Annotated in this window: 86 protein-coding genes, 1 tRNA gene, 2 rRNA genes and 1 other RNA gene; 74 read left to right on the plus strand and 16 right to left on the minus strand. The window is 41.0% G+C overall.

The features are described 5' to 3' along the window. Positions 1–29 precede the first annotated feature (29 nt). Positions 30–145 (plus strand): 5S ribosomal RNA (gene rrf / locus NMM13_RS08790). A gap of 5 nt (positions 146–150) precedes the next feature. Further along, a tRNA-Asn gene (locus tag NMM13_RS08795) sits at positions 151–224 on the plus strand. A 299-nt stretch (positions 225–523) separates the two neighbouring features. Here NMM13_RS08795 and NMM13_RS08800 read toward each other — a convergent pair. Beyond that, positions 524–1,879 (minus strand): aspartate kinase, encoded by a 1,356-nt coding sequence (locus NMM13_RS08800; protein ID WP_254728477.1) that lies wholly within the window; start codon positions 1,877–1,879, stop codon positions 524–526. A 239-nt stretch (positions 1,880–2,118) separates the two neighbouring features. On the opposite strand from NMM13_RS08800, the gene NMM13_RS08805 reads away from it, so the two are divergent. The 13 genes from NMM13_RS08805 (at position 2,119) to NMM13_RS08865 (ending at position 12,787) form a co-directional block, all read left to right on the plus strand. After that, the gene (locus tag NMM13_RS08805) at positions 2,119–2,910 is read left to right on the plus strand and encodes an enoyl-CoA hydratase (RefSeq protein WP_070659612.1); all 792 of its coding nucleotides are present in this window, start codon (positions 2,119–2,121) and stop codon (positions 2,908–2,910) included. 96 nt (positions 2,911–3,006) lie between these two features. Beyond that, positions 3,007–3,441, plus strand: a complete 435-nt coding sequence (locus NMM13_RS08810; RefSeq protein ID WP_009732277.1) for a MarR family winged helix-turn-helix transcriptional regulator — start codon at positions 3,007–3,009, stop codon at positions 3,439–3,441. Beyond that, positions 3,441–4,415 (plus strand): beta-ketoacyl-ACP synthase III, encoded by a 975-nt coding sequence (locus NMM13_RS08815; protein WP_247923842.1) that lies wholly within the window; start codon positions 3,441–3,443, stop codon positions 4,413–4,415. Before NMM13_RS08810 ends, NMM13_RS08815 begins: the two co-directional genes overlap by 1 nt. 58 nt (positions 4,416–4,473) lie before the next feature. After that, positions 4,474–4,698 (plus strand): acyl carrier protein, encoded by a 225-nt coding sequence (locus NMM13_RS08820; protein WP_003003892.1) that lies wholly within the window; start codon positions 4,474–4,476, stop codon positions 4,696–4,698. 114 nt (positions 4,699–4,812) lie between these two features. Beyond that, a complete protein-coding gene (gene fabK, locus NMM13_RS08825) occupies positions 4,813–5,778 on the plus strand; it encodes an enoyl-[acyl-carrier-protein] reductase FabK (protein WP_254728478.1) in 966 nt (321 codons plus the stop codon). Between the two features lie 22 nt (positions 5,779–5,800). Then, a complete protein-coding gene (fabD, locus tag NMM13_RS08830) occupies positions 5,801–6,721 on the plus strand; it encodes an ACP S-malonyltransferase (protein WP_223325658.1) in 921 nt (306 codons plus the stop codon). A gap of 12 nt (positions 6,722–6,733) precedes the next feature. Beyond that, positions 6,734–7,468, plus strand: coding sequence for a 3-oxoacyl-[acyl-carrier-protein] reductase (gene fabG / locus NMM13_RS08835; RefSeq protein WP_003010456.1), 735 nt, complete (start codon positions 6,734–6,736; stop codon positions 7,466–7,468). Between the two features lie 61 nt (positions 7,469–7,529). Then, entirely contained in the window at positions 7,530–8,762 is a 1,233-nt protein-coding gene (fabF, locus tag NMM13_RS08840; RefSeq protein ID WP_003010454.1) for a beta-ketoacyl-ACP synthase II, read from the plus strand. 3 nt (positions 8,763–8,765) lie between these two features. Further along, entirely contained in the window at positions 8,766–9,254 is a 489-nt protein-coding gene (accB, locus tag NMM13_RS08845) for an acetyl-CoA carboxylase biotin carboxyl carrier protein (RefSeq protein ID WP_254728480.1), read from the plus strand. After that, entirely contained in the window at positions 9,251–9,676 is a 426-nt protein-coding gene (gene fabZ, locus NMM13_RS08850; protein ID WP_003004019.1) for a 3-hydroxyacyl-ACP dehydratase FabZ, read from the plus strand. Before accB ends, fabZ begins: the two co-directional genes overlap by 4 nt. A gap of 13 nt (positions 9,677–9,689) precedes the next feature. Next, positions 9,690–11,054, plus strand: a complete 1,365-nt coding sequence (locus NMM13_RS08855) for an acetyl-CoA carboxylase biotin carboxylase subunit (RefSeq protein WP_003003860.1) — start codon at positions 9,690–9,692, stop codon at positions 11,052–11,054. Positions 11,055–11,157: 103 nt separating this feature from the next. After that, positions 11,158–12,024 carry an acetyl-CoA carboxylase, carboxyltransferase subunit beta gene (accD, locus tag NMM13_RS08860; RefSeq protein WP_049498149.1) on the plus strand — a complete coding sequence of 289 codons (867 nt, stop codon included), beginning with the start codon at positions 11,158–11,160 and terminating at the stop codon, positions 12,022–12,024. Then, on the plus strand, positions 12,017–12,787 hold the full coding sequence (locus tag NMM13_RS08865; protein ID WP_254728482.1) for an acetyl-CoA carboxylase carboxyl transferase subunit alpha: 771 nt from the start codon (positions 12,017–12,019) through the stop codon (positions 12,785–12,787). Before accD ends, NMM13_RS08865 begins: the two co-directional genes overlap by 8 nt. A gap of 42 nt (positions 12,788–12,829) precedes the next feature. Here NMM13_RS08865 and serS read toward each other — a convergent pair whose 3' ends face one another. The 7 genes from serS to NMM13_RS08900 form a co-directional block, all read right to left on the minus strand. Continuing rightward, the gene (gene serS / locus NMM13_RS08870) at positions 12,830–14,107 is read right to left on the minus strand and encodes a serine--tRNA ligase (RefSeq protein WP_254728484.1); all 1,278 of its coding nucleotides are present in this window, start codon (positions 14,105–14,107) and stop codon (positions 12,830–12,832) included. Positions 14,108–14,324: 217 nt separating this feature from the next. After that, a complete protein-coding gene (locus NMM13_RS08875; protein WP_013904724.1) occupies positions 14,325–14,693 on the minus strand; it encodes a DUF956 family protein in 369 nt (122 codons plus the stop codon). A gap of 80 nt (positions 14,694–14,773) precedes the next feature. Then, on the minus strand, positions 14,774–15,685 hold the full coding sequence (locus NMM13_RS08880; RefSeq protein ID WP_031575187.1) for a PTS system mannose/fructose/sorbose family transporter subunit IID: 912 nt from the start codon (positions 15,683–15,685) through the stop codon (positions 14,774–14,776). Positions 15,686–15,703: 18 nt separating this feature from the next. Further along, a complete protein-coding gene (locus NMM13_RS08885; RefSeq protein WP_048789380.1) occupies positions 15,704–16,507 on the minus strand; it encodes a PTS mannose/fructose/sorbose transporter subunit IIC in 804 nt (267 codons plus the stop codon). A 27-nt stretch (positions 16,508–16,534) separates the two neighbouring features. Further along, positions 16,535–17,524 (minus strand): PTS sugar transporter subunit IIB, encoded by a 990-nt coding sequence (locus NMM13_RS08890; protein ID WP_003010431.1) that lies wholly within the window; start codon positions 17,522–17,524, stop codon positions 16,535–16,537. Positions 17,525–17,897: 373 nt separating this feature from the next. After that, the gene (gene adhP / locus NMM13_RS08895; protein ID WP_003003874.1) at positions 17,898–18,920 is read right to left on the minus strand and encodes an alcohol dehydrogenase AdhP; all 1,023 of its coding nucleotides are present in this window, start codon (positions 18,918–18,920) and stop codon (positions 17,898–17,900) included. Positions 18,921–19,110: 190 nt separating this feature from the next. Then, a complete protein-coding gene (locus tag NMM13_RS08900; RefSeq protein WP_254728486.1) occupies positions 19,111–19,923 on the minus strand; it encodes a Cof-type HAD-IIB family hydrolase in 813 nt (270 codons plus the stop codon). A 175-nt stretch (positions 19,924–20,098) separates the two neighbouring features. On the opposite strand from NMM13_RS08900, the gene NMM13_RS08905 reads away from it, so the two are divergent. The 4 genes from NMM13_RS08905 (at position 20,099) to NMM13_RS08920 (ending at position 23,880) form a co-directional block, all read left to right on the plus strand. Beyond that, positions 20,099–21,520 carry an NCS2 family permease gene (locus NMM13_RS08905; protein ID WP_070464909.1) on the plus strand — a complete coding sequence of 474 codons (1,422 nt, stop codon included), beginning with the start codon at positions 20,099–20,101 and terminating at the stop codon, positions 21,518–21,520. A gap of 176 nt (positions 21,521–21,696) precedes the next feature. Further along, positions 21,697–22,152, plus strand: coding sequence for a tRNA (adenosine(37)-N6)-threonylcarbamoyltransferase complex ATPase subunit type 1 TsaE (gene tsaE, locus NMM13_RS08910; protein WP_045760248.1), 456 nt, complete (start codon positions 21,697–21,699; stop codon positions 22,150–22,152). Continuing rightward, positions 22,145–22,675, plus strand: coding sequence for a GNAT family N-acetyltransferase (locus tag NMM13_RS08915; protein WP_045760249.1), 531 nt, complete (start codon positions 22,145–22,147; stop codon positions 22,673–22,675). The genes tsaE and NMM13_RS08915 overlap by 8 nt, the downstream gene beginning before the upstream one ends. Positions 22,676–22,686: 11 nt before the next feature. Next, positions 22,687–23,880: an LCP family protein gene (locus NMM13_RS08920; RefSeq protein WP_254728488.1), complete on the plus strand. Its 1,194-nt coding sequence runs from the start codon at positions 22,687–22,689 to the stop codon at positions 23,878–23,880. Between the two features lie 21 nt (positions 23,881–23,901). Here NMM13_RS08920 and NMM13_RS08925 read toward each other — a convergent pair whose 3' ends face one another. Together NMM13_RS08925 and NMM13_RS08930 are read right to left on the minus strand one after the other, a co-directional pair. Further along, positions 23,902–24,192 carry a hypothetical protein gene (locus NMM13_RS08925; protein WP_254728489.1) on the minus strand — a complete coding sequence of 97 codons (291 nt, stop codon included), beginning with the start codon at positions 24,190–24,192 and terminating at the stop codon, positions 23,902–23,904. Positions 24,193–24,204: 12 nt separating this feature from the next. Beyond that, positions 24,205–24,618 carry an HIT family protein gene (locus NMM13_RS08930; protein WP_003012582.1) on the minus strand — a complete coding sequence of 138 codons (414 nt, stop codon included), beginning with the start codon at positions 24,616–24,618 and terminating at the stop codon, positions 24,205–24,207. A gap of 67 nt (positions 24,619–24,685) precedes the next feature. On the opposite strand from NMM13_RS08930, the gene NMM13_RS08935 reads away from it, so the two are divergent. The 19 genes from NMM13_RS08935 to NMM13_RS09025 all read left to right on the plus strand — a co-directional run bounded on the left by NMM13_RS08935 (position 24,686) and on the right by NMM13_RS09025 (position 48,137). Beyond that, on the plus strand, positions 24,686–25,417 hold the full coding sequence (locus NMM13_RS08935) for an ABC transporter ATP-binding protein (protein ID WP_254728491.1): 732 nt from the start codon (positions 24,686–24,688) through the stop codon (positions 25,415–25,417). Next, positions 25,414–26,469 (plus strand): ABC transporter permease, encoded by a 1,056-nt coding sequence (locus NMM13_RS08940; RefSeq protein WP_254728493.1) that lies wholly within the window; start codon positions 25,414–25,416, stop codon positions 26,467–26,469. The genes NMM13_RS08935 and NMM13_RS08940 overlap by 4 nt, the downstream gene beginning before the upstream one ends. A gap of 40 nt (positions 26,470–26,509) precedes the next feature. After that, positions 26,510–27,304 (plus strand): cell cycle regulator CcrZ, encoded by a 795-nt coding sequence (ccrZ, locus tag NMM13_RS08945; protein ID WP_003003852.1) that lies wholly within the window; start codon positions 26,510–26,512, stop codon positions 27,302–27,304. Next, complete coding sequence (gene trmB, locus NMM13_RS08950) at positions 27,301–27,936, plus strand: tRNA (guanosine(46)-N7)-methyltransferase TrmB (RefSeq protein WP_024056398.1); 636 nt, start codon at positions 27,301–27,303, stop codon at positions 27,934–27,936. The genes ccrZ and trmB overlap by 4 nt, the downstream gene beginning before the upstream one ends. Positions 27,937–28,033: 97 nt before the next feature. Beyond that, positions 28,034–28,513, plus strand: coding sequence for a ribosome maturation factor RimP (gene rimP, locus NMM13_RS08955; RefSeq protein ID WP_049522806.1), 480 nt, complete (start codon positions 28,034–28,036; stop codon positions 28,511–28,513). 44 nt (positions 28,514–28,557) lie between these two features. Beyond that, positions 28,558–29,700: a transcription termination factor NusA gene (gene nusA / locus NMM13_RS08960; RefSeq protein ID WP_003010402.1), complete on the plus strand. Its 1,143-nt coding sequence runs from the start codon at positions 28,558–28,560 to the stop codon at positions 29,698–29,700. Positions 29,701–29,714: 14 nt separating this feature from the next. Further along, positions 29,715–30,011 (plus strand): RNase P modulator RnpM, encoded by a 297-nt coding sequence (locus NMM13_RS08965; RefSeq protein ID WP_003010401.1) that lies wholly within the window; start codon positions 29,715–29,717, stop codon positions 30,009–30,011. Next, a complete protein-coding gene (locus tag NMM13_RS08970; RefSeq protein ID WP_003010399.1) occupies positions 30,004–30,303 on the plus strand; it encodes a YlxQ-related RNA-binding protein in 300 nt (99 codons plus the stop codon). The genes NMM13_RS08965 and NMM13_RS08970 overlap by 8 nt, the downstream gene beginning before the upstream one ends. Before the next feature lie 16 nt (positions 30,304–30,319). Further along, a complete protein-coding gene (gene infB, locus NMM13_RS08975; RefSeq protein ID WP_070659648.1) occupies positions 30,320–33,034 on the plus strand; it encodes a translation initiation factor IF-2 in 2,715 nt (904 codons plus the stop codon). A gap of 74 nt (positions 33,035–33,108) precedes the next feature. Further along, entirely contained in the window at positions 33,109–33,459 is a 351-nt protein-coding gene (gene rbfA, locus NMM13_RS08980) for a 30S ribosome-binding factor RbfA (RefSeq protein WP_003003976.1), read from the plus strand. A 450-nt stretch (positions 33,460–33,909) separates the two neighbouring features. Next, positions 33,910–35,541, plus strand: a complete 1,632-nt coding sequence (locus NMM13_RS08985; protein WP_023920260.1) for a Na/Pi cotransporter family protein — start codon at positions 33,910–33,912, stop codon at positions 35,539–35,541. Positions 35,542–35,695: 154 nt separating this feature from the next. Next, on the plus strand, positions 35,696–36,853 hold the full coding sequence (gene nagA, locus NMM13_RS08990) for an N-acetylglucosamine-6-phosphate deacetylase (protein WP_042760248.1): 1,158 nt from the start codon (positions 35,696–35,698) through the stop codon (positions 36,851–36,853). A gap of 131 nt (positions 36,854–36,984) precedes the next feature. Next, entirely contained in the window at positions 36,985–37,203 is a 219-nt protein-coding gene (locus tag NMM13_RS08995) for a hypothetical protein (RefSeq protein ID WP_003018530.1), read from the plus strand. After that, on the plus strand, positions 37,200–38,042 hold the full coding sequence (locus NMM13_RS09000) for an aldo/keto reductase (protein WP_254728495.1): 843 nt from the start codon (positions 37,200–37,202) through the stop codon (positions 38,040–38,042). Before NMM13_RS08995 ends, NMM13_RS09000 begins: the two co-directional genes overlap by 4 nt. 268 nt (positions 38,043–38,310) lie before the next feature. Next, a complete protein-coding gene (locus NMM13_RS09005) occupies positions 38,311–42,729 on the plus strand; it encodes a S8 family serine peptidase (RefSeq protein WP_254728497.1) in 4,419 nt (1,472 codons plus the stop codon). 335 nt (positions 42,730–43,064) lie between these two features. After that, positions 43,065–43,982 (plus strand): glycine--tRNA ligase subunit alpha, encoded by a 918-nt coding sequence (gene glyQ, locus NMM13_RS09010; RefSeq protein WP_002886077.1) that lies wholly within the window; start codon positions 43,065–43,067, stop codon positions 43,980–43,982. 281 nt (positions 43,983–44,263) lie between these two features. Further along, a complete protein-coding gene (glyS, locus tag NMM13_RS09015; RefSeq protein WP_254728499.1) occupies positions 44,264–46,300 on the plus strand; it encodes a glycine--tRNA ligase subunit beta in 2,037 nt (678 codons plus the stop codon). A 33-nt stretch (positions 46,301–46,333) separates the two neighbouring features. Continuing rightward, positions 46,334–46,591, plus strand: a complete 258-nt coding sequence (locus NMM13_RS09020; RefSeq protein ID WP_031575259.1) for a DUF896 family protein — start codon at positions 46,334–46,336, stop codon at positions 46,589–46,591. A gap of 163 nt (positions 46,592–46,754) precedes the next feature. Further along, entirely contained in the window at positions 46,755–48,137 is a 1,383-nt protein-coding gene (locus NMM13_RS09025; protein ID WP_118398456.1) for an amino acid permease, read from the plus strand. 259 nt (positions 48,138–48,396) lie between these two features. On the opposite strand, the gene NMM13_RS09030 is transcribed toward NMM13_RS09025, so the two are convergent. Then, positions 48,397–48,576, minus strand: coding sequence for a hypothetical protein (locus tag NMM13_RS09030; RefSeq protein ID WP_042759811.1), 180 nt, complete (start codon positions 48,574–48,576; stop codon positions 48,397–48,399). 150 nt (positions 48,577–48,726) lie between these two features. Between NMM13_RS09030 and rsmH the strand changes: the two genes are divergently transcribed. The 13 genes from rsmH to pepC all read left to right on the plus strand — a co-directional run bounded on the left by rsmH (position 48,727) and on the right by pepC (position 62,373). After that, the gene (rsmH, locus tag NMM13_RS09035; protein WP_003010377.1) at positions 48,727–49,677 is read left to right on the plus strand and encodes a 16S rRNA (cytosine(1402)-N(4))-methyltransferase RsmH; all 951 of its coding nucleotides are present in this window, start codon (positions 48,727–48,729) and stop codon (positions 49,675–49,677) included. 11 nt (positions 49,678–49,688) lie between these two features. Then, positions 49,689–50,024, plus strand: coding sequence for a cell division protein FtsL (gene ftsL / locus NMM13_RS09040; RefSeq protein WP_003010374.1), 336 nt, complete (start codon positions 49,689–49,691; stop codon positions 50,022–50,024). Beyond that, positions 50,017–52,299: a penicillin-binding protein PBP2X gene (gene pbp2X, locus NMM13_RS09045; protein ID WP_254728501.1), complete on the plus strand. Its 2,283-nt coding sequence runs from the start codon at positions 50,017–50,019 to the stop codon at positions 52,297–52,299. Before ftsL ends, pbp2X begins: the two co-directional genes overlap by 8 nt. Before the next feature lies 1 nt (position 52,300). After that, entirely contained in the window at positions 52,301–53,293 is a 993-nt protein-coding gene (mraY, locus tag NMM13_RS09050) for a phospho-N-acetylmuramoyl-pentapeptide-transferase (RefSeq protein WP_009732320.1), read from the plus strand. 134 nt (positions 53,294–53,427) lie between these two features. After that, positions 53,428–54,771, plus strand: a complete 1,344-nt coding sequence (locus tag NMM13_RS09055; protein WP_023920282.1) for a DEAD/DEAH box helicase — start codon at positions 53,428–53,430, stop codon at positions 54,769–54,771. 196 nt (positions 54,772–54,967) lie between these two features. Next, on the plus strand, positions 54,968–55,768 hold the full coding sequence (locus NMM13_RS09060; protein WP_070506166.1) for an amino acid ABC transporter permease: 801 nt from the start codon (positions 54,968–54,970) through the stop codon (positions 55,766–55,768). Then, a complete protein-coding gene (locus NMM13_RS09065) occupies positions 55,768–56,511 on the plus strand; it encodes an amino acid ABC transporter ATP-binding protein (RefSeq protein ID WP_003003991.1) in 744 nt (247 codons plus the stop codon). Before NMM13_RS09060 ends, NMM13_RS09065 begins: the two co-directional genes overlap by 1 nt. An 81-nt stretch (positions 56,512–56,592) precedes the next feature. After that, positions 56,593–56,820 carry a DUF4059 family protein gene (locus NMM13_RS09070; protein WP_003003995.1) on the plus strand — a complete coding sequence of 76 codons (228 nt, stop codon included), beginning with the start codon at positions 56,593–56,595 and terminating at the stop codon, positions 56,818–56,820. 58 nt (positions 56,821–56,878) lie between these two features. Continuing rightward, entirely contained in the window at positions 56,879–57,790 is a 912-nt protein-coding gene (gene trxB, locus NMM13_RS09075; protein WP_254728503.1) for a thioredoxin-disulfide reductase, read from the plus strand. 138 nt (positions 57,791–57,928) lie between these two features. Further along, the gene (locus NMM13_RS09080; RefSeq protein WP_254728505.1) at positions 57,929–59,389 is read left to right on the plus strand and encodes a nicotinate phosphoribosyltransferase; all 1,461 of its coding nucleotides are present in this window, start codon (positions 57,929–57,931) and stop codon (positions 59,387–59,389) included. Then, the gene (gene nadE / locus NMM13_RS09085; protein WP_254728507.1) at positions 59,386–60,210 is read left to right on the plus strand and encodes an ammonia-dependent NAD(+) synthetase; all 825 of its coding nucleotides are present in this window, start codon (positions 59,386–59,388) and stop codon (positions 60,208–60,210) included. Before NMM13_RS09080 ends, nadE begins: the two co-directional genes overlap by 4 nt. Before the next feature lie 209 nt (positions 60,211–60,419). Next, a complete protein-coding gene (locus tag NMM13_RS09090; RefSeq protein ID WP_031575284.1) occupies positions 60,420–60,971 on the plus strand; it encodes a GNAT family N-acetyltransferase in 552 nt (183 codons plus the stop codon). Positions 60,972–61,038: 67 nt separating this feature from the next. Then, positions 61,039–62,373, plus strand: a complete 1,335-nt coding sequence (gene pepC / locus NMM13_RS09095) for an aminopeptidase C (RefSeq protein WP_009732326.1) — start codon at positions 61,039–61,041, stop codon at positions 62,371–62,373. Between the two features lie 432 nt (positions 62,374–62,805). Here pepC and pbp1a read toward each other — a convergent pair whose 3' ends face one another. Together pbp1a and recU are read right to left on the minus strand one after the other, a co-directional pair. Continuing rightward, on the minus strand, positions 62,806–64,920 hold the full coding sequence (gene pbp1a / locus NMM13_RS09100) for a penicillin-binding protein PBP1A (RefSeq protein ID WP_021154545.1): 2,115 nt from the start codon (positions 64,918–64,920) through the stop codon (positions 62,806–62,808). Next, entirely contained in the window at positions 64,921–65,514 is a 594-nt protein-coding gene (gene recU, locus NMM13_RS09105; RefSeq protein ID WP_003010355.1) for a Holliday junction resolvase RecU, read from the minus strand. It abuts the gene before it with no gap. A 64-nt stretch (positions 65,515–65,578) separates the two neighbouring features. Between recU and NMM13_RS09110 the strand changes: the two genes are divergently transcribed. The 5 genes from NMM13_RS09110 to NMM13_RS09130 all read left to right on the plus strand — a co-directional run bounded on the left by NMM13_RS09110 (position 65,579) and on the right by NMM13_RS09130 (position 69,559). Beyond that, on the plus strand, positions 65,579–66,106 hold the full coding sequence (locus tag NMM13_RS09110) for a DUF1273 domain-containing protein (RefSeq protein WP_254728509.1): 528 nt from the start codon (positions 65,579–65,581) through the stop codon (positions 66,104–66,106). 69 nt (positions 66,107–66,175) lie between these two features. After that, positions 66,176–66,517 carry a cell division regulator GpsB gene (gene gpsB / locus NMM13_RS09115; RefSeq protein WP_003010351.1) on the plus strand — a complete coding sequence of 114 codons (342 nt, stop codon included), beginning with the start codon at positions 66,176–66,178 and terminating at the stop codon, positions 66,515–66,517. 16 nt (positions 66,518–66,533) lie between these two features. After that, positions 66,534–66,899, plus strand: an RNA gene (gene rnpB, locus NMM13_RS09120) — RNase P RNA component class B. 66 nt (positions 66,900–66,965) lie between these two features. Next, positions 66,966–68,123: a class I SAM-dependent RNA methyltransferase gene (locus NMM13_RS09125; protein ID WP_254728511.1), complete on the plus strand. Its 1,158-nt coding sequence runs from the start codon at positions 66,966–66,968 to the stop codon at positions 68,121–68,123. A gap of 11 nt (positions 68,124–68,134) precedes the next feature. Next, complete coding sequence (locus NMM13_RS09130; RefSeq protein ID WP_254728513.1) at positions 68,135–69,559, plus strand: cell division site-positioning protein MapZ family protein; 1,425 nt, start codon at positions 68,135–68,137, stop codon at positions 69,557–69,559. Between the two features lie 77 nt (positions 69,560–69,636). Here NMM13_RS09130 and NMM13_RS09135 read toward each other — a convergent pair whose 3' ends face one another. After that, positions 69,637–70,119, minus strand: coding sequence for an S-ribosylhomocysteine lyase (locus NMM13_RS09135; protein WP_021154551.1), 483 nt, complete (start codon positions 70,117–70,119; stop codon positions 69,637–69,639). A gap of 234 nt (positions 70,120–70,353) precedes the next feature. On the opposite strand from NMM13_RS09135, the gene NMM13_RS09140 reads away from it, so the two are divergent. The 14 genes from NMM13_RS09140 (at position 70,354) to NMM13_RS09205 (ending at position 87,007) form a co-directional block, all read left to right on the plus strand. Further along, entirely contained in the window at positions 70,354–71,961 is a 1,608-nt protein-coding gene (locus NMM13_RS09140) for a ribonuclease Y (protein ID WP_254728515.1), read from the plus strand. 106 nt (positions 71,962–72,067) lie between these two features. Then, positions 72,068–72,700: a guanylate kinase gene (gene gmk / locus NMM13_RS09145; protein WP_003003905.1), complete on the plus strand. Its 633-nt coding sequence runs from the start codon at positions 72,068–72,070 to the stop codon at positions 72,698–72,700. A 25-nt stretch (positions 72,701–72,725) separates the two neighbouring features. Next, on the plus strand, positions 72,726–73,040 hold the full coding sequence (gene rpoZ / locus NMM13_RS09150; protein WP_003010339.1) for a DNA-directed RNA polymerase subunit omega: 315 nt from the start codon (positions 72,726–72,728) through the stop codon (positions 73,038–73,040). A 63-nt stretch (positions 73,041–73,103) separates the two neighbouring features. Beyond that, positions 73,104–75,512, plus strand: coding sequence for a primosomal protein N' (locus NMM13_RS09155; protein WP_254728517.1), 2,409 nt, complete (start codon positions 73,104–73,106; stop codon positions 75,510–75,512). Positions 75,513–75,523: 11 nt separating this feature from the next. Continuing rightward, positions 75,524–76,459 (plus strand): methionyl-tRNA formyltransferase, encoded by a 936-nt coding sequence (fmt, locus tag NMM13_RS09160; RefSeq protein ID WP_254728519.1) that lies wholly within the window; start codon positions 75,524–75,526, stop codon positions 76,457–76,459. Then, the gene (gene rsmB, locus NMM13_RS09165; protein ID WP_155168396.1) at positions 76,449–77,762 is read left to right on the plus strand and encodes a 16S rRNA (cytosine(967)-C(5))-methyltransferase RsmB; all 1,314 of its coding nucleotides are present in this window, start codon (positions 76,449–76,451) and stop codon (positions 77,760–77,762) included. Before fmt ends, rsmB begins: the two co-directional genes overlap by 11 nt. 21 nt (positions 77,763–77,783) lie before the next feature. Further along, positions 77,784–78,524 (plus strand): Stp1/IreP family PP2C-type Ser/Thr phosphatase, encoded by a 741-nt coding sequence (locus tag NMM13_RS09170; protein ID WP_254728521.1) that lies wholly within the window; start codon positions 77,784–77,786, stop codon positions 78,522–78,524. Next, the gene (gene pknB, locus NMM13_RS09175; RefSeq protein ID WP_129824774.1) at positions 78,521–80,392 is read left to right on the plus strand and encodes a Stk1 family PASTA domain-containing Ser/Thr kinase; all 1,872 of its coding nucleotides are present in this window, start codon (positions 78,521–78,523) and stop codon (positions 80,390–80,392) included. Before NMM13_RS09170 ends, pknB begins: the two co-directional genes overlap by 4 nt. Before the next feature lie 490 nt (positions 80,393–80,882). Continuing rightward, the gene (locus tag NMM13_RS09180) at positions 80,883–82,682 is read left to right on the plus strand and encodes a CAP domain-containing protein (RefSeq protein ID WP_254728523.1); all 1,800 of its coding nucleotides are present in this window, start codon (positions 80,883–80,885) and stop codon (positions 82,680–82,682) included. Between the two features lie 175 nt (positions 82,683–82,857). Further along, entirely contained in the window at positions 82,858–83,553 is a 696-nt protein-coding gene (gene liaF / locus NMM13_RS09185; protein WP_003003865.1) for a cell wall-active antibiotics response protein LiaF, read from the plus strand. Further along, positions 83,550–84,566, plus strand: coding sequence for a sensor histidine kinase (locus tag NMM13_RS09190; RefSeq protein WP_129824776.1), 1,017 nt, complete (start codon positions 83,550–83,552; stop codon positions 84,564–84,566). Before liaF ends, NMM13_RS09190 begins: the two co-directional genes overlap by 4 nt. Next, positions 84,563–85,195, plus strand: a complete 633-nt coding sequence (locus NMM13_RS09195) for a response regulator transcription factor (RefSeq protein WP_049507122.1) — start codon at positions 84,563–84,565, stop codon at positions 85,193–85,195. Before NMM13_RS09190 ends, NMM13_RS09195 begins: the two co-directional genes overlap by 4 nt. Before the next feature lie 44 nt (positions 85,196–85,239). Beyond that, positions 85,240–86,640: a Cof-type HAD-IIB family hydrolase gene (locus NMM13_RS09200; RefSeq protein ID WP_254728525.1), complete on the plus strand. Its 1,401-nt coding sequence runs from the start codon at positions 85,240–85,242 to the stop codon at positions 86,638–86,640. Position 86,641: 1 nt separating this feature from the next. Then, positions 86,642–87,007: a S1 RNA-binding domain-containing protein gene (locus tag NMM13_RS09205; RefSeq protein WP_049496180.1), complete on the plus strand. Its 366-nt coding sequence runs from the start codon at positions 86,642–86,644 to the stop codon at positions 87,005–87,007. 49 nt (positions 87,008–87,056) lie between these two features. Here the strand turns inward: NMM13_RS09205 and cysK are convergent, their stop codons facing one another. Together cysK and NMM13_RS09215 are read right to left on the minus strand one after the other, a co-directional pair. After that, the gene (gene cysK / locus NMM13_RS09210) at positions 87,057–87,980 is read right to left on the minus strand and encodes a cysteine synthase A (RefSeq protein ID WP_254728527.1); all 924 of its coding nucleotides are present in this window, start codon (positions 87,978–87,980) and stop codon (positions 87,057–87,059) included. A 123-nt stretch (positions 87,981–88,103) separates the two neighbouring features. Continuing rightward, positions 88,104–88,745 (minus strand): YigZ family protein, encoded by a 642-nt coding sequence (locus NMM13_RS09215; protein ID WP_254728529.1) that lies wholly within the window; start codon positions 88,743–88,745, stop codon positions 88,104–88,106. A 55-nt stretch (positions 88,746–88,800) separates the two neighbouring features. Here NMM13_RS09215 and NMM13_RS09220 point away from each other — a divergent pair, with 55 nt between their 5' ends. The 4 genes from NMM13_RS09220 to NMM13_RS09235 form a co-directional block, all read left to right on the plus strand. Continuing rightward, a complete protein-coding gene (locus NMM13_RS09220) occupies positions 88,801–90,099 on the plus strand; it encodes a DEAD/DEAH box helicase (protein WP_254728533.1) in 1,299 nt (432 codons plus the stop codon). Then, entirely contained in the window at positions 90,096–90,761 is a 666-nt protein-coding gene (locus tag NMM13_RS09225; RefSeq protein WP_254728531.1) for a ComF family protein, read from the plus strand. Before NMM13_RS09220 ends, NMM13_RS09225 begins: the two co-directional genes overlap by 4 nt. 81 nt (positions 90,762–90,842) lie before the next feature. Next, the gene (raiA, locus tag NMM13_RS09230) at positions 90,843–91,385 is read left to right on the plus strand and encodes a ribosome-associated translation inhibitor RaiA (protein WP_049492331.1); all 543 of its coding nucleotides are present in this window, start codon (positions 90,843–90,845) and stop codon (positions 91,383–91,385) included. A 299-nt stretch (positions 91,386–91,684) separates the two neighbouring features. Continuing rightward, a 16S ribosomal RNA gene (locus NMM13_RS09235) occupies positions 91,685–91,914 on the plus strand; the annotation flags it as partial.

The raw sequence follows: 91,914 nt of genomic DNA on the forward strand, positions 1-91,914 counted from the left end.
TTCAATTTTGAATGTTTAAGCATTCAGAGTTAAGTGACGATAGCCTAGGAGATACACCTGTACCCATGCCGAACACAGCAGTTAAGCCCTAGAACGCCGGAAGTAGTTGGGGGTTGCCCCCTGTGAGATAAGGTAGTCGCTTAGCCTTTTTCCGCCATAGCTCAGTTGGTAGTAGCGCATGACTGTTAATCATGATGTCGTAGGTTCGAGTCCTACTGGCGGAGTATAGAAATTAGACCAGTGGACTGGTTTTTTTTATTTTCATTTTTTTCAAAACCTAGATTGTCTGTTTTGATCTTCCGAGTGAAGTCGCAATATCTGAATCTTTTATTTTTTCTTGATAGTATGCTTCTATCATTACAAGCCCGTTTATGGTAAGATGAGTATGGGTCATTTATGTAAGTTCCTTTCAGACAAATGTTGTGTTTATCTGTTCCTAATATCAATGGCTTATTCTGTCTAGCTTAATTTTACAAATTGGGAAGTATAAAAGCTCCGTTATAAGAACGGAGCTTTTATACTTTTAGTTATTTGGGAAAAATGCATCATATAGGGCTTTAATGGCTTTTTCTTCTTGATCTTTACTTACAACGAACATAATAGAAACCTCACTAGATCCTTGTGAGATCATTTGAATATTAATTTCATTTTCTGACAGTGCCTTAGCTGCAGTTGCGGTAACCCCTACTTGGCTCTTCATTTTTTCACCAACAATCATAATGATTGAAAGATCATGTTCAATTTCAGCTGTGTCAACTTCGAGCTTTTGTGTTAATTGTTTCAGAATTTCTTGTTCTTTGATCGGAGTCAGTTCACGTGAACGCAAAATGATGGACAAGTCATCGATTCCAGTTGGCATATGTTCCCAACTAATATTGAGATCTTCTAATATTTGAAGGACTTTTCGACCAAAACCGACTTCTCGGTTCATGAGGTATTTGGTAGTGTTGATACTAACGAATCCTGAATCACCTGCAATCCCTACAACAGTCACATGATCATTTGAATGTTCCAAAACAATTCGGGTTCCTGGGTGGTCTGGATTATTTGTATTTTTAATGACTAATGGAATTTTACCTCTGTATGCTGGAACGAGTGCTTCATCATGTAAGACTGAAAAACCGGCATAGGCTAATTCACGCATTTCCTTGTAAGTTAATTCAGGAATTGAATGTGGGTGTTTAATAATACCTGGATGTGCTGCAAAGATACCATTTACGTCTGTAAAGTTTTCGTATAAGTCTGCTTTTACACCAGCTGCAATGATCGATCCTGTAATGTCAGATCCACCACGAGAAAATGTACAAATGTCCCCATCTTGGGTAACACCAAAGAACCCTGGAATGACAATTACTTCACTTGCATCTTTTAGTTCTTCAATTTTATCGTAACTAGAAGGTAAAATACGAGCGTTGGAAGGTTCCGCAGTTACTGTGATTCCTGCTTCTTTTGGATGGATATATTTTGCTTCTAATCCATTTTGATTGAAATAGGCAGCTATGAGTTTAGCGTTGTTATTTTCACCGGCTGCCAAAAATGCATCGTATGTAAATGGATTTCCTTTTTTAGGCAAATTTGTCAGATCATAGATATCTTCAGCAATTTCTTGAATGATAGAATCTTTGAGACCCAATTCTTCTGTAATGGCACGATAACGCTCAATAATCCACTGTTGTGTTTGCGTAACATCTTTATCTGAAGTGAATTCTTTATAATAACGGATCAGTGCATCTGTTACTTTTGTATCTTCTGCATTTCGCTTACCAGGAGCTGATACAACTACAAATCTTCTTTCTGGATCATCTTTAATGATATTAAGTACTTTTTTTAATTGTGGAGCTGATGCTAGAGAACTTCCACCGAATTTAGTTACTTTCATATTTTCTCCTTAATAGTTTCATTAGTACATTATACCAAAGTTCAGTTATTGATACAATGTATTTATAAATAGGGCATAAAATTGGTGGATCTAAGAGGCTATAAATTGTCATGATTCAAATTTTACAATTTTGTTACATCTTATAGATATATTTTACTATTCTTATTTTTTATGGTATGATATGTTATAATTAAAAAGTTTTAATATCAAAATATTTTATATTTAAATAAAAGGAGTCTGTGATGTTTGAAACAATTTTGTATTCTGTCGAAAACGATCTCGCGTCAATTTCTTTAAATCGTCCTGAAGTTTCTAATGGTTTTAACATTCCAATGTGTCAGGAAATTTTGGCTGCCTTGGAAGATGCAGAAAAAAATGAGGAAGTAAAATTCATTATTCTATCAGCAGAAGGGAAAATCTTTTCAGTTGGTGGAGATTTGAGTGAAATGAAACGCGCAGTCGATGCAGATGACATCGAGTCTCTTGTTTTAATTGCTGAATTAGTTAATACTATTTCTAAGAAAATTAAGCAATTACCTAAGCCGGTTATTATGGTAGCTGATGGAGCGGTCGCAGGAGCGGCGGCCAACATAGCAGTAGCTGTTGATTTTTGTATAATTAGTGATCGTACAAAATTTATCCAAGCCTTTGTTGGGGTTGGTTTAGCACCAGATGCGGGTGGGTTATTCTTATTAGGAAAAGCTATTGGTATGTCTCGGGCTACTCATTTAGTAATGACAGGTGAAGCTTTGACTGCAGAAAAAGCATTGGAGTATGGCCTAGCTTACCGCGTTTGTGAATCTGAAAAACTTGAGAAAACGGTTGATCAATTGCTTAAAAAATTAAGAAGAGGATCTTCAAATTCTTATGCTGCTATGAAAGAAATGGTTTGGGAAGCCTTCTTGAAAGAATGGGACCAATATGCGAATCTTGAATTAAATTTGCAAAAGAAACTAGCATTTACAGAAGATTTTAAAGAGGGGGTTATTGCCTACTCTGAAAAACGTCGGCCACAATTTAAAGGAAAATAAATTTGTATCTTTTCCATGTTTTGTGAAAAAAAGCTTGCAAATTATTTTCATTTTTGATAAAATTTGACTATCAAAGTAAAATTAGGAGGTGGAGTTTTGAATTACCAATTAGTTAATGACTATTTAACATCCATCTTTAATAATGTTTTGGTTATCGAGGAGACGAGCCTAAGAGCAAGTCGATTTAAAGATGTTTCTATTAAAGAAATGCATACGATCGACGTGATTGGTTCGACACCGAATGCAACCCCGAGTGATATTTCACGGGAGTTGATGGTGACTTTGGGGACTGTCACGACAAGTTTGAATAATCTTGAGCGCAAAGGGTATATCGAAAGAAGAAGATCTGAAGTTGATCGCCGGGTTGTACACTTGAGTTTAACAAAGAATGGTCGTCTACTTTATCGACTTCATCAGCAATTCCATAAACGGATGGTCAACCAAATTATTGGAGATATGAGCCCCGAAGAGAAGAAAGTGATGCAAAAAGGATTGCAAAATCTGTATCGCTTCTTGGAGGAAATTAAATAATGGTCTTTGCTAAAATTAGTCAAGTTGCTCATTATGTACCTGACCAAGTCGTATCGAATGATGATTTAGCTGAGATTATGGATACAAGTGATGAATGGATCAGTAGTCGGACAGGCATTCTTCGTCGTCACATTTCAAGAGATGAGACGACCAGTGATCTTGCAACAGTTGTCGCACAAAGATTATTAGCAAAAGCAAACTTAGACGCTGAAGAAATTGATTTTATCGTTGTCGCTACAATTACTCCAGACAGCTTAATGCCATCGACCGCAGCCCGGGTACAAGCTAATATTGGAGCTTCTCGAGCCTTTGCTTTTGACCTGACTGCAGCATGTAGCGGATTTGTATTTGCATTAGCCACTGCTGAAAAATACATTTCTTCAGGGATGTACCGGCGAGGGATTGTGATCGGTAGTGAGACGCTTTCAAAAGTATTAGACTGGTCAGATCGCTCTACTTCAGTACTTTTTGGAGATGGAGCTGGCGGTGTCTTGCTTGAAGCGAGCGATCAAAAATCGTTTTTGTCTGAAAATCTCTTTACGGATGGTAGCCGAGGTTCTAGTCTTGAATCTTGCTATTTGGGTCTGTCTTCTCCTTATTCAGAGGAAGTTACCGATCGAAGATATCTGACGATGGATGGACGGGCAGTTTTTGATTTTGCAATTCGTGATGTCACGAAAAGCATTCAAAAGATTATAGCAGACGCCTCTATGGAAGCAGAAGAGATTGACTATTTTCTTTTACATCAGGCGAATGACCGAATGTTAGATAAGATGTCAAAAAAACTGGGTGTCTCTAGAGAGAAGATCCCAGCAAATATGATGGAATATGGGAACACTAGTGCTGCTAGTATCCCCATTCTATTATCGGAGTGTGTCGAGAATCATCGAATCAAGATGGATGGAAGTCAAAAAATTCTTCTTACAGGATTCGGTGGAGGTTTGACATGGGGCACACTTCTTGTTACAATCTAGTTAAACATGTGGAAACACATTTTAAAAATTTATATATTATTTTTTAAGGAGGCCTGTCATGGCAGTATTTGAAAAAGTACAAGAAATTATCGTTGAAGAACTTGGTAAAGAACCATCAGAAGTAACTCTTGAATCTACATTCGAAGATTTAGAAGCTGATTCATTGGATTTGTTCCAAGTGATCTCTGAAATCGAAGATGCTTTTGATATCCAAATCGAAACTGAAGAAGGATTGTCTACAGTTGGTGATCTTGTCGCTTACGTAGAAGAAAAAACAAAATAATGATAGATGAGAGTATCGAAAGATATTCTCTCTTGTTTAGGTAATAGTTTGAGGCTCAAAGAAACAATCTTTCGAACTCAAACTATTACTTAAGCGAAAAAAGAGGTAGGTATAATGCAAACACGAATTACTGAACTATTGAATATTAAATATCCAATCTTCCAAGGTGGTATGGCCTGGGTTGCTGATGGCGACTTGGCAGGAGCCGTTTCAAATGCTGGTGGACTCGGAATTATTGGTGGCGGTAATGCCCCTAAAGAAGTGGTAAAAGCTAATATTGATAGAGTAAAACAAATCACTGACAAACCTTTCGGTGTTAATATCATGCTTTTGTCACCATTTGCAGATGACATCGTTGACCTCGTTATCGAAGAGGGCGTTAAGGTTGTTACAACAGGAGCCGGAAATCCAGGTAAATATATGGAGCGTTTCCACGATGCTGGAATTACAGTAATCCCAGTTATTCCATCGGTAGCACTTGCTAAACGTATGGAAAAACTTGGAGCAGATGCTGTTGTCGCAGAAGGTATGGAAGCTGGTGGTCACATCGGTAAATTGACAACTATGGCACTTGTTCGCCAAGTTGCTGATGCGGTATCTATCCCAGTTATTGGAGCTGGTGGTGTTGCTGATGGACGTGGTATGGCTGCTGTTCTTATGCTTGGAGCAGAAGCTGTTCAGGTTGGTACGCGTTTCGCTGTTGCTAAAGAGTCTAATGCACACCAAAACTTCAAAGATAAGATTTTGAAGGCTAAAGATATTGATACTGTTATTTCAGCCTCAGTTGTTGGACACCCAGTTCGTGCGATTAAGAATAAATTGGCTACTGAATATAACCAAGCTGAAAAAGATTTCTTGGCAGGTAAGAAGACTCAAGAGGAAATTGAAGAGCTTGGTGCAGGTGCCCTTCGTAACGCGGTTGTTGATGGAGATGTGGAATATGGTTCAGTTATGGCTGGACAAATTGCAGGTCTTGTTCGTAAAGAAGAAACATGTGCAGAAATCTTGGAAGACCTATACACAGGTGCTGCCAAGGTGATTAAAGAAGAAGCTGCTCGTTGGGCAGATGTAAACGTCTAAAAACGTCGAAAGGATTAGGATAGTGACAAAACGTGCGTTCTTATTTGCTGGTCAAGGGGCTCAGAAATTGGGCATGGCGAGCGATTTGTATGCGGCTTATCCCGTTGTTAAAGAGACATTTGATACGGCTAGTCGTATTCTAGGCTATGATTTGCGTGAATTGATTGATTCTAACGAAGAAAAACTGAATCAGACACGCTATACTCAACCAGCTATTTTGACAACGTCAGTAGCCATTTATCGTCTCTTAGTAGAAAATGGTATCACTCCTGATATTGTTGCCGGCCTCTCTTTGGGGGAATATTCTGCCCTGGTTGCGGCTGGAGCTCTTTCGTTTGAAGATGCAGTAGCTTTGGTTGCGAAACGAGGTGAATTCATGGAAACGGCAGCTCCCGCTGGAAGTGGGAAAATGGTTGCTGTTATGAATACAGATCCAAGTTTGATCGAAGAGATTTGTCAACAAGCATCTGAAAAGGGTGTAGTGACACCAGCTAACTACAATACACCAGCACAAATTGTGATTGGTGGTGAGGTTGCAGCTGTGGACTATGCTGTGGAACTATTGAAGGAAGCAGGTGCCAACCGCTTGATCCCTTTGAATGTGTCAGGTCCATTCCACACAGCCTTACTGGAATCTGCTAGTCAAAAATTGGCGGCTGAACTAGAAAAAGTATCATTTAATGATTTTGATCTTCCTTTAGTTGGGAATACAGAAGCTACAATCATGAAGTCAGAAGATGTGAAAGCACTTTTGGCACGTCAAGTAAAAGAACCGGTTCGTTTCTATGATTCAATTGCTACGATTCAAGACTTTGGTGTAGATGAAGTCATCGAGATCGGACCTGGAAAAGTCTTGTCAGGATTCTTGAAGAAAATTGATAAAACTCTTCCAACTCATAACGTCGAAGATCAGGCTAGTCTAGATGCACTTCTGAATGCTTAAAACGAGGTAAAGATGGAACTTAAAAATAAAAATGTTTTTGTAACAGGTTCAACACGCGGAATTGGATTGGCTGTGGCTCATAAATTTGCGAGTCTCGGTGCCAATGTTGTCCTAAATGGACGTTCTGAAATTTCTGAGGACTTGCTTGCACAGTTTGCTGACTATGGTGTGACTGTTGTTGGTATTTCTGGAGATATTTCTAATGGCGAAGATGCGCAACGTATGGTGGCTGAAGCAATTGAAAAGCTTGGAAGTGTTGATGTTTTGGTCAATAACGCTGGCATCACAAACGACAAGTTGATGTTGAAAATGACTGAAGAAGATTTTGAACGGGTCTTGAAAATCAACTTGACAGGTGCCTTTAATATGACTCAAGCTGTCTTAAAACCGATGTCTAAAGCTCGTCAAGGGGCCATTATCAACATGTCCTCTGTTGTTGGTCTAATGGGGAATATTGGTCAAGCGAACTATGCAGCTTCAAAAGCTGGATTGATTGGTTTTACCAAATCTGTTGCGCGTGAAGTTGCGGCTCGTGGCGTTCGTGTGAATGCCATTGCACCTGGTTTCATTGAATCAGATATGACAGACGCTATTCCAGAGAAAATGAAAGATGCCATGCTAGCTCAAGTGCCAATGAAACGAATTGGTCAAGCTGAAGAAGTAGCAGAAGTTGCGGCTTTCTTGGCAGGTCAAGAATATTTAACTGGTCAAACAATTGCCATTGATGGCGGAATGACTATGCAATAATGAATGCTCACTGATCGAAAATCACTTACTTAAATATCCATCCGACAAAAGGAGAATATATATGTCTACAAATCGTGTTGTTGTTACAGGTTACGGTGTAACCTCACCAATCGGAAATACACCAGAGGAGTTCTGGAATAGCCTTCATGAAGGAAAAATTGGAATCAAGCCCATTACGAAATTTGATGCTTCTGAAATTCCAGTCTTTAATGCTGGTGAAATTCAAGATTTCCCATTCGATAAATATTTCGTGAAAAAAGATCAAAATCGTATGGATACTTACTCATTGTATGCAATCTATGCTGCGATGGAAGCTATTGAAAATTCAGGCTTGAATATGGAAGAAGAAGACCGCGATCGTGTAGGTGTGATTGTATCCTCTGGTATCGGTGGTTTGCAAGAATTGGAAGACCAAATTATCCGGATGCATGAACGTGGGATGAAGAGAATCCAGCCAATGTTTATTCCAAAAGCTCTTTCAAACATGGGAGCTGGAAACATCGCGCTTAAGATTGGGGCTCAAGGGGTATGTAAATCAGTGACAACTGCTTGTGCTTCTGCCAATGATGCAATTGGTGAAGCTTTCCGTGAAATTAAATTTGGTATGCATGATGTTGTTTTGGCTGGTGGTGCTGAAGCTTCTATTACCAAGATTGGTATTGGTGGTTTTAATGCCCTTACAGCTCTTTCTACAACGGAAGACCCAGAACGTTCCTCTATTCCATTTGACAAAGACCGTAATGGTTTTGTAATGGGGGAAGGTGCAGGGGTTCTCGTGATCGAAAGCTTGGAACATGCCCAAAAACGTGGTGCTAACATTTTGGCTGAGATTGTTGGTTACGGTTCAAACTGCGATGCCTACCATATGACAACGCCAACACCAGACGGTTCAGGTGCTGCCAAAGCGATTAAATTGGCGATCAATGAAGCTGGTATTAAGCCTGAAGATGTCGATTATGTCAATGCACATGGTACATCTACACCCGCCAATGAAAAAGGTGAAAGTGGAGCTATCGTTTCTGTACTTGGTAAAGAAGTTCCTGTATCATCTACTAAATCATTTACAGGTCACTTGCTTGGTGCTGCTGGTGCAGTTGAGGCGATTGCTACCATCGAAGCTATTCGTCATAGCTTTGTACCAAAAACGGCTGGTACCAAAGAATTGTCTGACTACATCGAAGCCAATGTTGTTTATGGTGAAGGCCAAGAAGCGGATATTCAGTACGCTATCTCAAACACCTTTGGTTTTGGAGGGCACAATGCTGTTCTGGCCTTTAAACGTTGGGAGGGTTAATTCATGAATATTTCTGAAATCAAAGATTTGTTGGCTCAATTTGACGCGTCAACTTTGCGTGAATTCTCATATAAAAATAACGGCGAAGAATTGAATTTGAGTAAAAACCAAACTAGTTCAGTTACGGCTACACCGGTTGCTCCTGCACTTGAAGTGGTAGCGGCCCCTCAAAATCCTGCAGTAGCCCCTGTTGTTGAAGTACCAGCAACTCCAGCTGTAGCAGCTGAAACAGTTGTTGCTCCAGCTCAAGAGGCTGAAGGTGATGTCGTTGAAAGTCCATTGGTTGGTGTGGCTTACTTGTCACCAGCTCCGGATAAACCAGCCTTCGTATCTGTAGGAGACAAGGTCACTAAGGGTCAAACACTCTTAATTATCGAAGCCATGAAAGTGATGAATGAAGTCCCAGCACCTAAAGATGGGGTAGTCACTGAAATTTTGGTAACGAATGAAGAAATGGTTGAATTTGGAAAAGGATTGGTTCGAATCAAATGACAATTGATATTAATGCTATTCGTGAGGCTTTGCCGCATCGTTACCCAATGCTTTTGGTGGATCGCGTTTTAGAAACAAGCGAAGATACGATTGTTGCCATTAAAAACGTGACAATTAATGAACCATTTTTTAATGGACATTTTCCACAGTATCCTGTTATGCCAGGTGTTCTCATCATGGAAGCTTTGGCACAAACAGCAGGTGTACTAGAGTTGTCAAAACCTGAAAATAAAGGGAAATTAGTCTTTTATGCAGGGATGGACAAGGTGAAGTTTAAAAAACAAGTCGTTCCAGGAGATCAACTGGTGATGACAGCTACTTTTGTCAAACGTCGTGGAACAATTGCTGTTGTTGAAGCGAAAGCAGAGGTAGACGGTAAGCTTGCAGCTTCAGGAACACTTACTTTTGCAATTGGAAATTAAGAAAGGCCTATCTATGTTTCGTAAGATCTTAATCGCCAATCGTGGTGAGATTGCAGTGCGCATTATTCGTGCGGCTCGTGAACTTGGCATCGAGACGGTTGCGGTGTATTCTACTGCTGATAAAGAAGCCTTGCATACCTTACTAGCGGATGAAGCAGTCTGTATTGGCCCTGCTAAATCAACAGAATCTTATTTGAATATGAGTGCTGTCTTGTCTGCAGCTGTCTTAACAGGTGCAGAAGCTATCCACCCTGGTTTTGGATTTTTAAGTGAAAACTCAAAATTTGCAACCATGTGTGAGGAAGTGGGCATTAAATTTATTGGTCCTTCTGCTAAAGTCATGGATTTGATGGGGGATAAGATTAATGCTCGTAAACAGATGATCAAAGCAGGAGTGCCTGTTATTCCTGGATCAGATGGTGAAGTGTATACTGCTGAAGAAGCCCTCGAGATTGCCGAACGCATCGGTTACCCTGTGATGTTGAAAGCATCTGCAGGAGGCGGTGGCAAGGGAATTCGGAAGGTTGAAAAACCAGAAGATTTGGTTGCTGCTTTTGAATCTGCTTCCTCAGAAGCTCAAGCTGCTTTTGGGAATGGTGCCATGTATATGGAGCGGGTGATTTATCCGGCACGCCACATTGAAGTACAGATTTTAGCGGATCAGCATGGACATGTCATTCACTTAGGTGAACGCGATTGCTCTCTTCAACGGAACAATCAAAAAGTTCTAGAAGAATCCCCTTCAATTGCTATCGGAAAAACTCTTCGTAATCAAATTGGTTCTGCTGCTGTTCGGGCTGCTGAATCAGTTGGGTATGAGAATGCTGGAACGATTGAATTCTTGTATGATGAAGGCAAGGGTGAGTTCTACTTTATGGAAATGAATACCCGTGTGCAAGTGGAGCATCCTGTCACAGAATTTGTAACAGGAGTTGATATCGTTAAGGAACAGATTAAAATCGCAGCTGGCCAAGAATTATCCGTTACTCAAGAGGATATTGTCATTAAAGGCCATGCGATTGAATGCCGGATCAATGCGGAAAATCCTTCCTTCAACTTTGCACCAAGCCCAGGTAAGATCACTAATCTCTATCTTCCAAGTGGTGGGGTTGGCTTGCGTGTGGATTCTGCTGTGTATCCTGGTTATACGATTCCGCCATACTATGATAGTATGATTGCTAAGATCATTGTCCATGGGGAAAATCGCTTTGATGCACTGATGAAAATGCAGCGAGCTCTTTATGAGTTGGAAATCGATGGTGTCACAACCAATAGTAGTTTCCAGTTGGATTTGATTTCAGATTCACATGTGATCGCTGGTGATTATGACACTGCATTTTTGATGGAACAATTCCTTCCAAATTATAATAAGGAATGATGAAAAAGCCTGGACTTGTGAGGGAAGTATGAACATCATCTTCACAGTTTCAGGCTTTTATAGTAATGCTTCAGATACTGTAGCATATTATAAGGAGTAAGTAATGGCATTATTTTCTAAAAAAGATAAATATATTCGGATCAATCCGAATAGGTCAGCCTGGAAGGAGCCTCAGCCAAAACCTGAAGTTCCTGATGAACTATTTTCACAATGCCCAGGTTGTAAACATACCATTTACCAAAAGGATTTAGGTAGTGAGCGTGTCTGCCCGAATTGTGGCTATACCTTCCGTATTTCTGCTAAAGAACGCTTGGCGCTGACAGTGGATCCAGCTAGCTTTGAAGAAATGTTTACAGGAATCGAAACGACAGATCCTTTGAATTTCCCAAATTATAAGAAGAAACTAGCAGCAGTGCGGGAAATGACAGGATTGGATGAAGCTGTCCTGACTGGAACTGCCTTGATTAAAGGGCAAGAAGTTGCGCTTGGGATCATGGATTCCAACTTTATCATGGCTTCAATGGGTTCTGTAGTAGGCGAAAAAATTACTCGTTTATTTGAATTTGCGACAAAAGAAAAATTGCCAGTTGTTCTTTTTACCGCTTCCGGTGGTGCTCGGATGCAAGAAGGAATCGTGAGTTTGATGCAAATGGCGAAAATTTCTGCGGCTGTTCAACGTCATTCTAAAGAAAAATTATTCTATTTGACAGTATTGACAGATCCGACAACTGGTGGGGTGACAGCCTCATTTGCTATGGAAGGTGATATTATCATGGCAGAGAGTCAGGCCTTGGTCGGGTTTGCAGGTCGGCGCGTGATCGAATCAACTGTGCGTGAAAAATTGCCAGATGATTTCCAAAAAGCAGAATTTCTACAAGAACATGGATTTGTAGACTTGATCGTGGAGAGAAGCCAAATCCGAGCAACAGTTGGACAATTATTGGCCCTTCATGGAGGTAAACATGAGTAAAATAACACAGATTATTAAAGAGGCACGTGACCAAGGAAGATTGACTGCGCTTGATTTTGCTCAAGGAATTTTTGATGATTTTATCGAATTACATGGAGATCGAAACTTCCGTGATGATGGTGCGGTGATTGGTGGAATTGGACGCTTAGGCGATCAAACGGTTACAGTCGTTGGAATCCAAAAAGGAAAAAATCTTCAAGATAATCTAAAACGTAATTTTGGGCAACCCCATCCAGAAGGCTATCGAAAAGCTTTGCGCCTCATGAAGCAAGCGGAGAAATTTGGTCGTCCAGTTGTGACCTTTATCAATACAGCGGGTGCTTATCCTGGTGTTGGTGCTGAAGAACGAGGACAAGGGGAAGCCATTGCCCGTAACCTCATGGAAATGAGTGATTTAAAAGTTCCGATTATCGCGATTATCATCGGAGAAGGTGGTTCTGGTGGTGCCTTGGCTCTTGCTGTGGCAGATAAGGTCTGGATGCTTGAGAACTCCATCTATGCGGTCTTGAGTCCAGAAGGTTTTGCCTCTATTCTTTGGAAAGATGGTAGTCGTGCCATGGAAGCAGCAGAGTTGATGAAGATTACTTCTCACGAATTGTTAAATATGGACATTGTCGATAAGGTGATTCCCGAGCATGGATTTTCGAATGGAGAACTACTGGCTCAAGTGAAGAAGGAAATCCAAGCAGAATTGAAGGAGCTACAAGCCTTGCCTCTCGAAGATCTTCTAGAGCAACGTTACCAACGTTTTCGTAAATATTAAAAAACTGAGCTTGCAATTTGCAAGTCTCAGTTTTTTTAAACTTTATTTTGGTGCGATGACTTCAGCGCCACCCATATATGGACGAAGAACTTCAGGAATGGTTACAGAACCATCTTCGTTTTGATAGTTTTCAAGAATAGCAGCGACGGTACGTCCAACAGCCAATCCAGAACCATTCAAAGTGTGAAGAAGTTTGACTTTACCATCTGCTTCGTCACGGTAGCGGATTTGCGCACGGCGAGCTTGGAAATCTTCTGTATTGGAACAGCTTGAGATTTCACGGTAGGTGTTTTGCGCTGGAATCCATACTTCCAAGTCATAAGTCTTGGCAGCTGAGAAGCCCATGTCTCCCGTTGAGAGAGCTACCACACGGTATGGAAGGTTGAGTTTTTGAAGGATATTTTCAGCATTGACAACCATTTTTTCCAATTCATCATATGATTCTTCTGGTTTGGCAAATTTCACCATTTCAACCTTATGGAATTGGTGCAAACGGATCAAGCCACGGGTATCACGACCGGCTGAACCAGCTTCTGAACGGAAAGATGGACTCATAGCGGTGAAGTAGATTGGAAGATCTTTCCCATCAAGAATTTCATCGCGATAGTAGTTTGTCAAAGGAACTTCAGCTGTTGGAATGAGGACATAATTGGTATCGCTAAGTTCAAAAGTATCTTCCTTGAATTTTGGATATTGACCAGTACCAAACATAGAATCATGGTTGACCATGTAAGGAGGGATGACTTCAGTGTAGCCTTCCTTGCCATGTTCATCCAACATGAAGTTGTAGATAGCACGTTCTAAGCAAGCTCCAAGTCCTTTGTAGAAGAGGAAACGAGCACCAGTGACTTTAGCCCCGCGTTCCCAGTCAAGGATACCAAGGTCTTCACCTAAATCCCAGTGAGCTTTTGGTTCGAAGCCAAATTCGCGAGGTGTTCCCCAACGGCGAACCTCAACGTTGTCATCCTCATCTGCTCCAACAGGGACACTGTCAGCAGGGATGTTTGGAAGGGTAGTAGTGAATTCAGTTAATTTGGCATCGATTTCAGCCAATTCTGTATCCAATGCTTTGACTTCTGCAGAAAGAGTTTGCATGGCAGCAATCTTATCATCTGCATTTTCTTTGTTGCGTTTAGCTTGTGCGATTTCAGCAGATACAGTGTTACGCTCTGCTTTGAGATTTTCTACTTTGACTAAGATATCTCGACGTTTGGCATCGATTTCTTTCATTTCATTCAAAATAGCTGCATCTACGCCACGTGTTGCCAATTTTTTAGCAACCGCATCAAAGTCTGTACGAATCCGTTTAATATCTAACATAGCTTCTCCTTTAACAAAAAACACACCTGTTAGAGTGTTGGAGTGGCAGAGCCACGGTTCCATCCAACTTCACAGGTGTGCACTTGATTCAATATTGTATTTTAAAGAAACGGTAGAATTTCAATTAAGATTTCTATCTGCTCGCAGCAACCGCAGACTTTCTGAAAGAGCCTCTTAACTTACTTATCCGTTTGCGTCTATTATACAAGAAAAGATCCTATTTTGCAAATAGATTTTTAATTTTAGCCGTGATGGTTTGGATCAATGTAGGAAGTTTGACAATTTTATCATTTCCTAGATGTTCCCGAGCAATCTTTAAAATTTTTCCAGAGTCTTTTGAAGCAAAGAGAAATTTTGATTCTCTAGTATAGATTTCAAAATGGCGGCTAATTTTACGTCCGGATACATTGGCTCCGATTTGATCGATTTCTTGCCAGGGAATTTGGATGTAGTCTTCAACATTAGCATCCGCATAAAATTCAAAAGCGGCATTCCCGACTAGGATTTTTCCAACCTTTCCCCCCACTCCAAGGTAAGAAACCCCTGTAGTATGGAATTCAACGGTTTTATTCAATGATTGAGCCATGAGATCCTCCTGTATTGCTGTTCACTCCATTATATCATAATAAAAAGAAGGCCGAAACCTTCTTTTTAGTTGATCTTTACTTACATCAAGCCAGCAACGTGCGCTAATACACCGATTACAAAGAGAGCGATGATGATAGTGATTGGAGATACTTTTTTCTTCAACAACCACATACAAGCAAAAGTAAGAAGCAATCCCATCAAACCAGGAATCAATGAATCCAAGTTTTGTTGGAAAGTTGTAACTTTTTCAGGTGTTTGAGATAGGCCTGAACCAACTTGAGCGAAGGCTTCTTGAATTCCTTTGAAACCTTCAGGAAGTTTATCCCAATGGATATAAGCTTTGTCGTCTAATTTGACAGAAGAAACATTGAAGACGAATTTAATAGATACCCAACGTTCTACCAAGACAGCGAGGATGAACATCCCAAGGATAGAAGCCCCTTTGGTGATGTCTTGCAAGATCCCACCAGACATATCTTTGGTAATTTCAGAACCTGCTTTGTAACCAAGTTCTTGCGTGTACCACAAGAAGGCCATACGAATCGCATTCCATGCGATAAAGAAGATGAGTGGACCAAGGATATTACCAGATGCAGCAAGTGATGCACCAAGAGCCCCAAGAATTGGACGTACTGTAAACCAGAAGACTGGATCTCCGATACCCGCCAAAGGACCCATCATACCAATTTTAACCCCTTGGATAGCAGCATCGTCAATAGCGGCACCGTTTGCTCTTTCTTCTTCAAGAGCAAGCGTTACCCCGATGATAGGAGCGGCAACGTATGGGTGAGTGTTAAAGAATTCCATGTGACGCTCAAGAGCAGCCGCTTGGTCTTCTTTCTTTGTGTAGAGTTTTTTGATAGCTGGGATCAATGAGTATGCCCAACCCAAGTTTTGCATCCGTTCATAGTTCCAAGAACCTTGCAAGAAGGTTGAACGCCACCAAACTTTTTGACGATCTGATTTAGATAATTGTAATTTTTCAGTCATGATAGTGTCACACCTTTCTTAATAGTCTTCGAGAATGTCGCCAATTGGATCGTTAGAAGTAGCGGCACCGCCACCTCCATTGCCACCTTTCTTAGAAAGAGTAAGGTAGATCAAGGCAAGGGCAACACCAATTGCTCCAAGAGCGATCAAAGTTAATTGGCTAACGGCTGCAAGAGCAAAACCGATGGCAAAGAATGGCCATACTTCACGGCTCGCCATCATGTTGATAACCATGGCATAACCAACGGCTACAACCATACCACCACCGATTTGCATTCCATCAGAGAGCCATTTTGGCATTTGTTCAAGAGCAGTTTTGACAGTTTCAGCAGGAATCATCAACAAGAGGGCTGCAGGAATGGCGATACGAAGACCTTGAAGAAGAAGGGCCACAAAGTGAGCGCGTTCTACACCTTTGATATCCCCTTTTCTAGCAGCAGCGTCGGCAGTGTGAACCAAACCAACGGAAAGGGTACGGACGATCATGGTCAAGAAAAGACCAGCAACTGCAAGTGGAATAGCGACACCTTGAGCGACAGCGATTCCTTTTGTACTGAAGTCTCCCCCAAGTACCATGATGATGGCAGCAGCGACAGATGCAAGGGCAGCATCGGGTGCAACTGCGGCACCAATGTTTGCCCAGCCAAGTGCAATAAATTGAAGTGAACCACCAAGCATAATGCCAGCAGTCAAGTTACCTGTTACCAAACCGATTAAGGTACAGGCAACAAGTGGTTGGTGGAATTGGAATTGGTCAAGGATACCTTCAAGACCTGCTAAGAAGGCAACAACGACCACTAATACCATAGAAATAATAGACATGTTTAAAATCCTTTCGTAAGTAATCGATTATTGAACGTTAGCTTTGTTAATTAAGTCAAACAAATCTTTCTTAGAGTCATTTGGCACTTTACGGACGTCAAATTCTACTCCAAGATCACGCATTTTTTCAAATGTAGCCACGTCATCTTTATCCATTGACAACACATTGTTAACCATGGTTTTACCAGTTGAGTGGGCCATTGAACCAACGTTCAAGGTTTTAATCGGAACACCACCTTCGATGGCGCGAAGAGCATCTTGAGGTGTTTCAAATAAGATCAAAGCATGGGTATTTCCAAAACGTGGATCTTTTGCAACGTCGATCAATTTTTGAATTGGGACAACGTTTGCTTTCACACCATTTGGTGCCGCTTGCTTGATCAATTCCTTACGGAGTTCATCTTTAGCAACAGAATCTGAAGCAACAATGATCCGATCGGCTTTTGAATCAGGTGTCCAAGCAGTTGCGACTTGTCCATGAAGAAGACGTGTATCTAAGCGGGCAAGGTTAATCTTGAGTTTTCCATCTCCGATAACTGTTCCTTCTGGAATAGCAGCTTGGGCTACAGGAGCAGCAGCGGCTGTACTAGCTTCTTCAACAGGATTCAATTCTTCTGGAAGGGCTTTGACACCGTCTTTTGCTTCCTTGATGATGTTTGCAGCGACTTGATCAACGCCGGCATTTGCATCCATCAAACGTTCTGTATAAGCTTGAATCAACATCGGAAGGTTCAATCCTGTGATGATCGCAAATTTACGATCTGGATTTTCTCCCATGACGCGACTTGCTTGGTTAAATGGAGAACCACTCCAAAGGTCAGCCAAAACCAAGACTTCATCTTCTGCATCAAATGCGGCAACAGCTGCATTAAATTTAGCATAGAGATCATCCGGGCCTTCACTTGGCATGAACGTAACCACTTGAACTTTCTCTTGATCCCCAAAGATCATCGAGCCAGATTGGTGGATTCCAGCTGCAAATTCACCGTGGCTAGCAATAATGATACCAATACTCATTATTGACATTCCTCCTTATAAAATTTGTTTGACTTTCAGTTTAAGAAAACTTTAAGCTACTTTATTATAAATCGTTTCCACACTTAAGTCAATTTTTCTATCAAAATCTCGATGTAAAAACATTGATTTATTATATTAAATTATCGTTAGATAGAAAAAGAATGCTCTTGAATGAATTTTGTTTATTACTTGTTGATGCTTAAAAAATCAATAATAGATATGTTTTATAGGATTTTGTTCTCAATGAAAAGATTCCGACAATCAAACGATATTCTCGAAAACAAATATAAATATATAATAAATTGTAAAATAGAGTGATTGAGAGCACTCAAAAAGACTAGCCCAGTTGGGCTAGTCCTGTAGGTTCAGTTGTTTAGTTTGTAAAGTCAAGTACCATACGTCCTTGAATGGTTCCGGCTTCCATTTCGTCAAAGACTTTGACTGCATCTTCTACTGGACGTTTTTGAACGACAGGAACGACCAAGCCTTCTGCCCCAAATTGGAAAGCTTCTTCCAAGTCTTTACGAGTTCCTACAAGAGAACCAATGACTTGGATACCATCTAATACAGTTTTCACAATGCTGAGGTCCATCATTTCAGAAGGAAGACCAACTGCGACCACGCGGCCACCAGCACGAACAGAATCTACTGCTTGGTTGAAAGCTACTTTAGAAACGGCTGTTACGACAGCAGAGTGAGCTCCACCGTTTGTTTTTTCTTTGATCAATCCTGGGACATCTTCGACTTCGCGACCGTTGATGACAAAGTCTGCACCAACTTCTTTCGCCAATTCTAGTTTATCATTGTTGATATCGACAGCGATGACATGTGCGTTGAAGACTTTCTTAGCATATTGAACAGCCAAGTTTCCTAGTCCACCAGCTCCATAGATAACGATCCATTGTCCTGGTTCAGCTTTGGCTTCTTTGATGGCTTTGTAAGTTGTAACACCTGCACACGTAATAGAAGATGCTTGGGCTGGATCTAATCCTTCAGGTACTTTCACTGCGTAATCTGCAGTAACGATACATTGTTCAGCCATCCCTCCATCAACAGAGTAACCAGCATTTTTTACAGTACGGCAAAGAGTTTCACGACCAGTTGTACAGTATTCACAAGTTCCACATCCTTCGAAGAACCATGCGACACTGACACGATCCCCAACTTTTAGGCTCTTGACATCTGGAGCAACTTCTTTAACAATACCGATTCCTTCGTGTCCAAGAACACGGCCTGGAACTTTACCGAAGTCCCCGTGAGCAACGTGCAAGTCAGTGTGGCAGACACCACAGTATTCGATTTGAACAAGTGCTTCCCCTGTTTCAAGTGGACGCATGTCTTTGTTTGCAACGATTTCAACACCAGTACCTTCTGGATTTACAACAACAGCTTTCATTTTGTTCCTCCTTAAGTGAACGAGAAGCGGTTTAAAATTTTTGAAAGCGCTTCTTTAATAACTATGTTAATAATATCACAAACTAGATGACGAGGCAATGAAAAAAATGGAAAAAAAGGGCGGTATTGATTAACCGATTAAGGATTTGGCGCAGAAAAAGACATGAGGGGATAACTCATGTCTGTTAGTTTTATAAGAATAATTGAATGAGTTGGCGCGCGACACCATCTTCGTTATTTGTGAAATCTGTGACGGAATCCGCGTAAGGGAGAAGGACGGAGCTAGCATTTTTCATGGCGTATCCATGACCAGCGAGAGCTAGCATGTCGGTATCGTTGTGCTCGTCTCCAAAGGCAATCAAATCCTTCTGATCCATATTGAGTTTATCTAGAAGGTAGGATAGAGCAGATGCTTTGGTCACATTTTTGGGATTGCATTCCAGAATATTTAAGGGACCACCCCAAGTATTGATAGACAGATTGTAGTCATAATGCCGATTCATTTCATCTGCCAGAGCATATTTGTCTTCCGCTTTCGTTTGAAAGAGGATACAGTTTGGGTCGCTCGTTACCCGCTCGGGATTGAATTGATTTTCTGGTTGGAAAGATTCAATACCGAATAATTTAGGGTCTGCAACGTGCTCATTTGGATCGGTAATAAAGAATTTATTGCGGTATTCACCTGCTATAAAGTCCGCTTGGATGGTATCCCGGTTAGCGACCATATCTAACAGGTATTTTTTATCTAAAGTCAAACATTGTTCATCTGCCCATTTTTTCTCAGGTAGATGCGTAAGGGAGCCGTTAAAATTGATCATCGGAGTATCTAGCTCTAGTTGTTTGTAATAGGTATGTGCCATACGGTAGGGGCGGCCTGTTGTAATAATGACTTTATGACCAAGAGCACTAATTTTTTTAATGGTCTCAATGGTAAAGTCGCTCAATTTGCTTTCGGAATTTAAGAGAGTGCCGTCTAGATCTAGAGCGATCATCTTTTTATGCATATTTCAGTTCCTTTCGAGAAGAATGAGACCATTATATCAGAAAAATCGGAAAAGCGCTCAAAAATCGAGAAGAGAAGTAGGATTTCTTGAAAGGCGAAAGATCTTTTGGTAAAATAGAAATAACGTTCGCAAATTGATTGGGAGCGAGAATGATGAAAAAGGAGTTTATTCTGAAATGGATAAGTTTTTTAAACTTTCAGAACATGGAACCACTGTTCGAACAGAGGTTCTTGCTGGTTTGACAACCTTTTTTGCGATGAGTTATATCCTCTTCGTAAACCCTCAAATGTTGTCACAAACAGGTATGCCAGCTCAAGGAGTCTTCCTTGCAACGATTATTGGATCCGTTGTCGGGACCTTGATGATGGCTTTTTATGCCAATTTACCTTATGCACAAGCACCTGGGATGGGCTTGAATGCCTTCTTTACCTTTACCGTTGTATTTGGTATGGGCTACTCATGGCAGGAAGCTTTGGGGATGGTCTTCATTTGTGGAGTGATTTCATTGATTATCACATTGACAAATGTTCGGAAGATGATCATCGAATCGATTCCGACAGCTCTTCGCTCTGCTATTTCAGCGGGGATCGGGATTTTCTTGGCCTATGTTGGAATTAAGAATGCAGGATTTTTGAAATTCACGATTGACCCTCATACCTATACAGTGGTCGGAGAAGGAGCAGATAAGGCGAATGCAACGATCTCAGCAAATGCATCTGCTGTTCCTGGATTGGTTGATTTTAACAATCCAGCTGTCCTCTTGGCTCTTGTTGGTCTTGCGATTACTATTTTCTTTGTTGTCAAAGGGATTAAAGGTGGGATTATCCTTTCCATCTTAGCAACGACTGTTCTTGGAATTCTCATCCATGTTGTTGATATCACTAAAATTGACTTTGCAAGTAACCATCTAGGAGCTGCCTTTAATGATTTAGGCACGATCTTTGGTCAAGCTTTAGGATCGAAAGGATTGGGTTCTTTGATTTCCAATACGTCTCGTTTGCCTGAGACCTTAATGGCCATCTTAGCCTTCTCCTTGACTGATATTTTTGATACAATCGGAACTTTGATCGGTACGGGTGAAAAAGTTGGGATTGTTGCGACAAATGGGGAAAACCATCAATCAGCGAAATTAGATAAGGCCCTCTATTCAGACCTTGTAGCGACTTCAGTCGGAGCTATTGCAGGAACTTCAAACGTAACGACGTATGTTGAATCTGCAGCTGGTATTGGAGCTGGTGGACGCACTGGTTTGACAGCCTTGGTTGTAGCGATCTGTTTTGCTATTTCAAGTCTCTTTAGTCCTTTGTTGGCGATTGTACCGACCGCTGCTACAGCCCCAATTTTGATTGTTGTTGGGATCATGATGTTGAGTGGCTTGAAAAATATCCATTGGGAAGATATGTCAGAAGCAGTTCCTGCTTTCTTCACCTCTATCTTTATGGGCTTCAGCTACTCGATTACACAAGGGATCGCTGCTGGATTTATCACCTATAGCTTGGTGAAAGTGGTTAAAGGACAAGCCAAAGAAGTGCACAGCATGATTTGGATTTTAGATGTTCTCTTTATTTTAAACTACGTTAGCATGGCTTTGAATTAAGCATCAGGAAGGTACCAAAAAGGAATGGGAGTTGTCTCCCATTCCTTTTTAGATGGATTGAGGGAATGAATGGGAGAATTTCCTGTATTTCCTGATTTTTTTCTCAAAAACAAACCGGAGTCGAACAATTTCTAAAAGAAAGAGCAGATTTTTAAAAAGTTTGGTATAATAGAGAAATGATTAGTCACAATGAAACGGAGCTGATCGCTCTAGGAAAACAGCTAGGAAAACTCTTAGAAAAGCAAGACGTGATCATTTTATCAGGTGATCTAGGGGCAGGAAAAACGACCTTTACCAAAGGAATTGCAAAGGGGTTAGGGATTGATCAGATGATTAAAAGCCCGACCTATACCATTGTTCGTGAATACGAAGGTCGCTTGCCTTTATACCATTTGGATGTTTACCGGATTGGGAATGATCCAGATTCTATTGATTTAGATGATTTTCTATTTGGAAATGGTGCTACCATTATTGAATGGGGAGAGCTGATTGAGCCGAGTCTCTCGGATGCTTATCTTAAAATTTTTATCCGAAAATTAGAAGATGGGCGAGAGTTAGCTTTTGAAGCTCATGGAGCGCGTGCAAAAGCTTTGCTAGCATCCTTTGAGCAGGTGGAAAAAACGGATGACTAAGGAAAAGGAAGTAACAGTAGAAATTCGGCAAGCTGACAGTGCAGATGCGGCTCTTGTCGTTGATTTCTTAAATCAAGTTGGGAAAGAGTCAGATTACATGACGCTAGATGAAGCTGGGATTGGCATGTCTCCAGCAGACATGGAGCAATTTCTGATGGTGCAAGAGATGGCGGAAAACCGGATTTGCCTCTTGCTATTTCTAGATCAGGAACTGGCAGCTTTGTTAAATATCACTGCAGCTTCTCAACGGTCCATTCGGCATATTGGTGATGTCTTTATTGTGGTTCAAAAAGCTTATTGGAATCAAGGACTTGGACAGATCTTGTTGGAAGAAGGGATCGAGTGGGCGCACTCGACCGGTGTTCTTCGCAAACTAGTCTTGAATGTCCAAGTGCGCAATAAACGAGCAGTTCACCTGTATAAAAAGTTAGGTTTTGAGATCGAAGGTTGCCAAGCTCGTGGAGCTTGTTCAGCTGAAGGAGAATTCTTAGATGTTTACCTTATGGGGAAACTGATAGATTAGAGAGAGTATACATGGTTAAAAAAATTATTTTGATGTTTTTGAGCTTATTGACGGTAACAGTGATTGGGATAGGGGCCTATGGCCTCACTATCCTCAATCAAACGACAGGGACCCTCAGTAAGACCTATAAAGGCTTTGGAAATGAGACCAATGTCATTGCAGAAAACAAGCCGATGACCATCCTTTTGATGGGGGTTGATACAGGTAGCGGTTCTCGGGAAGATCCTTGGGCCGGAAATAGTGATACCATGATTTTGGTGACTGTCAATCCTCAAACAAAAGAAACAACCATGACGAGCTTGGAAAGAGATATTCTAACCAATATTACTTCAGATGGCGAAACGGTCCAAGCAAAATTGAATTCGGCTTATGCTCAAGGTGGTGCCAAGTTAGCCATTAAAACCATTCAGGATCTCTTGAATATCCATATTGACCGCTATGTCATGATCAATATGAAGGGATTGGTTCAATTAGTGGATAAGGTTGGTGGCATCACGGTCAACAATCCATTTGACTTCGATATCTCGATCGAGGAAAATGAGCCAGAATATACGGCTAAGATCGCACCAGGACGTCAGGAGATTAATGGGGACCAAGCTCTCGTTTATTCACGCATGCGCTACCAAGACCCAGAAGGAGACTACGGACGTCAAAAACGCCAACGTGAAGTGATCAAAAAGATTGTTGAGAAAGTTTTAAGCCTCAATAGTTTGAGTCACTACAAAGGAATCATTGAGTCTGTTAGTGACAATATGCAAACCAACATTTCACTTGATAGCAACAGTCTTCTTCAATTGTTAGGATATAAAGATGCCCTTTCAACGATTCATCAGTACCAGCTGAAAGGAGAAGATGCCACCTTAGCAGATGGCGGAAGTTATCAGATCGTTACTTCAAAACATCTCTTGAAAATTCAAAATATCATCCGCAAAGCTTTGGGGATGAAAGAAATTAAAACATTGAAAACCAATGCTTACCTATTAGATGGAGATGAAGAGTTGAAGAATGCTTCTTCTCAAAATGATACGCCAGCGGCATCATCTGAGGAAGCACCTGTTTACCAAGAGTTTAACCAACTACCAGTTGTACCATCGACCCAGGATACGGGAGTGGGGACGCCTCAAAGTTCTGTTGCACCAGTGACACCAGTTGCTCCTGCAGCTACAGAGTCGAGCAGTGTGACACCTACGGTACCTTCAGAATAAGAAAAAAACGATTGAGTTTTCTCAATCGTTTTTACTTGGTTGCCAGATGTCTTGAATTTCTTTTAGAGAGGCTGTTGCTTGTTGACTAAATAGTTTGGTCTTGTATTGGAAATCCGTTACCAATTCTTGAAGATTGGTCTGTTGGTCTTGGATAATATCCAGATTGCGTTGGATTTTTGCTAGGTTATCTTGAATTCCCTTGGCCAATTGGCTGGATTCAGTCACCTCTGTTTTGATTTCTTTGCGGTTTTTTACTAGGTGATAGCTAATGCTAGCTCCTGTTGCAAACCAAAAGAGATTTTTGAGTTTCATATAGACTCCTTTTTAACTGTTTTTGATGGTTTCTGCGAGAACTGCTAGTTGTTCAAAATTAGGCTCGTGTTCAGTAAATGAAATGGCAAGCTCATCTTGATCGGAATAGCGAGGAATAATGTGGACATGTGTGTGAAAAACGGTTTGTCCAGAAACTTCTTCCATGTTGCTGATGATATTCATTCCCTTAGCTTGGGTAGCAGCTTCTACTTTTTTAGCAACTTTAGAAACACGTGCAAATAGTTGAGCTGTGGCGGTTTCGTCCATCTCTAATAGGTTGCGAGCGTGTTTTTTTGGAACGACTAACGTATGACCAGGAGTAACCTGAGAGATGTCCAAAAATGCGAGGACCTCCTCGTCCTCATAGACTTTGGATGAAGGAATGTCGCCAGCTATAATCTTACAAAAAATACAATCATCAACCATAAATACACCTCATTTAGACTAAATTTTGTTATAATATAAGAACATTATACCAGAAATCGGAGAAAATATGTTAGAAATCAACAAGTTGACAGGTGGCTATGTCAACATCCCTGTCCTGAAAGAGGTGAGCTTTTCGGTTCCGGATGGCCAACTGATTGGTTTGATTGGACTAAATGGAGCTGGGAAGTCAACCACAATTAATGAAATTATTGGTCTCCTGCATCCTTATGCTGGGGAGGTACGGATTGATGGTCTTAGTCTGCCAGAAGCTCCAACTGAATATCGGAAGAAGATTGGTTATATTCCAGAAACCCCTAGTCTTTATGAAGAATTAACCCTGAGAGAGCATATCGAGACCGTAGCTATGGCCTATGATTTAAATATGGATCAGGTCATGGTGCGCGTCCAGCCTTTGTTGGAACGATTCCGTTTGGCTGAAAAATTAGATTGGTTCCCGACCCAGTTTTCAAAGGGGATGAAGCAGAAGGTCATGATTATTTGCGCCTATGCAGTAGATCCAAGCCTTTATATTGTTGATGAACCCTTTTTGGGATTGGATCCTGTTGCGATTGCAGATTTGATTCAGTTGTTGGCGGATGAAAAGGCAAAAGGGAAATCAATTTTGATGAGTACCCACGTTCTGGATTCAGCTGAAAAGATGTGTGATGGGTTTGTGATCCTCCACAAGGGTCAGGTCCGAGCGCAAGGCACCTTAGATGAGTTGCGTTTAACTTTTGGAGATGAGCAAGCAAGTCTAAATGATATCTATATGACCTTGACAGAAGAGGAAACAGCATGAAAGAGTTGATGAAAAAACGGCAACAAACGTTTCGAACTCAATGTGTAAAATATAGCCGCTATGTTCTCAATGATCATTTCGTCCTCTTTATGCTGATTTTTATAGGATTTTTGTCGGTTCAGTATAGCCAATTCTTGCAAGAGTTACCCAAAGATACAAGTTTGATTCGCTGGAGTCTCTTGATCGGTTTGCTCCTTTTGGTTCCGATCGGTTCCATTGCGACTTACCTAGAGAAGCCCGATGCCTTATTCCTTTTAGTAAAGGAAGAGGAAGTAAAAAACTATATCAAAGGGCAGGTCAAGAAGTCTTTTATCTTTTGGTTTTTGATTCAAAGTGTTGTTCTTCTATTATTTGTGCCTCTTCTTCTTGCAACGGGGGTGAATGAACTAGGAGTTGTAGCCTATATCCTTGTCTTAGGGGTGGCTAAAGGGGCTGTTTTTAGCTGGAAGGAAGCGCGTTTCTACCAGGATGGAAATTTGAATTGGACCTTGGCCATTGCTCGTGAGAATGCAAGGAAACAATTGATCCTTCGTTTCTTTGCCTTGTTTACAACGGTGAAAGGTATTACTAACAGTGTTAAAAGAAGAGCTTACTTGGATGGTTTCTTAGGGCTTCTTCCCAAAACACATGGCAATACGTGGCTTCACTTATATATGCGCTCCTTCCTACGGAATGGAGATCTTTTCTCTATGACTCTCCGACTCTTGGCTCTTTCCATTCTCGCTATCATCTTTATTCCCCAGCCTCTCGTAGTGATTGCCCTTGTAGCCTTGCTCAATTACTTGGTTATTTTTCAATTACTGGGGCTTTACAGTGCTTTTGATTACCAACCCTTGACCCTCCTTTTCCCGATGAAAAAGGGCAGTAAAAAGGCAGGGTTGAACAAAACGATTCAGCTGGTCATGGGGATGATAACGGTGATAGAAGGGGGGATTGGTCTGGTCTTTGTTTCAGATAAAGTCCTGTTGTTAGGCTTACTGGCTTACACAGTTGCTTTAATCCTACTCTATCTTCCATTTAAGATGGCGCGCTTGGTTGACGAAAGTCGTTAAAATTAGTAAAATAGATTGGAAACTTTTTACGGAGGAAAAGATGGACTCGAATGAAAAAGAGCTAAGCCTCACCCCAATTCCTGGGAAGAGTGGGAAGGCCTACATGGGGACCTACCCAGATGGTGGGCGCGTTTTTGTAAAAATGAATACGACCCCAATCCTTGCGGGTCTAGCAAAAGAACAGATTGCTCCTCAATTATTATGGAGTCGACGATTGCCAGATGGAAATGTGATGAGTGCCCAAGAATGGTTGAATGGGGAAATTCTCACGCCAAATGGGATGTCGAAAAAACAAGTCGTCAATATTTTAACGAGATTGCACCGTTCTAGACCTTTGATGACCCAATTGAAAAAACTTGGCTATCCTGTGGAATCTCCATTAGAATTGCTCAATTCTTGGAGCAATCGGTTGCCAATTGCCCTACGTCAGAACCACTATATCCAATCAGTCGTAAAGAATTTACGTAAGACAGTGCCTGCCTTTCGGGAGGATTATGCGACGATCGTCCACGGGGATGTTCGTCATAGTAACTGGATTGAAACAGAGAGCGGCTTGATTTATCTAGTCGATTGGGACTCTGTTCGTTTGACAGACCGGATGTTGGATGTGGCGCATATCTTGAGTCACTATATCCCAGATTCTAATTGGCGCGATTGGTTAGGCTATTATGGCTACAAGTACAATCAAAAAGTATTTGATAAACTCTATTGGTTTGGTCAATACTCTTTCTTGTGCCAAATTGCTAAATACTATGAAAATAATGATTTAGAAAATGTCAATCGCGAGATCTATGCTCTGCGCAATTTCCGGTTGAAATATGGAAAGGAAATATGAGAGTTAGAAATCGCAAGGGAGCGACTGAATTATTAGAAGCGAACCCGCAATATGTGGTCCTAAATCCAGAAGATGCCAAGGGAAAATGGCATGAAATTTTCGGGAATGACCATCCTATTCATATCGAAGTGGGTAGCGGAAAAGGGGCCTTTATTACTGGGATGGCCAAGGCCAATCCAGAGATCAACTACATCGGAATTGATATTCAAAAATCAGTCTTGAGTTATGCTTTAGATAAGGTCTTAGAAGCTGATGTTCCTAATATTAAATTGCTTTGGGTAGACGGGGATAGCTTGACCAACTATTTTGAAGATGGAGAAATCGATCAACTCTATCTGAATTTTTCAGATCCTTGGCCTAAGAAACGTCATGAGAAGCGTCGTTTAACATACAAGACCTTCTTGGATACCTTCAAGCAAATTCTTCCAGAACATGGGGAGATTCACTTTAAAACAGACAACCGAGGTTTGTTTGAATACAGTTTGGTGAGTTTTTCGCAATATGGAATGACTTTGAAGGGAGTCTGGTTAGACCTTCATGCTAGTGACTTTGAGGGCAATGTCATGACGGAATATGAGAAGAAGTTCTCAAGTAAAGGCCAGGTCATTTACCGTGTAGAAGCACAGTTTTAGCATATTCCTTGCAATCATTGGGAAATCGTGCTATAATACATTAAATGAATAGAAAAGGAGAGGCGGGGAAATATCTTCGCCTCTTATCTATGAGGAGGTGGCAACCATCGCAACGATTGTTGACTTAGTAACAGAAGTGATTCAGCCAGCTATAAAGGAACCATTTGAATTGGTTGATGTTGAATATGGCAAAATGGGTGGTGACTACGTCTTAAGCATTTTCGTAGACAAACCAGAAGGAATCACACTGAATGATACAGCGGATTTGACAGAAATCATCAGTCCGCTATTGGATCAAATCAAACCAGACCCATTTCCAGAACAGTACTTTTTAGAAGTCACCAGTCCTGGCTTGGAGAGACCTTTGAAAACCAAGGAAGCACTCGAGGGATCTGTTGGTAAGTACGTCAATATCAGCTTGTACAAGGCTGTTGAAAAGCAAAAGGTCTTTGAGGGGAACCTGGTAGGTTTTGAAGAGGATGTTTTGACCATTGAGTATATGGATAAAACACGAAAGAAAACAGTGGATATTCCTTATAACCTTGTGTCCAAAGCAAGGTTGGCTGTAAAATTGTAACAGAATGAAAGAAAGGATGCCTTTATAGTAGAGGCAAGAAAAACATGAGTAAAGAAATGCTAGAAGCCTTCCGCATTTTGGAAGAAGACAAAGGGATCAAAAAAGAAGATATCATCGAAGCCGTCACAGAATCATTGCGTTCAGCTTATCGCCGTCGTTATGGACAATCAGAAAGTGCAGCGATTGAATTCAATGAAAAAACTGGAGATTTCCGTGTTTATACGGTTCGTGAAGTGGTGGATGAAGTCTTTGATAGCCGTTTAGAAATCAGCTTGAAGGATGCCTTGGCCATTAGCTCTGCTTATGAGTTGGGGGATAAGATCAAGTTTGAAGAAGCACCAGCTGAATTTGGTCGTGTAGCAGCTCAATCTGCTAAACAAACGATCATGGAAAAAATGCGTAAGCAAACGCGAACCATCACCTATAACACTTATAAAGAGCATGAAAATGAAATCATGAGTGGAACGGTGGAGCGCTTTGACAATCGTTTTATCTATGTCAATCTTGGCTCAATCGAAGCTCAATTGTCTAAGCAAGACCAAATTCCAGGAGAAGTGTTCCAATCTCATGACCGGATTGAAGTCTTTGTCTACAAGGTAGAAGATAATCCACGTGGTGTCAATGTCTTTGTTAGCCGAAGCCATCCTGAAATGATCAAACGTTTGATGGAACAAGAAATTCCTGAAGTTTATGATGGAACTGTTGAGATTATGAGTGTAGCGCGTGAAGCTGGAGATCGTACAAAAGTTGCGGTTCGTAGCCATAATCCAAACGTAGATGCGATTGGGACTATCGTTGGTCGTGGTGGATCGAACATTAAAAAGATTACCAGCAAGTTCCACCCAGCTCGATACGATCAAAAATTAGACCGTATGGTTCCGACAGAAGAAAACATCGATGTCATCGAGTGGGTTCCAGATCCAGCTGAATTTATCTACAATGCGATCGCTCCTGCAGAAGTGGACCAAGTTATTTTTGATGATGAAGATAGCAAACATGCTCTCGTTGTGGTTCCAGATAATAAACTATCTCTTGCCATTGGTCGTCGTGGTCAAAACGTTCGTTTGGCAGCTCATTTGACTGGTTACCGCATCGATATCAAATCTGCTAGTGAGTTCGAAGAAATGGAAGCAGCTCAAGAAACTTTTGAAGACCAAGTAGAAAGTGGCGAAGAGCAAGTCGATTAAGAGAGGGAGGGAAAATGGTAAAAACAAGAAAAATCCCTTTAAGAAAATCTGTCGTTTCAAATGAAATTATTGATAAGCGAGATTTGCTCCGCATTGTCAAAAATAAAGAAGGACAAGTCTTTATCGATCCAACTGGCAAAGCCAATGGTCGAGGTGCTTACATCAAGCTAGACAATGAAGAAGCGGCACTTGCTAAGAAAAAGAAAGTTTTTAATCGTAGCTTTAATATGGAAGTGGAAGAAGCTTTCTATGATGAATTGATCGCTTATGTAGATCATAAGGTGAAGAGAAGAGAGTTAGGCCTTGAATAAGCAAAAGATAAGTAATTTGTTGGGCTTGGCGCAAAGAGCAGGAAAACTCATTTCTGGAGAAGAACTCGTGATCAAAGCCATCCAGGAAGAAAAAGCAAAATTAGTTTTTCTGGCAAATGATGCAGCTAGTAACCTGACAAAAAAGGTGACAGATAAGGGTCACTATTATGAGGTTCAAGTATCTACCGTGTTTTCAACACTAGAATTAAGCACTGCAATTGGACGTGCCCGTAAGGTCGTCGCTGTTGTAGATGCTGGATTTTCAAAGAAAATGAGGTCTCTTATGGAATAGAAGAGGAGGACAGCAATTGTCTAAGAAAAGATTATACGAAATTGCCAAAGAATTGGGCAAGGAAAGTAAGGAAGTCGTCACTCGTGCGAAAGAATTAGGTTTTGACGTCAAGAGTCATGCATCTAGTGTCGATACTGATGTTGCTGAAAAGTTGATCAAGAGCTTTGCAGCGAAAAAAGAAACAGTCGAAAAGAAAGTAGCAGAAGTGGCTGCCAAGACAACGGCTGTCGCAGAGAAAAAAGAAGCAGCGCCCGTCAAAAAAGAAGGAGCAACTGAGACAAAATCAGTAACGCCAGCTGCTAAACCAAAGAGTCGTAACTTTAAAGCGGAACGAGAAGCGCGTGCAAAAGAACAGGCTGAACGTAGGAAACAACAAGACAATCGTCCAAAACGTGATCGCAAAGACAATCAGCGTCATGGTGACAACCGAAATCAACGACCACAAGAGCGAAATGAACAACGAAATCAAGGTTCTGATCGTCGCAATAACCGACCAGATCAAAGACGTGGTGAACAACCCCAAGTAGCACCAAAAGTTGATTTCAAAGCGCGTGCAGCAGCACTGAAAGCTGAACAAAATGCTGAATACGCACGTGGAAGTGAAGATCGCTACAAACAACAAGCTGCAAAAGCAGAACAAGAACGTCAACAGCGCCGGAAACGGGTAGAAGCACCAGAAGTGAAAGCACCTGTACAGGAGCCAGCTGTTGAGAACCATACAAAACCAGCTGTTGCTGCTGCTCCAGCTCAAGTCGATACACGTCGGAAGAAACAAGCGCGACCAGATAAGAAACGAGATGATTTTGATCGTGAAGAAGATGGTCCAAGAAAACAACAAAGGAATCGAAATAGTCAAAATCAAGTGAGAAATCAGAGAAATAGTAACTGGAATAACAATAAGAAAAATAAAAAAGGAAAGAACAACCGTAATGATGCTCCAAAACCAGTAACAGAGCGTAAATTCCATGAATTACCAAGTGAATTTGAGTATACGGATGGAATGACGGTTGCCGAAATCGCAAAACGTATCAAGCGTGAACCGGCTGAAATCGTCAAGAAACTCTTTATGATGGGAGTCATGGCGACTCAAAACCAATCGCTGGATGGAGATACGATTGAACTCTTGATGGTGGATTATGGAATTGAAGCCAAGAAAAAGGTTGAAGTGGATAATGCCGATATCGAACGCTTCTTCGTTGAAGATGGTTATTTGAATCCAGATGAGTTGGTAGAGCGTCCACCAGTTGTCACCATCATGGGACACGTTGACCACGGTAAAACTACCCTTTTGGATACCCTTCGTAATTCACGTGTAGCAACTGGTGAAGCGGGAGGAATCACTCAGCACATCGGTGCCTACCAAATCGTGGAAAATGGTAAGAAGATTACCTTCTTGGATACACCTGGACACGCGGCCTTTACTTCTATGCGGGCTCGTGGTGCATCTGTTACCGATATTACCATCTTGGTTGTAGCAGCAGATGACGGGGTGATGCCACAGACCATCGAAGCCATCAACCACTCAAAAGCTGCCAATGTTCCAATCATTGTGGCCATCAACAAGATCGATAAACCAGGAGCTAATCCAGAGCGTGTCATCGGTGAATTGGCTGAACACGGTGTTATGTCAACTGCTTGGGGTGGAGATTCTGAGTTTGTAGAAATCTCAGCCAAGTTCAACCAAAATATCGATGAGCTCTTGGAAACGGTCCTTCTTGTGGCTGAAATCCAAGAACTCAAGGCAGATCCAACTGTTCGTGCCATCGGTACTGTTATCGAAGCGCGCTTGGATAAAGGAAAAGGTGCGGTGGCAACCCTCCTTGTTCAACAAGGTACCTTGAATGTTCAAGACCCAATCGTTGTCGGAAATACCTTTGGACGTGTCCGTGCCATGACCAATGACCTTGGACGTCGTGTGAAGGTGGCAGGACCATCTACTCCGGTTTCTATCACTGGTTTGAACGAAGCGCCAATGGCGGGTGACCACTTCGCGGTTTATGAAGATGAAAAATCAGCGCGTGCAGCGGGTGAAGAACGTGCCAAACGTGCTCTTATGAAACAACGTCAAGCAACCAACCGCGTCAGCCTTGAAAATCTCTTTGATACCTTGAAGGCTGGGGAAGTGAAATCTGTTAATGTCATCATTAAAGCCGATGTACAAGGTTCGGTTGAAGCCCTTGCTGCTTCCCTTCAAAAGATTGAAGTAGAAGGTGTGAAAGTGACCATCGTTCACTCAGCGGTTGGTGCGATCAACGAATCAGACGTGACCCTTGCAGAAGCTTCAAATGCCTTCATCATTGGATTTAACGTCCGTCCTACTCCACAAGCACGTCAACAAGCTGAAGCTGACGAGGTGGAAATCCGTCTTCACTCAATTATCTACAAAGTGATTGAAGAAATGGAAGATGCCATGAAGGGTATGTTGGATCCTGAATTTGAAGAAAAAGTGATCGGGGAAGCAGTTATTCGTGAAACCTTTAAAGTCTCTAAAGTGGGTACCATTGGTGGATTTATGGTTCTTAGTGGTAAGGTTACACGTGATTCCAAAGTCCGTGTCATTCGTGACGGTGTCGTGATCTATGACGGAGCTCTTGCAAGCTTGAAACACTTCAAAGATGATGTCAAAGAGATCACAAATGGTCGTGAAGGTGGATTGATGATTGAAGGCTACAATGATATCAAGACAGATGATACCATCGAAGCCTACATCATGGAAGAAATTAAAAAATAAGCAAGCTGACTAGGAAAAAAGAGGGGGCCCCTCTGATTTCCTAGTTTTTAAACACAGAGCAGAAAGGAGTTCCTATGGCAAGTCATTTTCGGACAGACCGAGTAGGGATGGAAATCAAGCGTGAAGTCAACGAGATTTTACAAAAGAAAGTCCGTGACCCGCGTGTTCAAGGCGTCACCATTACGGATGTTCAAATGCTAGGTGATTTGTCTATGGCCAAAGTGTATTATTCAATTATGAGTGATTTGGCTTCAGACAATCAAAAGGCTCAGACAGGCCTTGAAAAAGCAACAGGAACCATCAAGCGTGAATTAGGTCGGAATCTGAAATTGTACAAGATTCCAGATCTTACTTTTGTGAAAGACGAATCCATCGAATACGGGAACAAGATCGATGAGATGTTGCGCAATTTGAACAAAGACTAGAGAGGTTGGAAATTTTCCACGTCCAGATTGAAAGACAAAGTCTTCTTAGAAACTTTCCTTAGGTGAGTACGGACGTCAGCGAACTTCTACGAAGTTCCAAGACTAATTATTGAGCCTAAGGTCTCAATAATTCCGAGTACCTGAAACTATTAAGTTTCAGGTACTTTTCTCACGACGAAAAGTTTCAGTAGATGATTGAATCACTCTAACGAGTAACATTTCTTTTTATAGAATTTATTAGATTTATAAAAAAGAATAGTTTGTCTACAGTCTCGGGTTGGAAATTTCCAACTTCTTTTTTTGACTCTTAAAATGAGGAAAATAAAACAGAAAGAAAAAAACGGTTTCAAAAAATAATAGAAATTTACAGAAATCTCTTGTGTGATTGGAAATTATCCTTTACAATAGGAGAGGAGTTTTATTTCTGATCTCATATTTGGAGGAATGATCATGTCCATTAACTGGCAGGAAATTTTGTTTAACTTTTTGGGAGGGTTGGGTCTCTTTCTCTATAGTATTAAAACCATGGGAGAAGGACTGCAACAAGCTGCAGGGGACCGTCTTCGCTACTATATTGATAAATATACCAGCAATCCCTTTCTTGGAGTCTTAGTAGGGATTGTTGTGACAGCCCTTATTCAGTCTAGTACAGGGGTAACGGTGATTACCGTTGGTCTGGTCAGTGCGGGTCTCTTGACCCTGCGTCAAGCCATTGGGATCATCATGGGGGCTAATATTGGGACCACGGTCACCTCATTCATTATTGGGTTTAAACTGGGGACTTATGCCCTTCCAATTATGTTTCTTGGAACGGTCTTACTTTTCTTTACCAAGAATCGAATGGCCAATAATATTGGTCGGATTCTCTTTGGGGTTGGAGGAATTTTCTACGCTTTAAACCTGATTAGTGCGGGAATGAGTCCTTTGAAAGAATTGCCAGAATTTAGTCAGTACATGATCACCCTTGGGAAAAATCCAATTCTAGGTGTTTTAGCAGGAGCCATTATCACCGTTTTGATTCAAGCTTCGTCAGCTACCATTGGGATTCTACAAGGTTTGTATTCAGGTGGTTTCCTAGATCTTCGCGGTTCTTTACCTATTCTTTTTGGGGACAACATCGGAACAACCTTGACAGTTATTATTGCAGCGATGGGGGCCAATGTTTCTGCTAAGCGTGTTGCAGCAACCCACGTGCTCTTTAACTTGATCGGTACAATCCTTTGTTTGATCTTGTTAACACCTTTTACAGCCATGATTGAATACTTCCAAGGGCTCTTGCACTTGTCACCAGAAATGACCATTGCTTTTTCTCACGGAGCTTTCAACGTGACCAACACCATCATTCAATTCCCATTCATTGGAGCTTTGGCATACTTTGTAACCAAACTGATTCCTGGTGAGGATGAGGTTGTCAAATATGAACCGCTCTACTTGGATGAAAACTTGATCACTCAAGCGCCTTCGATTGCTCTTGGAAATGCAAAAAAAGAGTTGCTTCATTTAGGTGGATATGCAGACAAAGCTTTTAATCTTTCTTATGATTATATTGTTCATCAAAATGAAAAAACAGCTGAAAAGGGTCATAAGACAGAAGAAGCCATCAATACCATTGATGATGATTTGACTCGCTACTTGATTCGTTTGTCGAGTGAAGCCTTGAGTCCGAGAGAAAGTGAAGTTCTCACCAATATCTTGGATTCTTCACGGGATTTGGAGCGGATTGGAGATCACGCGGAAGCCTTGATCAATCTGACCGATTATTTAATTCGAAAGAAAGTCGTTTTTTCAGAAGCAGCCTTAGCTGAATTGGAAGATATTTACAACCAAACCCATCAATTTGTAGAGGATGCCTTAAAAGCTGTTGAGAACAATGATGTGAGTCTTGCAAACCAATTGGTAGCACGTCACGAGGCAATTGAAAAGTTGGAGAAAAGACTTCGGAAAACCCATATTCGTCGTTTGAACCAAGGTGAATGTACACCTCAAGCCGGAGTGAACTTTATTGATATTATTTCTCACTATACACGAGTTGCAGACCATGCCATGAATCTGGCTGAAAAAGTACAAATCGAGCAAATTTAAGGAACGTCAAACAGAGTAAGTAGGAAGCTTACTCTGTTTTTTTGTTGGATTCTATTCAAAAATAGGTCTAGACCATTTACAAATAGAAGTGAAAGCGTTATAATATGTATGAATATAAATGGAACACAGTTCCTACAATGGAAAGGACGATTTTATGTCTACATATATTAAAGCAGATCAATTTTATTACCCACATGGGGTTCGCCGCGGAGGCTATTTGGAGCTTGTTGATGGCAAGTTTGGGAAACATGTGGAAAGCTTACCAGAAGGTGCGGATGTGCTGGATTATTCTGGTTACAGCATTGCGCCTGGCCTCGTAGATACCCATATTCACGGATTTGGTGGGGTAGATGTGATGGATAATAATATCGAAGGTACTCTCCATACCATGAGTGAAGGGCTCTTGAGTACAGGGGTTACGAGCTTTTTGCCTACGACCCTTACTTCCTCTTACGAACAACTTTTGGCAGTAACGGAAAATATCGGTGCACGATACAAAGAAGCAACAGGAGCTAAGATTCGCGGGATTTATTTTGAAGGACCTTATTTCACAGAAAAATACAAGGGAGCTCAAAACCCGTCTTATATGAAGGATCCAAGTATGGAAGAATTCCGTGCTTGGCAAAAAGCTGCCAATGGTCTGTTGAATAAGATTGCCCTTGCTCCCGAGCGTGAAGGGGTAGAAGAATTTGTTCGGACCATTACAGGAGAAGGGGTGACTGTCGCTCTGGGACACTCCAATGCTACTTTTGAAGAAGCTAAAAAAGCGGTTGATGCAGGTGCGAGTGTCTGGGTGCATGCCTACAATGGTATGCGTGGTTTGACGCACCGTGAACTCGGTATGGTTGGTGCCATGTATGAATTGCCTCATACTACAGCAGAGTTGATCTGTGATGGCCATCACGTGGATCCACTAGCGTGTGATATCCTGATGAAACAAAAAGGCAAAGAAAATGTTGCCTTGATTACGGACTGTATGACAGCTGGGGGCTTAGAAGACGGGGACTACATGCTTGGGGAATTCCCAGTCGTGGTTGCTGAGGGAACTGCTCGCTTGAAATCAACTGGTAATCTAGCTGGCTCAATCTTGAAATTGAAAGATGGATTAAAAAATGTTGTAGAGTGGGGAATTGCTAACCCTCACGAAGCAGTGATGATGGCCAGCCTCAATCCGGCAAAATCAGTCCATATTGATGATGTTTGTGGTCAAATCCGTGAAGGATATGATGCGGACTTCATCGTACTTGACCAAAATTTGGATCTGGTTGCGACCTATCTCGATGGGGTCAAACGTTACCAGGCGACGAATTAGATTCAAGAATCGAAGATAGAATACTTCCTCTCTAGGTCAGACCTAGAGAGGTTTTTGTTTACCGATGGTAGTGCAATTTTGTGAATGCTGTCTTTTCATGCTATAATGGGAATTGAAATGTGAGGTAGCTTATGAAGGCAATTGATATACGTTTTTTATTGATGGGAATTTTTTTCTTGCTCTATGGGATTGTAAGAAAAAATATCTTTATTGTGATTGTTGGTGGGGCATTTTTACTCTATAGTTTTTATAGCAAGAAGATGGAGCCAACCAAGAAGAATATTTTTAAGCCAGAGCTCAAGCTTCGAGGGCCTAAGAAACCGAAATCGAAGAAAGGAAAGAAAAAATGAACAATTATCGTTTAAATAATGGGGTGGAGATTCCTGTATTAGGATTTGGAACCTGGAAAGCAGCAGATGGAGAAGAAGCCTATCAAGCTGTCTTAGCTGCTTTAAAAGCAGGTTACCGGCATATCGATACAGCTGCGATTTATCAAAATGAAGAGAGCGTTGGTCGGGCGATCAAGGATAGTGGTCTTAAACGCGAAGACTTGTTTATTACCACCAAACTTTGGAATACTCATCACACCTATGAAGATGCTCAAGCTGCTTTGGACGAGTCTCTTGAGAAACTGGGTTTGGACTATGTCGATCTTTATTTGATTCATTGGCCAAATCCAAACCCCCTTCGAGAAAATGATGCTTGGAAAGTGCGAAACGCTGAGGTTTGGCGAGCCATGGAAGATATGCTAGCTGCTGGCAAGGTTCGGGCTATTGGCATTAGCAATTTTCTTCCTCATCATTTGGAAGCGCTCCTTGAAACTGCTCGGGTCATCCCAGCTGTGAACCAAATTCGTCTAGCACCTGGGGTTTACCAAAGCGAAGCCATTGCTGCAAGTCGCAAGCAGGGTATCTTACTAGAGGCTTGGGGACCTTTTGGCCAAGGGGAGTTGTTCCAAAATGAACAAGTAAAAGAAATGGCTGCCAAATATGGAAAGACCGTCGCTCAACTAGCCTTAGCTTGGAGTTTACAAGAAGGCTTCCTTCCATTGCCAAAATCGGTTACGCCTGAGCGGATTGCGAGTAATCTAAATTGTTTTGATTTTGAATTGGCGGCAGATGATGTGGAACTCCTGCGCCATCTTCCGGTTGAAGCAGGTGCACCAGATCCGGACACCAAAGATTTTTAAAAGAGAATTTCTATTCATTAATGAAAACCGAGGACAGTTTCGTTCTCGGTTTTTAAAAACCTTTCAAACATGAAATAATTTTAAGGATCCAATAAAAACAGATGTTCTATAATATTTTCCTGTTCAACTTCAAAAATTTCCGAACGAAAATAAGTTAATAATTAGTAATATACGTAAATATTACAATTGTGTTACAATTCATTTTTGAATGAATTTTCAGATAATTTTGCGTTATAATAGTTACTATTAAAATAAAAGGGGAGTTTCTATGAATAGACAAGAGCGTTTTTCATTAAGGAAATACAAATTTGGTGTAGCCTCAGTTTTATTAGGGGCTGTTTTGGTATTTGGATCTGCACAAGCGAGTGCAGAAGAACAAACAGCGGGTCAAACGAGCGCTGGGACACAGCTTGTAGCAAACAGTCAACAGGCACCTGCTGAAGAAGAGCATTCACAAGCAACAGAAGCAAGTACAGCAGTTGCTAGTGAGAAAGTAGCAGTTGCAAATGAAGCAACAGTTGCTGAAAAGACAACGAATACAACAGAAGCAGCTGTAGTTGAAAAAACAGAAGCTCCGAAAGAGGCAGCTGCTGTTCCAGAAACAAAACCGGAAGAAGTGGAAAAACCTGTTGAAAAAGCAACAGTAGTGGCTACTGCGACAAGTTCGGAAACAACGAATCGCCATGAGGCAGCTGAAAAACCTCAAAGCATCGAAAGTGACGAAATTATTACTGTTCCACAAACCTGGAAGCAAGGCTACAAAGGGGAAGGGATGGTTGTCGCCGTCATTGATTCTGGCTTGGATGTGAACCACGAGGTTCTTCGGATTACCGATCCTTCAAAAGCTAAGTTTAAAAACCAAGAAGAAATCGAAGCTGCTAAAAAAGCGGCAGGAATCGATTATGGTAAATGGTACAACGACAAGGTTGTCTATGCTTATGACTACTTTGATGGGACCGACAATATCAAAGAGGCCGAAAGAGATTCTCACGGGATGCACGTTACAGGGATTGCGACAGGGAATCCTGATAAAGAAGCAGGAAACGGAGAAAAGATCTATGGTGTAGCACCAGAAGCGCAAGTTATGTTTATGCGTGTCTTTTCGGATCGTCAAAAAACAACTGGTTCGGCCCTTTATGTAAAAGCAATTGATGATGCTGTAGCTCTTGGTGCAGATACTATCAACATGAGTCTTGGCTCTACGACTGGTTCTACGGTCAATGCGGATTCAGATATTGTGGATGCCATCAAACGGGCGCGTGCTAAAGGTGTATCTGTCCTAATCTCTGCAGGAAATAGCAATACTTTTGGGAATGGTTATTCAAGACCAGCTGCAGAAAATCCAGATTACGGCTTGGTCGGAAATCCATCAACGGTAGAGGACTCCATCTCTGTTGCTTCTATCAACAATAAAATCATTACCACAGAAGTTTTTGAAGTCAAAGGCCTTGAAGGAAATGCAGAATTAGACAACGGGAAATTTGACTACAGTAAATCTGCAACAGATACAGACTTTGAAAAAGGCAAAGAATATGAGTACGTATCTGTTGGTCTTGGGAAAGAAGATGATTTCAAAGGTCTAGATCTTACTGGTAAATTAGCGCTTATTCAACGTGGAGAAATCCCATTCACAGAAAAAATTGCTAATGCCCTCCATCATGGTGCAGTAGGGGCTATGGTCTACAATAATGTGGAAGGATCAAACCTTGGAATGTCAATTGATGGGGATGCTAAGAAAATTCCATCTGTCTTCATTTCAAAACGCTATGGGGAAGCTCTTAAAGCTGGATCTTACAAAGTTGTCTTTAACAATACCATGGCCAACCGTCCATCTCCAGAAGCAGACCAATTGTCTGATTTCTCAAGCTGGGGTGTAACAACCGATGGTCAGTTGAAACCAGATGTCACAGCACCTGGTGGGAACATCTTCTCTTCTTTAAATGACAATACCTATGGGGATATGAGTGGTACTAGTATGGCCTCACCTCACGTAGCAGGTGTTGCAGCCTTGGTTAAAGAATACCTTGTGAAGCATCACCCAGAATTAACTCCAGAACAAGTTTCTGAAACAGTGAAAGCCTTGATCATGTCTACGGCTAAACCACACGTTAATAAAGAAACGGGTGCTTATACTTCTCCACGCCAACAAGGAGCAGGGGTTGTCGACACAGCAGCAGCCGTTTCAACAGACTTGTATGTGACCGGTGAAAACAACTATCCAAGCGTCACTCTTGGTAATGTTGGAGATAGCTTTACATTTGATGTGACGGTTCACAATATTTCAGATACCGATCGTACCTTGAAGATGCTGGTCAATACTGACACAGATGAAGTAAAAGATGGTAAATTTACCCTCCGTCCACGTAAATTGACTGAAACAGCTTGGCCTGAAGTAACTGTGAAAGCTCATAGCTCTGAAACGGTTACGGTGAAAGTCGATACAAGTAAATTCACAGAAGAATTGAGCAAAGAAATGCCGAACGGCTATTTCCTTGAAGGATTTGTTCGCTTTGTTGATCCGGCTGATGATGGAGATGTGGTCAGCTTGCCATTTATGGGCTTCAAGGGAGAATTCCAAAACCTTCCCGCTGTTGAAAAGCCAGTCTATGATTTGGTTCGCGAAGGAAAAGATGGATTCTACTACCATATTCCAAAAGATTTGAATATCTCTTCTAGTGCGAATGTTTCTGCGCTCGTCACTCAGCAAAATGACTTCCTTCTCACTCAAGGAAAACGAGATGGTCGTCGGATTACAGTCCTTGGTATTGACGAAAATGCAGAAGGAACTCACACCCTTCAACTAGATGAAAACGGAAATGTTCGCATTGCCATTTCACCAAATGAAGATGGAAATAAAGATTTCGTCGAATACAAGACAGTTGCCCTTAGAAACATTGAAAACCTTCGTGCAACTGTTTATGCAGCAAGTGATACGGAACATAAAAATCCATTGTGGGAAGGAACTCCATCTGACCATCGTAAGAACTTCTTCAACGGTGACCAAAAGAACCCACGCAGCTACACATTAGATAATACTGCTTGGAATGGTATTGATGCGAATGGGAATGCAGTAGCAGATGGTCTATATGATTATGTCATCCGTTACACCCCAATGGTTCCTGGAGCTGAGGAGCAATCAACGACCTTCAAGGTTCGGGTTGATACTCAAAAACCAGTGATCACATCTGGCTATATTCGCTTTAAAGACGGAGCACAACAGTTTGTAGCACGTAAAGCCAAAGATGTTGGCGATGGTGGTATCTTAACTGAAAAACTCGTCTATGTGACTCCATTTGATGATCAGGGGACAATGGTCCAAACCAGTGAAGATAAGAATGGTACTCGTGCGCTTGAAAATTACCATGTGATCAAGGCCAATGCAGATGGTAGCTTCGATCTTCCTGAAAACATCGATAAGAAGAATATCTACTACTACGTAGAGGACTTTGCGGGGAATGTAGACTATGTTTCACTAGCTGATTTAGTTCGGGATCAAAATAGTGGTCGGGTTCAAATTTCTGTTCGTGATGCTAAAACGAACAAAGATTTGGATACTATGTATGTTTACCGAATCAAAGATAGCAATGGCCAATACGTATCAGTTGATAAGACAAAAGATATTAACTTCTTGAACTTTGGTCATTATACTGCAGAAATCTTTACGTATGATCGTACAGAAGTGAAATTTGTCAGTAGCTTGACACAAGAATTTGATTTAACAGAAGATAATAGTTTCCAAACGATCGCTTTTCTTGCCAATACTTTAGAATATGCACCAGTTAGCATCAGCTTTGATCAACCGGTTTCAAAAGCAGCTACGATCGTATTGAAAGGGGCAGATGGTGGAAACTTTGTATTGCCTGCTGAAAAATATGGAAAAAATGGCTTTGGGAAATCTGTCGCAACTGGTCAATATACCTTAGTTGCAACCCTTCCTACAGGCTATGAACTAGCTGAGGAAGCACCAGTGATCTCAGTTGTCGCAGGGCGCAATAACAATTATCGTATTGGAGTGATCTCAAAAGTAGATCTTTTGGCTGCTTTGAACAACCAAGTAGATGTTACAAAGACAGCTCAATACTTTAATGCGAGTGCGGCTAAGAAAGAAGCTTATGATCAAGCCTTGCAAGCTGCCCAAGCAGCCTTGACCAATAAGGTCAGTCAAGAACAAGTCAACCAAGCAGTAGCTAGTCTTGAAGCTGCTAGCCAAGCTTTGGATGGGAAAGATTCAAACGTTGCGGCTTTGAAAGAAGCTATGCAAGCTTATGATGCTACGACTAAAACGGGTCGTTATGCTAATGCCAAAGAAAAAGTACGTCGCGACTACGACCGCGCTTTCCAAACAGTGGCCTTGCTTGCAGTTGATCCAACTGTGAAACAAGAACAAATCAATCAAGCACTTGCTGAGCTTAGCCGTGCGGAAGGAAAATTAAACGGGAAAGCAACTGATTTTTCAAGCCTTGAAAAATACATCAAGGAAGAATTGAAATTCCAAGAAAAGAATGCTAAATTCATCTATGCTGGAAATAAAGAAAAAGAAGCTTACCTAGTGGCTTTCAAGGATGCACAAACCATCCTTTCAAATCCAGGAGCAAGCCAACAAGATGTAAAAGATGCTTTGACAGCCTTGAAAAATGCCAAGAAAAAACTTCATGGTAAAAAACCAAAAGCTGCAAGACGTCCATAAGAAAAACAAAATAGTTTGTTAGCCTAGAATCCATCTGAAACATTTGTTTCAGATGGATTTTTATTTACAAGTACCTAAAAATTTGCTATAATACTGACAAGAAAGAAGGGCTTATGGCGTTTTTCTAGCGAACTTGGGATAGTGAAAGCCAAGTAGAGCAAAGTAGGCAAGTGGCGCTTTCTATCAGCAAATAGCTGAAGACAAACAGATAAAATGAAGTAATAAATTAGGGTGGAACCGCGTTTCTGACGCCCCTAGGTCACAGACTTAGGAGTGAAGACACGGTTCTTTTTGTATTCTGAGTTACAAGAAACTTTATGAATAAGGAGTAAAATATGTCCAAAAAATTGACTTTCCAGGAAATTATCCTTACTTTGCAACAATACTGGAATGACCAGGGTTGTATGCTCATGCAGGCTTATGATAACGAAAAAGGTGCGGGTACGATGAGTCCTTACACCTTCCTTCGTGCCATTGGTCCTGAGCCATGGAATGCGGCTTATGTAGAGCCATCTCGTCGTCCAGCTGATGGGCGTTACGGAGAAAACCCAAACCGTCTTTACCAACACCACCAATTCCAAGTGGTCATGAAACCATCACCATCAAACATCCAAGAACTTTACCTTGAGTCATTGGAAAAATTGGGGATCAATCCTTTGGAACACGATATTCGTTTCGTTGAAGATAACTGGGAAAACCCATCAACTGGTTCGGCTGGTCTTGGTTGGGAAGTTTGGCTTGACGGTATGGAAATCACTCAGTTCACCTACTTCCAACAAGTTGGTGGCTTGGCAACTGGTCCGGTAACTTCTGAGGTCACTTACGGATTGGAACGTTTGGCTTCTTACATCCAAGAAGTTGATTCTGTTTACGATATTGAGTGGGCCCCAGGCGTTAAATACGGAGAAATCTTCCTTCAACCAGAATACGAACACTCAAAATACAGCTTTGAAGTTTCTGACCAAGATATGCTTCTTGAAAACTTCGAAAAATTTGAAAAAGAAGCAGGACGTGCTTTGGAATTGGGCCTTGTTCACCCAGCCTATGACTACGTTTTGAAATGTTCACACACCTTCAACTTGCTTGATGCACGTGGAGCTGTATCCGTTACAGAACGTGCCGGCTATATTGCCCGCATCCGTAACTTGGCTCGTGTCGTAGCCAAAACCTTCGTCGCAGAACGTAAAAAACTTGGTTACCCACTTCTCGACGAAGCCACACGCGCAAAACTCCTAGCAGAAGAGGAAGAATAAAAAGAGTTACAAGAATGGAAAATGGGCAAACAAAGTGAGCCCATATGGAACCCAGAGGCAAGTCGGAGACTTGCTAAAGGGATAGGCACCGCCGTACTGCTATATGGGAATTTTTGAAACGTGAGGTTCAAAAATCAGTTGGCTAAATCCACTTTGATGAGACCGTTGGAAATCGATGTCAAGAAGACAGAAGATTTCCCTACAGCCTCACAAAGTTAGTTAGCGACGTCCCCGGTACCTAAGGTGCCTATCAAAAAGAAGAATTTTGTAAAGGAAAAAACATGACAAAAAACTTATTAGTAGAACTTGGACTTGAAGAGTTACCAGCCTACGTTGTCACACCAAGTGAAAAACAACTCGGTGAAAAAATGGCAGCCTTCTTGGATGACAACCGACTTTCATACGAAGACATTCAAACCTTCTCAACACCACGCCGTTTGGCTGTCCGTGTGATTGGTTTAGCAGATCAACAATCGGATTTGACTGAAGATTTTAAAGGACCTTCTAAGAAAATCGCCTTGGATGCAGATGGAAACTTCTCAAAAGCGGCTCAAGGATTCGTCCGTGGAAAAGGCTTGACCGTTGATGATATCGAATTCCGTGAAGTCAAAGGGGAAGAGTACGTTTATGTCACGAAACACGAAGCTGGAAAACCAGCTAAAGAAGTCTTGGCTGGCGTTCCAGAGGTGCTTGCTTCATTGACCTTCCCTGTTAGCATGCACTGGGCTAACAACACCTTTGAATACATTCGCCCAGTTCATACCTTGATCGTTCTTTTGGGTGATGAAGCGCTCGACCTTGATTTCTTGGATATCCACTCAGGTCGTGTGAGCCGTGGGCACCGTTTCCTCGGGCACGAAGTGGAAATTACCAATGCGGATTCTTATGAAGAAGACCTTCGTACCGTTTATGTGATTGCGGATAGCAAAGAACGTGAAAACATGATTCGTGAGCAAATTAAGGCTATCGAGGCAGATCAAGGTGTTCAGGTCCAAATCGAAGAAGGACTTTTGAATGAAGTTTTGAACTTGGTCGAATACCCAACTGCCTTTATGGGAAGTTTTGACACCAAATATTTGGACGTTCCAGAAGAAGTTTTGGTGACCTCAATGGAAACGCACCAACGTTACTTTGTTGTACGTGACCTTGATGGTAAGTTGAAACCAAACTTCATCTCCGTCCGTAATGGGAACGCTGAGCACTTGGAAAATGTCATCCGAGGAAATGAAAAAGTCTTGGTGGCACGTCTTGAAGATGGTGAATTCTTCTGGCGTGAAGACCAAAAACTTAAGATTGAAGACCTCGTTGCTAAATTGGCGAACGTGACCTTCCATGAAAAAATTGGTTCTCTTTCAGAACACATGGCGCGCGCTGGTGTCATTGCAGCGTCACTAGCTGAGCAAGCTGGTTTGACTGCTGAAGAAACTGCAGCTGTCGCTCGTGCAGCTGAAATCTACAAATTTGACCTCTTGACGGGTATGGTCGGAGAGTTCGATGAATTGCAAGGAATCATGGGTGAAAAATACGCTCTCCTTGCTGGTGAAGATGCTGCGGTTGCGACAGCTATCCGTGAGCACTACCTTCCTGATTCAGCAGATGGTGCCCTTCCAGAGACTAAGGTTGGTGCTATCCTTGCGCTTGCAGATAAATTGGATACCCTCCTTTCATTCTTCTCAGTAGGATTGATTCCATCAGGTTCCAATGACCCTTATGCGCTTCGTCGTGCGACTCAAGGAATTGTGCGTATCTTGGATGCCTTTGGTTGGCATATCCCTATGGATGAGTTGATCGACAGCCTTTACGCCCTTTCATTTGATAGTCTTTCATATGACAATCAAGCAGAAGTGCTCAACTTCATCAAGGCGCGTGTGGACAAGATGATGGGACGCACACCAAAAGATATCAAAGAAGCTGTTCTTGCTGGTTCAAACTTTGTCGTGGCTGATATGCTGGAAGCAGCTGAAGCTCTTTCAGAAGCTGCGAAGACTGATGGTTACAAGGCAGCTGTTGAATCCCTCTCTCGTGCTTTCAACTTGGCAGAAAAAGCAGATGCTTCAGTAGCAGTCGATGCCAGTCTCTTTGAAAACGATCAAGAAAAAGCCCTGGCTAAAGCGATTGAAGAGCTTGAATTGACAGGTTCAGCTAGCGACAAATTGGCTCAACTCTTTGCTCTTAGCCCAGTCATTGATGCTTTCTTTGACAATACCATGGTGATGGCAGAAGATGAGGCTGTTAAAAACAACCGTTTGGCCCTTCTTGCAGGCCTTGTAGCGAAAGCTAATGCTGTCGCAGCCTTTAATCAATTGAACACAAAATAATGACCTGATGACAGGTAGAAAGTAGGTTTTATTATGACACCTGAAAAAATTGCTCGTATCAATGAGCTTGCTAAAAAGAAAAAAACAGAAGGTTTGACTCCAGAAGAAGAAGTGGAGCAAGCAAAACTTCGTGAAGAATACATTGAAGGTTATCGTCGTTCGGTTCGTCACCACATTGAAGGTATCAAAATTGTAGATGAAGAAGGTAACGATGTAACACCTGAGAAACTACGCCAAGTGCAACGGGAAAAAGGTTTGCATGGCCGTAGTCTCGATGACCCTAATTCATAATCAAAAGAGTGCTGGAATAGACTCCAGCACTCTTTTTGATCTATAAAATTCAGAATATTCTGGACCGGATTGACCAATTTTTAAAAACGTGGTATAGTAGATTGAGTGAAAATTGGAAGTATACTTTTCTGAAAATGTACAGAAAAAGAATTGGAGTAATCATATGTCAAAAAAACATCATCCTGGTGAAGAAACCGAAAATGGGATGGTTCGTGGTCTGCAAAATCGCCATGTTCAGCTGATTGCTATTGCAGGAACCATCGGAACAGGGCTCTTTCTTGGAGCTGGTCGTTCCCTTTCTTTGACAGGTCCGTCTATTATTTTAGTCTATATGCTGACTGGAGCTTTCATGTACTTCATGATGAGGGCGATTGGCGAGATGCTGTATATGGATCCAGATCAACATACCTTTATCAACTTTATTACCAAGTACTTAGGAAAGGGTTGGGGCTATTTTTCAGGATGGTCCTATTGGGTTTCCTTGGTATTTCTTGGGATGGCAGAAATTACAGCCGTTTCCAACTATGTTCAGCTCTGGTTCCCTAATTGGCCAGCCTGGCAGATTCAAATCATCTTTTTAGCGCTTTTAAGTTGTGTAAACTTGATCGCTGTGAAAGTTTTTGGAGAGGTTGAATTCTGGTTTGGAATGATCAAGATTGTCACGATTTTAGCCCTGATCGCAACAGGGATTTTTATGGTGACGACGAATTTTGAAACACCAGCTGGACATGCTAGCTTAAGTAACATTACCAATGGTTTTCAAATGTTTCCGAATGGTTGGGTCAAGTTTGTGATGGCCTTTCAAATGGTCTTCTTTGCTTATCAAGCGATTGAGTTTGTTGGAATTACCACATCAGAGACAGCCAATCCCCGTCAGGTCTTACCGAAAGCCATTAAAGAAATTCCGATTCGAATTGTAATCTTTTATGTAGGGGCTTTGTTAGCGATTATGGCTATTTTCCCTTGGCAACAGCTTCCCGTCAATAAGTCACCGTTTGTAACGGTCTTTCAGATGGTAGGAATCAAGTGGGCAGCAGGATTGATTAATTTTGTTGTACTGACAGCTGCGGCATCTTCCTTGAATTCCACCCTCTATTCAACAGGGCGCCACTTGTACCAGATTGCAAAAGAAACACCAAACAGCAAAGTGATGAATCGTTTGAAACTGAATAGCTTATCTCGTATGGGGATTCCAAGTCGCGCGATTATTTTTTCTGCGATTGTGGTTGCTGTTTCAGCCTTTATCAATGTCTTGCCAGGTGTCTCAGATGCCTTTGCCTTGATTACGGCATCTTCTTCTGGTGTCTACATTGCTATTTACATTTTGACTATGCTTGCCCATCTTAAGTACCGTAAATCGAAAGAATTTATGCCAGATGGTTTTGTCATGCCGGCCTATAAAGTGTTGAATCCATTGACCATTGTTTTCTTCCTCTTTGTATTCGTTTGTCTCTTCTTGCAAGAATCAACATACATTGGAGCGGTTGGAGCAACCATCTGGATCATTCTTTTTGGGATCTACAGCAATTGGAAACATAATAAATAAACAGCAAGAGGCTGGGGCAAAAGTCCTAGCCTCTCAATTGTTTTTGGATTGTTGAGCAAGACGCAGTGGTTGAGTGGGCTCTACTACGCTGATTTCATCAGCTTTTACAGCCCTACTCAACTGTGCGGAGGTGGGACGACGAAATCGAATTCTAACGAATGACCGATTTCTGTCCCACTCTCTTTACTATTTCAGAGCTCGTTTACTTCTTTTAAGGAATTACTTGGAGGAAACAAAAGAAAAACAGAGATGGAAGAAATTATTTTTCTTCCATCTCTGTTTTTTGTCCTTGAATGGCTTTTTTGAACCACCAAAGTGATCCGACTAGGATCAGGGCAGCAAGCCAAAAAATCCAAGCCTCAATAGTGGTTAGAAAAAAGTAGAGAGCGATAGCATCGACCAATAAAAGTGGGATGAGAATCTGTTTTCTTATTTTCATAAGAATATTGTATCATAAATCCTAGAGGAAACAAGTGAAATCAAGCCTTCCTAGGTATTTTGTAGGATTCGAAAAGGTCAGATAGGATTAGTTAGTGAATTTTCTTTCAGGAGTGCATCTTGGTCCCATTTGTGGTAAAATAGTAAAGATATGAGTAAAGAATTTCATCATGTAACGGTTTTGCTTCATGAAACGATCGATATGCTGGATGTTAAGCCAGATGGGATCTATGTAGACGCCACATTGGGTGGGGCAGGCCACAGCGAATATTTGTTAACAAAATTAAATGAATCAGGCCATCTCTATGCCTTTGACCAAGATCAGCATGCGATTGAGAATGCTAAGATTCGTTTGGCACCTTTCATTGAGAAAGGCATGGTGACCTTCATTAAGGATAACTTTCGTCATTTGAAGGAACGTCTAAACGAATTGGGTGTGACTGAAATTGATGGAATCTGTTATGACCTAGGTGTCTCTAGTCCTCAGTTAGATGAACGGGAACGTGGATTTTCTTACAAGAAAGATGCGCCGTTGGACATGCGGATGAATCAAGAAGCTTCCTTAACAGCCTATGAGGTCGTCAATAGCTACGATTACCATGATCTCGTACGCATTTTTTTCAAATATGGAGAGGACAAATTTTCCAAGCAAATTGCGCGGAAAATTGAGCAAGCACGAGCAATTAAACCGATTGAAACGACGACTGAATTAGCAGAGATTATTAAATCTGCTAAACCAGCTAAGGAGCTCAAGAAAAAGGGTCATCCTGCTAAACAGATCTTCCAAGCCATTCGTATCGAAGTCAATGATGAACTGGGAGCGGCGGATGAATCGATTCAGCAAGCTATGGATTTGTTGGCCCTCGATGGTCGTATTTCTGTGATTACCTTTCATTCGTTAGAGGATCGATTGACCAAACAATTGTTTAAAGAAGCTTCGACGGTTGAGGTTCCAAAAGGACTTCCCTTTATTCCAGATGATTTGAAACCAAAGATGGAGTTAGTCAACCGGAAACCTATTTTGCCAAGTGAAGAAGAGCTTGAGGAAAATAATCGATCTCATTCAGCAAAATTACGGGTTGCTCGAAAAATACACAAGTAAGAGGAATTGATATGGCAGCAAGAGATGAGAGAACAAGAACACAGGTATTGCAAGACCACTTTCGCCGTTTCTCTAGAGTAGAAAAGGCTTTTTATGGGTCGATTGTCTTAACAGCTGTGATTTTAGCCATTAGTATCGTCTTTATGCAGACACGAATTTTACAAGTACAGAGTGAGTTGACTGATTTAAATACGGAACTAGAAGCCAAAAAGACGGAATTGGCAGATGTTCGTCAAGAGGTCAATGAATTAACACGTTATGACCGCTTATCACAGTTGGCTAGCTCCCAAGGAATGAAGCTGCAAAAAGAAAATCGAAAAACAGTGAGTGCAAGTAGTGATGAATAAATTTAAAAAATTTTTAATCGGGTATTCGATAAAGAAACGTCGCTTGCCGGATCAGAATCGAAAACAAGTTGGGAAAAATCTCAGTGTACTGGCGATTTTCCTCTTTTTTCTCTTTCTGATTAATTTTGCAATGATCATTGGGACTGACAAAAAATTTGGTGTAACCTTATCGGATCAAGCCAAAAAAGTCCATGAGCAGACGGTCATTGTTCCTGCAAAACGTGGAACGATCTACGACCGAAATGGAGCAGTAATTGCTGAAGATGCTACGACCTATAACGTTTATGCTATTATTGATAAAAAGTACAAATCAGCAACTGGGAAAATCCTCTATGTAGAAGAGAGCCAATTTAAAAAAGTAGCAGAAATCTTTAAGCAGTACTTAGGGATGGATGAGGATTACGTCATTCAACAGTTGTCGCAAAAGAAATTGAAACAGGTTTCTTTTGGCTCGAACGGAAACGGCATAACTTATAGTAATATGACGGCTATCCGTGAGGCCATGGAAGCGGCGAATATTGAAGGGGTTGCCTTTACAACTAGTCCAAATCGAAGCTATAAAAATGGAGTTTTCGCCTCTCAATTTATAGGGCAGGCCTCTCTTCAAGAAGATAAAGAGGGGAATAAAACTCTGAAGGGGCAATCAGGGATGGAGAAATCCCTCGATCGTATTCTCGCTGGTCAAAATGGGGTTATCACCTATGACAAAGACCGAAACGGCAATATCGTTCCTGGTTCAGATAAGGTTTCTGTCAAAACAGAAGATGGAAAAGATGTCTATACGACCATTTCAGCAGAATTACAAACCTACCTTGAGACGCGAATGGATGTTTTCCAAGAAAAAGTAAAAGGAAAGTATGTTAGTGCGACTCTTGTGAGTGCAAAAACTGGAGAAATCCTGGCTACAACGCAACGTCCATCCTATAATGCGGATACCAAACAAGGGTTGGATCTGAAAAACTTGAAAACCTGGAATACCATCCTTTATCAAGATCAATATGAACCGGGTTCAACGATGAAGGTCATGTTATTAGCTTCGGCGATTGATCATGGAACTTTCCCAGCCTATAATGAAGTATACTACAGTAACGAACTACAAGTAAAAGATGCGACGATCCGTGACTGGGATGTCAATATGGGGCTGGCTGAAGGTCGCTATATGAATATCGCACAGGGCTTTGCTTACTCAAGTAACGTGGGGATGACTCGCTTAGAGCAAAAGATGGGAAATGCTGTCTGGATGGACTACCTAACCCGCTTTAAATTCGGTCTTCCGACCCGTTTTGGAATGGGAAATGAAGCTTACGGGGGTCTTCCAGGGGATAACTATGTCAGTCAGGCACAATCTGCCTTTGGTCAAGGGATTTCCGTCAGTCAAACCCAAATGTTACGGGCCTTTAGCGCCATCGCTAATGATGGGCAAATGTTAGAGCCGAAATTTATTAGTGCTATTTACGATAAAAAATCAGACACAGCCCGCAAATCAAAAAAAGAAGTTGTTGGAAAACCAGTTTCAGGATCAGCTGCGCAACAGACACGGAACTATATGATCACCGTCGGAACAGATCCAGAGTATGGAACCTTGTACAGCGATGGACCCATCATTCAGGTACCCGGTCAAAACGTTGCGGTGAAATCAGGGACTGCCCAAATGGCGACAGATCAAGGATACTTACAAGGAGAAAATGATTATATCAACTCGGTTGTAGCCATGACACCTGCAGAAGATCCTGAATTCATCATGTATGTGACGGTCCAACAACCAGAAGTGAAATTCTCAGCGACCAGCTGGGAAGAGCTGGTCAATCCTATTTTGGAAGATGCAGTTGCTTTAAAAGACGAATTGCATTTGACATCAGAGGCACCAACGTTGGATGGTGTGACCAAAGAAACGACCTACAAAATCCCTTCAGTAGAAACTCTCTCTAAGGAGTTGAATCTGAAACAAAATTTGAGCCCAGGTGCTTATTCAGAGGAATTGCGTCGCAATTTGGTGCAACCAATTGTCCTAGGAACCGGGAAAAATATCCGCAAAATGTCTGTGGATATAGGCTCTAAAGTCAAAGCCAATCAGCAAGTATTGTTATTGACAGAAGACTTTGATGCGGTTCCAGATATGTATGGTTGGACTAAGAAAAATGCAGACATCTTTGGAGAATGGACTGGAATTGAGATTACCTATAAAGGTAGTGGAAAGAAAGTAACTAAACAAAGTGTCAAAATGAACACCTCACTCAATAAAACTAAAAAGATTACGTTAACATTAGGAGACTAAGATGTATATTGCTACGATCCTTGTATCGTTTCTATTAACAGTGGCTGCTATTCCAGCCTTTATTCGATTTTACCATCGTGCTCATATTTCTGGGCAACAAATGCACGAAGATGTGAAACAACACAAAGCGAAAGCTGGCACTCCGACAATGGGTGGAGTTGTATTTCTCATTACAGCCGTTCTAGTTAGTTTTGTCGTTACCGTATTGACTGGAAATTTCACGCGCCCTGTTCAACTGATTCTATTTATCTTGATTCTTTATGGAATTGTTGGATTTTTGGATGACTTTTTAAAAGTTTTTCGTAAGATTAATGAAGGTCTTAACCCAAAACAAAAATTGGCCCTTCAACTTGTTGGTGGAATCATCTTCTATATTTTTTCTGAACGCCACGGTGCAGGAAGCCTTTTAAATGTCTTTGGTTACGATCTTTACTTGGGCCATTTCTACATTCTCTTTGCTTTATTTTGGTTGGTTGGTTTTTCAAACGCGGTCAATTTGACAGATGGGATTGATGGATTAGCCAGCATCTCCGTTGCCATTAGCCTGAGTGCCTATTCCTTTATTGCCTATATGCAAGGGAAATGGGACATTCTCTTTGTGACTTTGAGTATGATTGGGGCCTTGCTTGGATTCTTTGTCTTCAACCACAAGCCGGCTAAAATCTTTATGGGGGATGTCGGTAGTCTAGCTCTTGGAGGGATGCTTGCAGCCTTGTCAATGGCTCTGCATGTCGAGTGGACGTTGCTCTTGATTGGTCTGGTCTATGTCATTGAAACAGGTTCAGTGATGCTACAAGTGACCTATTTCAAATGGACCAAGAAACGTTACGGGGAAGGACGTCGGATTTTCCGAATGACTCCTTTCCACCATCATTTAGAACTGGGTGGCCTTTTTGGCAATGGGCAAAACTGGTCAGAATGGAAAGTAGATGCCTTTATGTGGAGCATTGCCTTAGTGACAAGTGTCGTGACTCTAGTCCTTCTCTACCTATAAAACGACGGTGGGCTTGCCCATCGTTTTTTTGCTGACTCAGAGTGACTTCGCTGGTTAGGAAAAATGACTCATAAGAGAGGCAAGAAGACAGCTTTTCTGATATAATAATAGAGATCATGAAAGGAACTGAGAAAATGAAATTTACAGAGTTTAATTTTAAGCCCTATATTCAAGAGGCACTGAAAGAAATCAATTTTAGAGAAGCAACCGAAGTACAGGAAAAACTAATTCCGATTGTCCTAGCTGGAAATGATTTGGTAGGAGAGTCAAAGACAGGTTCTGGGAAGACCCATACTTTCCTCTTGCCGATTTTTCAAACCTTAAATGAAGACAGCCAACAAGTTGAAGCGGTCATCACGGCTCCTAGTCGGGAGTTGGCGACGCAAATTTACCAAGCTGCTCGTCAAATCGCTAGTCATTCTGAAAAAGAGATTCGAATTGTGAATTATGTTGGAGGAACGGATAAAAGCCGTCAGATTGAAAAACTGCAGGTCAAACAACCACATATCGTGATTGGAACTCCAGGCCGGATCTATGATCTGGTTGCATCGGGTGATCTGGCTATTCATAAGGCTCATACTTTTGTGGTAGATGAGGCAGATATGACGCTGGACATGGGATTCTTGTCTACTGTGGATAAGATTGCTTCAAGGCTTCCGCAACAACTGCAATTTTTAGTTTTTTCAGCCACCATTCCGCAAAAATTGCAGCCTTTCTTGAAAAAATATCTCTCAAACCCAGTCATGGAGCAAATTAAGACTAAGACGGTGATTTCAGATACCATCGATAATTGGCTGGTTTCGACTAAGGGTCGGGATAAAAATGAGCAAATTTACCAATTGACCAAGACCTTGCAACCTTATTTGGCCATGATTTTCGTTAATACAAAAACGAGAGCAGATGATCTCCATGCCTATCTAGTAGCTCAGGGACTCAAAGTGGCGAAGATTCACGGAGATATCCCACCACGTGAACGGAAACGGATCATGAATCAGGTTAAAAATCTTGATTTTGAGTACATTGTAGCGACAGATTTGGCGGCGCGTGGAATTGATATCGAAGGGGTAAGTCATGTCATCAACGATGCCATTCCTCAAGATCTTTCTTTCTTTGTTCACCGTGTCGGCCGGACAGGCCGCAATGGCCTGCCAGGTGTCGCTATTACTCTTTATCAACCAAGTGATGATTCAGATATCCGTGAACTAGAAAAAATGGGCATTCGTTTCGTACCGAAAGTGTTGAAAAATGGGGTTATTGAAGATACCTATGATCGGGATAGACGGGCGAATCGTGAGAAGAAGCAAGAGAAACTTGATATCGAAATGATTGGTCTGGTGAAGAAGAAAAAGAAAAAAATCAAACCAGGCTACAAGAAAAAAATCAAATGGGCAGTTGATGAAAAGCGGAGAAAAGCTAAGCGAGCGGAAAATCGAGCGCGTGGTCGGGCAGAAAGAAAGGCCAAACGCCAAACTTTCTGATCCCTTGTTTCAAATGCTTAAAAGAAAACATAGATTTTCTTTATGAACTCCATAAAGAAAAACTATTGGGAACTTGTCTAAAATTATGATAGACTAAATTTGTATAGTCTATCATTTTTCTATTTCTGTAGCAATTTTTGGAATTCCGATAGTGAATGTGATAGAATGTTTATGTTCGAGAAAGGAAGTAACAAAAATGTTTACAACTAATCTTTTAGCTGCCAACTGGTATGCTGACTTTTTAAAACACGTTCCAGATAGCAAGCTGTTTAGTTTGAGAGCCGTATTGGATGCATTTCCGTCTGTCATAGGAAAATTGCCTGTGACGATTTTACTAGCCCTAGGAGGCGCATTTTTTGGGATTATTTTTGCCATGATTTTTGCTCTGGTCAAAATTAATCGTGTACGAATTCTTTACCCGATTCAAGCTGTTTTTGTCAGTTTTTTACGGGGGACTCCTTTGTTGGTTCAGTTGATGTTGACCTATTATGGGATTCCTCTTATTTTAAAAGCGATCAATCAGTCTTATGGAACAGCTTTTAATATTAATGCCATTCCAGCTGAGTTATTTGCAATTGTTGCTCTTGCCTTTAATGAGGCAGCTTATGCGAGTGAAACCATCCGGGCAGCCATTTTATCAGTGGATCCTGGTGAAATTGAGGCAGCGCGTAGTCTTGGGATGACCAACCGTCAAGTTTATCGCCGGATTATTATTCCCAATGCAGCAGTCGTTGCAACTCCTACTTTAATCAACTCTCTCATTGGCTTGACCAAGGGGACCTCGCTCGCCTTTAGTGCCAGTGTGGTTGAAATTTTTGCTCAAGCACGGATTATTGGGGGGAGCGATTTGAAGTACTTTGAACGCTTTATCACGGTATCGATTGTTTACTGGATTGTGAACATTCTCATTGAAATACTAGGCCGTCACATTGAACGTCGACTGGATATTGAGACTCCCGTAGCAATTGATTTACCAGATCAGGAGGTCCGGATCTAATGATTTATATTTCAGAATTATCAAAGACATTTTCAGGTCAAAAGGTTTTAAATAATCTAAGTTTGGAAATTCAAAAAGGGGAAGTCGTGGCCCTAATCGGGTCTTCGGGAGCTGGTAAATCAACCTTCTTACGCAGTTTAAACTATTTGGAAGCACCAGATAGTGGTAGAATTAAGATTGATGATTTCGAAGTTGATTTTGAGCACATTACCCAAGATCAAATCTTAACCTTAAGAAGAAAATTGGCCATGGTGTTCCAACAGTTTAATTTGTTTGGTAGAAAAACAGCCCTTGAAAATGTGAAAGAAGGGCTCATTGTTGTGAAGGGCTTATCCGATCAAGAAGCAACGAAAATTGCTCGAGAAGAACTGGCAAAAGTCGGTTTATCGGATCGTGAAAATCACTATCCTCGTCACCTCTCAGGTGGACAAAAACAACGGGTGGCTTTGGCCCGTGCCTTGGCCATGAAACCAGAGGTTCTTTTGTTGGATGAACCGACTTCAGCCTTGGATCCAGAATTGGTTGGAGAAGTTGAAAAATCCATTGCCAATGCAGCAAAATCAGGACAAACCATGGTACTGGTCAGCCATGATATGTCTTTTGTAGCGCAAGTAGCAGATAAGGTCCTATTTTTGGATAAAGGACGGATTATTGAATCTGGAACACCAGAGGAAATCATGCAACATCCAAAAGAAGAACGGACAAAAGAATTCTTTGCTAGTTACAAACGGACCTATGTTTGATATAATAGAGGAGAGGTAAGACTCAGCTGGCGATGCTAGCTGGGTTTGTTTTCTGAAAATGTAAAAATATTTGGAGTCGTGATGTTAAATAAATTATTGTCCTTATATTTACAAAGTTTAGTGACGACAACGATTTTAGTTGGGATCGCTTCTTGTATTTGGATTGGCTACCGTGCCCTTAAGAAGAAAGATAAAACAGCCAAGCAACGACAAGCCCATTTGTATGATATCCTCTTAATTGATATCATGACGATTCCTATTTTAACCTTTGCGGTCATAGGGATTTTGTTTATCTTTCAAGCACGATAATTGCAAAAAGACCGTGTTAGAATTATAATGGTTACAACAAAACAGAAAGAGGTTGAGTATGTTTGATACAGTGATTATTGGAGCAGGTCCTGCAGGGATGACTGCTGCCCTTTATGCAGCACGAAGCAATTTAAAAGTCGCATTGATTGAGAGAGGAATTCCAGGCGGTCAAATGAACAATACGTCTGACATTGAAAACTATCCTGGCTATGCGAATATTAGTGGTCCAGACTTGGCTGAAAAAATGTTCGAGCCTTTAGAGAATCTTGGTGTGGAACATTTGTTTGGACAGGTAGAGCGCATCGAAGACCACGGAGCAACCAAAAAGATTATCACAGATGATGGGGAATTTGAAGCTAAAACCGTGGTGATTGCAACAGGGTCTAACCACCGTTCATTGAATGTCCCTGGTGAAGAGGAGCTGAATAGTAGAGGGGTTTCCTACTGTGCTGTTTGTGATGGAGCTTTCTTTAGAGACGAGGATCTCTTAGTTGTTGGTGGTGGCGATTCTGCTGTAGAAGAAGCTGTCTTTTTGACTCAGTTTGCAAAAACAGTGACCATTGCCCATCGTCGTGATCAGTTGCGTGCCCAAAAAGTTCTTCAAGATCGTGCCTTTGCCAATGATAAAATTCACTTTGCTTGGAATACGGTTGTTGAAGAAATTAAGGGTGAACAAAAAGTAACGTCTGTCCTTTTAAAAGATGTGAAGACAGGAGAGGTTAGAGAGCAAGCCTTCGGTGGTGTCTTTATCTATGTTGGTTTAGATCCTGTCAGTGATTTTGCGACAGAACTTGGTATTTTAGATGAAAATGGCTGGGTGATCACGGATGATCATATGAGAACCACAGTCCCAGGTATTTTTGCAGTTGGCGATGTTCGTCAAAAAGATTTGCGTCAAGTGACGACAGCCGTCGGAGACGGTGCGATTGCTGGCCAAGAAGTTTATAAATATATCACAGAAAACTTTTAATCTAAAAAATCTGAGCTTCCTGTCTCAGATTTTTTTCATGCTTTCCTTTCAGTATTCAATAGAGCTGAAATGTGCTATAATGGTACTAATTTTATGGTAGGAATTCATAGAACAAATCTATAAAAAAGAGGTATACATATGTATCCAGATGACAGTTTAACCTTGCATACTGATTTATACCAAATCAACATGATGCAGGTCTATTTTGATCAAGGTATCCACAATAAACATGCCGTATTTGAAGTGTATTTTCGTCAACAGCCTTTTAAAAACGGCTACGCAGTATTTGCTGGCTTAGAGAGAATTGTAAAATACTTGGAAAACTTGAGTTTTTCTGAGAGCGATATTGCCTATTTAGAGTCACTTGGTTATCATGGGGCCTTCTTGGAATATCTCCGTGATCTCAAGTTGGAATTGACGGTACGATCGGCTCAAGAAGGAGACTTAGTCTTTGCCAATGAACCAATCGTTCAGGTAGAGGGCCCTCTGGCTCAGTGTCAATTGGTGGAAACAGCCATTTTGAATATCGTCAACTTTCAAACCTTGATAGCCACAAAAGCTGCTCGTATTCGTTCAGTCATTGAAGATGAGCCTTTGATGGAATTTGGAACACGTCGTGCGCAAGAAATGGATGCTGCCATTTGGGGAACTCGTGCGGCAGTCATCGGAGGGGCCAATGGAACTAGTAATGTTCGGGCAGGAAAACTCTTTGGAATCCCAGTTTTAGGAACTCATGCCCATTCTCTTGTACAGGTATATGGAAATGACTATCAAGCCTTTAAGGCGTATGCGGAAACCCATAAAGATTGTGTCTTCCTCGTCGATACCTATGATACGCTTCGTATTGGGGTACCAGCAGCTATTCAGGTAGCGCGTGAAATGGGAGATAAGATCAATTTCCTAGGCGTCCGGATTGACTCAGGAGATATTGCCTATATTTCTAAAAAGGTTCGCCAGCAATTAGATGAGGCTGGGTTTACAAATGCTAAAATCTACGCTTCTAATGACTTGGATGAAAATACCATCCTCAACTTAAAAATGCAAAAAGCAAAAATTGATGTTTGGGGTGTAGGAACCAAGTTAATTACAGCTTACGATCAACCAGCACTTGGGGCGGTATACAAAATTGTCTCTGTTGAAAACGATGCAGGAGAGATGATCAATACCATCAAGCTTTCCAATAATGCGGAGAAAGTTTCTACTCCTGGTAAAAAGCAAGTCTGGCGGATTACGAGCCGTGAAAAAGGTAAATCAGAAGGGGACTACATCACTTATGATGGAGTAGATGTTTCACAACTGACTGAACTTAAAATGTTCCATCCGACTTATACCTACATTAATAAAACGGTCCGAAACTTTGAGGCCATTCCTCTTTTAGTGGATATTTTTAAAGAGGGTCAATTGGTTTATCAACTGCCAACATTGTCAGAAATTCAAGAATATGCTCGTAAAAATTACGATCAATTATGGGATGAATATAAGCGCGTCCTCAATCCACAGCATTACCCAGTTGACTTGGCCAAAGATATTTGGCAGGATAAGATGGATCTGATCGAGGAAATGCGTAACAAGGCTAATGGAGAAGGAGAAGCAAAATGAGTTTGCAAGAAGAGATTATCCAACAATTGGGTGTCAAGCCTAGCATTGATCCTCAGGAAGAGATTCGCCGCTCGGTTGATTTCTTAAAAAGATATCTAAAAAAACATCCCTTCTTGAAAACATTTGTATTAGGGATCTCAGGAGGACAAGATTCGACTCTTGCTGGGCGATTAGCTCAATTAGCCATGGAAGAAATGCGCGCAGAGACTGGAGATACCGCTTACCAATTTATTGCCGTTCGTCTTCCTTATGGGGTACAGACAGATGAAGAAGATGCTCAAAAAGCTTTGGCCTTCATCCAGCCAGATGTCAGCCTAGTCGTTAACATCAAGGAATCGGTTGATGCAATGGAACGTGCTGTCGAAGCAACAGGAACGGATATCTCCGACTTCAACAAGGGCAATATCAAGGCACGTAGCCGCATGATTGCTCAGTATGCTTTAGCAGGTGCGCGGAGTGGAGCCGTTATTGGGACGGACCATGCAGCGGAAAACATTACAGGTTTCTTCACAAAATTTGGAGATGGTGGTGCAGATATTTTACCCCTTTTCCGTTTGAACAAGCGCCAAGGAAAACAATTGCTTAAAACCTTGGGAGCTGATCCTGCTCTCTATGAGAAAATCCCAACTGCAGATTTGGAAGAAGAAAAACCAGGTGTTGCTGATGAAGTAGCGCTGGGTGTCACCTATAATGAAATCGATGATTATCTAGAAGGCAAACAAGTGAGCCCAGAAGCTCAAGCAACTATTGAAAAATGGTGGTACAAAGGCCAACACAAACGCCACTTGCCAATCACAGTATTTGATCATTTCTGGGAGTAAAAAGGTCCAGTAGACCTTTTTAGCCCAGGTCTTAACATAGGAGAACGAGGTAGGAAACGGTAACTCGTGGAGTTCGATTTCGTAGTCTGACTATATAATATTGTGAAAAGCATTAAAAAGAAGGGCGGTTTCATCCGTCCTTTTCTTCTAGATTAAAGTAAAAAACTTGCAACGTTCAAGTTGCATGAAAAAATGAAGGGAGACAATCTATGAATCATCTTGGAAGTCTTGTCATAGAGACAGAGCATTTATACTTGAGGCCTTTCGTTTTGGAAGATGCACCAGCGATGTTTGAAAATTGGGCTTCGGATCCTGAAACCCTGAAATATGTCACTTGGGATGCCCATGCATCTACTGAGAGAACCAGAGAATCGATCAAAAGATGGATCGAACAGTATCGTAAACCAGATACTTATAAATGGGCGCTTTGTTTGAAAACATCACTGGATCAGGTAATTGGAGATATTAGTGTGGTTTCTCAAGACCAGGAAAGTCAATCATGCGAGCTAGGTTATATCCTTGGCAAGAAATTCTGGGGGCGGGGATTCATGACAGAAGCCGTCATAGCTGTTTTGGATTTCTTATTGAACAAAGTCGGATTTAAAGAAATCAAAGCCACTTATGTCAGTTTAAATCCTGCTTCAGGGAAAGTCATGGAAAAGGCAGGAATGCAGTATGTAGAAACCATCCCTCATGCCATTCAACGCAAAGGATATTGCGGGGATAAAATCATCTATTCTAAACAGAATCCCTCTCTATAGGGTGATTTTTACTTGAAGATTCTGCTCAAAGGATTATAATAGTAAATAATGAAAAAAGGAGATTGCTATGTCAGAATTAACGAAAGAATTTACAGACCAGCTCTATGCTAATTATGAAGCAAATGTGAAATATGCGGCTCTTGAAAATGCTGTTACCCACAATGGGATCCATGCATCGCTTGAAACGCGCAAGAGTGCAGTAGAAAATACACCAGTTTTTTCACTTGATTTGACCAAGGATAAGGTGACAAACCAAAAAGCATCTGGACGTTGTTGGATGTTTGCGGCTTTAAATACCTTCCGTCACAAGATGATTTCAAGCTTCCAATTGGAGGATTTTGAATTGTCTCAAGCACATACTTTCTTTTGGGATAAGTATGAAAAATCAAACTGGTTTTTGGAGCAAGTGATTGCTACAGCAGATCAAGAATTGACCAGCCGTAAGGTGGCTTTTCTCCTACAAACCCCACAACAAGATGGTGGTCAATGGGATATGGTGGTATCCCTCTTTGAGAAATACGGAGTGGTTCCAAAATCAGTTTATCCGGAATCGATTTCTTCAAGTAATAGCCGGGAATTGAACACCTACCTCAATAAACTCTTGCGTCAAGATGCGCAAATCTTGCGTGACTTGATTCACTCAGGCGCAGATAGTGAGGCAGTTGCGAGCAAGAAACAAGCGTTGTTGCAAGAAATCTTTAACTTCTTGGCTATGTCTTTAGGATTGCCTCCGCGTGAATTTGACTTTTCATACCGTGATAAGGACAACCAATTCCATACCGAAAGTGGCTTAACTCCACAAAGCTTCTACAAAAAATATGTAGACCTTCAATTAGACGATTACGTCTCCATTATCAATGCCCCAACTACAGATAAGCCATATGGAAAATCTTACACCGTAGATATGCTGGGCAATGTGGTTGGTAGCCGTCCAGTCCGCTACCTAAATGTTCCAATGGATCGATTGAAAGAATTAGCTATTGCTCAAATGAAAGCAGGAGAAACTGTCTGGTTTGGTTCAGATGTAGGCCAAGTCAGCAACCGTAAAGCCGGAATCCTGGCAACAGATGTCTACGATTTTGAAGCAGGCATGGACATTCATTTGACACAAGACAAGGCGGGTCGCTTGGACTATGCAGAAAGTCTCATGACACACGCTATGGTCTTGACAGGGGTTGATTTAGACGAAGCAGGTCAGCCTCGTAAATGGAAGGTTGAAAATTCATGGGGAGACAAGGTCGGTACAGATGGTTACTTTGTGGCTTCTGATGCTTGGATGGATGAATATACCTATCAAATCGTGGTTCGTAAAGAATTCCTAACAGCAGACGAATTAGCAGCCTATGAAGCAGAACCAATTGTCCTAGCACCGTGGGATCCAATGGGAGCTTTAGCAAAATAATGATATAGAAAAGAGCCGAAAGGCTCTTTTCAGATTGAAGACAAAATATCTTAAAAACTTTCCTTAGGTGAGTACGGACGTCAGCGAACTTCTTTAAAGTTCCATGACTAATTATTGAGTCTAAGGTCTCAATAATTCCGAGTGCCTGAAACAATAACGTTTCAAGCACTTTTCTCACAGCGGAAAGTTTCAGTATTTTCTTAAATCGATTTAAATATTGGAACTCAATTTTGTTTTTTGCAGAATCACTTAACTTATTTTGCTTTAAAATAGTTTGTCTACATTCTAATAAGAGCCGAAAGGCTCTTTTTTTTATATACTCAAAAATAAAAAAGCTGGGAAGTCTAACTAAATAAATCAGATTTTATTCGTTCTGGTTTTTTAACCATTGTTTTAAAAAAAGCCGGGCAAAAGCCCGACTTCTCCATTCTATTATTCGTTATGATTGTTAGAGTCTTGCGAAGAAGGCTCAGATGGTTTAGATTGATTTTCTTCGTTCGAAGAGCTAGACGATGGTTCTTCATACGAATACTGATCAGTGGAATAACTTGGCTCATAGTAGTAGTTATTGTAGTTGTTCTTACCATTGTTTAAGTAGAGATAAGAACCACTTCGATACAGTCCACTTGGTTGCGTCCAATCCGTATGACCAGAGTTATTATTATTAGCAAGATAGAGCATCATTTGACGGTAGACATCCGTTGCGACCTGTATTCCATTATCCAATACTGGTGTAAAGCGATTGGAATAACCTGTCCATACTGCCATGGCATATTCAGGAGTGTAGCCTACAAACAATTCATCCGGTGTTACAATATTTGAATAAGCATTTTTTGTCAATTTACCGATTTCGTTATCAGCATAGTTTGATGTACCTGTCTTACCAGCTTGGTAGATTCCCGAAATGGCAGCATTTGTACCGGTACCAGACAAGAGAACTGTCTTCATCATATCTGTCATCATGTAGGCAGTTGTTGCTTTCATTGCACGAGTTCCTTCGGACTCAAATTCCTTGGTTGTGCCATCACTAAAGACAACCCGACTAACATAGGATGGTTTGTAATAGGTACCGCCATTGGCAAAAGCAGCATAGGCAGCTGCCATTTTCTCACTGCTGGCTCCGTATTTGTTGCTAGAATCGCTAGTGTTACTCGAGATAGCGTTGGCGTAAACCATTTCTGGGTAATCGATCCCTAATCCATTGAGGAATTTCTTAGCTTGTTTAAGACCAACTTTTTCCAGGGCCTTCACCGCAGGCACGTTACGAGATTGTTGAATTGCGTAGGTAATGGACATGCTACCATAGTATGAACGGTCCCAGTTGTAGACAGGCGTTGATGAATGAGGGAAGTTGTATGGCGCATCTGTTGTAGTAGCTGCTGTAGAGGTATATTCCTCATGTTCAAGAGCTGGTGCGTAATCTGTGATTGGTTTCATTGTTGAACCCCAGTCACGGTTCGTTTCAACCGCTTGGTTTGTACCAAAGGAAACATTGCTGGATTGGTGACGAGAACCCAGCTGAGCAATGACTTTACCAGTATTGACATCAATAACGGTAGAAGCTACTTGCATTTCATCATCCGGGTAATTGACATATTCATCTGTATTGTAGATATCCCATAGTTTCTTTTGAGCTTCTGTATCCACGTTTGTATAGACATCCATTCCGGTTGTCAACAAATTGTAGCCCGTTTCTTCTTCGACTTGCTCGATCACTTCTTTTAGGTAATTATCCATATAGGCTGGGTAACTGCTTGAAGAACTGAGACTTTGCAGACCATCTGTAACAGGTGTATTGACCGCTGCTTCGTATTGTTTGTTAGAAATGGTCTTCATATCGAGCATTTCTTTTAATACTAAGTTTCGGCGCTGTTGCGCTGCTTCAGGATGGGAGTATGGATCGTATTGGTTTGGTGCTTGGGGCATCCCCGCAAGGAGTGCCAATTGAGGGAGCGAAAGATCTTTTAGATCTTTTCCGTAATAACTTTTCGCAGCTGTCTGCATTCCGTAGTTCCCATTCGCCATAAATACTTTATTGACGTAATAGGTCAAGATTTCTTGTTTGGTTGCTTTCTTTTCTAGTTGGGTTGCTAACCAAGCTTCTTGGATCTTACGAGAGAGGGTACGGTCAGAGGCTGAAGTGGAGAAATAGGTTAACTTGATCAATTGTTGCGTCAAGGTTGACCCACCTTGACTTCCTCCTCGTAAGTTGTGAAGGAAGGAACCGCCGATCCGAATGATGTCGACCCCACGGTGATTGAAGAAACGGTGGTCTTCAATCGCAACGATAGCATTGACCAAATCAGTAGGGATTTCATTGGCTGTGACATTGATTCGTTTCTCAGCTCCCAAATCCGCGATCAAGTTATTTTGGTTGTCATAGATCTTACTAGATGTTGTTGCAACCAAATCTTTTTCAGACAAGGTTGGTGCTTTCATAGCATAGTAACTAAATATCAGTCCACCGAGGACAAATAAAAGTAAGAAAAATGAAATGGCTGCGATGGCAACATATTTCAACCATTGAATGACTGTTTGTTTATTCATTTAAATACCGCCTAGAAGTTTCTGTTCGATAATATCAAGATAAGGAACGCTTGGAAGACGATTCTTATCTACTAGAAAGCCGTGCTCCTGAATATAGGAGAGGGGCATGGATTTACTACCATGATCGATGTTGTAATAGTGAATTAATGCAGGAGCAGGAAGTAAGTAGGTTTCACTCAACTTTGCAAAATGCAAGAGAACGAAACAGATACCGCCTTGCTGAACAACTGCCTCCATATGATCGATTTGATGTTGATGAAAATTTTTCATCGGCATGGATTGCTTTTGCTGTGTTTCCTTCGCTTCAAAATCGATATAGCGTCCCTTGTATACTCCAGAATAGTCCGTCGTTGAGGCTTGCCTGAAATAGGCTTCAACAATCTTTGCCCGACTGCGACGTGGATAATCCACTTTCACGATTTGAATCGGTGTTGGTTTTTTATGGATGACTGCTAGACCTCGAGAAAGATAGTATTGATTGCTTTCATTGATCATTTTTTCAAATGTCATCCCACGATTCGCAAAGTCGACTGGATGTTTCCTTTGTGTAGAGACCAAGGTTTTTTTGGCTACTTTATGTGGATAGTTGACCATAGTTCTCCTTATTGGTACAATTACATCACTCTATTATATCATAAATTAGAATAATGAGGAAAAAATGAATACCATACTTGTTGCAGGTTATAAGAGTTTTGATGTGGGAGTCTTTTCTAATAAAGACCCACGACTGGCCATTATCAAAAAAGCCATTGAAAGAGATCTTCGTCGTCTATTTGAAGAAGGAGTGAAATGGCTAGTCTTTTCTGGTAATTTGGGATTTGAGGCTTGGGTATTAGAGGTCGCCTTTGCATTAAAAAAAGATTACGATTTTCAAATGGCGACGATCTTCCTATTTGAGAATGTTGGCGAAAATTGGAATGAAAGCAATCAGGAATTATTAGCACGCTTCAAACAGGTGGATTTCGTGAAATATGCCTATCCACACTATAGCAATCCGGGTCAACTAAAAGAATACAATCAGTTTTTGATAGATAACGCGGATGGAGCTTATGTTTTTTATGATCCAGAAAATGAAACCAATTTAAAATATTTTTACAAAATGATGGTAGAAAAAGAACCATTTTATGTCAAACAATTAAGTTTTGATGACTTAAATGAACTTGCTGAAAATTTTTACGAAAACTAAGTGTTATACCTTGATTTTTCTTACCATTTTTTTATATAATTGAGATGATGAACTAGATTGGAGAGAGTAATGGCGAGTATTATTTTTACTGCGAAAGATATTTTTGATCAAGATTTCAAACGAGAAGTTCGTGGTTATAATAAAGATGAAGTAAATGAATTTTTGGATGATGTCATAAAAGACTATGAAACCTATGCTGCTTTGGTGAAGGAATTGCGTGAAGAAAACGCCCGCCTTCGTGAAGAACTTGCCCAAAAAGCACAGGAAACACCACAAACATCTCCGATTGCTAGCACTGCTACGCAAGAATTCCCGCAAGTGACAACAGCGACGAACTTTGATATTCTCAAACGTCTTAATCGTTTGGAAAAAGAAGTTTTTGGGAAACAGATCGTAGATCGCGATTATTAATCCCATAGATCGTGCAATTTTTGGATAATCGCGTGAGAGAATCCTCTCATGAGGAAAGTCCATGCTAGCACAGGCTGTGATGCCTGTAGTGTTTGTGCTAGGTGAATCCATAAGCCTAGGGACTTGGTATTCAAGTTACGGCGAGTGAAGGAGCTAAGTCTAAGGATAAGCTCTAGTAACTCTGAAAGTGCCACAGTGACGTAGTTTTTAGGGAAACCTAAAAAGTGGAACGAGGTAAACCCCTCAAGCTAGCAACCCAAACTTTGGTCGGGGCATGGAATGCGTGGAAACGAACATAGCATTCTGACTGGAAACAGTAGACAGATGATTATCGAAGGAAATGGTACCTAGTCATTTCTGGAACAAAACATGGCTTATAGAAAATTGCATATAGGTTGATGAGGTGGAGAGAGATCTCAACCTCCTTTTTTAAAGTGATAGGAATAAGATGAAAAAACAATTTGAATTGATTGCAACGGCCGCTGCTGGCTTAGAGGCTGTTGTTGGTCGAGAACTACGCGATCTTGGCTACGATTGCCAGGTCGAAAATGGACGGGTTCGATTTCAAGGAGACCGTCGAGCAATCATAGAGATCAATCTCTGGTTGCGCGCGGCTGATCGAGTAAAAATTGTGGTTGGGACTTTTCCAGCCAAAACCTTTGAAGAACTCTTTCAAGGTGTCTTTGCTTTGGATTGGGAAAATTTTTTGCCTTTAGGAGCACGTTTTCCTATTTCTAAGGCTAAATGTGTCAAATCAAAACTCCATAATGAACCTAGCGTTCAGGCCATTTCGAAAAAAGCAGTGGTTAAAAAGTTACAAAAACATTATGCCCGCCCAGAAGGTGTTCCTCTCATGGAAAATGGGGCAGAGTTCAAGATCGAAGTATCGATCCTTAAAGATCAAGCCACTGTCTTGATTGACACCACTGGTAGTAGCCTCTTCAAACGTGGTTATCGGACTGAAAAAGGGGGAGCCCCTATTAAGGAAAATATGGCAGCAGCAATTCTTCTGCTGTCAAACTGGTATCCAGATAAACCCTTGATTGACCCGACATGTGGTTCTGGAACGTTTTGTATTGAGGCGGCAATGATTGCGAGAAATATGGCACCTGGTTTACGTCGGACCTTTTCTTTTGAAGAATGGAACTGGATGGATGATCGCTTGATTCATGAAGTCCGTCAAGAAGCAAGCAGAAAAATCAATCGCGAGATCGAATTGGATATTATGGGAACTGATATCGATGCACGGATGGTTGAGATTGCCAAAGAAAATGCCCAGAAAGCGGGCGTTAGCAGTGACATTACTTTCAAACAAATGCGAGTTCAAGATCTTCACTCAGATAAGATCAACGGGGTGATTATCTCCAACCCTCCATATGGAGAACGCTTATCCGATGATGAGGGTGTGACGAAATTGTATACTGAAATGGGGCACGTATTTGCACCTCTCAAAACCTGGAGTAAATTCATCCTAACCAGTGATGAAGGTTTTGAATCTAAATTCGGTAGTAAAGCAGATAAAAAACGAAAACTTTATAACGGAACCCTAAAAGTTGATCTCTACCAATATTTTGGGGAACGAGTAAAACGGCAGATTAAGGCATAGAAAGGATTTTTATGACAGAGAAGGATAAAAAGCCATTAGAGCAAGAAACAGAATCAATTTTAGAGTTTGAAGATGCTAAAGAGATGACGATTGGGCAGGCCAATCGAAAGGCAGAAGAAATCGAAGCAGGTGTAACTGAAGGTGATAATGTCTTAGACAAATACATCAAACAACACCGAGCAGAAATTGAAGCTGAAAAATACGATACAAAAATTTTGGCCAAAGAAGAATTGGCTAAAGCTGAGGAGTTGGCAGCTACAGAAACAGTTGCAGAAGTAGCTGAAGCAGTGGCGGCACCGGAAGTAACGGAAACGGTCTTGGAACAAAGGCATGAAATGGATGCTATCTCAACAGAATTACCTGCTAAGATTAAATTTGGACCTACACCAACTGAACCAATTGTAGAAGCAGAGGAGCTTCCTGAGGAAACACCAAGCAATGCGGGTAAACGAATCAAAGCAGTTCTATACTCTGCATTAGGTCTAGCGATTGTCGGGTCAGCCATTTTTGTGACCTATAACTGGATGCACAGTCGTGGAAAATCTGGTGGTACAACTGTTGTGTCATCTTCATCTAGCAAGTCATCTTCTACTTCTAAATCAAGTAGCAGTGAAACACAAGCTCAAAAATTGGAAGAGTTTACCAAAGCCTACGATGCCTTTTTTGTAGATGAATCAAAAAGTGCTCTTAAAAATGATAAATTCGGAGACTTGGAAAATCTGAAGAAACTGCTGGACAAATTAGAAGGAAGCAGTGATTATAATGCGGCTAAAACAAAATATGAAGATCTTGTGAAGCAAGTTTCTGCCATTCAAAAAGTGAATTCTCAATTCAGTTCTCCTGTGATCAAAGATGGAGTTCTTGATGCAACTGCCAAAGCAAAAAGTGATGCGACCTTTGCAGAAACAAATACAGGCAATGAAAAATTAGATAGCTTATTAAATGAGGCGGTAGCGCAAGGACGTTCACAACAGGTTGCGACACCGGCCCCAGTGACAGGAACAAGTGGTACAGATACTTCTAATGCAACTCCGGCCCCAGCTCAAGCAGCAACGCCTACAGCCCCAGCTGTCAATGCTGCTACAAGTGGTGCAGGAACTGCAAGTCCAGGCTATTCAGGTTACGGTCTTCCAAGTGATGGTGTCCCACTTCAGCGGAATCTGAGCCGTGTGCCGTATAACCAAGCGGCTATCAATGATGTCAATAACCCGGCCTGGGTGTTTGGGGATGGTATCCTTGAAAAAGTATTGAACATTGCTCGTAAACGTGGACATATCACTGGCAATCAATACATTTTAGAGCGTGTTAATATCATTAACGGTAATGGCTATTACAACCTTTTTAAACCAGATGGAACCTATCTCTTTAGTATCAATGCCAAGACTGGTTATTTCGTAGGGAACGGAAAAGGTCATTCAGATGCTCTGGATTATTAATGCCTGAGCAAGTATACGATTTCTGGGAAAAATGACAAGAAAAAAGGATGAACCACAGGTTCATCCTTTTTTGAGTCTTAAACAACATGACGTTCAAATGGATCGTCCGAAATTCCTTGATCTAGAATCAGGCGACACCATTCTTTGGCTGAGAAGAGACTGTGATCCTTGTAATTTCCACAAGACTCAATGGTTGTGCCTGGGACATCCTCCCAAGTGCTGACAGATGCAATTTCTTCTAAAGATTCTTTAATCACTTTAGCAATTTCCGTACTTGAATGCTGTCCCCACATGATCATATGAAAACCGGTGCGACATCCAAATGGGGAACAGTCAATCATACCATCTATGCGTTTGCGAATGAGCATCGCAAGAAGATGCTCGATGGTGTGGAGCCCTGCCGTTGGAATCGCATTTTCATTGGGTTGCACCAGGCGAATATCAAAGTTAGAGATGATATCTCCTTTGGGTCCAGTTTCCTCACCAATCAAGCGTACATAGGGAGCCTTTACAGCTGTGTGGTCCAATTCAAAACTTTCAACAATTACTTCTTTTGTCATACTCAAATCCTTCTTTGTTTTTCTTGATTATAGCATAAAAAAGCAGATTCAACAAAGTGGAAATTAATGAATATCTCACAGATGTTCCATGAAAGAAAAGTCGATAAAAGAACAAACGTTAAGCAAAAATATAAAAGGTTTTTCCTGTTTTTTTAGATTGTTAATTTTAGTAATTTATGGTAAAATGTAAAAGAATTTTTAATTCAACTAATTAAATAGATTTGGGGTAAAAGCATGAATTTGTTTATTACAGGTGTTTTTGCCGCGGTCATTGGTTTAGTCATTGGATATGTGGGAACTGCTCTTAAAATGAAAGCTTCAAAAGAAGCTGCGGAACTCACCCTTTTGAATGCTGAACAAGAAGCAACGAATTTACGTGGACAGGCAGAACGTGAAGCCGATTTGATTTTAAAAGAGGCGAAGCATGAGTCAAGTTCACTTAAAAAAGAAGCACTTTTGGAGGCAAAGGAAGAAGCCAGAAAATATCGTGAAGAGGTCGATGCTGAGTTTAAGTCAGAACGACAAGAATTGAAGCAATTAGAAAGCCGTTTGGCAGAACGTGCTAGCAATCTTGATCGCAAAGACGACATTTTAACAAGCAAAGAACAGTCTCTTGAACACAAAGAGCAAAGTCTTACAGATAGAACTAAACACATTGATACGCGTGAACAACAGCTGGAAGAGCTTGAACACAAGAAAGTAGAAGAACTGGAACGTGTCGCTGCTCTAAGTCAAGGAGAAGCGCGTGACATTATTTTGAATCAGACGGAAGATCAACTTTCAAAAGAAATTGCATCACGCATTCGTGATGCTGAGTTGGAAGTGAAGGAACGTTCTGATAAGATGGCAAAAGACATTCTTGTCCAAGCTATGCAACGGATGGCAGGTGATTTTGTTGCTGAGCAAACAAACTCAACTGTTCATTTGCCAGATGATAGCATGAAGGGCCGTATTATCGGTCGTGAAGGTCGTAATATTCGTACCTTTGAGAGCTTGACAGGTGTCGATGTGATTATTGATGATACGCCTGAAGTGGTGACCTTGTCAGGGTTTGATCCGATTCGTCGTGAAATCGCCCGCATGACAATGGAGAGCCTTCTTAAAGATGGTCGCATTCATCCAGCCCGCATCGAAGAGCTGGTTGAGAAGAACCGTCAGGAAATTGACAATCGTATTCGTGAATACGGTGAGGCTGCTGCCTATGAAATCGGTGCGCCAAACCTCCATCCAGATTTGATGAAAATTATGGGACGGTTGCAATTCCGTACATCTTATGGTCAAAACGTTTTGCGTCACTCCATTGAAGTTGCCAAACTTTCTGGTATTATTGCTAGCGAGTTGGGTGAAAATGCTACCTTGGCACGACGTGCAGGATTCTTACATGATATCGGAAAAGCGATTGACCGTGAAGTGGAAGGAAGTCACGTCGAGATTGGAACTGAATTGGCACGGAAGTACAAGGAACACCCAGTGGTTGTCAATACCATTGCCAGTCACCATGGTGACGTGGAACCAGAAAGTGTCATCGCAGTCATTGTCGCTGCAGCGGATGCCTTGAGTGCAGCTCGACCTGGAGCACGAAGTGAGTCACTTGAAAGCTACATCAAACGCTTGCAAGATCTTGAAGAAATTGCAAATAGTTTTGAAGGAGTTAAGACAAGTTTCGCCCTTCAAGCGGGTCGTGAAATCCGTATTATGGTTAGCCCTGAGGCAATCAAGGATGATAAAGTGACGATCTTAGCTCATGATATTCGTGAGAAGATCGAGTCCAATCTTGAGTATCCTGGAAACATTAAGGTTACCGTGATTCGAGAATTGCGTGCAGTCGATTACGCAAAATAAACAAAAGCTTGAGATCTAGCATCTCAAGCTTTTTTGAATGAAAAAATCAGTTGAAAATTAGGCCGATTTTTGTTACACTAGATAGAAAGACATTGAAGGAGAAATCATGGCGGATCGTGGCTTATTAATCGTATTTTCTGGCCCTTCGGGGGTTGGAAAAGGAACGGTCAGACGAGAAATTTTTGAAAACTCGGACAATCAGTTTCAGTATTCTGTATCGATGACGACGCGTGCACAACGTCCAGGTGAAGTGGATGGTGTCGACTATTTTTTCCGTACACGTGAAGAATTTGAAGATTTGATCCGTCAAGGGCAAATGTTGGAGTACGCTGAGTACGTTGGAAATTACTATGGGACTCCTTTAACCTATGTGAATGAAACCTTGGACAAGGGAATCGATGTATTCCTTGAAATTGAAGTTCAGGGTGCACTTCAAGTAAAGAAGAAAGTTCCAGATGCAGTTTTTATTTTCTTAACTCCGCCTGATTTGGATGAATTGCAAGATCGATTAGTGGGTCGCGGGACAGATAGTGCAGAAGTTATTGCGCAACGGATTGAAAAAGCAAAAGAAGAAATCGCCATGATGCGTGAATATGACTACGCCATTGTGAACGACGAGGTTCCTCTTGCTGCTGAACGTGTCAAACGTGTGATCGAAGCAGAGCATTTCCGTGTAGACCGTGTCATTGGCCATTATCTGGATATGTTACCAAAAACACAAACTATTGTGAAGAGATAAATAATTAGAAATTAGGTATAGAAATATGATGTTAAAACCTTCTATTGATACATTGCTTGACAAAGTACCATCCAAATACTCATTGGTTATTCTTGAGGCGAAACGAGCCCACGAATTGGAAAGTGGTGCAGTACCAACTCAAGAATTCCAATCAGTTAAATCAACATTACAAGCGCTTGAAGAAATCGAGTCTGGAAACGTAGTTGTTCACCCGGATCCAGAAGCAAAACGTGAAGCGCTTCGTCGTCGGATTGAAGCAGAGCGGATTCGAAAAGAAGAAGAAGAGCGCAAAATTAAGGAACAAATTGCCAAAGAAAAAGAAGATGGTGAAAAAATTTAAGGTTGGGGCTTCTCAATCTTATTTTTTGCTATTTAAAGGGTTCCGTGATAAAGTAAAGCTCATATGATAGAGGCTGGAGGTGAAAAAGTGATAGCAAAAGTCATCGTGGATGTCCCATTGATGCAGACAGATAAACCCTATTCTTATCAGATTCCATCAGAATTTGAGGATATGGTGGAGGCAGGTATGCGAGTTCATGTCCCCTTTGGTAAAGGGAATCGCCTCATTCAAGGGATTGTGGTAGATGTTTTAGAAGAGGCAGACACAAGTGAGGAATTAAAAGCGATTGTGGAGGTCTTGGATTACACTCCGGTCTTAAATCAAGAGCAGTTCTGGTTGGCAGATCAATTACGAAAAAGTGTTTTTTCTTATAAGATCACGATTTTAAAAACCATGCTTCCTTCTCTCCTCAATTCGAGTTATGATAAGATTTTGTATCCTCAACCTTCTTTAGATCCAACTCTCAAAGTGAAACTTTTTGGTGAAAAAAATGAAGTTTCTTTTTCTTCTCTAGATGCGGCCGATCAAGCCCAAGTGATGCGGTTGGTCAGAAAAGGAGATTTGGTACTTGAATACAAGGCCAAGGATAAGAAACAAATTAAAACAGAAAAATGGTATCGCGTTAACCAGGAAGGATTAAAAGAACTTCAACCATCAGCAAGAGCTAAAAAAAGGCTAGCATTGAAAGAGCGCCTGTTACTAGAGCAAGGGGAGCAACCTTTAGCAGGATTGTATCAGGATTTTTCACGAGAAGTAGTGGCCTATTTTATTGATCAGGGTGTTTTAGAAATAACAGAACGAGAAGTGAATCGGGCAGCTGCATATTATGAAGGCAAAGAACAGACCCAGGCCCTGCTTTTAAATTCAGAGCAAGCAAAAGCTGTAGAAACAGTAGTTTCTCAAATTGGGAAAACATCAAAGCCTTTTTTATTAGAAGGTGTGACTGGAAGTGGGAAAACAGAAGTTTATCTGCAGATTATTCAGGAAGTTCTAAATAAGGGGAAAACGGCTATTATGTTGGTTCCTGAAATTTCCCTGACACCACAGATGACAGACCGTTTTATCTCGCGTTTTGGTCAGGAAGTAGCCATTCTACACTCGGGTTTATCAAACGGTGAGAAGTATGATCAATGGCGGAAAGTTGAACGTGGGGAGGCTAAGGTAGTCGTTGGAGCGCGCTCAGCCATCTTTGCCCCTTTAAAAAACATAGGAGCGATCATCATTGATGAGGAGCACGAGGCTTCCTACAAACAAGATAGTAATCCACGCTACCACGCAAGGGAAGTCGCAGTCCTAAGGGCTCAGTACAATCAAGCAGTCTTGCTTCTTGGATCTGCTACACCAAGTTTAGAATCACGGGCTCGTGCAACAAAAGGGGTTTATGAATTAATTCGTCTCACCCAACGGGCCAATCCGGCAGCCAAAATTCCAGAAGTTAAAGTCGTTGATTTTCGTGATTATATTGGCCAAAATGAAGCTGGTAACTTCACTCCGGTTCTAGTGGAAGCTATTGCTGATCGCTTGCAGAAAAAAGAGCAGGTCGTCTTGATGTTGAACCGCCGTGGTTATTCCAGCTTTGTCATGTGTCGCGAGTGTGGAACTGTGGATACTTGTCCCAATTGTGATATCTCACTGACCCTCCACATGGATACTAAAACCATGAACTGTCATTATTGTGGCTATAGCAAAGCGATTCCTCGACACTGTCCAAATTGCCAAAGTCCTTCCATTCGTTATTACGGGACAGGAACACAAAAAGCCTATGATGAATTACAAGAGATCTTTCCTGAGGCTAAAATTTTGCGTATGGATGTGGATACTACCCGAAAAAAAGGGAGCCACGCAGCAATATTAGATGCTTTCGGGAATGGAGAAGCGGATATTTTATTAGGGACGCAAATGATTGCGAAGGGCTTGGATTTTCCAAATGTGACGTTAGTGGGTGTCTTGAATGCGGATACTTCTTTAAATTTACCGGATTATCGATCCTCAGAGAGAACCTTTCAACTCTTGACTCAGGTGGCAGGAAGGGCCGGACGAGCAGAGAAAGAAGGAGAGGTTATCATTCAGAGCTACAACCCCAATCATTATGCGATTCGATTTGCCAAAGACCAAGATTATGAAGGTTTTTTTGCCTATGAAATGCAGATTCGCCGGCAGTTAGGCTATACGCCTTATTACTTCACAGTTGGGTTAACCCTATCCCATAAGAGTGAGGAAATTGTGATGGAGAAGTCACATCAGGTCATGGAAATTCTCCGATCTGGCTTATCTGATCAGGTCCAAATCTTAGGACCAACACCTAAACCAATTGCACGCACACATAATTTGTATCATTATCAAATCATTGTGAAATATCGTTTTGAAGAAGGCATGACACAGGTCTTGAATCAAATCTTAGAATTTACTCAAGAAAGAGGCAACCAAGATCTCCGTGTCAGTATTGATAATGAACCTCAAAGTTTTATGTAAGGAAGAAAGAAATGACAAAATTAATTTTTATGGGAACGCCTGATTTTTCAGCGACGGTTTTAAAGGGATTGTTAGCAGATTCGCGCTATGAAATTTTGGCAGTTGTGACGCAACCAGACCGTAAAGTAGGTCGCAAAAAAGAGATTCGAATGACCCCGGTGAAGCAGGTAGCTTTGGACCATCAACTACCGGTTCTTCAGCCGGAGAAGTTATCGGGTAGTCCAGAAATGGAAACTCTCTTATCCCTAGATGCAGATGGAATTGTGACCGCTGCTTTTGGACAATTTTTACCGACAAAATTGTTGGAGAACTTCCAATTTGCGGTGAATGTCCACGCGTCTTTATTGCCTAAATATAGAGGTGGAGCTCCTATTCACTATGCCCTGATCAATGGTGATGAAGAAGCTGGGGTTACAATTATGGAAATGGTCAAGGAAATGGATGCCGGAGACATGATTGCAGCTCGTTCTCTCCCAATTTTAGATGAGGACAATGTGGGAACTTTGTTTGAAAAATTGGCTGTCCTTGGACGTGACTTACTCCTAGATACTTTACCAGCTTACCTGGCAGGGGAGATCAAGCCAAGTCCACAAGATCCAAGTTTGGTCACATTTTCACCGAATATTTTACCGGAAGAAGAGGTTTTGGACTGGACCAAAACCAATCGCCAAGTCTTTAACCAGATTCGGGGGATGAATCCTTGGCCGGTTGCTCATATGTTATTAAATGGGCAACGCTTCAAAGTTTATGAAGCAGAGCTATGCGAAGGAAATGGAAATCCAGGAGAAGTGATTGCTTTGACCAAAAAAGAGTTGCTGGTCGCTGCAGGAGAAGGCGCGCTGTCCCTCAAAGTTGTGCAGCCGGCAGGAAAACCAAAAATGTCCATCACAGACTTTTTGAATGGCGCTGGCCGTCAATTGAAAGTAGGAGATCACTTTGGAAGGTAAACAAATGAATGCGCGTGAACAGATCGTTCGAGTGTTAGAAGAGGTTTTTGAACAGGGAGCTTATTCTAATATTGCCCTAAATCAAGCGCTAGAACACTCTCAACTTTCAGATAAAGATAGAAGCTTTGTTACGGAAGTTGTATACGGTACTGTATCACGAAAGATAACGCTCGAGTGGTATCTTGCCCACGTGATTGAAGACCGGACGAAATTAGATCCTTGGCTCTATTATCTTTTGATAATGAGTTTGTATCAACTTGTTTATTTAGACCGCATTCCTGATCATGCCATTGTCAATGAAGCTGTCCGGATAGCAAAACGTCGTAAAGAAGGCAGTGAGAAGTTTGTCAATGCTATTCTTAGAAAGCTCCTCCGCGAGGGGCTACCAGCTATTGATACGATCAAGCGAAAGAACAAACGTTACTCGATAGAGTATTCCCTACCTGTATGGTTGATCAAAGCATTGATCGAAGAATACGGTGAAGAACGTGCTTGCGCTATTTTTAAGAGTCTCTATCAGCGTAATAAATCCAGTATTCGTGTGATTGATCTGGACGAAAAAGAAGAGTTGGCTCAGCTGCTCGAAGCAACCTCCTCTCTACTTGCCCCGTCTGCCCTCGTGAAAGAGCAGGGACATTTTGCGGCGCACTCCTTGTTTAAAGAAGGGCGCATTACTATTCAAGACGAGTCCAGCCAATTGGTGGCACCAGCTTTGGATTTGCAAGGAGATGAGTGGGTTTTAGATGCCTGTGCGGCGCCAGGTGGAAAGACCACCCACCTGGCTTCTTATCTCACAACTGGGAAAGTCACAGCCTTGGATCTCTATGACCATAAGCTCAAATTGATTCAAGAAAATGCTAATCGGCTCCATGTTGCGGACAAAATTTTGACAAAGAAGTTAGATGCGACAAAAGTCTTTGAAACATTTGGACCGGATGCTTTCGATAAAATTTTGGTGGATGCGCCTTGTTCAGGGATTGGTTTGATACGGAGAAAGCCTGATATCAAGTACAATAAAGAGAGTGCAGATTTTGTATCTTTACAAGCTATTCAATTGGCCATTCTGGATAGTGTTTGTCAAAGTGTGCGTAAAGGTGGTATAATAGTGTACAGTACGTGTACAATTATGGGTAAAGAGAATTTTGAAGTGGTGGACCAATTTTTGAAAAACCATCCAAATTTCGAACAAGTCCCATTGGATCACGAAAGAAAAGATATTCTTAAAAATGATTGTATCCTTATTACACCCGAATTATATGGAAGCGACGGCTTCTTTATCAGTCGTTTTAAGAGAATCTCATAATATCAGGAGGAAACTGACAGTATGGATATGACGATCTTAACCGATGTAGGTCAAAGACGGACAAATAACCAAGACTATGCAAATCAATATAAAAACAAGGCAGGAAAATCTATGGTTTTCCTTGCTGACGGTATGGGAGGACACCGTGCCGGAAATATTGCTAGTGAAATGGCAGTCACAGACCTAGGTGCGGCCTGGGTTTCTTCTGAAATCGAGACAGTGAATCAAGTTCGGGAATGGTTTGCAGAACATTTAGAAGTTGTGAACCGTCGGATTCATTTAGCAGGTCAAGATGATGAACATAAAGGAATGGGAACAACACTGGAAGCCTTGGCTTTTGTAGAAGGACAAGTGATTTTTGCCCATGTTGGAGATTCGCGGATTAGTCTCATTCGTCAGGGCGAATACCAGCAGTTGACTAGTGATCATTCTCTTGTAAATGCCCTTTTACGAGCTGGTCAAATTACAGAAGAAGAAGCAGCCCATCATCCTCAGCGTAACATCATCACCCAATCTATTGGTCAAAAAGACGAGCTAGAGCCGGATTATGGTTTGGTAACTGTTGAAGCAGATGATTATATTTTGATCAATAGTGATGGTTTAACCAATATGATCGGCCCTGATGAGATCAGAGACATTGTCTTGAGTGATGTTACGCTTGAAGAAAAAGCTCAAACCTTGATTCGTTTTGCCAATAATGCTGGAGGTTTGGATAATATCACCGTTGTACTGCTCCACTTCACTGAGGAGGACGCAGCATGATTCAAATCGGCAAAATTTTTGCCGGACGATATAAAATCATCCAACAAATTGGACGCGGTGGGATGGCAGATGTTTATCTTGCTCGTGATTTGATTTTAGATGGTGAAGAAGTTGCAGTCAAGGTACTGCGTACGAATTACCAGACGGATCCCATTGCAGTTGCACGTTTCCAGCGTGAAGCAAAAGCGATGGCAGAGCTGGACCATCCAAATATCGTTCGGATTACAGACATTGGCGAAGAAGAAGGGCAGCAATACCTCGCAATGGAATATGTTGCAGGTTTAGACTTGAAACGCTATATCAAAGAAAATGCACCTTTATCAAATGAAGAAGCTGTTCGTTTGATGGGGCAGATCCTTCTAGCTATGCGTCTTGCCCATACGCGTGGCATTATCCATAGAGATTTAAAACCACAGAATGTCCTCTTGACACCAGATGGAACAGCAAAAGTTTCAGACTTTGGGATTGCAGTGGCCTTCGCAGAGACTAGCTTGACCCAGACCAACTCGATGTTGGGGTCGGTTCATTATTTGTCCCCTGAGCAGGCGCGTGGTTCAAAAGCTACGGTGCAAAGTGACATCTACGCGATGGGGATCATTTTCTATGAAATGTTGACAGGACACATTCCTTATGATGGAGATAGCGCCGTTACAATCGCTTTGCAGCATTTTCAAAAGCCGCTCCCATCTATTCGTGAAGAAAATAAGAATGTTCCACAAGCTTTAGAAAATGTGGTGATCAAGGCGACAGCTAAAAAACTGACGGATCGCTATAAATCAGTGGCTGAGATGTATGTGGATCTTTCAAGTTGCTTGTCCTATGAGAGAAGAAATGAGAAAAAACTAGTTTTTGAAGACCAAGCGAAAGCTGATACAAAGACTCTTCCAAAAGTGAGTCCAACTCCAAAGACAGCTCCTGTTCCAATCTCTGAGGTACGCAGTGAAATCAGTTCAGTAGATCCTAATCGACCATTATCTGACCAGCAGACAATGGCGCCAAGTAAAAAGCCAAGAAGACGCTTGCGGGCGCGCTACAAGGTCTTGTTTGTTGCCATTGCCCTAGTTCTTGCTGCCTTTACTTTCTTGTTGTATATGAGCCCAGCCAATAAAACAGTTCCTGATGTTTCCGGCAAAACCGTTGCCGAAGCTAGAGCGGTTATTGAGGGACAAGACCTTCAAGTTGGTGAAGAGAAAGAAGAGTACAGTGATTCGGTTGCAGAAGGCTACGTCATTCGAACCAATCCAAATGCAGGGGCCCAAAAGAAAGAACAAAGTCGAATTGATTTGATCGTTTCAAAAGGACCAAGCAGCTTTGAAATGCCAAATTACGTGGGTAAAACACGGGCAGCAGCTGAAAAGGATCTGAAAAACACTTATAAAGTATCAAGCAAAATGATCACCGTTGAAGAAGTTGAGACCTTTGATTATGCTGCAGGGACAGTTCTTGAACAAACGCCAGCAGCCGGAGAACAATATTCTCTGAATTCAAAGACTAAGATTGTTTTGAAAGTGGCGAAGGAAACAACATCGATTGAGATGCCAAACTATATTGGTTCAACCTATGAATTTGCTCGAAGCAATTTGACTGATATCTTTGGAATTAAAGAAGCCAATATTGAATTAAGAAAGACGGATCATCTCCCTGATGGGGTAGTTGTTTCTGCCGGTCAAATTGTCAGTCAAACACCAGAGGTTTCAAGTACGGTGGATATTAACCGAACACGAATCGTTTTAACGGTATATGAACCTAAAGTGACAGCTTCTTCGAGTACAAAAGCCTCATCAAGTTCAGAAACATCTAGTTCCTCTTCTTCAGAACGATCGGATACCGAAACCTCTAGCAGTAGTAGTTCGACAGATACAGATTAAAAAATGAATTTCAGACTCAGATATATTTCTGAGTCTTTTTGTATTTTTTTGTTGCTATGTCGTGATTTTTTTATTTCCCTGTTGAGGGAAAAACTTTGAGGTCGCTTCAAGAAACTATTTTTCTACAGATGAATAGATTATGTGAACTCCTTAACAAACAAGGGGTTTCAAGTCCGGTAAAATAAAATAGTCAATTAAACATAAGGTGATTTGAGGTTGAAAATAGATTGAATATCAAATTATTTGCCTTTGTTTTAGCCCACATGCTATAATCTGCATGAAAGGAGATCAAAGAGTAAAAAGTCGTTCAGACCTGCTTTGATAGGAAATTGGTAAACGAATAGATTTTTTTCTGCTAGTTGAATAGGCCTTGACAACTAGTGGAGAAAAATATTGTGAACTGAGAAACAGGGAGGTAGAATGACTTTTGAAATATGTGCACATAGTTGATGTATCTTTCGCCTATACTTTCCCAATGGAGATTATTTAAATGGACAGAAAATATAGAGTGGTTAGTCAAGCAATCTTAGCAACAGCTATGATTGTCCCGGCATTTATAGCAACAAAAGTAGCTGCAGAAAATAGAGGATGGAATACCTCCTCTTATCGTTCAAACTATTATAACTATGGTTACAATAATTGGAACGGTTATAATGGCTATAATTCATGGACCTATAGTTATGGCTATGGATATCCAAATTGGAACTATTATTATGGCTATAACTATGGTTATCCTAGCTGGAATAATTATTATGGCTATAATGGTTGGAACTATGGTTATTCCTTGGAAAATGATGTAAACTACATTTATTGGAATGGCAATCATTATTATCGGATGAGTGATGGAACTTACCGGATCTACCGCAATGGTGAGTGGAAGCCTCTAACCAATCGGAATAACTCTACTAATAACCTTGCCAATGACCCTCATTATGTATATGAAAATGGCTACCATTATTATGTATTAGATAATGGGGATTATTACTACTATAAAAATGGTAAATGGGTATTTGTGAAGAATTCGACGGAAAATCCTGATACTCCAGATCCAACTCCAACACCGACTCCGGATCCAACTCCAACACCCGACGAGCCAGATCCAAGCGATAAACCCGATCAACCAGTCAACCCATCAGAACCATCTACACCAGAAGATCACGGGAACTTGATCTTCCCAGAAAATCCTCCATTTGTAGGAGCAGATGGAGAGTTTGATCCTTTCGCACCAACCCCAGAAAATCCAAGTGAACCAAAACCAGAAGAACCGGTGCAACCTGAAGTGCCTGGAAATGATGGTTTGGTATCAACAGATCAGCCTAGTGAAAACCAAATTCCTCCATACGTTGAGACACCTGCAGAAGGATTAGAACATCTTCCATGGGCTCCAAATGGACGAGCACCAAAGATAGTCTATCCTCCTGGCAAACCTGGATCAGCAGCTTTGCGTCGAGATAAGAACTACTACTTTGACGGGTCGACTCACTATTACTACGTTCCTTCTGATACGGAAGCAACTGGTTACTCTGCTTATTGGAAATGGAATGGAGATAAATGGAAACTTTATGGAATGACAGATCCGAAAGATCCTGAAATCGATCCAAAATTCCACGAAGATGCCAAAGATGATGAATATGCCTATAGCGATCGAGACTCAAGCGTGAAGCTCTACTCTACAAACCTTGTAGAAACAGCTAAAGCAGGTCAAGCTCTTCCATTTAAGAATGTGGATGAATTTAAGGACTATGTCATTAAGAAAATGAATCCTAAATTTATTGACAATGCTGGCTGGGATGCCAAAGTAGAATGGGAAATCGAGGACCCAGAACTCTTTGAGCAATCTAAAGAAAACCCATGGGCTAAAGACTATGTTTTAATCGCTAACTTGAAGAGTGGAGTAGATGACAAGAACTACAAAGATGTTGAGTTTGGCTATGTGAAATTCGTTTATCGTGTAGAAGCAACAGACAATACAAACTATATCGAGTTAGATAAAGCGAAGGAAGCATTTGCTAAGATTAACGAATTGCGAAAAGCACAAGGTTTAAAAGAATTGACTTGGTCAGATGATGTCTATAACTCACGTGCCTTACCAAAAGCCCATACTATTTCACGTCAGTACGATAGCACAGGTTTTGTAGCTCGCCGTGAAGACAATGCAACAACAGTCGCAACGAAATGGTATAACAGTGGATTGAGAGAATTAATGCTCGATCCAAATGCCACAGAAGGTGCGGTAGCAGCAGTCATCAATGGCGACGGTAACTATTACTGGGCATTCATGTATAAATAATGCCTCTAGACAACCGTTATCGGAAAGAACTTATTTAATAACAATTCATTCCGATACCAAGGACACCCAAAGGATTTCTATCTTTTGGGTGTTTTTTTGCTCTAAGTATTATCCAACCACAGACGGAAGTCAAATGAGGAAAAATTTGATAAAATAGGAAAAGATGAGGTAGACTATGTGGAAAATACAAATTTTTATTTTCGTTGAAGCCGTTTTGTTAACATTAGCAGCGATCACCATTTTATCAATCGATTTTTCCAGATTTGTTGTCTTGATGGTTCTCTTTTTGCTCCTTTTGTATTACTATTTTGGCAAACAAAAAGCGAATTTTCTATTAATCGCGCTGAGTGTGCTCTTGTTTTTTATCGTGATGCTGAATCCTTTTGTGATTGCAGCCATTTTATTTGCGGTGGTTTATGGTTTATTGATCGCCTACCCTTATATGTATAAGGAAAATGAAGCCGTTGTGTTTGATGTTGAAGAGGATACGAAAATTCGTCAGGAAAAAACTCGATGGATTGGTGATTTACAACATTTTTCAAAACAAAGTCGAGGGTATCGAGATCTGAATGTGATCCGAGTTTTTGGGAATGACACCCTCCATTTAGAGGAGGTAGCCATTTGCAATTGGGACAATGTAGTGATCATACGGAAAGGGTTTGGAAATACAAAAATTATCTTACCGATTGATTTGGAGTTGCATTTACAAATTAACACCCTGTATGGAGATCTGAAGTTTTTGGATCTTCCTGTCCGTAAAATGAGGAATGAAACCATAGACATTGAAACGGCACATTATCGGAGATCGCACCGTTCTATAAAAATTGTGTTAGTTGGTATTGTTGGGGATGTTGAGGTGATTCGCGCATGAAGAAATTAGACTATCTCCTATTGTATTTCTATTCCCTAATGGTGGTTGCGGTCATTTGTCATACCATTTTCCATTTTGTTGGTTTTCAGTGGGGCAAACTTCTTTCAGATCTTTCCTTGCTTCAGTCATTCCTATTTTTGGTTTTTAGTCTGACGCTTGCATTGACGGCTTTGGTTGTCTTAATTATTAAAATCACGCAATTTGTAACGGTTCATGCAGTACAACAAAAGGTAGAATCTATCCTGACTGCTTCACAGAGAAAAGAAATTGCCCCCAAAGAATTGAATCAACAGTTAGATTTATTGGACAGCAAATTGCTTCGACTAGAAGAAAATTTACAAAAAAGTGAAAATCGTGTGATGCGAAATGAGGAAGAAATTGTGGAAATCGAGCGTAAGAGAATTGCGCGTGATCTACATGATACGGTTAGTCAAGAATTGTTTGCAGCCAATATGATTTTATCTGGAGTAGCAGCGCAGGCCCTTGAGTTAGAGAAAAGTCAGATCCAGCAGCAACTAAATGGTGTGTCAGATATTCTAGGGACAGCCCAAAATGATTTACGCGTCTTGCTCTTACATCTTCGTCCTACAGAATTGGAAGGAAAAAGCTTGGTAGAAGGTATGGAGATGATTTTTAGAGAATTGAAGGAAAAGAGTAACCTAACAGTTGTCTTCCATCATAATGACGTGAGCATTCCAAAAGATATGGAAGAACATCTATTTCGAATCGTCCAAGAAATTGTCAGCAATACCTTGAAACATGCTAGAGCTCAACAAATGGATGTCTTTTTGCATCAGGAAGGAAAACAACTTCATTTACGGATGGTAGATGATGGAATCGGCTTTGAGCAGGAAAAATTGGAACGATTGAGTTATGGGTTGAAAAATATTCAAGAACGTGTAGAAGACATGGCGGGAACCATTAAAATAAGAACGAGTCCTCAAAAGGGAGTGGCTGTGGATATTCGCGTTCCCCTCCTTGTAAAAGATAAAAATGAAAAGGAAACTGTATGAAAGTATTATTAGTAGACGACCATGAAATGGTCCGGTTGGGATTGAAAAGCTTTTTGTCCATGCAAACCGATATTGAGCAAGTCTTAGAGGCGAAAAATGGGCATGAAGGGGTGGACTTGGCGCTGAAAGAAAGACCAGACGTCATCATCATGGATATTGTGATGCCAGAGCTAAATGGAATCGATGCGACTCTAGCCATCCTAAAAGAGTGGCCGGAAGCTAAAATTGTCATTTTGACGTCTTATTTAGATAACGAAAAGATTTACCCTGTCTTAGATGCCGGTGCAAAAGGGTATATTTTAAAGACCTCGTCAGCAACTGAGATCTTACAGGCTGTCAGAAAGGTTGCAAAGGGAGAATTTGCGATTGAGACAGAAGTTAGTCAAAAAGTTGAGTCACGAAAGAACCATGCTGAATTGCATGATGATTTGACAGCTAGAGAACGAGATATTCTGGCTTTATTGACGAAAGGATATGAAAATCAACGAATAGCAGATGAACTCTTCATTTCTTTAAAAACAGTGAAGACCCATGTCTCCAACATCTTATCCAAATTAGAAGTCAGTGATCGGACGCAAGCAGTCGTCTATGCCTTTCGACACCATCTGGTGAATCAAGAAGATTTTTAAAGGGAAACATGCTATAATAGAGCGAGATCATAAGGGGGAGACAAGTGGACGCAAAATTACGTTATAAAGCAAAAAAAGTAAAAATCGTCTTTTTTGATATTGACGATACATTACGTGCAAAAGAAACTGGATTGATCCCAGAATCTGTAAAAGACGTCTTTCGTCAGTTGAAAGAAAAGGGAATTCGAACAGGGATTGCAACCGGTAGAGGGGTTTTTGGAGTTGTTCCTGAAATTATGGACTTAAAGCCTGATTTTCTAGTCACCTTAAACGGTGCCTATATTGAAGATACCAAAGGAACTGTGATCTACCAATCACCAATCAATGAAGCAATCGTTTCTTCTTTTGTGGATTGGGCCAAAGAATCCCAGATTGATTATGGGTTAGTGGCTAGTCATCAAGCTGCGCTGTCCAATCGTACACCTTTGATCCGTGACGCTATTGACATCATTTATCCCAACTTACCAGTAGATCCAGATCTGCATTTGAAAGAACCAATTTTCCAAATGTGGACCTTTGATGAAGATGATGGTGATTTAGAATTATCACCTTCCTTACAAGAGGAGTTACGTCTCGTTCCATGGCACCCACATTCATCTGATGTTGTTCGTTTTGATCGATCAAAGGCTTCTGGAGTCTCTCAACTTGTAAATCATTTGGGCTTGAAGCCAGAAAATGTTTTGGTCTTTGGGGATGGCTTAAATGATCTCGAACTATTTGATTATGCTGGGATTAGTATCGCAATGGGAATATCTGCCCCAGAGTTACAAGAAAAAGCTGATTATATCACTAAGAATTTGGAAGAAGATGGCATATTCTATGCCTTAGAGGAGTTAAATATGGTTGAAAAAGAATTGACGTTACCGCAGTTGGAACTTGGTGTGGTTGAAGGTCCTATAGCTGTGATCAAAACCAATCACGGTGAGATGAAAATTCAATTGTTCCCAGATCAAGCGCCAAAAACAGTTGCAAACTTTGTGGCTCTTGCTAAGTCTGGCTATTATGATGGTGTTATTTTCCATCGGATTATTAAAGATTTCATGATCCAAGGGGGAGATCCTACTGGTACAGGTATGGGTGGTGAATCCATCTATGGTGAGAGCTTTGAAGACGAATTTTCAAAAGAATTGTACAATATTCGCGGAGCCCTTTCGATGGCAAATGCTGGGCCAAACACAAATGGTAGCCAATTCTTTATTGTACAAAATCAACATCTCCCATATTCAAATAAGGAATTGGTCCGTGGTGGCTGGCCTGAAAAAATTGCCGAAATCTATACGACAGAAGGAGGAACTCCTCATCTAGATCAACGCCATACCGTATTTGGACAATTGATGGATGAAGCTTCATTTGTGGTATTGGATGAGATTGCGGCTGTTGAGACAGGTATGATGGATAAGCCAGTAGAAGATGTCGTGATTCAAACCATCGAAATTGAGGACTAAAATGAAAATTGGAGATAAGTTAGAAGGAACCATCACAGGCATTCAACCTTATGGAGCCTTTGTTGAACTTGAGTCGGGTGTCACAGGCTTGATTCATATCTCAGAGATTCGAAGTGGCTATGTAAGTAATATTCATGATATTCTTTCGATTGGAGAGAAAGTCTTTGTCCAAGTCATTGATGTTGATGAATATTCTAAGAAAGCCAGTCTCTCTTTGAGAACCTTAGAAGAAACACCGCAACGAAGTATTCGACACCATCGTTTTTCAAATGACCGCAACAAAAGTGGTTTTGCTCCCTTAGCTCAACAGATGCCAACCTGGGTCAAAGAAGGAAAAGCATTCTTTAGCAAACAAGAAAAAAAATAAAAACTTCGATAGGTTGATGAAACCTACCGAAGTTTTTTGGTATAGTGAGTTATTCAAATTCGTAAAGAGTAGTGGAAAGGTAACGTTCCCCATTATCTGGTGCAAGGGCAAGAACTTTTTTACCGCTACCTAATTCTTTTGCGACTTCAATAGCAGCATAGATAGCAGCTGCGCTTGAGATACCGACTAAGAATCCTTCAGTTCCACCGATAGCGCGTGCAAGTTCGAAAGCTTCTTCTGAAGATACACGACGAACACCATCATATGCGTTAGTGTCTAAAGTGTTTGGTATAAAACCTGCTGAAATACCTTGGATTTTATGTGGTCCAGGTTTTTCGCCAGAAAGGACCGCAGATTCATTGGCTTCAACGGCATAGACTTTGACAGCAGGATTGTTCTTTTTCAAAGTATGAGAAATACCAGAAACAGTACCACCAGTACCAACACCTGCGACAAAAGCATCTAAACCATCTTTTCCAAAGGCATCAACGATTTCTTGTCCTGTTGTTCTCTCGTGTACCTCTGGGTTAGCAGGGTTTTCAAATTGAAGAGGAAGGAAGCCATTTCTTTCTGCAGCGATTGCTTCAGCTTTAGCGATGGCACCTTTCATTCCTTCACTTCCAGGAGTCAAAACGAGTTCAGCTCCATAGGCTTGGATGATTTTACGACGTTCCACACTCATGGTTTCAGGCATGACAATCACAACTTTATAGCCTTTAGCGGCACCAACCCATGATAAACCAATCCCAGTGTTTCCACTAGTTGCTTCGACAATTGTATCGCCTGGTTTGATCAAGCCATCTGCTTCAGCTTTTTCAATCATGCTCAAAGCAATCCGGTCTTTAACCGATGATCCAGGGTTGAAGGCTTCGAGTTTGACATAGACATCTGCAGCTTCTTCAGGAACAAGACGGTTCAATTTGACAATCGGAGTGTTCCCAATCAATTCTGTAATATTTTCATAAATAGCCATAATATACCTCAGTTCTAGGTTTTCTTGATACTAACAAGTATAGTCCCTTGTGGGAAGAAAGTAAAATATAGAAATTTTATGGGTGTGATAAAAAAAAACTATCGTTGCCGATAGCTTCTTTGATTATTTTTCTACAGAAAGTAGGGGTACTTCAATCTCGCGAATTCCTTGATCTTCTATAAGGACTTTCCCATTATAAAATTCGACTAAAGCTGCTGTGATAGAACTGGTGTCTTCTTTGTCTACAAAAATAGTTGTCGCCACCTGATCTGTAAACATCGGATCTTGTTCTACCAATTTGTTGTCTTTTAAGAAATTAGCAAATTCTTGGTATTGGGAATAAGAAAGTGTGATCCCAAGAACAACTTGTTCCTTGATTTCTACAAGTCCAATCTCTCGAACTGCTTGAGCCACACTTCCAGCGTATGCACGAATCAGACCGCCAGCACCTAATTTAATGCCTCCAAAATAGCGGGTAACCACAACACAACTATTAGTGATGTGATGATTCTCTAAAACTCCCAACATCGGTATACCCGCTGTTCCACTAGGTTCGCCATCGTCACTGGTCCGTTTAATATCGCTATGTTCTCCAATGATGAAAGCAGAACAGTTATGTGTAGCCTTGTAGTGTTCCTTCTTGATAGCGTTGATAAAATCTCTAGCTTCCTCTTCAGAAGAGACGCGTTTAACATGACAAATGAATTTCGATTTTTTGATTTCTTCTTGAACAGTGCCGTTCTCTTTAAATGTAATATATCCCATATTCTTATTTTACAAAAAAAGAATGATTTTCTCCAATTTTTACGAATTGATAAGTATGAAGATAGAAGATGCTTATGGAAGACTCTTAACAGAGAGCCAGATGACAGACGATTTAAAAGAAATGGCCCAAGAACTCCCAACTATAGAAAAACAAAATGGAAGGTACCAATGTTTTCGATGTGGCAGTATGATTGATCAAAAACTTTGGAAGTTGAGTGAAGAGGTCCTGTATTGTAGAGCTTGTATCCAATTGGGAAGGATCCGGAGTGATCAAAAACTTTATGCTATTGCACAGCAAGACTTTGAAGGACAAGAGGTGTTAAACTGGAAAGGAACCTTGACTTCCTATCAACAAGAGGTATCAGATGGTCTCATCAAAGCAGTTAAAGAAGGAAAAAATGCCTTGGTACATGCTGTGACAGGAGCTGGGAAAACGGAAATGATGTACCAGGTTGTGGCAACAGCGATCAAGAGTGGACAAGCAGTTTGTATTGCTACCCCAAGAATCGATGTCTGTATCGAACTGTACGGAAGGATGAAGGAAGATTTTTCCTGTTCGATATCGTTGCTTCATGGGGAATCGGACCCCTATTTTAGAACACCTTTGGTAATCGCAACAACTCACCAATTGTTAAAGTTTTATCAGGCCTTTGATCTCCTTATTATAGATGAGGTCGACGCTTTTCCCTTTGTAGATAATCCTATGTTATACAAAGCAGCTCAGAATGCGATAAAAAAAGAAGGGAACACCCTTTATTTAACAGCAACCTCTACAGATGTGTTAGATAAAAAGGTTAAGAAAAAAGAAATCATCCGTTATAGTCTTCCGAGACGTTTCCATGGGAACCCACTAGTGGTTCCAGAAATAAAATGGGTATCGAAAATGAGAGAAAAAATAGAAAAAGGAAGAATCCCCTACGAACTATTGAAACTAATCAAGAAGCAAAGACAGACTCACTACCCATTGTTAATCTTTGTATCTGAAATTGAATTAGGACAACAATTTAAAGAGAATATAAAAAAATACTTTCCGAAAGAAAAAGTAGGTTTTGTATCCTCTCAGACACAGGATCGCTTGAGAATTGTAGAAGAATTTAGAAATAAAGAAAAAACAATACTAGTCTCGACTACCATTCTAGAAAGAGGAGTGACCTTTCCGCTTGTAGATGTTTTTGTTTTAGAAAGTAACCATCGCTTGTTTACGAAAAGTGCCCTTGTACAAATCTCAGGAAGAGTTGGACGTAGCAAAGAAAGACCAACAGGCCAATTGCTCTTTCTATCAGATGGAATAACAAAAGAAATGAAAAAAGCAATAAAGGAAATAAAACAAATGAATCAGGAGGCTGGGTTTTGAAAGAATGTCTGCTTTGTAATAAAGAGTTAAAAACTAGTGAACATTTCACAGATCTTATTTTTATAAATCAACAAGAAAAATGGATTTGTAAAGAATGCAAAAAAGACTTCGAACAAATTGGCGAAATTCATTGTCCTAGGTGCTTTAAAGATAAGGAGGAGAAAGTATGTAAAGATTGTGAGTTCTGGGAAGACAAAGGAAATACTGTTCAACATGAAGCTTTATATAGATATAATGGAGCAATGAAAGACTATTTCAAACGATATAAATTTGAAGGAGATCGTTTGTTAGGAATGGTATTTGCAAGTGACATCAAAAAAGCGTTGAAAAAGTATAAAAACTATACAATAATACCAACTCCAATTAGCCATGAAAAAAAGCAGGAGAGAGGATTCAATCAAGTCTCGACTATACTAGATTTTGCAGAAATAAAGTACAGCCCTCTATTTCAAAAAGAAGACAGCTTGGCACAATCAAAAAAAACAAGAGAAGAAAGATTAAAAACCTCTCAACACTTTCATTTAAAAGAAGAAGTTCCAATAAAGCAAAAGTATCTTATCTTCGATGATATATACACAACTGGCAAAACAATCGAATTAATGAAGCGCCTGTTAATTGAAAAAGGTGTGAAAGAAATAAAGACATTTTCAATTGCGAGATAAAAAAAGATTTGCAAAAAAAATATGAAAGCGTTATAATATACATATAAATAAAAACATAATGTTTAGAAAGTAGGTACTAATATGATTAAATATAGTATCCGTGGTGAAAACCTAGAAGTAACAGAAGCCATTCGCGACTATGTCGTTTCTAAACTCGAAAAGATTGAAAAATATTTTCAGGCAGATCAAGAGCTAGACGCTCGTGTAAACTTAAAAGTTTACCGTGAAAAGACCGCAAAAGTAGAAGTAACCATTCCACTTGGATCTATTACACTTCGTGCAGAAGATGTGTCTCAAGATATGTACGGTTCAATTGACCTGGTTGTAGATAAAATTGAACGTCAAATTCGTAAGAATAAAACAAAAATCGAAAAGAAAAATCGTATTAAATCTGGTGCAGGTAAGTTGTTTACCGATGCAGTTGTAGAAGAAGCAACAACCACAGAAAAAGTTGTTCGCTCAAAAACAATTGATCTAGAACCAATGGATTTAGATGAAGCTATTCTTCAAATGGATCTATTAGCACACGACTTCTTCATTTATCGTGATGCAGAAGACAACACAACTAATGTTATCTATCGTAGAGAAGATGGAGATATTGGTCTATTGGAAGTAAAAGAATAGAGATTAAAAACATCAATTAAATTATAGAAGGATCAGGAGCAATTTTGCTCCTGATTTTTTTGACAACCCAAAGAAGTAAGGATATTTTTTAAGAAAATAAAATTTTTTGAGAAAAAGTGTTGACAGTAAGGACAGGTCATGATATACTAATATAGTTGTCGCGAGAGAGCGACAAAGACCTTTGAAAACTGAACAAGACGAACCAATGTGCAGGGCGCTATAACGAAGGTTATAGTAACTGAACAATAAAAAAACAATAAATCTGTCAGTGACAGAATGAGTTTAAGACAAACAATTATTTTAATGAGAGTTTGATCCTGGCTCAGGATGAACGCTGGCGGCGTGCCTAATACATGCAAGTAGAACGCTGAAGCTTGGTGCTTGCACCGAGCGGATGAGTTGCGAACGGGTGAGTAACGCGTAGGTAACCTGCCTGGTAGCGGGGGATAACTATTGGAAACGATAGCTAATACCGCATAACAGTCGACATTGCATGATGTTGATTTGAAAGGGGCAATTGCTCCACTAC

The sequence above is a fragment of the Streptococcus sp. CF8_St5-11 genome (genome assembly GCF_024295625.1).
Taxonomy (GTDB): Bacteria; Bacillota; Bacilli; order Lactobacillales; family Streptococcaceae; genus Streptococcus.

What these genes read in the sequence shown, in the direction of transcription:
- NMM13_RS09020 (WP_031575259.1), top strand. Translation starts at nt 46,334, where the DNA reads ATGACACCTGAAAAAATTGCTCGTATCAATGAGCTTGCTAAAAAGAAA.
- NMM13_RS08890 (WP_003010431.1), bottom strand. Translation starts at nt 17,524, where the DNA reads ATGAGTATTGGTATCATTATTGCTAGCCACGGTGAATTTGCAGCTGGA.
- NMM13_RS08985 (WP_023920260.1), top strand. Translation starts at nt 33,910, where the DNA reads ATGTCCATTAACTGGCAGGAAATTTTGTTTAACTTTTTGGGAGGGTTG.
- gpsB (WP_003010351.1), top strand. Translation starts at nt 66,176, where the DNA reads ATGGCGAGTATTATTTTTACTGCGAAAGATATTTTTGATCAAGATTTC.
- trxB (WP_254728503.1), top strand. Translation starts at nt 56,879, where the DNA reads ATGTTTGATACAGTGATTATTGGAGCAGGTCCTGCAGGGATGACTGCT.
- NMM13_RS09140 (WP_254728515.1), top strand. Translation starts at nt 70,354, where the DNA reads ATGAATTTGTTTATTACAGGTGTTTTTGCCGCGGTCATTGGTTTAGTC.
- NMM13_RS09030 (WP_042759811.1), bottom strand. Translation starts at nt 48,576, where the DNA reads ATGAAAATAAGAAAACAGATTCTCATCCCACTTTTATTGGTCGATGCT.
- NMM13_RS09195 (WP_049507122.1), top strand. Translation starts at nt 84,563, where the DNA reads ATGAAAGTATTATTAGTAGACGACCATGAAATGGTCCGGTTGGGATTG.
- NMM13_RS08935 (WP_254728491.1), top strand. Translation starts at nt 24,686, where the DNA reads ATGTTAGAAATCAACAAGTTGACAGGTGGCTATGTCAACATCCCTGTC.
- pbp1a (WP_021154545.1), bottom strand. Translation starts at nt 64,920, where the DNA reads ATGAATAAACAAACAGTCATTCAATGGTTGAAATATGTTGCCATCGCA.
- NMM13_RS09205 (WP_049496180.1), top strand. Translation starts at nt 86,642, where the DNA reads ATGAAAATTGGAGATAAGTTAGAAGGAACCATCACAGGCATTCAACCT.
- cysK (WP_254728527.1), bottom strand. Translation starts at nt 87,980, where the DNA reads ATGGCTATTTATGAAAATATTACAGAATTGATTGGGAACACTCCGATT.
- NMM13_RS09055 (WP_023920282.1), top strand. Translation starts at nt 53,428, where the DNA reads ATGAAATTTACAGAGTTTAATTTTAAGCCCTATATTCAAGAGGCACTG.
- fmt (WP_254728519.1), top strand. Translation starts at nt 75,524, where the DNA reads ATGACAAAATTAATTTTTATGGGAACGCCTGATTTTTCAGCGACGGTT.
- glyQ (WP_002886077.1), top strand. Translation starts at nt 43,065, where the DNA reads ATGTCCAAAAAATTGACTTTCCAGGAAATTATCCTTACTTTGCAACAA.
- ccrZ (WP_003003852.1), top strand. Translation starts at nt 26,510, where the DNA reads ATGGACTCGAATGAAAAAGAGCTAAGCCTCACCCCAATTCCTGGGAAG.
- NMM13_RS09180 (WP_254728523.1), top strand. Translation starts at nt 80,883, where the DNA reads ATGGACAGAAAATATAGAGTGGTTAGTCAAGCAATCTTAGCAACAGCT.
- raiA (WP_049492331.1), top strand. Translation starts at nt 90,843, where the DNA reads ATGATTAAATATAGTATCCGTGGTGAAAACCTAGAAGTAACAGAAGCC.
- rsmH (WP_003010377.1), top strand. Translation starts at nt 48,727, where the DNA reads ATGAGTAAAGAATTTCATCATGTAACGGTTTTGCTTCATGAAACGATC.
- NMM13_RS08815 (WP_247923842.1), top strand. Translation starts at nt 3,441, where the DNA reads ATGGTCTTTGCTAAAATTAGTCAAGTTGCTCATTATGTACCTGACCAA.
- glyS (WP_254728499.1), top strand. Translation starts at nt 44,264, where the DNA reads ATGACAAAAAACTTATTAGTAGAACTTGGACTTGAAGAGTTACCAGCC.
- nadE (WP_254728507.1), top strand. Translation starts at nt 59,386, where the DNA reads ATGAGTTTGCAAGAAGAGATTATCCAACAATTGGGTGTCAAGCCTAGC.
- NMM13_RS09190 (WP_129824776.1), top strand. Translation starts at nt 83,550, where the DNA reads ATGAAGAAATTAGACTATCTCCTATTGTATTTCTATTCCCTAATGGTG.
- NMM13_RS08995 (WP_003018530.1), top strand. Translation starts at nt 36,985, where the DNA reads ATGAAGGCAATTGATATACGTTTTTTATTGATGGGAATTTTTTTCTTG.
- NMM13_RS09000 (WP_254728495.1), top strand. Translation starts at nt 37,200, where the DNA reads ATGAACAATTATCGTTTAAATAATGGGGTGGAGATTCCTGTATTAGGA.
- NMM13_RS09110 (WP_254728509.1), top strand. Translation starts at nt 65,579, where the DNA reads ATGAATACCATACTTGTTGCAGGTTATAAGAGTTTTGATGTGGGAGTC.
- tsaE (WP_045760248.1), top strand. Translation starts at nt 21,697, where the DNA reads ATGATTAGTCACAATGAAACGGAGCTGATCGCTCTAGGAAAACAGCTA.
- NMM13_RS09155 (WP_254728517.1), top strand. Translation starts at nt 73,104, where the DNA reads ATGATAGAGGCTGGAGGTGAAAAAGTGATAGCAAAAGTCATCGTGGAT.
- NMM13_RS08905 (WP_070464909.1), top strand. Translation starts at nt 20,099, where the DNA reads ATGGATAAGTTTTTTAAACTTTCAGAACATGGAACCACTGTTCGAACA.
- NMM13_RS09070 (WP_003003995.1), top strand. Translation starts at nt 56,593, where the DNA reads ATGTTAAATAAATTATTGTCCTTATATTTACAAAGTTTAGTGACGACA.
- NMM13_RS09220 (WP_254728533.1), top strand. Translation starts at nt 88,801, where the DNA reads ATGAAGATAGAAGATGCTTATGGAAGACTCTTAACAGAGAGCCAGATG.
- NMM13_RS09060 (WP_070506166.1), top strand. Translation starts at nt 54,968, where the DNA reads ATGTTTACAACTAATCTTTTAGCTGCCAACTGGTATGCTGACTTTTTA.
- nusA (WP_003010402.1), top strand. Translation starts at nt 28,558, where the DNA reads ATGAGTAAAGAAATGCTAGAAGCCTTCCGCATTTTGGAAGAAGACAAA.
- NMM13_RS08900 (WP_254728486.1), bottom strand. Translation starts at nt 19,923, where the DNA reads ATGCATAAAAAGATGATCGCTCTAGATCTAGACGGCACTCTCTTAAAT.
- NMM13_RS09170 (WP_254728521.1), top strand. Translation starts at nt 77,784, where the DNA reads ATGGATATGACGATCTTAACCGATGTAGGTCAAAGACGGACAAATAAC.
- trmB (WP_024056398.1), top strand. Translation starts at nt 27,301, where the DNA reads ATGAGAGTTAGAAATCGCAAGGGAGCGACTGAATTATTAGAAGCGAAC.
- NMM13_RS09065 (WP_003003991.1), top strand. Translation starts at nt 55,768, where the DNA reads ATGATTTATATTTCAGAATTATCAAAGACATTTTCAGGTCAAAAGGTT.
- accD (WP_049498149.1), top strand. Translation starts at nt 11,158, where the DNA reads ATGGCATTATTTTCTAAAAAAGATAAATATATTCGGATCAATCCGAAT.
- NMM13_RS08920 (WP_254728488.1), top strand. Translation starts at nt 22,687, where the DNA reads ATGGTTAAAAAAATTATTTTGATGTTTTTGAGCTTATTGACGGTAACA.
- NMM13_RS08820 (WP_003003892.1), top strand. Translation starts at nt 4,474, where the DNA reads ATGGCAGTATTTGAAAAAGTACAAGAAATTATCGTTGAAGAACTTGGT.
- NMM13_RS09090 (WP_031575284.1), top strand. Translation starts at nt 60,420, where the DNA reads ATGAATCATCTTGGAAGTCTTGTCATAGAGACAGAGCATTTATACTTG.
- NMM13_RS08925 (WP_254728489.1), bottom strand. Translation starts at nt 24,192, where the DNA reads ATGAAACTCAAAAATCTCTTTTGGTTTGCAACAGGAGCTAGCATTAGC.
- fabK (WP_254728478.1), top strand. Translation starts at nt 4,813, where the DNA reads ATGCAAACACGAATTACTGAACTATTGAATATTAAATATCCAATCTTC.
- NMM13_RS09215 (WP_254728529.1), bottom strand. Translation starts at nt 88,745, where the DNA reads ATGGGATATATTACATTTAAAGAGAACGGCACTGTTCAAGAAGAAATC.
- gmk (WP_003003905.1), top strand. Translation starts at nt 72,068, where the DNA reads ATGGCGGATCGTGGCTTATTAATCGTATTTTCTGGCCCTTCGGGGGTT.
- NMM13_RS08865 (WP_254728482.1), top strand. Translation starts at nt 12,017, where the DNA reads ATGAGTAAAATAACACAGATTATTAAAGAGGCACGTGACCAAGGAAGA.
- rpoZ (WP_003010339.1), top strand. Translation starts at nt 72,726, where the DNA reads ATGATGTTAAAACCTTCTATTGATACATTGCTTGACAAAGTACCATCC.
- fabG (WP_003010456.1), top strand. Translation starts at nt 6,734, where the DNA reads ATGGAACTTAAAAATAAAAATGTTTTTGTAACAGGTTCAACACGCGGA.
- mraY (WP_009732320.1), top strand. Translation starts at nt 52,301, where the DNA reads ATGTATATTGCTACGATCCTTGTATCGTTTCTATTAACAGTGGCTGCT.
- NMM13_RS08965 (WP_003010401.1), top strand. Translation starts at nt 29,715, where the DNA reads ATGGTAAAAACAAGAAAAATCCCTTTAAGAAAATCTGTCGTTTCAAAT.
- NMM13_RS08940 (WP_254728493.1), top strand. Translation starts at nt 25,414, where the DNA reads ATGAAAGAGTTGATGAAAAAACGGCAACAAACGTTTCGAACTCAATGT.
- rbfA (WP_003003976.1), top strand. Translation starts at nt 33,109, where the DNA reads ATGGCAAGTCATTTTCGGACAGACCGAGTAGGGATGGAAATCAAGCGT.
- accB (WP_254728480.1), top strand. Translation starts at nt 8,766, where the DNA reads ATGAATATTTCTGAAATCAAAGATTTGTTGGCTCAATTTGACGCGTCA.
- NMM13_RS09130 (WP_254728513.1), top strand. Translation starts at nt 68,135, where the DNA reads ATGACAGAGAAGGATAAAAAGCCATTAGAGCAAGAAACAGAATCAATT.
- recU (WP_003010355.1), bottom strand. Translation starts at nt 65,514, where the DNA reads ATGGTCAACTATCCACATAAAGTAGCCAAAAAAACCTTGGTCTCTACA.
- NMM13_RS08885 (WP_048789380.1), bottom strand. Translation starts at nt 16,507, where the DNA reads ATGTCTATTATTTCTATGGTATTAGTGGTCGTTGTTGCCTTCTTAGCA.
- NMM13_RS08930 (WP_003012582.1), bottom strand. Translation starts at nt 24,618, where the DNA reads ATGGTTGATGATTGTATTTTTTGTAAGATTATAGCTGGCGACATTCCT.
- fabF (WP_003010454.1), top strand. Translation starts at nt 7,530, where the DNA reads ATGTCTACAAATCGTGTTGTTGTTACAGGTTACGGTGTAACCTCACCA.
- pknB (WP_129824774.1), top strand. Translation starts at nt 78,521, where the DNA reads ATGATTCAAATCGGCAAAATTTTTGCCGGACGATATAAAATCATCCAA.
- NMM13_RS08880 (WP_031575187.1), bottom strand. Translation starts at nt 15,685, where the DNA reads ATGACTGAAAAATTACAATTATCTAAATCAGATCGTCAAAAAGTTTGG.
- NMM13_RS08875 (WP_013904724.1), bottom strand. Translation starts at nt 14,693, where the DNA reads ATGGCTCAATCATTGAATAAAACCGTTGAATTCCATACTACAGGGGTT.
- NMM13_RS09135 (WP_021154551.1), bottom strand. Translation starts at nt 70,119, where the DNA reads ATGACAAAAGAAGTAATTGTTGAAAGTTTTGAATTGGACCACACAGCT.
- nagA (WP_042760248.1), top strand. Translation starts at nt 35,696, where the DNA reads ATGTCTACATATATTAAAGCAGATCAATTTTATTACCCACATGGGGTT.
- NMM13_RS09005 (WP_254728497.1), top strand. Translation starts at nt 38,311, where the DNA reads ATGAATAGACAAGAGCGTTTTTCATTAAGGAAATACAAATTTGGTGTA.
- NMM13_RS09080 (WP_254728505.1), top strand. Translation starts at nt 57,929, where the DNA reads ATGTATCCAGATGACAGTTTAACCTTGCATACTGATTTATACCAAATC.
- adhP (WP_003003874.1), bottom strand. Translation starts at nt 18,920, where the DNA reads ATGAAAGCTGTTGTTGTAAATCCAGAAGGTACTGGTGTTGAAATCGTT.
- NMM13_RS08800 (WP_254728477.1), bottom strand. Translation starts at nt 1,879, where the DNA reads ATGAAAGTAACTAAATTCGGTGGAAGTTCTCTAGCATCAGCTCCACAA.
- ftsL (WP_003010374.1), top strand. Translation starts at nt 49,689, where the DNA reads ATGGCAGCAAGAGATGAGAGAACAAGAACACAGGTATTGCAAGACCAC.
- NMM13_RS09025 (WP_118398456.1), top strand. Translation starts at nt 46,755, where the DNA reads ATGTCAAAAAAACATCATCCTGGTGAAGAAACCGAAAATGGGATGGTT.
- fabZ (WP_003004019.1), top strand. Translation starts at nt 9,251, where the DNA reads ATGACAATTGATATTAATGCTATTCGTGAGGCTTTGCCGCATCGTTAC.
- NMM13_RS09125 (WP_254728511.1), top strand. Translation starts at nt 66,966, where the DNA reads ATGAAAAAACAATTTGAATTGATTGCAACGGCCGCTGCTGGCTTAGAG.
- serS (WP_254728484.1), bottom strand. Translation starts at nt 14,107, where the DNA reads ATGTTAGATATTAAACGGATTCGTACAGACTTTGATGCGGTTGCTAAA.
- pepC (WP_009732326.1), top strand. Translation starts at nt 61,039, where the DNA reads ATGTCAGAATTAACGAAAGAATTTACAGACCAGCTCTATGCTAATTAT.
- pbp2X (WP_254728501.1), top strand. Translation starts at nt 50,017, where the DNA reads ATGAATAAATTTAAAAAATTTTTAATCGGGTATTCGATAAAGAAACGT.
- NMM13_RS08855 (WP_003003860.1), top strand. Translation starts at nt 9,690, where the DNA reads ATGTTTCGTAAGATCTTAATCGCCAATCGTGGTGAGATTGCAGTGCGC.
- liaF (WP_003003865.1), top strand. Translation starts at nt 82,858, where the DNA reads ATGTGGAAAATACAAATTTTTATTTTCGTTGAAGCCGTTTTGTTAACA.
- NMM13_RS08915 (WP_045760249.1), top strand. Translation starts at nt 22,145, where the DNA reads ATGACTAAGGAAAAGGAAGTAACAGTAGAAATTCGGCAAGCTGACAGT.